General features: G+C 43.7%; 91 protein-coding genes, 2 tRNA genes, 6 pseudogenes and 1 riboswitch (1 of these 100 running past the window's edge). Of the genes and pseudogenes, 68 read left to right on the top strand and 31 right to left on the bottom strand.

Annotated features, from left to right (window positions below):
* Window positions 1-19: 19 nt before the first annotated feature.
* Window positions 20-101: transfer RNA gene (locus tag M1D94_RS16525), tRNA-Leu, on the top strand.
* A 78-nt stretch (window positions 102-179) separates the two neighbouring features.
* Here M1D94_RS16525 and spo0M read toward each other — a convergent pair.
* A complete protein-coding gene (gene spo0M / locus M1D94_RS16520; RefSeq protein ID WP_172849884.1) occupies window positions 180-956 on the bottom strand; it encodes a sporulation control protein Spo0M in 777 nt (258 codons plus the stop codon).
* A 141-nt stretch (window positions 957-1,097) separates the two neighbouring features.
* On the opposite strand from spo0M, the gene M1D94_RS16515 reads away from it, so the two are divergent.
* The gene (locus tag M1D94_RS16515; protein WP_014479229.1) at window positions 1,098-1,301 is read left to right on the top strand and encodes a hypothetical protein; all 204 of its coding nucleotides are present in this window, start codon (window positions 1,098-1,100) and stop codon (window positions 1,299-1,301) included.
* Window positions 1,302-1,385: 84 nt separating this feature from the next.
* Here the strand turns inward: M1D94_RS16515 and M1D94_RS16510 are convergent, their stop codons facing one another.
* A complete protein-coding gene (locus M1D94_RS16510; protein ID WP_134991641.1) occupies window positions 1,386-1,658 on the bottom strand; it encodes a spore coat protein in 273 nt (90 codons plus the stop codon).
* A gap of 41 nt (window positions 1,659-1,699) precedes the next feature.
* Here M1D94_RS16510 and M1D94_RS16505 point away from each other — a divergent pair.
* Together M1D94_RS16505 and thiC are read left to right on the top strand one after the other, a co-directional pair.
* Window positions 1,700-2,388: pseudogene (locus tag M1D94_RS16505) on the top strand (Type 1 glutamine amidotransferase-like domain-containing protein).
* A gap of 69 nt (window positions 2,389-2,457) precedes the next feature.
* Window positions 2,458-2,565, top strand: a riboswitch (TPP riboswitch).
* A 132-nt stretch (window positions 2,566-2,697) separates the two neighbouring features.
* Window positions 2,698-4,470 carry a phosphomethylpyrimidine synthase ThiC gene (gene thiC, locus M1D94_RS16500; RefSeq protein ID WP_017697515.1) on the top strand — a complete coding sequence of 591 codons (1,773 nt, stop codon included), beginning with the start codon at window positions 2,698-2,700 and terminating at the stop codon, window positions 4,468-4,470.
* Window positions 4,471-4,506: 36 nt separating this feature from the next.
* On the opposite strand, the pseudogene M1D94_RS16495 reads toward thiC, so the two are convergent.
* Window positions 4,507-4,677: pseudogene (locus M1D94_RS16495) on the bottom strand (BBE domain-containing protein); the annotation flags it as partial.
* Window positions 4,678-4,989: 312 nt separating this feature from the next.
* On the opposite strand from M1D94_RS16495, the gene senS reads away from it, so the two are divergent.
* Complete coding sequence (senS, locus tag M1D94_RS16490; protein WP_003245192.1) at window positions 4,990-5,187, top strand: transcriptional regulator SenS; 198 nt, start codon at window positions 4,990-4,992, stop codon at window positions 5,185-5,187.
* 26 nt (window positions 5,188-5,213) lie between these two features.
* Here senS and katA read toward each other — a convergent pair whose 3' ends face one another.
* Window positions 5,214-6,665: a catalase KatA gene (gene katA, locus M1D94_RS16485; protein ID WP_014476225.1), complete on the bottom strand. Its 1,452-nt coding sequence runs from the start codon at window positions 6,663-6,665 to the stop codon at window positions 5,214-5,216.
* Window positions 6,666-7,071: 406 nt separating this feature from the next.
* On the opposite strand from katA, the gene M1D94_RS16480 reads away from it, so the two are divergent.
* The 6 genes and pseudogenes from M1D94_RS16480 to rpsN all read left to right on the top strand — a co-directional run bounded on the left by M1D94_RS16480 (window position 7,072) and on the right by rpsN (window position 11,854).
* A complete protein-coding gene (locus M1D94_RS16480; protein WP_021479704.1) occupies window positions 7,072-7,839 on the top strand; it encodes an ABC transporter ATP-binding protein in 768 nt (255 codons plus the stop codon).
* A gap of 17 nt (window positions 7,840-7,856) precedes the next feature.
* A complete protein-coding gene (locus M1D94_RS16475) occupies window positions 7,857-8,855 on the top strand; it encodes an aliphatic sulfonate ABC transporter substrate-binding protein (RefSeq protein WP_038828317.1) in 999 nt (332 codons plus the stop codon).
* Window positions 8,852-9,682: an ABC transporter permease gene (locus M1D94_RS16470; RefSeq protein ID WP_010886451.1), complete on the top strand. Its 831-nt coding sequence runs from the start codon at window positions 8,852-8,854 to the stop codon at window positions 9,680-9,682. Before M1D94_RS16475 ends, M1D94_RS16470 begins: the two co-directional genes overlap by 4 nt.
* Before the next feature lie 22 nt (window positions 9,683-9,704).
* On the top strand, window positions 9,705-10,835 hold the full coding sequence (gene ssuD, locus M1D94_RS16465) for an FMNH2-dependent alkanesulfonate monooxygenase (protein ID WP_003245787.1): 1,131 nt from the start codon (window positions 9,705-9,707) through the stop codon (window positions 10,833-10,835).
* 103 nt (window positions 10,836-10,938) lie between these two features.
* A pseudogene (locus M1D94_RS16460) lies at window positions 10,939-11,474 on the top strand (hypothetical protein).
* A 110-nt stretch (window positions 11,475-11,584) separates the two neighbouring features.
* Entirely contained in the window at window positions 11,585-11,854 is a 270-nt protein-coding gene (gene rpsN / locus M1D94_RS16455) for a 30S ribosomal protein S14 (protein WP_003233455.1), read from the top strand.
* Window positions 11,855-11,871: 17 nt separating this feature from the next.
* On the opposite strand, the gene M1D94_RS16450 is transcribed toward rpsN, so the two are convergent.
* Window positions 11,872-12,345: a hypothetical protein gene (locus M1D94_RS16450; RefSeq protein ID WP_003233453.1), complete on the bottom strand. Its 474-nt coding sequence runs from the start codon at window positions 12,343-12,345 to the stop codon at window positions 11,872-11,874.
* Between the two features lies 1 nt (window position 12,346).
* On the bottom strand, window positions 12,347-12,547 hold the full coding sequence (locus M1D94_RS16445; protein WP_009966860.1) for a helix-turn-helix transcriptional regulator: 201 nt from the start codon (window positions 12,545-12,547) through the stop codon (window positions 12,347-12,349).
* A 193-nt stretch (window positions 12,548-12,740) separates the two neighbouring features.
* On the opposite strand from M1D94_RS16445, the gene M1D94_RS16440 reads away from it, so the two are divergent.
* A tRNA-Gly gene (locus tag M1D94_RS16440) sits at window positions 12,741-12,814 on the top strand.
* A 90-nt stretch (window positions 12,815-12,904) separates the two neighbouring features.
* Here the strand turns inward: M1D94_RS16440 and M1D94_RS16435 are convergent.
* On the bottom strand, window positions 12,905-13,528 hold the full coding sequence (locus M1D94_RS16435; protein WP_212082849.1) for a B3/B4 domain-containing protein: 624 nt from the start codon (window positions 13,526-13,528) through the stop codon (window positions 12,905-12,907).
* Window positions 13,529-13,610: 82 nt separating this feature from the next.
* Here M1D94_RS16435 and queG point away from each other — a divergent pair, with 82 nt between their 5' ends.
* The 19 genes and pseudogenes from queG (at window position 13,611) to M1D94_RS16340 (ending at window position 29,836) form a co-directional block, all read left to right on the top strand.
* Window positions 13,611-14,771, top strand: coding sequence for a tRNA epoxyqueuosine(34) reductase QueG (queG, locus tag M1D94_RS16430; RefSeq protein ID WP_029317521.1), 1,161 nt, complete (start codon window positions 13,611-13,613; stop codon window positions 14,769-14,771).
* A gap of 66 nt (window positions 14,772-14,837) precedes the next feature.
* On the top strand, window positions 14,838-15,773 hold the full coding sequence (locus tag M1D94_RS16425; protein ID WP_015252502.1) for an amidase domain-containing protein: 936 nt from the start codon (window positions 14,838-14,840) through the stop codon (window positions 15,771-15,773).
* Between the two features lie 37 nt (window positions 15,774-15,810).
* Window positions 15,811-16,293 (top strand): tRNA (uridine(34)/cytosine(34)/5-carboxymethylaminomethyluridine(34)-2'-O)-methyltransferase TrmL, encoded by a 483-nt coding sequence (gene trmL, locus M1D94_RS16420; RefSeq protein WP_010886453.1) that lies wholly within the window; start codon window positions 15,811-15,813, stop codon window positions 16,291-16,293.
* 125 nt (window positions 16,294-16,418) lie between these two features.
* Window positions 16,419-17,060, top strand: a complete 642-nt coding sequence (locus tag M1D94_RS16415) for a YhbD family protein (RefSeq protein ID WP_003245603.1) — start codon at window positions 16,419-16,421, stop codon at window positions 17,058-17,060.
* Window positions 17,051-17,764 (top strand): bactofilin family protein, encoded by a 714-nt coding sequence (locus tag M1D94_RS16410; protein WP_021479697.1) that lies wholly within the window; start codon window positions 17,051-17,053, stop codon window positions 17,762-17,764. Before M1D94_RS16415 ends, M1D94_RS16410 begins: the two co-directional genes overlap by 10 nt.
* Window positions 17,765-17,775: 11 nt before the next feature.
* A pseudogene (locus M1D94_RS16405) lies at window positions 17,776-18,473 on the top strand (hypothetical protein).
* A gap of 348 nt (window positions 18,474-18,821) precedes the next feature.
* A complete protein-coding gene (prkA, locus tag M1D94_RS16400) occupies window positions 18,822-20,717 on the top strand; it encodes a serine/threonine protein kinase PrkA (RefSeq protein ID WP_003239626.1) in 1,896 nt (631 codons plus the stop codon).
* A gap of 179 nt (window positions 20,718-20,896) precedes the next feature.
* Entirely contained in the window at window positions 20,897-22,075 is a 1,179-nt protein-coding gene (yhbH, locus tag M1D94_RS16395) for a sporulation protein YhbH (protein WP_003233432.1), read from the top strand.
* A gap of 159 nt (window positions 22,076-22,234) precedes the next feature.
* Window positions 22,235-22,699 (top strand): MarR family transcriptional regulator, encoded by a 465-nt coding sequence (locus M1D94_RS16390; protein WP_003233431.1) that lies wholly within the window; start codon window positions 22,235-22,237, stop codon window positions 22,697-22,699.
* Between the two features lie 35 nt (window positions 22,700-22,734).
* The gene (locus tag M1D94_RS16385) at window positions 22,735-23,400 is read left to right on the top strand and encodes an HlyD family efflux transporter periplasmic adaptor subunit (protein WP_014476241.1); all 666 of its coding nucleotides are present in this window, start codon (window positions 22,735-22,737) and stop codon (window positions 23,398-23,400) included.
* A gap of 40 nt (window positions 23,401-23,440) precedes the next feature.
* Window positions 23,441-25,039: an MFS transporter gene (locus M1D94_RS16380; protein WP_032725263.1), complete on the top strand. Its 1,599-nt coding sequence runs from the start codon at window positions 23,441-23,443 to the stop codon at window positions 25,037-25,039.
* A gap of 22 nt (window positions 25,040-25,061) precedes the next feature.
* Window positions 25,062-25,592 carry an NAD(P)H-dependent oxidoreductase gene (locus tag M1D94_RS16375; RefSeq protein ID WP_003233428.1) on the top strand — a complete coding sequence of 177 codons (531 nt, stop codon included), beginning with the start codon at window positions 25,062-25,064 and terminating at the stop codon, window positions 25,590-25,592.
* A gap of 12 nt (window positions 25,593-25,604) precedes the next feature.
* Window positions 25,605-25,979: a hypothetical protein gene (locus M1D94_RS16370; RefSeq protein ID WP_003233427.1), complete on the top strand. Its 375-nt coding sequence runs from the start codon at window positions 25,605-25,607 to the stop codon at window positions 25,977-25,979.
* On the top strand, window positions 25,979-26,134 hold the full coding sequence (locus tag M1D94_RS16365) for a hypothetical protein (protein WP_003233426.1): 156 nt from the start codon (window positions 25,979-25,981) through the stop codon (window positions 26,132-26,134). The genes M1D94_RS16370 and M1D94_RS16365 overlap by 1 nt, the downstream gene beginning before the upstream one ends.
* 4 nt (window positions 26,135-26,138) lie before the next feature.
* Window positions 26,139-26,900, top strand: coding sequence for a hypothetical protein (locus M1D94_RS16360; protein WP_038829220.1), 762 nt, complete (start codon window positions 26,139-26,141; stop codon window positions 26,898-26,900).
* A 2-nt stretch (window positions 26,901-26,902) separates the two neighbouring features.
* Window positions 26,903-27,268, top strand: coding sequence for a GntR family transcriptional regulator (locus M1D94_RS16355; protein ID WP_015252495.1), 366 nt, complete (start codon window positions 26,903-26,905; stop codon window positions 27,266-27,268).
* Between the two features lies 1 nt (window position 27,269).
* A complete protein-coding gene (locus M1D94_RS16350) occupies window positions 27,270-27,968 on the top strand; it encodes an ABC transporter ATP-binding protein (RefSeq protein WP_101501929.1) in 699 nt (232 codons plus the stop codon).
* Window positions 27,969-27,984: 16 nt separating this feature from the next.
* Window positions 27,985-28,902, top strand: a complete 918-nt coding sequence (locus tag M1D94_RS16345; RefSeq protein WP_021479692.1) for an ABC transporter ATP-binding protein — start codon at window positions 27,985-27,987, stop codon at window positions 28,900-28,902.
* Window positions 28,895-29,836 carry an ABC transporter permease gene (locus tag M1D94_RS16340; protein ID WP_072173890.1) on the top strand — a complete coding sequence of 314 codons (942 nt, stop codon included), beginning with the start codon at window positions 28,895-28,897 and terminating at the stop codon, window positions 29,834-29,836. Before M1D94_RS16345 ends, M1D94_RS16340 begins: the two co-directional genes overlap by 8 nt.
* Before the next feature lie 91 nt (window positions 29,837-29,927).
* Here M1D94_RS16340 and cspB read toward each other — a convergent pair whose 3' ends face one another.
* The gene (gene cspB / locus M1D94_RS16335) at window positions 29,928-30,131 is read right to left on the bottom strand and encodes a cold shock-like protein CspB (protein WP_003224086.1); all 204 of its coding nucleotides are present in this window, start codon (window positions 30,129-30,131) and stop codon (window positions 29,928-29,930) included.
* Window positions 30,132-30,566: 435 nt separating this feature from the next.
* Here cspB and M1D94_RS16330 point away from each other — a divergent pair, with 435 nt between their 5' ends.
* Entirely contained in the window at window positions 30,567-31,397 is an 831-nt protein-coding gene (locus M1D94_RS16330) for a MetQ/NlpA family ABC transporter substrate-binding protein (protein WP_032725267.1), read from the top strand.
* A gap of 2 nt (window positions 31,398-31,399) precedes the next feature.
* Here the strand turns inward: M1D94_RS16330 and dgcK are convergent, their stop codons facing one another.
* A complete protein-coding gene (dgcK, locus tag M1D94_RS16325) occupies window positions 31,400-32,479 on the bottom strand; it encodes a diguanylate cyclase DgcK (protein ID WP_021479688.1) in 1,080 nt (359 codons plus the stop codon).
* A gap of 171 nt (window positions 32,480-32,650) precedes the next feature.
* On the opposite strand from dgcK, the gene tcyP reads away from it, so the two are divergent.
* Both tcyP and M1D94_RS16315 read left to right on the top strand, forming a co-directional pair.
* Entirely contained in the window at window positions 32,651-34,042 is a 1,392-nt protein-coding gene (gene tcyP, locus M1D94_RS16320; protein ID WP_003244685.1) for an L-cystine transporter TcyP, read from the top strand.
* A 91-nt stretch (window positions 34,043-34,133) separates the two neighbouring features.
* A pseudogene (locus tag M1D94_RS16315) lies at window positions 34,134-34,235 on the top strand (hypothetical protein); the annotation flags it as partial.
* 104 nt (window positions 34,236-34,339) lie between these two features.
* Here M1D94_RS16315 and M1D94_RS16310 read toward each other — a convergent pair.
* The 3 genes from M1D94_RS16310 to M1D94_RS16300 all read right to left on the bottom strand — a co-directional run bounded on the left by M1D94_RS16310 (window position 34,340) and on the right by M1D94_RS16300 (window position 36,041).
* Window positions 34,340-34,909, bottom strand: coding sequence for a DUF2812 domain-containing protein (locus M1D94_RS16310; RefSeq protein WP_041851042.1), 570 nt, complete (start codon window positions 34,907-34,909; stop codon window positions 34,340-34,342).
* Window positions 34,896-35,213 carry a PadR family transcriptional regulator gene (locus tag M1D94_RS16305; protein ID WP_021479686.1) on the bottom strand — a complete coding sequence of 106 codons (318 nt, stop codon included), beginning with the start codon at window positions 35,211-35,213 and terminating at the stop codon, window positions 34,896-34,898. The genes M1D94_RS16310 and M1D94_RS16305 overlap by 14 nt, the downstream gene beginning before the upstream one ends.
* A gap of 381 nt (window positions 35,214-35,594) precedes the next feature.
* Complete coding sequence (locus tag M1D94_RS16300; RefSeq protein ID WP_038829229.1) at window positions 35,595-36,041, bottom strand: hypothetical protein; 447 nt, start codon at window positions 36,039-36,041, stop codon at window positions 35,595-35,597.
* Between the two features lie 149 nt (window positions 36,042-36,190).
* Here M1D94_RS16300 and M1D94_RS16295 point away from each other — a divergent pair, with 149 nt between their 5' ends.
* A complete protein-coding gene (locus M1D94_RS16295; protein ID WP_038829230.1) occupies window positions 36,191-36,766 on the top strand; it encodes a YhcN/YlaJ family sporulation lipoprotein in 576 nt (191 codons plus the stop codon).
* Window positions 36,767-36,886: 120 nt separating this feature from the next.
* Entirely contained in the window at window positions 36,887-37,855 is a 969-nt protein-coding gene (locus M1D94_RS16290) for a hypothetical protein (RefSeq protein ID WP_041851041.1), read from the top strand.
* Here M1D94_RS16290 and M1D94_RS16285 read toward each other — a convergent pair.
* Window positions 37,787-38,440 (bottom strand): spore coat protein, encoded by a 654-nt coding sequence (locus M1D94_RS16285; RefSeq protein WP_009966881.1) that lies wholly within the window; start codon window positions 38,438-38,440, stop codon window positions 37,787-37,789. The two genes, M1D94_RS16290 and M1D94_RS16285, sit on opposite strands and share 69 nt — an antisense overlap.
* An 82-nt stretch (window positions 38,441-38,522) precedes the next feature.
* Between M1D94_RS16285 and yhcR the strand changes: the two genes are divergently transcribed.
* Window positions 38,523-42,164 (top strand): endonuclease YhcR, encoded by a 3,642-nt coding sequence (yhcR, locus tag M1D94_RS16280; RefSeq protein ID WP_103803792.1) that lies wholly within the window; start codon window positions 38,523-38,525, stop codon window positions 42,162-42,164.
* A complete protein-coding gene (gene srtA / locus M1D94_RS16275) occupies window positions 42,161-42,757 on the top strand; it encodes a sortase SrtA (protein ID WP_003233407.1) in 597 nt (198 codons plus the stop codon). Before yhcR ends, srtA begins: the two co-directional genes overlap by 4 nt.
* A 29-nt stretch (window positions 42,758-42,786) precedes the next feature.
* On the opposite strand, the gene M1D94_RS16270 is transcribed toward srtA, so the two are convergent.
* Window positions 42,787-43,695, bottom strand: a complete 909-nt coding sequence (locus tag M1D94_RS16270; RefSeq protein WP_003233404.1) for an RluA family pseudouridine synthase — start codon at window positions 43,693-43,695, stop codon at window positions 42,787-42,789.
* Window positions 43,696-43,805: 110 nt separating this feature from the next.
* On the opposite strand from M1D94_RS16270, the gene M1D94_RS16265 reads away from it, so the two are divergent.
* The 14 genes and pseudogenes from M1D94_RS16265 to yhdA all read left to right on the top strand — a co-directional run bounded on the left by M1D94_RS16265 (window position 43,806) and on the right by yhdA (window position 58,167).
* A complete protein-coding gene (locus M1D94_RS16265) occupies window positions 43,806-44,201 on the top strand; it encodes a YhcU family protein (RefSeq protein ID WP_003233401.1) in 396 nt (131 codons plus the stop codon).
* 136 nt (window positions 44,202-44,337) lie between these two features.
* The gene (locus M1D94_RS16260; RefSeq protein ID WP_003245462.1) at window positions 44,338-44,760 is read left to right on the top strand and encodes a CBS domain-containing protein; all 423 of its coding nucleotides are present in this window, start codon (window positions 44,338-44,340) and stop codon (window positions 44,758-44,760) included.
* Between the two features lie 127 nt (window positions 44,761-44,887).
* Window positions 44,888-45,550 carry an HAD family hydrolase gene (locus M1D94_RS16255; RefSeq protein WP_003233396.1) on the top strand — a complete coding sequence of 221 codons (663 nt, stop codon included), beginning with the start codon at window positions 44,888-44,890 and terminating at the stop codon, window positions 45,548-45,550.
* Between the two features lie 15 nt (window positions 45,551-45,565).
* Complete coding sequence (locus M1D94_RS16250) at window positions 45,566-47,107, top strand: bifunctional GNAT family N-acetyltransferase/carbon-nitrogen hydrolase family protein (RefSeq protein ID WP_032725279.1); 1,542 nt, start codon at window positions 45,566-45,568, stop codon at window positions 47,105-47,107.
* Window positions 47,108-47,275: 168 nt separating this feature from the next.
* Window positions 47,276-47,377 (top strand): annotated as a pseudogene (locus tag M1D94_RS16245) (AEC family transporter); the annotation flags it as partial.
* Window positions 47,378-47,522: 145 nt separating this feature from the next.
* On the top strand, window positions 47,523-48,875 hold the full coding sequence (locus tag M1D94_RS16240) for an aspartate aminotransferase family protein (RefSeq protein ID WP_003233390.1): 1,353 nt from the start codon (window positions 47,523-47,525) through the stop codon (window positions 48,873-48,875).
* A gap of 27 nt (window positions 48,876-48,902) precedes the next feature.
* Complete coding sequence (gene glpP / locus M1D94_RS16235; RefSeq protein ID WP_003233388.1) at window positions 48,903-49,481, top strand: glycerol uptake operon antiterminator GlpP; 579 nt, start codon at window positions 48,903-48,905, stop codon at window positions 49,479-49,481.
* 178 nt (window positions 49,482-49,659) lie between these two features.
* Window positions 49,660-50,484, top strand: a complete 825-nt coding sequence (gene glpF / locus M1D94_RS16230) for a glycerol uptake facilitator protein GlpF (protein WP_003233386.1) — start codon at window positions 49,660-49,662, stop codon at window positions 50,482-50,484.
* A gap of 18 nt (window positions 50,485-50,502) precedes the next feature.
* Window positions 50,503-51,993, top strand: a complete 1,491-nt coding sequence (glpK, locus tag M1D94_RS16225; protein WP_038829241.1) for a glycerol kinase GlpK — start codon at window positions 50,503-50,505, stop codon at window positions 51,991-51,993.
* A 140-nt stretch (window positions 51,994-52,133) separates the two neighbouring features.
* Window positions 52,134-53,801, top strand: coding sequence for a glycerol-3-phosphate dehydrogenase (glpD, locus tag M1D94_RS16220; protein ID WP_021479678.1), 1,668 nt, complete (start codon window positions 52,134-52,136; stop codon window positions 53,799-53,801).
* Between the two features lie 131 nt (window positions 53,802-53,932).
* Complete coding sequence (pgcA, locus tag M1D94_RS16215; protein WP_049140652.1) at window positions 53,933-55,678, top strand: phosphoglucomutase; 1,746 nt, start codon at window positions 53,933-53,935, stop codon at window positions 55,676-55,678.
* A 148-nt stretch (window positions 55,679-55,826) separates the two neighbouring features.
* Entirely contained in the window at window positions 55,827-56,966 is a 1,140-nt protein-coding gene (gene yhcY / locus M1D94_RS16210) for a two-component system sensor histidine kinase YhcY (RefSeq protein WP_446015135.1), read from the top strand.
* A complete protein-coding gene (gene yhcZ, locus M1D94_RS16205) occupies window positions 56,963-57,610 on the top strand; it encodes a two-component system response regulator YhcZ (protein ID WP_069837394.1) in 648 nt (215 codons plus the stop codon). Before yhcY ends, yhcZ begins: the two co-directional genes overlap by 4 nt.
* Entirely contained in the window at window positions 57,607-58,167 is a 561-nt protein-coding gene (gene yhdA, locus M1D94_RS16200; RefSeq protein WP_321541371.1) for an FMN-dependent NADPH-azoreductase, read from the top strand. Before yhcZ ends, yhdA begins: the two co-directional genes overlap by 4 nt.
* Here yhdA and M1D94_RS16195 read toward each other — a convergent pair.
* Window positions 58,146-58,388: a YhdB family protein gene (locus tag M1D94_RS16195; RefSeq protein ID WP_003233373.1), complete on the bottom strand. Its 243-nt coding sequence runs from the start codon at window positions 58,386-58,388 to the stop codon at window positions 58,146-58,148. The genes yhdA and M1D94_RS16195 overlap by 22 nt on opposite strands.
* A 200-nt stretch (window positions 58,389-58,588) precedes the next feature.
* On the opposite strand from M1D94_RS16195, the gene M1D94_RS16190 reads away from it, so the two are divergent.
* Window positions 58,589-58,912 carry a YqzG/YhdC family protein gene (locus M1D94_RS16190; RefSeq protein ID WP_014476269.1) on the top strand — a complete coding sequence of 108 codons (324 nt, stop codon included), beginning with the start codon at window positions 58,589-58,591 and terminating at the stop codon, window positions 58,910-58,912.
* Between the two features lie 41 nt (window positions 58,913-58,953).
* On the opposite strand, the gene lytF is transcribed toward M1D94_RS16190, so the two are convergent.
* From lytF to M1D94_RS16175, 3 genes are all read right to left on the bottom strand, one after another.
* The gene (gene lytF, locus M1D94_RS16185) at window positions 58,954-60,420 is read right to left on the bottom strand and encodes a peptidoglycan endopeptidase LytF (protein ID WP_032721232.1); all 1,467 of its coding nucleotides are present in this window, start codon (window positions 60,418-60,420) and stop codon (window positions 58,954-58,956) included.
* A gap of 152 nt (window positions 60,421-60,572) precedes the next feature.
* Window positions 60,573-61,013: a nitric oxide-sensing transcriptional repressor NsrR gene (gene nsrR, locus M1D94_RS16180; protein WP_014476271.1), complete on the bottom strand. Its 441-nt coding sequence runs from the start codon at window positions 61,011-61,013 to the stop codon at window positions 60,573-60,575.
* A 106-nt stretch (window positions 61,014-61,119) separates the two neighbouring features.
* Entirely contained in the window at window positions 61,120-62,646 is a 1,527-nt protein-coding gene (locus M1D94_RS16175; protein WP_432704790.1) for a mechanosensitive ion channel, read from the bottom strand.
* 162 nt (window positions 62,647-62,808) lie between these two features.
* Here M1D94_RS16175 and spoVR point away from each other — a divergent pair, with 162 nt between their 5' ends.
* Window positions 62,809-64,215 (top strand): stage V sporulation protein SpoVR, encoded by a 1,407-nt coding sequence (gene spoVR / locus M1D94_RS16170; protein WP_014479295.1) that lies wholly within the window; start codon window positions 62,809-62,811, stop codon window positions 64,213-64,215.
* Between the two features lie 29 nt (window positions 64,216-64,244).
* Here the strand turns inward: spoVR and phoA are convergent, their stop codons facing one another.
* Window positions 64,245-65,630 (bottom strand): alkaline phosphatase PhoA, encoded by a 1,386-nt coding sequence (gene phoA, locus M1D94_RS16165; RefSeq protein ID WP_326243370.1) that lies wholly within the window; start codon window positions 65,628-65,630, stop codon window positions 64,245-64,247.
* A 529-nt stretch (window positions 65,631-66,159) separates the two neighbouring features.
* Here phoA and lytE point away from each other — a divergent pair.
* On the top strand, window positions 66,160-67,164 hold the full coding sequence (gene lytE, locus M1D94_RS16160) for a peptidoglycan endopeptidase LytE (protein ID WP_021479670.1): 1,005 nt from the start codon (window positions 66,160-66,162) through the stop codon (window positions 67,162-67,164).
* 70 nt (window positions 67,165-67,234) lie between these two features.
* On the opposite strand, the gene citR is transcribed toward lytE, so the two are convergent.
* Window positions 67,235-68,110 (bottom strand): transcriptional regulator CitR, encoded by an 876-nt coding sequence (gene citR, locus M1D94_RS16155; protein WP_003233357.1) that lies wholly within the window; start codon window positions 68,108-68,110, stop codon window positions 67,235-67,237.
* Window positions 68,111-68,218: 108 nt separating this feature from the next.
* On the opposite strand from citR, the gene citA reads away from it, so the two are divergent.
* From citA to M1D94_RS16135, 4 genes are all read left to right on the top strand, one after another.
* Window positions 68,219-69,319, top strand: a complete 1,101-nt coding sequence (gene citA / locus M1D94_RS16150; protein WP_456270287.1) for a citrate synthase CitA — start codon at window positions 68,219-68,221, stop codon at window positions 69,317-69,319.
* 73 nt (window positions 69,320-69,392) lie between these two features.
* Window positions 69,393-70,262, top strand: coding sequence for an SDR family oxidoreductase (locus tag M1D94_RS16145; RefSeq protein WP_021479668.1), 870 nt, complete (start codon window positions 69,393-69,395; stop codon window positions 70,260-70,262).
* A gap of 249 nt (window positions 70,263-70,511) precedes the next feature.
* Window positions 70,512-71,909, top strand: a complete 1,398-nt coding sequence (bcaP, locus tag M1D94_RS16140) for a branched-chain amino acid transporter BcaP (protein ID WP_232566717.1) — start codon at window positions 70,512-70,514, stop codon at window positions 71,907-71,909.
* A 118-nt stretch (window positions 71,910-72,027) separates the two neighbouring features.
* Window positions 72,028-73,383 carry a sodium-dependent transporter gene (locus M1D94_RS16135; protein WP_088272261.1) on the top strand — a complete coding sequence of 452 codons (1,356 nt, stop codon included), beginning with the start codon at window positions 72,028-72,030 and terminating at the stop codon, window positions 73,381-73,383.
* Between the two features lie 35 nt (window positions 73,384-73,418).
* On the opposite strand, the gene pdxR is transcribed toward M1D94_RS16135, so the two are convergent.
* Window positions 73,419-74,828 carry a MocR-like pyridoxine biosynthesis transcription factor PdxR gene (gene pdxR, locus M1D94_RS16130; protein WP_232566716.1) on the bottom strand — a complete coding sequence of 470 codons (1,410 nt, stop codon included), beginning with the start codon at window positions 74,826-74,828 and terminating at the stop codon, window positions 73,419-73,421.
* Window positions 74,829-74,937: 109 nt separating this feature from the next.
* Between pdxR and M1D94_RS16125 the strand changes: the two genes are divergently transcribed.
* A complete protein-coding gene (locus tag M1D94_RS16125) occupies window positions 74,938-75,366 on the top strand; it encodes a GNAT family N-acetyltransferase (RefSeq protein ID WP_009966899.1) in 429 nt (142 codons plus the stop codon).
* A 30-nt stretch (window positions 75,367-75,396) separates the two neighbouring features.
* Here the strand turns inward: M1D94_RS16125 and M1D94_RS16120 are convergent, their stop codons facing one another.
* From M1D94_RS16120 to sigM, 3 genes are read right to left on the bottom strand one after another with little or no spacing between them, the layout of a single operon-like run.
* Window positions 75,397-75,687, bottom strand: a complete 291-nt coding sequence (locus tag M1D94_RS16120; RefSeq protein WP_003233341.1) for an anti-sigma-M factor — start codon at window positions 75,685-75,687, stop codon at window positions 75,397-75,399.
* Entirely contained in the window at window positions 75,675-76,751 is a 1,077-nt protein-coding gene (locus tag M1D94_RS16115; RefSeq protein ID WP_072175830.1) for an anti-sigma factor, read from the bottom strand. The genes M1D94_RS16120 and M1D94_RS16115 overlap by 13 nt, the downstream gene beginning before the upstream one ends.
* Window positions 76,741-77,232 carry an RNA polymerase sigma factor SigM gene (gene sigM, locus M1D94_RS16110; RefSeq protein ID WP_003224177.1) on the bottom strand — a complete coding sequence of 164 codons (492 nt, stop codon included), beginning with the start codon at window positions 77,230-77,232 and terminating at the stop codon, window positions 76,741-76,743. The genes M1D94_RS16115 and sigM overlap by 11 nt, the downstream gene beginning before the upstream one ends.
* A 196-nt stretch (window positions 77,233-77,428) precedes the next feature.
* On the opposite strand from sigM, the gene akrN reads away from it, so the two are divergent.
* The gene (gene akrN, locus M1D94_RS16105) at window positions 77,429-78,424 is read left to right on the top strand and encodes an aldo/keto reductase AkrN (protein ID WP_282627414.1); all 996 of its coding nucleotides are present in this window, start codon (window positions 77,429-77,431) and stop codon (window positions 78,422-78,424) included.
* Between the two features lie 134 nt (window positions 78,425-78,558).
* Window positions 78,559-79,158, top strand: a complete 600-nt coding sequence (locus tag M1D94_RS16100; RefSeq protein WP_003233335.1) for a 1-acylglycerol-3-phosphate O-acyltransferase — start codon at window positions 78,559-78,561, stop codon at window positions 79,156-79,158.
* A 67-nt stretch (window positions 79,159-79,225) separates the two neighbouring features.
* Here M1D94_RS16100 and M1D94_RS16095 read toward each other — a convergent pair whose 3' ends face one another.
* Window positions 79,226-80,560, bottom strand: coding sequence for a hemolysin family protein (locus M1D94_RS16095; protein WP_009966903.1), 1,335 nt, complete (start codon window positions 80,558-80,560; stop codon window positions 79,226-79,228).
* Window positions 80,561-80,620: 60 nt separating this feature from the next.
* Window positions 80,621-81,052 carry a Cu(I)-responsive transcriptional regulator gene (cueR, locus tag M1D94_RS16090; protein ID WP_010886460.1) on the bottom strand — a complete coding sequence of 144 codons (432 nt, stop codon included), beginning with the start codon at window positions 81,050-81,052 and terminating at the stop codon, window positions 80,621-80,623.
* A gap of 156 nt (window positions 81,053-81,208) precedes the next feature.
* Here cueR and M1D94_RS16085 point away from each other — a divergent pair, with 156 nt between their 5' ends.
* Together M1D94_RS16085 and M1D94_RS16080 are read left to right on the top strand one after the other, a co-directional pair.
* On the top strand, window positions 81,209-82,390 hold the full coding sequence (locus tag M1D94_RS16085; RefSeq protein WP_172849866.1) for a pyridoxal phosphate-dependent aminotransferase: 1,182 nt from the start codon (window positions 81,209-81,211) through the stop codon (window positions 82,388-82,390).
* Between the two features lie 326 nt (window positions 82,391-82,716).
* A complete protein-coding gene (locus M1D94_RS16080) occupies window positions 82,717-84,102 on the top strand; it encodes a hemolysin family protein (RefSeq protein WP_003233322.1) in 1,386 nt (461 codons plus the stop codon).
* 13 nt (window positions 84,103-84,115) lie between these two features.
* On the opposite strand, the gene crcB is transcribed toward M1D94_RS16080, so the two are convergent.
* Genes crcB through M1D94_RS16065 form a run of 3 tightly spaced genes read right to left on the bottom strand, consistent with a single transcriptional unit; the run spans window position 84,116 to window position 85,582 of the window.
* The gene (gene crcB / locus M1D94_RS16075; RefSeq protein WP_032725293.1) at window positions 84,116-84,472 is read right to left on the bottom strand and encodes a fluoride efflux transporter CrcB; all 357 of its coding nucleotides are present in this window, start codon (window positions 84,470-84,472) and stop codon (window positions 84,116-84,118) included.
* Complete coding sequence (locus M1D94_RS16070; protein WP_041851030.1) at window positions 84,469-84,864, bottom strand: fluoride efflux transporter FluC; 396 nt, start codon at window positions 84,862-84,864, stop codon at window positions 84,469-84,471. Before M1D94_RS16070 ends, crcB begins: the two co-directional genes overlap by 4 nt.
* Window positions 84,851-85,582: a glycerophosphodiester phosphodiesterase gene (locus M1D94_RS16065; RefSeq protein ID WP_041851029.1), complete on the bottom strand. Its 732-nt coding sequence runs from the start codon at window positions 85,580-85,582 to the stop codon at window positions 84,851-84,853. The genes M1D94_RS16070 and M1D94_RS16065 overlap by 14 nt, the downstream gene beginning before the upstream one ends.
* A gap of 233 nt (window positions 85,583-85,815) precedes the next feature.
* On the opposite strand from M1D94_RS16065, the gene M1D94_RS16060 reads away from it, so the two are divergent.
* The 3 genes from M1D94_RS16060 to srtN all read left to right on the top strand — a co-directional run bounded on the left by M1D94_RS16060 (window position 85,816) and on the right by srtN (window position 88,000).
* Window positions 85,816-85,923 (top strand): YhdX family protein, encoded by a 108-nt coding sequence (locus M1D94_RS16060; protein ID WP_009966908.1) that lies wholly within the window; start codon window positions 85,816-85,818, stop codon window positions 85,921-85,923.
* 148 nt (window positions 85,924-86,071) lie between these two features.
* Entirely contained in the window at window positions 86,072-87,187 is a 1,116-nt protein-coding gene (gene mscY / locus M1D94_RS16055) for a small-conductance mechanosensitive channel protein MscY (protein WP_015383218.1), read from the top strand.
* A gap of 69 nt (window positions 87,188-87,256) precedes the next feature.
* Window positions 87,257-88,000, top strand: a complete 744-nt coding sequence (gene srtN, locus M1D94_RS16050; RefSeq protein WP_014476294.1) for a sirtuin NAD-dependent deacetylase — start codon at window positions 87,257-87,259, stop codon at window positions 87,998-88,000.
* Window positions 88,001-88,023: 23 nt separating this feature from the next.
* Here the strand turns inward: srtN and M1D94_RS16045 are convergent, their stop codons facing one another.
* Complete coding sequence (locus M1D94_RS16045; RefSeq protein ID WP_032725295.1) at window positions 88,024-88,872, bottom strand: polysaccharide deacetylase family protein; 849 nt, start codon at window positions 88,870-88,872, stop codon at window positions 88,024-88,026.
* A 284-nt stretch (window positions 88,873-89,156) separates the two neighbouring features.
* On the opposite strand from M1D94_RS16045, the gene dat reads away from it, so the two are divergent.
* Window positions 89,157-90,005, top strand: a complete 849-nt coding sequence (dat, locus tag M1D94_RS16040; protein WP_161621452.1) for a D-amino-acid transaminase — start codon at window positions 89,157-89,159, stop codon at window positions 90,003-90,005.
* A gap of 42 nt (window positions 90,006-90,047) precedes the next feature.
* Here dat and nhaC read toward each other — a convergent pair whose 3' ends face one another.
* Window positions 90,048-90,333, bottom strand: partial view of a Na+/H+ antiporter NhaC gene (nhaC, locus tag M1D94_RS16035; protein WP_161621453.1) — the end only. The gene runs 1,076 nt beyond the window's last position; the window shows 286 of its 1,362 coding nt (coding positions 1,077-1,362); its start codon lies beyond the right edge, outside the window; it ends in the stop codon at window positions 90,048-90,050.

Here is a 90,333-nt window from a genome sequence, read left to right as displayed (position 1 = left end):
TAGATACGACGTAAAACTTGCCGGTGTGGCGGAATTGGCAGACGCGCACGACTCAAAATCGTGTTCCTTCTGGAGTGTCGGTTCGACCCCGACCACCGGTATACTGAAAAACCCGTTTCTTAACAGAAACGGGTTTTTATTTTTTATTAAAGAAAAGGAGCCGAGGCTCCTTTTTATACTTACTCAGCGTATTGGTCTAGGATCTCTTCTAGCACCTCTTCTAGCTCTTCTGTATCTTCAAGCTCTGATTGGCTGAAACGGACGCGTACAAGCTGTTCTCCGTCATTATACATCTCTTCCAGCCACCCTCGGAGTCCTCTTGCTCTGCGGTCGACTTCGAAAATGATTTCCAAACCGCCTTCGTCTAAAAGGAAAATGAGTTCTAATTCATCAAGCATCTGACGATAATACCCGGAAGTCGGAACGAATTCGAATTCTTGAACGAACGGAAGACGACGCTGGAAGTAGGGCGCTTGTTCGCAGTCTGCTTCGTTAAGATGGAAGCCCAGGTTTTCGATTGCTTCAAGCACATTTTCAATCCAAGGGTGCGCTTCAACGAAAATGCGGTCATGATCGGATTTATCGATACCGCCTTGAATGTCAAGGTCTGTCACCACGGCAACCTCTACTTTCCCTGCAGTGATCGGCGTATCTAGAGGCAGAGTGAATGTGAACGGAAATTGATGCTCTTCACCAGGCTGTATGGTAAATGAACCAGTGACCCGGAAAGAATGAATTGTAGCGTATTTCCGGTGCTCTTCATCGTCTTTTACAATGACATACCGTGTGCTAAGCTGTAAATCGATATAACGGATGTCCTGAGCGATTTTTCCACCTTTGACATGTACCGTTCCCTGTACTTCTTCTCCTGGAAAATATGCGTCTTTTTCTAAAATTGTATCTACTTTTGCAGCTCCAATTCCGGCACTTGCCGCAAGCTTCTTAAAAAATGACATGTTAGATCTTCCCCTTTTTCTTTTTTCTCAACAGATATACGTAAGAAGGAGGAAAAAAGATTCGTTTGATTCATACTTTTTTCCTATTATTCGTCTCGGCCTAGGGACAGACTAAGAATAATATTGAAAATAAAGGAGTGGATGGAAGTGAATAAAGAAAGTTTGGTTGCAGATGAATTACACAGAATGTTTTTGGCTGGTGAGCTGCAAATCACAGTAGAGGAGGATATAAACAATATTTCCGAAAGGCTGAGAAACGGCGATCTCAGTTTAGACCGATTAAGCGGTGAAGACGCGTTTATAAAAGAAACGGTAAACGAGGCTTTAAGAAGAGTGGAGCAATAAAAAAGAGACGGCATCTCATCTTTGAGATCCCGTCTCTTTTTGTGGTTTTTGCTACAAGATAAAAGTGAATCGATTTGAAATTGCTCACCCGAGCCACCCCTTTTCTAACAGAAAATCTGACAGTTCATCATGGAGATACACAGCTGTATCTAATTGATCATGCAATGCTCTTCTGATGTGGGGATTTTCGGCTTCTGTTATTGCGACAGTGTATTTGTTAATGCTGGTTTTTATTGTTGTTAACAAATCAAGAATATCTTTGGGACAAAGACTTTGTTCAATGGGAAACCACCTCCTTTGTTTTTTTAGCAGCTCCTGATAAGAAAGTATTTGGCTTTGTTTCTTGCTTCTATACAAAATGCTATAATAAGCAACAAATTTTGTTGGGGGATGTGATGATGAAGCAGATTATAGCGATGGGGGGCGGGGGTTTTTCGATTGAGCCGGATAATTTGTCCCTCGATCAATATATCCTCAATCAAAACGAGAGCAGCCTCGTATTTGTTTTTTGCCGACGGCGAGCGGAGATTCCCAAAACTATATTCAGCGGTTTTATCATGCATTTCAAACACTGGATTGTGTGCCGTCTCACTTATCTTTGTTTAAGCCGCCATCAACAGATGTAGCTTCTTTTGTTATGGAAATGGACGTGATTTATGTTGGCGGGGGAAATACGCGGAATTTACTTGTGTTATGGAAAGAGTGGGGGCTTGACCAGATTCTCAGGGAAGCATGGAAGAACGGTGTGGTTTTGGCTGGATTAAGTGCCGGTGCGATCTGCTGGTTTGAAGAAGGGGTGACGGATTCAGCCGGACCGCTGACAAGTTTGAAAAGTTTAGGTTTTTTGCAAGGGAGCTTTTGTCCCCATTATGACGGGGAAAAGGATCGGAGACCGGCATACCACCAGCTGATATCTAACAAGTTCTTATGCAGTGGCTATGCAGCGGATGATGGGGCTGCTCTCCATTTCATAAATGATCAGCTGTTTCAGACTGTGAGTTCAAGGTCGGAAGGAAAGGCATATCGGGTGATGATGGCTGAACATGAAATAGCTGAAATTCCGTTGCCGGTCAAATATTTAGGGTGAAATTGGCTGAATATTATCTATATTCCTCTTTTTTTCAGATTGATTTTATGATAAGATGAGTGCGAAATCAATAGTTACTGGGGGTGCCCGCTTTCGGGCTGAGAGAGAAGGTAAGCTTCTTAACCCTTTGGACCTGATCTGGTTCGTACCAGCGTGGGGAAGTAGAGGAATTGTTTTTGTTATTGTCTTGCTGGGCAATAATATGTTTCTTTCTGACTGTAACCGGGTTCATTTATATGAATCCGGTTTTTTGTGCTGGTTATGGGCTTGATTTTGTCCTTTCAAACGTAGAGAGGGGAAGGAAAAGTAATGCAAAACAATTCAGTGCAGCAAGCCAACATTTCCATTATGTCAAGTTTTTCAGGCAGCAAGAAGGTATACGTGGAGGGTTCTTCTTCGGACATCCAAGTGCCGATGAGGGAGATCCTATTGAGTCCGACGACGGGATCGTTCGGCGAAGAGGAAAACGCGCCTGTGCGTGTCTATGATACAAGCGGACCGTATACGGACCCTGAAGTAACCATTAATATTCAAGAAGGATTAAAGCCGCTCCGCCAAAAATGGATCACAGAGCGCGGTGACGTGGAAGAGTATGAAGGTCGGGCTATAAAACCAGAAGATAACGGTTATAAAAAAGCAAATCCAAACGTAAGCTACCCAGGATTAAAGCGGAAACCGCTGAGGGCGAAGGCAGGTCAAAATGTCACACAAATGCACTATGCAAAAAAGGGGATCATTACACCTGAGATGGAATTTATCGCCATTCGTGAGCATGTGTCTCCTGAATTCGTCAGAGACGAGGTAGCCAGCGGCCGGGCGATTATTCCTTCAAACATTAATCACCCTGAAAGTGAGCCAATGATTATCGGCCGGAATTTTCATGTGAAGATTAATGCGAATATCGGGAATTCAGCGGTTACGTCATCCATTGAAGAAGAAGTGGAAAAAATGACGTGGGCCATCCGCTGGGGAGCGGATACGATGATGGATCTCTCTACCGGAAAAGATATTCATACGACGCGTGAATGGATTATCCGCAATTGCCCCGTGCCTGTGGGAACTGTTCCGATTTATCAGGCGCTTGAAAAAGTAAACGGCGTAGCGGAGGATTTAACGTGGGAGATTTATCGTGATACGCTAATCGAGCAGGCAGAGCAGGGAGTGGATTATTTTACGATTCACGCGGGTGTTTTGCTTAGGTATGTACCGCTGACTGCCAAACGGACAACTGGTATTGTGTCACGCGGGGGAGCGATTATGGCGCAGTGGTGTCTGGCTCATCATCAAGAAAGCTTTTTATACACACATTTTGAAGAAATATGTGAGATTATGAAAATGTATGATATTGCTTTCTCACTTGGGGATGGTTTGCGTCCCGGATCAATTGCTGATGCCAATGACGAAGCGCAGTTTGCTGAATTAGAGACGCTTGGAGAGCTGACGCAAATTGCCTGGAAGCATGATGTTCAGGTGATGATTGAGGGTCCTGGACATGTTCCGATGCATAAAATCAAAGAGAACGTCGATAAACAAATGGACATTTGTAAAGAAGCGCCTTTTTACACATTGGGGCCGTTGACAACGGATATTGCGCCGGGATATGACCATATTACTTCAGCGATCGGAGCGGCGATGATCGGTTGGTATGGGACAGCAATGCTTTGTTATGTAACGCCGAAGGAGCATTTGGGGCTGCCAAACCGTGATGATGTTCGTGAAGGAGTCATTACATATAAGATCGCTGCGCACGCTGCGGACCTTGCAAAAGGGCATCCCGGAGCGCAAATCCGGGATGATGCGTTATCGAAAGCCCGTTTTGAATTCCGCTGGCGGGATCAGTTTAATTTATCTCTTGATCCGGAGAGAGCCCTTGAATACCATGATGAAACCCTGCCTGCTGAAGGAGCAAAAACCGCTCACTTTTGTTCCATGTGCGGTCCGAAATTTTGCAGCATGAGAATTTCACAGGATATTCGGGATTATGCGAAGAAAAACGATCTCAGTGAAGCAGAAGCCATAAATAAAGGATTAAAAGAAAAAGCAAAAGAGTTTGTCGATACGGGAAGCAATTTATATCAATAAATAAGATGAAGATGGAGAATGCTCCATCTTCATTTTTTAGAAAAACAGAGAGCGTCGAAGCGGAGGAATACTCTGTTCAAAGCGGAAAACATTTTCTGGATCATATTTCGTTTTGACACGGCGGAGTCGTTCAACGTTTTCGCCGTAATATGTTCTTGGCCAGTTTCTGATTTTGATATCTGGCCAATTTACGTAGTCTCCCATCGTTTAACTCGAAAGTCCGGATCATCCCGTGTCACGATACGTCCGGTCAATTTTGTCTTTTCCACACACCCACATCTCTTTCTCTCGTATTCTAGTTTCTCTAGCTTATGCGTCAGGGGATAAGAGTGTATAAGGAAAAAGCGGGGATGCAATCTGATATAGTATCAATACCCTCAAAAAATAGTTGACAGGTCGGTATTGTATGAATTAACATGGTCAGTACAAATTTTTCAAATTTATCGCGCTGATCGGGACACCGAAGGCTCTTATCTTTTAGATAAGGGCCTTTTTTGTATGAAAAAGGAGGGATTATTGATGGGAGTCAAAAAAGAAAAGGGGAGAAAACGATTCAGGAAGCGAAAAACCTACGGGAATCAGATTTTGCCGCTTGAGCTGCTGATTGAAAAAAACAAACGAGAGATTATAAACAGCGCGGAACTCATGGAAGAAATTTATATGAAGATTGATGAGAAGCATACGCAATGTGTAACTAAATATAAAAAAACCCGCTGACTACAGCGGGTTTTTGCATTTCTCCATTAAGCATCTTTTTTAATCGGCAATCCAAGGCCTTCTGCCACGCGTTTTCCGTATTCAGGATCCGCTTTGTAGAAGTGCTCGATTTGGCGCAGCTTGATTTCTTCTTTTTCTACCGGCTTCATAGCATTAACGATATTTTCAACAAGGCGGGTACGTTCATCTTCACTCATTAAACGATACAGATCACCGGCTTGAGTGTAGTGATCGTTGTGATCGTAGCTTACGCTGTCAGCGATACCTTGTACCGGATATGCTGCTTGCTTATCTTCAGGTGACTCTTTCGGACCGCCGAAGCTGTTAGGCTCGTAATACACAGATCCGCCGCCGTTATCATCAAAACGCATTTGCCCATCACGCTGATAATTGTTTACTTTGTTGCGTGCGCGGTTGATTGGCAGCGCTTGATGGTTTGCACCGACACGGTAGCGGTGTGCATCATGATAAGCAAAAAGTCGGCCTTGAAGCATTTTATCCGGTGAAACATCAATACCAGGCACGAGGGTTCCAGGTGAAAATGTCGCTTGTTCTACCTCTGCAAAGTAGTTTTCCGGATTTCTGTCTAGAACCATGCGTCCGACCTCGATTAACGGGTAGTCTTTTTGAGACCAAACTTTTGTGACATCAAACGGATCGAAACGGTACGTATTTGCATCTTCTAAAGGCATGATTTGCACATATAGTTTCCATGCAGGATAATCACCGTTTTCGATTGCGTTGAAAAGGTCTTCTGTATGGTAATCAGGGTTTTCACCGGCAATTTTTGCTGCCGTATTGACATCAAGGTTTTTCACGCCTTGTTCTGTTTTAAAGTGATATTTAATCCATACGCCTTCGCCTTCGGCATTTGTCCATTTGAATGTATGGCTTCCGAAGCCGTGCATGTGGCGAAGTGTCGCAGGAATTCCGCGGTCAGACATCAGGATTGTCACTTGGTGCAGTGACTCTGGTGAAAGTGACCAGAAATCCCATACAGCCGTAGGGTTTTTCAGGTGTGTTTTTGGATCTCTTTTTTGTGTATGGATGAAATCAGGGAACTTAATCGCATCGCGGATAAAGAATACAGGCGTATTGTTGCCGACGATGTCGTAGTTTCCTTCTTCAGTATAAAATTTAACAGCAAATCCGCGCGGGTCGCGAACTGTGTCAGCAGAGCCAAGTTCACCGGCAACTGTTGAGAAACGGATGAACAACGGTGTGCGTTTGCCGACTTCAGAAAGGAAAGCGGCTTTCGTGTATTTTGTTACGTCGTTTGTCACTTCAAAATATCCGTGTGCGCCTGCTCCTTTGGCGTGAACAACACGTTCAGGAACACGTTCTCGGTTGAAATGGGCCAATTTTTCGAGTAAATGTACATCTTGAATTAAAGTTGGTCCGCGAGAACCGGCAGTCATTGAGTTTTGATTATCTCCAACCGGAGCGCCCCAGCTAGTTGTCAGTTTATTTGAACTCATGTTATCACCTCTTGGAATTTATAAGAACATAATATCATCTCTAAGTAAAAAGTCAATATTATTTTATAATTATTATAAAATAGTTATCTCTATTAATCGATATCTAGTATCGAAAGTGTTGAAAAACCTTGTTGTAACAGCTTTTTATGACACTTAATAATTTTTGGAGAAATAATTTTTCCTTCTCTATTTGCGAAACAAGTAGAGTAAGTGATAAACAAGGATATCAAAAATCGTATTTAAAAAAGAGTTGACATATCGGAATAATTTGAATTAACATGTTATTCAAACAAAAAAACAATTGGGCAGCTGATCGGACCGCCGAAGGCTCTCATCTCTACAAGAACAGAGATGGGGGCCTTTTTGTTTTTTTGAAGGCGGGGTTGGCAGAAAGAGAGGGATAAAAGTGGCTGTGACCATCAGCATCAAAGAAAAGGCATTTGTTCAAGAGGGCCGCAAAAACACGGTCTTAGAGAACATAGAATTATCAATCGCACCAGGCGAATTTCTAACGCTTATCGGACCGAGCGGGTGTGGAAAAAGCACCCTGTTAAAGATTATTGCAGGGCTTGATTCTGAATATGACGGGAGTGTGGAAATTAACGGCCGCAGCGTAACAGCTCCGGGTATTCAGCAAGGATTTATTTTTCAGGAACACCGCCTCTTTCCTTGGCTGACTGTTGAGCAGAATATTGCAGCCGACTTGAATTTGAAGGACCCAAAAGTCAAACAAAAGGTGGATGAACTGATCGAGATTGTCAGATTGAAAGGATCGGAAAAAGCATATCCGCGCGAGCTGTCAGGCGGCATGTCACAAAGAGTAGCCATCGCCCGGGCCCTTCTGCGGGAGCCTGAGGTGCTGCTTTTAGATGAACCGTTTGGTGCACTCGACGCTTTTACAAGAAAACACCTGCAGGACGTGCTGCTGGATATATGGAGGAGGAAAAAAACAACGATGATTCTCGTGACTCATGATATAGATGAATCTGTTTATTTAGGAAATGAGCTTGCGATCCTTAAGGCCAAACCGGGGAAAATCCATAAGCTGATGCCCATTCACCTGGCGTATCCGCGGAACCGGACGACTCCGGATTTCCAAGCGATCAGACAGAGAGTGCTGTCGGAATTCGAGAAAACAGAAGATTTGGAGTACGCAGAAGGATCAGGGATATAGAAAGGGCGGAAGCGGAAATGAAAAAAGGACTCATTGTATTGGTTGCCGTTATTTTTCTGCTCGCAGGCTGTGGAGCAAATGGAGCCAGCGGTGACCACAAACAATTGAAGGAAATTCGTATTGGTATTCAGCAAAGCTTAAGCCCGCTTTTGATCGCAAAAGAAAAAGGCTGGTTCGAAGATGCATTTGAAAAAGAAGGCATCAAAGTGAAATGGGTGGAGTTTCAAAGCGGTCCGCCCCAATTTGAAGGCCTTGCGGCAGACAAACTTGATTTTTCTCAAGTCGGTAATTCGCCTGTGATCGCTGGACAGGCGGCAGGCATTGACTTTAAAGAAATCGGTTTGTCTCAGGACGGTTTGAAAGCAAACGGCATCCTTGTCAATCAAAACAGCGGCATTCAAGACGTTAAGGACTTAAAGGGAAAGAAAATTGCAGTCGCCAAAGGCAGCAGCGGGTTTGATTTTTTGTATAAAGCGCTTGATCAAGTGGGGTTGTTAGCTAACGATGTGACAATTATTCAGCTTCAGCCTGATGAAGCAGCTTCCGCATTTGAAAATGGATCTGTTGATGCCTGGTCCATTTGGGAGCCGTACTTGTCCTTAGAAACAATGAAACACGGAGCAAAAATCCTTGTGAACGGAGAAAGCACAGATTTATATTCACCGGGTTTTACTTTAGTAAGAACAAAGTTTTCAGAAGAGCATCCAGACGAAGTGGTCCGTTTTCTGAAGGTGTTTAATAAAGCCGTTGTATGGCAAAAGGAACATCTGGATGAAGCAGCGGACTTGTATTCTGACATTAAAGATCTCGATAAAAAGGTCGTCGAAAATGTGCTGAAAAATACTGAACCTCTGAATGAGGTCATCAGTGACGACATTGTGAAAGCGCAGCAGGAAACAGCAGATTTTCAATTTCGAACAAAGGCGATAGATAAGAAGATTGATGTGAAGGATGTTGTCGATAACACTTTTATCAAAAAAGCATTAAAGGAACATTCCTCAGGAGGTGATCAATGATGAAAGCAGAGGCTGCGGGCTCGCTGCCCAAAACGAATGCGGAAGCGGTGCGAAAAAAGCCCGGAAGGAAGAGATACGGCTGGATGAAGGGGCTTTTACTGCCCGCTGTCATCATTGCCATCTGGCAGGTCATCGGCGGGCTGGGGGTTGTGTCCGCTACAGTGCTGCCTACACCTGTTACGATTGTTCTGACCTTTAAGGAGCTTATTTTGTCCGGCGAACTGTTCGGCCATCTGCAAATCAGCATTTATCGGGCGGCGCTTGGTTTTTTGCTTGGCGCGGGGCTTGGATTGATGATCGGGATTTTGGCCGGATTCTCCAAACGGACGGAGCTGTATCTTGATCCGTCGTTGCAAATGCTTAGAACCGTACCTCATCTGGCCGTCACGCCGCTGTTTATTTTATGGTTCGGATTTGACGAAGTATCTAAAATTTTGCTGATTGCGCTCGGTGCCTTCTTTCCTGTCTATATCAATACGTTTAACGGCATCCGCGGGGTTGACGCGAAGCTGTTTGAAGTCGCCCGGGTGCTTGAATTTAAATGGCATCAGCAGATATCCAAAGTGATATTGCCGGCAGCCCTGCCCAATATATTGCTAGGCATTCGCTTATCGCTCGGCATTGCATGGCTCGGGCTCGTTGTGGCAGAGCTGATGGGCTCAAGCTCGGGAGTCGGCTATATGATCATGGATGCGAGACAGTTTTCACAAACGAATAAAGTCTTTGCAGGGATTATCATTTTTGCAGTGGTTGGAAAGCTGACGGATTCCTTCGTCAGGCTGCTGGAACGAAAGCTGTTAAAGTGGAGAAACAGCTACGAAGGATAAAAGATATAAAGGGGAGATGAATATGGAAATTCTTTGGTTTATACCGACTCATGGAGACGCGAGATATTTAGGATCTGAAAGTGATGGACGGACTGCGGATCATCTTTACTTTAAACAAGTCGCGCAGGCGGCAGACAGGCTGGGATATACAGGAGTTCTTCTGCCGACGGGAAGATCGTGCGAGGACCCGTGGCTTACAGCGTCGGCGCTGGCAGGAGAAACAAAGGACTTAAAGTTTTTAGTTGCGGTAAGACCTGGTTTAATGCAGCCTTCTCTGGCAGCCAGAATGACATCCACCCTAGACCGCATTTCAGACGGCCGGCTGCTGATCAACGTTGTGGCAGGGGGCGATCCGTATGAGCTGGCAGGCGATGGCCTGTTTATCAGCCATGATGAGCGCTACGAGGCAACAGACGAATTTTTAACCGTTTGGCGGAGACTTTTGCAGGGAGAAACGGTTTCCTATGAAGGAAAGCATATAAAAGTGGAAAACAGCAATCTGCTTTTCCCGCCGCAGCAAGAGCCGCATCCGCCCATCTATTTCGGTGGTTCGTCACAGGCTGGGATTGAAGCTGCCGCAAAGCATACAGACGTGTACTTGACATGGGGTGAGCCGCCTGAACAAGTAAAAGAAAAAATAGAAAGAGTCAAAAAGCAAGCGGCAAAAGAAGGGAGATCCGTTCGATTTGGAATTAGGCTGCATGTCATTGCCCGTGAAACTGAACAAGAGGCATGGGAAGCGGCAGAGCGCTTGATCAGCCACTTGGATGATGACACCATTGCCAAAGCGCAGGCAGCTTTGAGCCGTTACGACTCTTCAGGCCAGCAGCGGATGGCCGTCCTTCATCAAGGCGATCGGACGAAGCTTGAAATCAGCCCGAATCTGTGGGCGGGGATCGGCCTGGTCAGAGGAGGGGCAGGAACAGCTCTTGTCGGTGATCCGCAGACGATTGCCGACCGGATAGCGGAGTACCAGGCACTCGGCATAGAATCGTTTATATTCTCCGGCTATCCGCATTTAGAAGAAGCGTATTATTTTGCAGAGCTTGTATTTCCGCTTTTGCCGTTTGAAAATGATCGGACGAGAAAGCTTCAGAACAAAAGGGGAGAAGCGGTAGGAAACACTTATTTTGTCAAAGAGAAAAATGCATGAGTTTAACTAAAATACAGCCCCCCGAACATGGTATGATATTCAAAAAAAGGGGGCTTTTTTTCTGAAAACATTGAGAAGCGCGGCAGTCATTTGCCTCATAGCTATGCTGTCAGCATGCGGACATTCAAAACAGATGGAAATCAAAGCGGCGGACATATCAGATCTTGAAAAAAACAGAATGGATGTCGCAGCTTCACAGGCATTCACTGCTGAAGCCGTCAATATCGGTGAAGGTATTTCTTCAGCTGACATGTACATCGAACATTATCAAAAGGGAAAGCTTGTTGAGAGGTTTGGACCGGTTCGTGCAGATTATTCAGAGGAAAAACCCGATACCATACAATTTGTTTATTTTGAGAATGAAGAGGGGGAAGGAAAGAATAAACATACCACCATTCATTTTGGCATTGTGGATAAACAGGGAAATATAGCGGCTGATTCATCGGTGAAACGCGACGATAGCACAACACAGGAAATGACTCAGAATATTTCATCGCCGGAACCGATTACTTTCGAGAAGCCTGCTTTGATCGGCAGCAGTATTAGAGGGACTGACGAGACAATCACACCTCTGAACATAAAAAAGAGCTCATTAAGCATCAAGATGCGTTACTGTATTATGTGGAATTGCATCATTAGAGTGGCGGCTTCAAGCCGTCTGTTTTACAAAGCGGTATGCTTGCTTTTTTGAATGGTGCATGATACATTTTAAATCGTAACAATTTCGATTTAAAGGGAGGCTATGTGACTTGGCTAAAAAATCAAAAGTGGCAAAAGAGTTAAAACGCCAACAGCTTGTTGAGCAATACGCTGGTATTAGACGCGAGTTGAAGGAAAAAGGAGATTACGAGGCACTCAGCAAGCTGCCAAGAGATTCAGCACCGGGAAGGCTTCACAACCGCTGCATGGTAACGGGGCGCCCGAGAGCATATATGAGGAAGTTTAAAATGTCCAGAATCGCTTTCAGGGAGCTGGCCCATAAAGGCCAGATTCCCGGTGTGAAAAAAGCAAGCTGGTAAGAAAAAACTCCGGCCGATTACAGCGCGCCGGAGTTTTTTTCGTTTTTCTTGAAAGAGATGACGTAGGAAAGGTGCTGGATGATCATGATGATAAACACGATAATAATAGGGAAAAACGGAATGCGCGATTGAAATAGCGGATAAAAAATGAGAAGAACCGCTGCGGCAGGCAGCGAGAAGTAGACAGCGATATATGACGCGCGGCATGCTTTTGCCGTCATCATCTGCTCTCTTTCATCCTGCTCTTCAAACTCATCAGGCAGAAGAAGCTGCTTTCTGGCAGGGCAGCTTTTTTTCTGTAAGTACAAATAAACCGCAGACGCCGCAACAAACAGAATAAAGGGGGTGAGGTTTAATTCAAACACCATCCCGCCGCTCTTTGTGCCGAAAAAAGATGCAATTCCTTCTGAGGCTTCAAAGTATGCAATCAGAGTCCAGCATGCAAGGCCAAATAACACAAGGTGAAAAGCTGCTTTTGTTTTCATGCTCATCTTAGTTTTCCTCCTCTAACCAAAAGACATCCTCCATTTTCATGGAGAAGGCTTTGCAGATTTTCAGTGCTAACAGCAGTGAGGGAACATAATCGCCTTTTTCGATAGCAGCCACAGTCTGTCTTGTGACGCCGACTGTTTCTCCTAGTTTTTCCTGAGAATAGCCGAAGCGTGCCCTCAGCTCTTTTACTTTATTTTTCATCATGACGTCTGTCCCCTTCACAATCTCGATTGATTATATTGTATATTATACTTAACATTATGTAAATGGAACTTAACAACTTTACAAAAAGATAACTTTTTTTCGACAAAATTTTTATATTCCCTTGACGAAAAATAAATAAACATGTAATATAAAAAAAGTCAGAGCGGTACTGTTGCTGACAATCACAAATGCGGGTGTAGTTTAGTGGTAAAACCTCAGCCTTCCAAGCTGATGTCGTGAGTTCGATTCTCATCACCCGCTCCATACATACGTTATTAACGCAGTGTTTCGTTTCTCAGATAAACGAAGTATTGCGTTTTTTTATGTAAAAAAGAACACGACATTCGTGTTCTTTTACGTAAGCCAATGTACTGTATGGGTGCCGCCGTGAATTTGTTCAAACATTTTCGTTAATGATGATAAGAGGTTAACAGCGCTGCTATTCTCAATCGATGGCGGGAAAAAAATGATTTGCAGCATATTCTTAGTCTCGTTTGAAACGGGATAGTGGTTGACGTTGTTTTTGAAATCGCCAAAAATGCCGTTTTCATCAGAGAAAAGCAGTATGTTTTCTTTTTCTCCCAATGAGATCCGGACCGGCTCATGAAGCTTTCCGGCATCATAAATCATAATAGGCAGAGAATATTTTAATGCGAAAAAATCGATTGTGTCATGGGCCGAGTCTTTACTTTCCATGAATTGTTCCTTGGATATCGGGACCAGCATGTCCTCCATTGGGGTTGTTTCTCCCTCAAATGAAGGGTTAAGCTGTTTAAAGAGTTCCTGCCATTCCTTGACGAAGGATTCATCGGATATACCGCCGTCCGCATAGTCGAAAAACAAGGATTCTTGAAACAGGCGGAGTCTGCCTTTCAGCATTTGCGGTGAGGAGCCGACTTCGATATTCTCATAAATGACAGCAGCTGCATGTAAGCCGGCCGCACGTTCAGTAATAACAGAATCAAGTTTGATATTCACTAGCATTCACTCCAGTTACGTGATATCAACCTATTATAAACGCTGTATCGTTTTATCACAAAGAAAGGAGGCTGTGCAAAACATGAACGTTTATCAGCTCAAAGAAGAATTAATTGAATACGCGAAAAGCATTGGCGTGGACAAGATTGGTTTTACGACCGCTGATACTTTTGACAGTTTAAAAGACCGTTTGATTCTTCAAGAATCGCTCGGCTATCTCTCCGGCTTTGAAGAGCCAGATATCGAAAAAAGGGTGACGCCGAAGCTTCTTTTGCCGAAAGCGAAATCTATAGTTGCAATTGCTCTCGCATATCCTTCCAGAATGAAGGATGCGCCGAGAAGCACGAGAACTGAGCGCAGGGGCATTTTTTGCAGAGCTTCCTGGGGAAAAGACTATCATGATGTGTTGAGGGAAAAGCTTGATCTGCTGGAGGATTTTCTAAAAAGCAAGCATGAGGATATCAGAACGAAGTCAATGGTTGATACAGGTGAATTGTCTGATCGCGCCGTTGCGGAACGTGCCGGAATTGGATTCAGTGCGAAAAACTGTATGATCACAACACCCGAGTATGGCTCTTATGTGTATTTGGCGGAAATGATCACAAATATCCCTTTTGAGCCTGATGTGCCGATTGAAGATATGTGCGGGTCCTGCACGAAATGCTTGGATGCCTGTCCGACGGGAGCCCTGGTTAATCCCGGGCAGCTTAATGCGCAGCGCTGCATCTCTTTTCTAACCCAGACAAAAGGATTTTTACCTGATGAATTCCGGACAAAAATCGGAAACCGCCTGTACGGGTGCGATACGTGCCAAACGGTATGCCCTCTCAATAAAGGGAAGGATTTTCATCTTCATCCGGAAATGGAGCCTGATCCTGAGATTGCCAAACCGTTATTGAAGCCGCTTTTGACCATCAGCAATCGGGAATTTAAGGAGAAATTCGGGCATGTCTCAGGTTCTTGGCGCGGGAAAAAACCGATTCAGCGAAACGCCATTCTCGCGCTAGCGCATTTTAAGGATGCTTCCGCACTGCCTGAATTGGCGGAACTGATGCATAAGGATCCGCGTCCTGTCATCAGGGGGACAGCCGCATGGGCAATCGGAAAAATCGGAGACCCCGCATACGCGGAAGAGCTTGAAAAAGCGCTGGAAAAAGAGAAGGATGAAGAGGCAAAGCTGGAAATTGAAAAAGGAATTGAGTTGCTAAAAGCTTCAGGCATGACTAAACAAGGCTTGTCCTGACATACGTATAGAGCAGAAGGAAAAAACACTTGAGATCATCCAAGTGTTTTTTCTCTATAAAAAAGTATGGCGGGTGGGGTGAGCTTGAAGCACATTTTAGAACAATTAGCGGAGGAGCGGCTGGGCTTTCTGGTTAACGGGCATGCTATGAGACAGGAGTCTCAAGTCGGAGACCTTAAAGTCATGGAGCGTAAGAAAAAGCTTCTGGAAAAACGTAAAGTTGACATCATAAAAGCGAAAGCAAAGGCCGTGATTAATCATGTGCGGGTTGAGGATGACGGAACGACCTGCCTTTCGTATACCATCCATTACGAATACGTGTGTAAGGAACAAGATGACAGCTTGTATATAGAAGAGCACATAGAGGAGCGAATGGCTTTCCTGTATGATCACATTTTGATTAGTGATCAGGAAATTGCGAAAAAGCCGGCTGGATTTCATGAAGGGACCAGTATTATTGACTATTCTGAAGCTGAAGAGGAAAGAGAAGCGTTTGGCAGGGCTTTTCAATACGATCGTCTCGGCGCTGTCCAATATGCCGAGAAATTTTGGAACAAGCGCAATCCTGCTTATAAAAATTTCAGCGATAACTGTACAAATTTTATTTCTCAGTGTCTTCATGCAGGAGGCGCGCCGATGCGCGGTCATCCGAACAGGGGATCAGGCTGGTGGATGAAACAAAGCTCATGGAGCTACAGCTGGACGGTGGCTCACTCTATGAAAATGTATTTGTCGAATTCAAAGGCCGGACTGCGTGCGGTGCGGGTGAAATCAGCGGAAGAACTGATGCCGGGCGATGTGATTTGCTATGACTTCGAAGGAGACGGCCGGTTTAATCATACAACGATTGTCGTGGCAAAGGACAAAGGCAATATGCCGCTTGTCAACGCCCAGACCTATGACAGCCGGATGAGGTATTGGTCATATGAGGATTCTACGGCATACACGCCGTCAATACGATATGCCTTTTTTCATATCGTTGATGATACGACAAAAGAGTAATTAATGTTATAATGATGGGCGGATAAGAAAAACAGAGGTGAACATTGTGGCATTACATGTCGTTTTATATCAACCAGAAATTCCCGCTAACACAGGGAATATTGCACGTACTTGTGCAGCAACCAATACAACGCTACACCTGATTCGTCCGCTCGGCTTTTCAACGGATGATAAAATGCTGAAGCGTGCCGGACTCGATTATTGGGAGTTTGTTAACGTTGTGTATCATGATTCGTTAGAAGAATTGTTTGAGGCATATAAAAAAGGCAAGTTTTTCTTTATTACAAAATTTGGCCAGCAGCCTCATACATCATTTGATTACACTGATCTTGACGAGGATTATTTCTTCGTGTTCGGAAGAGAAACAAGCGGTTTGCCAAAGGATTTAATTCAAAATAATATGGACCGCTGCCTGCGTCTTCCGATGACAGAGCACGTCAGATCGTTAAATCTGTCCAATACTGCCGCGATTCTTGTTTATGAAGCGCTGCGCCAGCAAAATTACCGTGATTTAAAATAGTGAAAAAACCCGCTCATCGATGATGGGCGGGTTTTTTTGCGGATGTTGAAATGCTTTGTTTCGTTTTTGGGCTTAACAACGTAACAGTGTTATGTTACAATGTACCCATCAAAGGAGCTGGACTTATGGAAGAACAATTAATCTCTAAAAAAGAATTACTTGAAAGAACATCGATTTCATACGGTCAGCTGTATCGATGGAAGCGGAAAAACTTAATACCTGAGGAATGGTTTATTCGTAAATCCACATTTACAGGGCAAGAGACGTTTTTTCCGAGAGAGGAGATTTTAAAACGTATATCAATGATTCAAAAGATGAAAGAAAATTTGTCTTTGGATGAAATGAGGGAAATGCTGTCGCCGAAAATGAAGGATGTCAGCATGACCGCTGATGAATTGCTTCATAAAGGTTTGGTTTCAAGGCCTGCTCTTGAAGCCTATTCAGAAGACGGAGGAAGTCCGGTTTTTTCATCCAGCGATTTGCTTTCGCTGTTTGTGCTTGAGGGCCTGCTGCAGTCTGGAAATGTCAGCCTTGCAGAAGCAAAAATGGCTGCAGAGGTATTAAAGAAGCATGATACTGAAGAGATTGAAAAACAGACGGAGCTGATTGTGCTCCGCAAGCTCGGTGTCACAACTTGTTTTATAGCGGCTGCGGCGGACAGCATTTTGTTTGAATCATCCGTAAAGGTTGTGGAACGGGTAGATTTATTAAAAGCTTCAGAGGAATTAAAAACAACATTTATGCAGGAGGGCCATCAATGGATGTAGTGGAAAAGCTGGTGATAAACGGATCAGGAAGTTCAAAGGGAGGAACATTTCAATCTGTTGAGATTAATGGCAGCGGGACAGTGGCCGGGGACGTGGAGTGTGACACTTTTTCTTTTAATGGAAACGGAAAAGCCGACGGCAGCGTCAAAGCGAAAGCGGTAACCATCAGCGGTTCAGGAAAGATACATGGAGACGTTGAAGCAGAATCTATCCGGATGAATGGCACTGGTTTTATTCAAGGAGAGGTATCTGCAAAACAATTGAAAATCGCTGGATCATCAACATTTGGCGGCACTGTCAAGGCTGATGGCATTGACATTAGCGGAAAAGCTGTCATGGAAGCAGATTGTGAAACAGAAACCTTTCAATCAGAAGGGAAATGCAAAATCAGCGGGCTTTTAAATGCAGACCAGGTGATCATTAAGCTTTCTGCAGGGGAAAGCTATGTGCGGGAGATCGGCTGCCGCCATCTTCAAGTGACCTGCAGAAAAGGAATGCTGACATTGCTCAGATTAATGCCGCAGCCTGTTCTAACAGCAGAGCTGATCGAAGGTGACGTGATTGAATTGACAAATACAAAGGCGAAAACCGTGCGCGGAAATAAAGTGGTCATCGGCCCGGATTGCCAGATTGAAACCGTCGAATACAGCGGGGACTATACCTGTGATCCAAGCGCGTCGGTTGAAACATCCACAAAGTTGTAAGGAGGATCGTAATGGAGACAACAAAACTGGGAAATTTAAAATTATATGGCGCTGGGCATGCCGCAGGAGGCGCGTATCACAATGTCAGCATCAAAGGAGAGGAGAAGGGCTGTCTGCTGTAGGCTGCCGCATATACGGAACGGGCCTTTTTCTCGGAAAAGCAGAGACTGAGCGGCTGCGTGTGCTCGGAGAAAGTGAATGTAAAGGCGATCTGACAGCCGGCAAAATCAATATATATGGGACAATGAAAGTCAGCGGCTCACTTCAATTTGATCGATTCAATCTGAAAGGCCAGACTGAAATTGGCGGGAATATGACTGGAGAATCCTGCGATGTGAAAGGGAAGCTTAGCGTAATAGGTGATTGTGAAACAGAAATGTTCCATGTCACAGGCTGTGTTGATGTATCGGGGTTATTAAATTCGGGTGAGATCAAGCTGAGATTGAGCCATGATATAAGCCATGTGCAGGAAATCGGCGGAACAACAATTACAGTGAAAAGACGCGCGAGTTTTTTTAGCCGGAAGAAAGGGAAGCTGATCGCCGATGTCATAGAAGGAGATCGGGTTTATTTGGAGAATACCGAAGCGGCAGTTGTCAGGGGAAAAGAAGTGATCATCGGGCCGGGATGCAGCATCGGAACGATTGAGTACGAAAACAAATGTGAATGCGATCCGCATTCACAGATTAAAGAAAAAACAAAACTGTAAAACATTGTTCTGTTATACAAAAAGGTGCTCTTTCAGGAGCACCCTTTTTTATTCTTTTCCAGGCTTGCTATCGTATCCTGCGGTAAAAATTGATACTAAAAAAGTGACAATGACACCCATCATGATGATTGTTTTCACCGTCTCTCCCCCTCTTCAATTTTTCCGTGCTGTCCGAGTCTGGATGATTCTGTATTTTTCTTTATTATGAACGGTCGCTGTCTGCCTTGTCAACGATGTATAAGTATCTTTATTTTTAAGAAACCAAAGCATGTATCACGAGATGGCGGCATAGATTGTATCAAAGTACCTTATTTGCATAGTGTATCAAACATGATAGAGGAGGTCCTTATGGATATATTAAAGAAAATTGAACAGTACAGAGAGGAAGAGCAGCGGCTGAAATGGGAAGGAACTTTCGCCGATTATTTGGAGATTATTAAAGAAAATCCGATGGTCGCGCAATCTGCTCATTCTCGAGTTTTTAATATGATAAAAGACAGCGGGATAGAGGAGATTGACGGACGCAAGAAGTACAGTTTTTTTGACCGCGAGCTGTTCGGGCTTGAAGAATCTCTGGAGCGTCTTGTGGAAGAGTATTTTCATCCGGCTGCCAAACGTCTAGATGTCAGAAAGCGGATTTTATTGCTGATGGGGCCTGTGAGCGGCGGTAAATCCACGCTGGTCACAATGCTTAAAAAAGGTCTCGAAGCGTACACGCTGACAGATAATGGCGCTGTATATGCGATTAAAGGCTGCCCGATGCACGAGGACCCTCTACATTTAATCCCCCATCATTTACGCGATGACTTTTACAGGGAATACGGCATTAGAATAGAAGGAAGTCTTTCTCCTTTAAATGTCATGAGGCTGGAGGAAGAGTACGGAGGAAGAATTGAGGATGTGAAGGTGGAGCGCATCTTCTTTTCAGAAGATAAGCGTACGGGAATTGGAACATTCAGTCCCTCTGATCCGAAATCTCAGGATATTGCCGATTTGACGGGGAGTATTGATTTCTCAACAATCGCCGAGTACGGTTCAGAATCAGATCCGCGTGCTTACCGGTTTGACGGAGAGCTGAATAAAGCGAACCGCGGGATGATGGAGTTTCAGGAGATGCTGAAATGTGATGAGAAATTTCTCTGGCATTTGCTTTCCTTGACACAGGAAGGGAATTTTAAAGCTGGGCGGTTTGCGTTAATTTCTGCTGATGAGCTGATCGTGGCTCACACGAATGAAACGGAGTATCGCTCATTTATTTCTAATAAAAAGAATGAAGCCCTGCACTCAAGAATCATCGTGATGCCGGTTCCTTATAATTTAAAAGTGTCTGAGGAAGAGAGAATTTATGAAAAAATGATCGCAGAAAGCGATGTGGCGGATGTTCATATTGCCCCGCATACGTTGAAGGTCGCCGCGATGTTCTCAATCCTTACCCGGTTAAAAGAGCCGAAGCGGTCGGATATTGATCTGGTCAAGAAAATGAGACTGTATGATGGAGAAAGTGTGGAAGGATATAATTCTGTCGACGTTGAGGATATGAAAAAAGAATATAATGATGAAGGCATGAGCGGAATTGATCCGCGGTACGTGATCAACCGGATTTCTTCAACGATTATCAGAAAAAATATGGAATCGATTAATTCTCTCGATGTCCTTCGTTCCTTAAAAGAAGGTCTTGATCAGCACCCATCAATTTCAAGCGAGGACAGAGAGCGGTATTTGAATTTTATTTCTGCCGCTCGCAAGGAATATGACGACATTGCGAAAAAGGAAGTTCAAAAAGCGTTTGTGTATTCGTATGAAGAATCAGCAAAAACACTTATGGACAATTACCTCGATAACGTAGAGGCTTATTGCAATAAAAATAAGCTTCGTGATCCTTTGACAGGAGAGGAAATGAACCCTGACGAAAAGCTGATGAGATCCATCGAAGAGCAGATCGGCATTTCGGAAAACGCCAAAAAAGCGTTCCGCGAAGAAATTTTAATCCGCATCTCGGCCTATGCGAGAAAAGGCAAGCGGTTTGATTACAATTCCCATGAAAGACTGCGTGAAGCTATTCAGAAAAAGCTGTTTGCTGATCTGAAGGATGTCGTTAAAATTACGACCTCAACAAAAACGCCGGATGAGCAGCAGCTGAAAAAGGTAAATGAAGTCGTGGCCCGTTTAATTGATGAGCACGGCTACAACTCGACGAGCGCCAATGAGCTGCTGAAATATGTCGGCAGCCTGCTGAACCGATAAGCAACGTGACCCGTCCGAATAGGGCGGGTTATTTTGTCCCATTTTCTAAATAGTTTGTCAATTAAACGTGCATATGTGCATATGATGAATATAAATCTTTTCAAAAGACTTGTTTCATAATCTGGCACAAGCCGGAATACGTATGTATCACGACCACAAATGGTTAAGGAGGGGAATTCATGTCCCAAAATGACAGCGGCCATTTTTTGATTTCTGAGGAAAACTGGTCCCTCCATCGCAAAGGCTTCGATGACCAGCAGCGCCACCAGAAAAAAGTGCAGGAAGCGATCAAAAACAATCTTCCGGACCTCGTAACTGAGGAAAGCATTATTATGTCTAATGGAAAAGATGTAGTGAAGATCCCAATCCGTTCACTTGATGAGTATAAAATCCGTTATAACTATGATAAAAATAAACATGTAGGGCAAGGAGACGGCGAGAGCCAGGTTGGAGATGTTGTGGCCCGGGATGGATCAGACAAAAAACAAGGGCCTGGAAAAGGGCAGGGTGCCGGTGATCAGGCAGGCGAGGATTATTATGAAGCGGAAGTTTCATTAATGGATTTAGAAGAAGCGCTTTTTAAAGAATTAGAGCTTCCGAATCTCCAGCAAAAAGAGCGGGACAATATCATTCATACAGATATCGAGTTTAATGATATCCGTAAAACAGGGTTAACCGGTAATATTGATAAGAAAAGAACGATGATGTCAGCCTTTAAACGAAACGCAATGTCAGGAAAACCGTCGTTCTACCCAATTTATCCGGAGGACCTGAAATATAAGACGTGGAATGACATCACAAAGCCCGAATCAAAAGCCGTCGTTTTAGCCATGATGGATACAAGCGGCAGTATGGGGGTTTGGGAAAAATACATGGCCAGAAGCTTCTTTTTCTGGATGACCCGTTTTTTGCGGACAAAATACGAGACTGTGGAAATTGAATTTATTGCCCATCATACAGAAGCAAGAGTGGTCTCGGAGGAGGATTTTTTCTCAAAGGGAGAAAGCGGCGGAACCATTTGTTCTTCCGTATATCGGAAGTCGCTTGAGCTTATTGATGAAAAGTACAATCCCGCCCGCTATAACATTTATCCGTTTCATTTTTCTGACGGTGACAACCTGACATCTGATAACGCGCGCTGTGTGAAGCTGGTCAATGATATTATGAAGAAGGCCAATCTGTTTTGCTACGGCGAGGTCAATCAGTACAACAGGCATTCAACGTTAATGTCTGCATATAAAAATGTAAAAGATGAGAAATTTAAGTACTATATTTTAAAACAGAAATCTGATGTTTTTCAGGCTCTAAAGAACTTTTTCAGAAATGAAGAGTCTGGTGTAAGCCATCAATTTTCGTAATGAAAAGCCCATTTCAGGGCTTTTTTTTATTTAATAAAAGCAAGAAAACGCTTGCGAAAAAAATACGGGAGAAAAAGAAATTTTTCCTTTGACAAATCTTCTTTCATTTATTAATATTTTATCTTGTGAACTATTATTGAGGAATGAGGTGAAAAGGAGTTGACTGAATCAGAACGTGCTTTGCTCACTTTTGAACAGCTCTTCGATACGTCTCGGGCGATATATAAAAAACAGAAGAAGATATTGGAGATTGTGCTTGAGCCTTTTGATATTACAGTCCTTCAATATTTGCTGATGTTTAAAATTCATCAAAGCGGAAGCACCCCGCTAAGCAAGCTGGCAATGTCGCTTGATCTTAAGCCTGCTTCTGTGACGCGGATGACAGATATTCTGTATAAGCGCCAATTGATGAATCGATATGACAGTCCGGATGACCGCCGTATCGTCATGATTCAGTTAACCGAAGAGGGGGAAGAACTGATAGAAAAAGCCGCTGTGCAATATGCAAAAATGGGTGCCGGCTTGTACCAAAAGCTTGATACCTCCCAGCTGCAGTATTTGCGCAAACTAGCCGGAAGCTTAACGAAGCTTGCTGAAGGCTGTTCAGAAAAAAGCGGTAATTAAAAACTTCTCACATATTTTCACCAGCTTTCCGCAAAATGATAGAGGATGAAACGAAAGGAGAAAACAAAATGAACAGAGGACGTTTAATTCTGACCAACATTATCGGTTTGATTGTTGTTCTTGCAATTATAGCTGGAGGTGCTTACTACTATTATCAAAGCACAAACTACGTAAAAACAGATGAAGCAAAAGTAGCGGGCGATATGGCTGCTATTACTGCTCCAGCAGCAGGTAAAGTATCTGACTGGGATCTGGACGAAGGAAAAACAGTGAAAAAAGGCGACACAGTTGCAAAAATCAAAGGCGAACAAACTGTTGACGTAAAATCCATTATGGATGGAACAATTGTGAAAAACGAAGTGAAAAACGGACAAACCGTACAAGCTGGTACAACAATTGCACAAACGATTGACATGGACAACCTATACATCACAGCAAATATTAAAGAAACAGATATTGCGGATATTGAAGTAGGAAATAGTGTAGACGTAGTAGTTGACGGAGACCCTGATACTACATTTGACGGTACTGTAGAAGAAATTGGCTATGCGACTAACTCAACTTTTGATATGCTTCCTTCTACAAATTCAAGCGGAAACTACACAAAAGTAACACAAAAAATTCCTGTGAAAATTTCAATCAAAAACCCATCTGATAAGGTGCTTCCTGGAATGAATGCATCTGTTAAAATTTCTGAGTAAAACAGATCAGTCATCAAACCATGAAAGGAGGTTGTCTTAGATGGCTACAGGCAAAGAAAAAAATACAAAAAGCCCTATGACATTGCTGATTGTGCTAATGGCGGGTTTATTTTTGGCAATACTAAACCAAACACTGCTTAACGTCGCAATGCCGCACTTAATGACTGAATTTGGCGTAAGTGCAACCACGATTCAATGGCTGACAACAGGTTACATGCTTGTTAACGGTGTATTGATTCCGTTATCTGCTTTCCTGATTACTCGATTTGGCCAACGGAGTCTCTTTCTCGTCGCGATGTTTTGTTTTACGCTCGGTACGTTAGTCTGCGGTATCGCACCTAACTTCTCTACAATGCTGATCGGCCGTTTGATTCAGGCCGTGGGCGGAGGTATCTTGCAGCCGCTCGTTATGACAACCATTCTGTTAATTTTCCCACCTGAAAGCAGGGGGAAAGGAATGGGGATTTTCGGGCTAGCGATGATGTTTGCTCCAGCGGTCGGCCCGACTCTTTCCGGGTGGATTATTGAGCATTATACATGGCGCATTATGTTTTACGGACTTGTGCCGGTCGGCGCAATTGTTATCATCGTGGCTTTCTTCATTTTTAAGAATTTGGTAGAGCCGCAAAAAATCAAACTCGATACACTGGGAGCGATCCTCTCGATTGTCGGATTCGCCTCCTTATTATACGGAGTCAGTGAAGCCGGGTCTGACGGCTGGACCGACCCGATTGTATTGTCTACAGTTATTATCGGAGCCATTGCAATTGTTGCTTTTGTTGTTCAGCAATTGCGTCATGATGATCCGATGCTTGATTTCAGAGTGTTTAAATATGACATTTTCTCACTCTCGAGTGTCATTAATATCATTATAACAGTGGCACTTTACACTGGTATGTTCCTTTTACCGATCTATCTGCAAAACCTGGTCGGCTTTACGGCGCTTCAATCCGGTCTGCTTCTGCTTCCGGGTGCGATCGTTATGCTGATTATGTCACCGATCTCAGGTATTTTGTTCGATAAATTCGGACCGAGACCGCTTGCGATTATCGGGCTTCTCGTGACAGTGGTAACAACATATCAATACACGCAATTGACAATTGATACACCATATACACACATCATGCTGATCTATTCAATTCGTGCATTTGGTATGTCTCTCTTAATGATGCCAGTCATGACAGCCGGGATGAACCAGCTTCCTGCCCGTCTGAACAGCCACGGAACGGCGATGAGCAACACGCTTCGCCAAATCAGCGGATCAATCGGAACAAGTTTAATTACGACGATTTATACAAACCGGACGACATTCCATTATTCACAAATTGCAGATAAAACAAGCACGGCGGACCCGAACTTCCTCCATGCGTTCCAAAATGCAGTTTCGAATTTAATGGTGAATATGAATGTGTCTTATGATACGGCGAAAACATATGTGTACTCACATATTTATAAACACGCGTCACTCGATTCCAATGTCATGGGGATAAATGATGCCTTTATGTGGGCAACCTTATTCTGTGTAGCAGGTTTGATTTTAAGTATCTTCCTGCGTGACGTCAGAAAAGATAAATTGCGTAAGAAGAAAAAAGAGGAGCTTTCATTACTTCCTGCTCCAAAAGAAGCTAAGGAATCTTAATCTGTACAGGGAGGTTTCCTGAATGAAAATTTATGTAGTGTATGATAGTGAAGGCGAACATACTAAAGTGCTTGCAGAAGCAATTGCTGAAGGCGCGCGAGAAAACGACGCGGCTGAAGTGTTCATCGACCATGTAGATCAGGCTGATATCCGCAAGCTTAAAGATATGGATGCGATTATTTGGGGATGCCCAGGGCATTTCGGAACAATCAGCTCCGGTCTTAAAACTTGGATCGACAGACTTGGCTACTTGTGGGCTGAAGGCGAGCTGATCAACAAAGTCGGTGCTGTCTTCTGCACAACGGCAACAACACACGGCGGCTTGGAAATGACAATGCACAATTTAATCACGCCGATGTTCCACCAAGGCATGATTGTTGTCGGACTGCCTGGCAACGTGCCTGAAAACGCACTTTATGGCTCTTATTACGGAGCAGGTGTCACTTGTCCGGTAGACAGTGATGAGTTAATGTCTGAGGAAGGTATTCAGCTTGGACGCGCGTTGGGAAGACGTGTCAGCCAAGTCACAGGAAACCTAACAGCAGGACAGTAAGGAGAGGTTGAAATGGCCATTATTATAGCAATAATTGCTGCTGTCATTGTCATTGCGGCCCTTATTACATTTAACGTCCGCAACGCCTCACCTGGACCTGAGAAGCAAGAAGCAACCGATAGAATCGCACCTCCAGAAGAGGAAAAAAACGAAGCGCATTACCCTGCTGAAGCAAGGGCTGCCGAGCATACGCCATCCGTTGTCAAAAACGATTCTCCAAAAGAGAAGCGTGACACAATGGGTGATGATATTTACAGGCAGGCGCTGCAAAAGTTTAAGCATTCTGATGAAGTTCATGCAGAAGAAGAGGTCACTGAGGAAAGTGACAAAATGCAGGACCGCAGCTATCGTGATGCGCTGCTCTCTATGAAAAATAAGAAAAAGTAATGAAAAAGGCAAATCCGTTTACTCATGCGGGTTTGCCTTTTTTGCTGTTTCCATCAATTATGTTTTTATCAAATAAATCCATGGAATATGTTGTATTCCACCTTGATCTAGTGTACTATGTTACTCATACACCGAGGATTTTTTCCGGGAGGTAAAGACATGAATTCTTTTTTAGGTTTATTAAAGAAAGATATCAAGCTTTCAAGAATGTGGCTGCTAGTATGGATATGCGGAATCATTTTCTTATTGGGAACAGGCCATATTATAGCTTCTCGCACGAAAGAACCTCTAGTCATTTTTGGTTTTTTTGTTGCAGTTGCTTTTTTTCTGCTTTTCTTATCTCCTGTTTTTGTGTTTTATCACCTTCGCAAGGAAGGGAAATCACAGCTTTGGCTGTACAATCCAAATGGCGGCTTATGGCTGTTTTCTTCTAAATTGGCAGCATCTTTGCTCTATCAATTTGTGATTCAGTTGGCATTAACAGCCTATGGCATATGGATGTATCATATGCTCTCTGTAAAAAATCTGCTGGAGCATCAAGTTGATATAACGAGTACAGTGGCTTTGCTGAATATGTATGGGCTTATTTCTTCGTTAGATATGTCAGTAACAGTCATTGTATTTTGGACTGTTTTTCACTCTCTCAGAAATTGGCGCGGAATGCGGTGGGCTGCGATGGTTCTGTTGGTTGCAGTGTGGTTATTCTTCGATGAATACATCATAAGCCCTTTGGTTGAATCTCAAAAGCATTTCTGGCCTGTAACAGTCTATTGCAATTTTGATTTCCACTTCCACAATGTTTGGAGATTGGAACTAAAACCTATCCATCTGTCTGTGCTAGGGTTTCCTATTGCTATAGTCATCACGTTCTTGCTGCTCATCATGGCTTCAAAACTGCTTGATCGTAAAGTAGAGGTGTAAATATGGACAATCAATTCCAATCCTCGAAACCGATTTATCTGCAGATCGCTGATCAGATCTTTTATAGGCTGGTCAGGAAGGAGCTGCTCCCAGGAGACAAGCTTCCTTCAGTAAGAGAAATGGCGATTCAAACTAAGGTAAATCCCAATACAATTCAAAGAACTTACAGTGAGATGGAAAGGCTGGGTATTGTGGAGACAAGAAGAGGTCAAGGGACGTTTATTGCGGAAAAAGCAGAAATCGTAGACGAGCTGAAAGACAAGCTGACACGAGAGGTGCTGGAAGGCTTTGTCAAGCAAATGAAAGAGCTGGGGCTAACGAAAGAGGAAATGGTAGAAGGGATTAAAACATTCACAGAGGGAGGCTAAAATGGAAATCAAGCTAGAACATGTATCAAAAAAATACGGCCGCCATACGGCCGTCAATGATGTGTCAATCACCCTATCATCCGGACGGATTTATGGCCTGATCGGACCGAACGGCAGCGGCAAGTCAACGACCCTAAAAATGATGGCTGGCCTTCTGTTTCCGACTTCAGGATTTGTGAAAGTTGATGAAGAGCAGGTTACGAGAGAAATGGTGCGTCAAACGGCTTATCTTACTGAGCTTGATATGTTTTATCCGCATTTCACTGTTAAAGATATGGTGAATTTTTATCAGTCGCAGTTTCCTGATTTTCAAACAGAACAGGCTTATAAGCTATTGAATGAGATGCAGCTGAATCCGGAAAAAAAGATCAAAAAGCTATCAAAAGGAAATCGGGGCCGGCTGAAAATCGTTCTTGCTTTAGCGAGACGGGCAGACGTCATCTTGCTTGATGAACCTTTTTCCGGGCTTGATCCGATGGTCAGGGATTCCATCGTAAACAGCCTTGTGTCGTACATTGATTTTGAGCAGCAGATTGTCGTGATCGCGACACATGAAATTGATGAAATTGAGACTTTGTTAGACGAAGTAATCATCCTCGCCAATGGGGAAAAAGTTGCGCAGCGTGAAGTAGAAGATATTCGTGAACAGGAAGGCATGTCTGTTTTGCAATGGCTTAAATCAAAAATGGAAGTTTGCTAGAAAGAGGAGGAATATGATGAAAACAGTGTTGGAATTGAAAAACGTGACTAAAAACATCAGAGGCCGAACGATCATTGATGATCTCAGTTTTACGATTCGTGAAGGCGAGGTATTCGGTTTTTTGGGACCAAACGGAGCGGGGAAAACGACAACCATCCGGATGATGGTGGGGTTAATGAAGCTGTCGAAAGGTGATGTCCTCATTTGCGGCCAATCAATTACGAAAGAATATGCCAAGGCAATTAAGCATATTGGAGCGATCGTTGAGAATCCCGAACTGTATAAATTTTTGAGCGGATATAAAAATCTCCAGCAATACGCAAGGATGGTCAAGGGTGTCACGAAGGAAAAAATTGATGAAGTTGTTGAACTGGTCGGTTTAACAGACAGAATCCACGACAAGGTGAAAACATATTCTCTGGGGATGAGACAGCGTCTTGGCTTGGCACAATGCCTTCTGCACGATCCGAAAGTGCTGATTTTGGATGAACCGACAAACGGCCTTGATCCGGCGGGGATCAGAGAAATCAGAGATCATTTAAAGAAGCTGACCCGAGAAAGAGGAATGGCTGTCATCGTTTCAAGCCACCTGCTGTCAGAAATGGAACTGATGTGTGATCGAATTGCGATTCTGCAAAAAGGAAAGCTGATCGATATTCAAAATGTAAAAGATGAAAACATTGATGAGAACGATACATATTTCTTCCAGGTTGAGCAGCCGAATGAAGCCGCTGCTGTTTTAAATCAGTACGATTTGCTGAGTAAGACAAATGGTGTAGAAATCAAACTGGCTAAAGACGAAGTCCCTGCGGTTATTGAATTGCTGGTGATGCAGCAAATCCGTATTTATGAGGTCAAGGTCATAACAAAATCATTAGAGGACCGTTTCTTAGAAATGACAGGTGAAACAAAAGAGGAGGTTCAACATGCTTAATTTGATTTATAATGAGTGGCTCAAAATTTTCAGCCGTGCCGGAACATGGGTGATGATCGGAATTCTGGGGCTGACAATGGTTGGATTTGCATTTTTGGCGAATCATTTTTCTGCTGGTGAATCAAATTCCCATTGGAAACAAGAACTTCAAGCACAAAACGCCGAATTAAAGAAAGAAATCAAAGAAGATCCTTCACTGAAAGATGGGTATAAAGAAACAATCACACTCAACGACTATCGCATCGAGCATAATATCCCTAGTGACACGGGCTATACGGTATGGTCTTATGTAACGGATTCAGCAAACTTTACCATCCTTACCGGTCTGTTTACTATTATCATCGCGGCCGGAATTGTCGCGAACGAATTTAATTGGGGAACGATTAAGCTATTAATGATTCGGCCGCTCAGCCGTTTTCAAATTTTGATGTCCAAATATATTACAGTTCTCCTGTTTGGGCTCCTGTTGCTGTTGATTTTATTTATCGGTTCTACTTTATTAGGGTTGATCTTCTTCGGGACGGGTGGTGAAACCGCCGCGAATATTCATTTAATCTATAAGGATGGCCATGTCATTGAGCAAAACATGATAGGGCATTTGGCCACAACGTATCTTTCTGAATCCGTCTCGGCTTTAATGGTGGCGACGATGGCATTTATGCTGTCTGCGGTATTCAGAAACAGCTCTCTTGCGGTTGGTTTTTCCATCTTCTTGTTGGTTGCCGGTACGACTGCAACTGCATTTATTGCAGCGAAATTTGACTGGGCAAAGTATATATTGTTTGCTAATGTCGACTTGACTCAGTATGTGGATGGCACACCGTTAATAAAAGGGATGACTATGACGTTTTCTATCGTCATGCTGGCGATCTACTTTATCATCTTCTTGTTGCTTGCTTTCGGAATCTTCATGAAGCGGGATATTGCAAACTAATAAAGAAAGCTGTTTTGCATAAGCAAAACAGCTTTTTTGTCAAAATAAAAACTGCAGGTTTGCACCTGCAGTTTTTCATATCAATTTATGCTTACGCTTCTTTAGTAACGTTAGCAGCTTGTGGTCCGCGGTTTCCTTCAACGATTTCAAAAGAAACAGCTTGGCCTTCTTCTAAAGTTTTGAAGCCTTCGCCTTGAATAGCAGAGAAATGAACGAATACATCGTCTTGACCTTCTACTTCGATGAATCCGAAACCTTTTTCAGAGTTGAACCATTTTACTTTACCTTCTAACATGAAATTTCCTCCTAAAGCGATCATAACGCTTAAATTCACTATTCTTGCTCTTAACAAACTTTCAAGACGAAAACTCTTACAAAACTTTCTTCTTAAAGATAGTTCGAACAAAAATAATTACCTTTACTCTACCAGTAATCTTCAGAAAAAACAACTGCTTATTGAAACTTTTTTCGGAAAATACCATATTTATTTTTCAATTTGATATTTATTTGCGGTAATTCATCTGCTTTCTCGATATGTGATCATACGTTTGCCTTAGTATTCCTTCATTTTGGGAAGATAAGTAATAGGAATTGACAACCTTATTGGATATGAGTAAGGTAAAAGTTAATCAATATTACAAATGACAACGTTTATCAACTAAGAGAGCGTATGATTTTTATGTCTGATATTGCTTGCATGCTCTAATACATAGATAGGAGTATGGTCACAATGAAAAAGTGGCTTATATGCAGTTTCGTCCTTGTTCTTCTCGTTTCATTTACTGCATGTTCACCGTCTGCAGAACATGAATCGATAAAAATCGGGATTGCTGAGTCTGACGGGGCAATATGGAACTATATTGCTCAAAAGGCTGAAGAGGCAGGGCTGGATATTCAGCTGATCCCTTTTTCTGATTATGCGGAGTCTGATATCGCACTTGCTAACAAAGAAATTGATGCCAACGCCTTTCAAACCATTTCATATTTTCAGTCGTTCACCCAAAAATACAAACTTAATTTGACGCCGCTCGGGACGACATACATAACGCCTATGGGCATTTATTCAAAACGATATGACCGAATCCAAGATATACCGCGAGGAGCTGTCGTTTCTGTTCCGGATAGAGCGTTCGATTTTGGCAGGGCGCTTACGGTGCTCCAGGAAGCGGGTTTGCTAACGCTGAAAAACGGATTTAACGGAACAGGTTCAGTTGATATGATTAAAGATAATCCGAGACACCTGAAATTAAAAGCTGTCCGGCAACAGGATGCAGTGAGCGGTGCCGACGTGTTTGTCATGAAACCATCAGAAGCAAAAAAAGCGGGCCTGAACCCGAAAAAGCATACGCTAAAGAGCGGCGGACTCATGTCTGAGGAAGAGATGAATTTGATTGTTGTCAGAGCGGAGGATCAAGACCGGGAAGCGCTGCAAACCATTCTTGAGCTTTATCAAGCTGATGATACAGCGGCATTTATAGAAAAAGAATATCAGGGAGATCTTGTCCCGGCTTTTCTGCCTTTGAAACGTCTTTCAGATTGGAAGAATGAATTCGAACATTGAATTCATTCTTTTTTTTCTGAAAAACACACTCTGTTCCGTCCCGTTTCTTTCGCTTTGTAAAGCATTTGATCGGCAAGAATGGGCAAGGATCCTGGCTGTTCCGTATTATTGGGGTAATGAGCGGCTCCTAGTGATATCGTAACTGAAAGCTCTTCGCCGTTTGTTAATACAATCGGTGCATCGCTTACAGCGCTCCTGATCCGTTCAGCGATTCGGGCTGCTTTATCAAGAGAACAGTTCGGCAGGAGAACGGCAAATTCTTCACCGCCGATCCGAGCGGCAGGATCTGTATTTCGGATGCTCTGCTTCAGACGTAACCCCAGCTCTTTGAGCACCTGATCTCCTTCATGATGGCCATATTGGTCATTGATGGTCTTAAAATGATCGATATCCATATAAATCAGTGCAAATTGAAAATGCGGGGTATCGGCCGCCTGCTGATACAGAGCTTTTGTGGTTTCTTCAAACTTTCTTCGGTTATACACGCCTGTTAAAAAGTCAAAGTGCGCCTGAAACTTATATTGTTTAAAAAGAAGATGTGCATTTGTTTCATGATCAATAATATATAAACTGAGCATGCCGCCCGCTATTGATATGATCCAAAAATACAAATGAAGTTCGTATGAATGTAAATCTATAAGAAAATAAAAGGAAAAGGAGATCAAGCTATTTGTGATGATTAAAAGATAGAAAGCATGTTTTAGTTGAACTTTTTTTCTTCTAGAAACAATGAGTGACGGAATGGCAGCGATACAAATGATAATAACCGAGTATAGTGCAGATGTGTTCATCGTAATCAGCAAGCGGCCTGCAGTGATCATGGCCAGGGCCGTTGCCGTTGATACCCAGCCTCCATAAAGAGCGGCAATCATAATAGGGATATTTCGAAGATCAATAATTGAATGCTGATAGGTAAATCCAAAAACCATCAGAATAACCCCGAGCAAACCGCAGGCCAGTCCTTTAACAGCTTGAAAGGATATGCTGTCTTTTTTATGTACTAGCCTTTCTTTAAACAGGTGGGTGAAGAGATAATTAAATGTGATTAAAATGGTCAAATTTACAAACAGTTCTTTCAGCAAATATTATCACCCTTATATAAGGTACTAAAGATGGAAGGGAAAGAAAAGAACAAAAAAGGCATTATATAAGGTTTTTTTACTTGAATTGATAAGTTAAAATAATTCGCACTTGACCCATCGGAATTAGTGTAATATAGTAAATGAGAAAATTTGAAGGGAGAGTTACCTGCTTTGGAGACTTTACTGGTTGTATTACATGTATTTATTTTATTTTTACTTATCTTAGGGCTCTTTGTTATGCAGAAAAAACATGTTTCCTTCTCTAAACGTGTATTTACTGCGCTGGGGCTGGGGATTGTATTCGGATTTGCTCTTCAGCTGATTTACGGCCCGACTTCAAATATAGTCATTCAAACAGCCGACTGGTTTAATATTGCCGGGGGCGGATATGTCAAATTGCTTCAAATGGTTGTCATGCCGCTCGTCTTTATTTCGATTCTCGGCGCATTTACAAAGCTGAAGCTGACAAAAAATCTTGGGAAAATCAGCGGTTTGATTATCGGGATTTTAGTAGCAACAACAGCTGTTGCTGCAGCTGTCGGTATCGCGTCCGCACTTTCATTTGATCTGCAGGCGATTCAGGTTGACCAAGGAAGTACAGAGCTTTCACGGGGACAGGAGCTTCAGCAGAAATCAGAGGATATGACAGCGAAAACGCTGCCGCAGCAGATTGTTGAACTGCTGCCTGGAAACCCGTTTTTAGATTTCACGGGAGCTAGACCGACTTCAACGATCGCTGTCGTTATTTTTGCCGCTTTCCTTGGAGTGGCATTCCTCGGCGTAAAACACAAACAGCCGGAACAGGCAGAAACATTTAAAAAACTGGTTGATGCCGTTTATGCCATTGTTATGCGTGTTGTCACACTCATTTTGAGACTGACGCCTTATGGGGTGCTGGCCATCATGACAAAAACAATTGCAACGAGTGATCTTGACAGCATTCTAAAACTGGGCATGTTCGTGATTGCTTCATATGCCGCGTTAATCACTATGTTTATCATTCATTTGCTGCTGCTGACGTTCAGCGGCTTGAATCCGGTGATTTATTTGAAAAAAGCGGTGCCTGTACTTGTATTTGCATTTACGTCAAGGTCTAGCGCAGGTGCTTTACCGCTGAATATTAAAACACAGAGAAGCATGGGTGTACCGGAGGGAATCGCAAACTTTGCCGGTTCATTTGGTCTTTCGATCGGCCAAAATGGATGTGCCGGCATTTATCCTGCGATGCTGGCGATGATGATTGCTCCGACTGTCGGCCAAAATCCATTTGACCCGGTGTTTATTATCACTGTTATCGCAGTCGTTGCCATCAGCTCCTTCGGGGTTGCCGGAGTCGGCGGCGGAGCGACATTCGCGGCGCTTCTTGTTTTATCATCATTAAACATGCCTGTCGCGCTCGCCGGTTTGTTAATCTCAATTGAACCGTTAATCGACATGGGGCGTACTGCTTTGAATGTCAGCGGAAGCATGACATCCGGTCTTATTACAAGTAAGGTCACAAAAGAAATTGATCAAGGGGCATTTCATGATCAATCCAGAGTGATTGAAGCTGAAGAAGCGTAACATATGAAAACGTGTAATCCGACAGGGATTACACGTTAATAAGACCCATGAACCTTGTAATATAAAGGTTTCATGGGTTTCTTTTTCTCATTTTTGGGGAAGATCAGCCGGCATTGCTGATCAATGGATTGATTTAATTGAAATGAAAATTGCTTTTTTAACGAGTATTCATGGTATCTTGGAAGACGCCAACTAATCTGAGGCACACATAAAAGATTCCTGCTAGACGATGAGTATCCAAATCTAATTCAATCGTGCTTCATTGAATTAAAAAAGTTCATAATGAACCTCTTCGCATTATTTTTCTATTAACATTGAATACTTTCGATACACTTTATAGAAACTGGCCGCAAATAAAACAACCATAAGGGCGGGAAGCGACCTCAAAAGAGCAAATGGAGTTTCAAATAAAAATGCTTTCCAAAACCATTCACCTTTCATACTCCAAAGACCTTCAGTTAAATATAAACCTGAATCCTTATAGATCATATAAGAAAAAAACAAACACATGAAACCTAAACCAGAAGAATAATTCATCAATCTTTTATAATAATTACTCTTTGATTGGCGATCCGAGAAGATTTCATTTTGACCATCATCTTCTTTTTGCCAATATCGAATCCCACTAAGCCAAGGGCCATTTATATAATTCCAACCGAAGTCTTCATATATCGCTTTGTAATCTTTGAACTTTTTCTTTGGTAAAATATCTTGGTAATCCAGTCTGATCACATATCTCTTGTCGGTTTTTACGAAAGTGTATATTCCTAATCCACTAATATTTGTACAACGATAGCCTTTTTGTAATTGCTCGTTCAGCCATTGTTCCTCTTTTTCAATATCAAAAAACATCTTAAATTTCTTCATTCGATTCACTTCCTTCGTACAAGGATAAAATATGCAATAACCTATCTTGTTCCATTTTTAAAATGGCGCTTCCTTCTTCAGTTATCATGTAAACTTTTCTCCGGCCTGACTCTCCAACAGGTTCAATCCAACCATGCTTATTCAAGTTTTCAATTGCACCGTATAATGTACCCGCTGCTAAAATAACAGTACCGTTACTTATCTTTTCTATCTTCTGCATTACGGCATAGCCATGGAGCGGCTCACGCAGAGCTAATAAAATATAATGCATGGTTTCAGACAATGGTAATAATTTGTGTTTCATATCTGCACCCTCTATTCAGTTCGACTATATAGTTCAACTTAATAATAATGTAATACAGTTCAACTGAATAGTCAATAGCATTTTACAACGCTCGAGTAAATTCTTAATGTTGAGTGTTGAAGCAAGAAACAAAATGAAAAGTATTCTGCCTTTTTCAGCTTTAGATGAGTAATGAATCAATAAAGATTGCTTCGGATAGAGTGGCAGCACAAACAAAAAAATCCTTCAAACGTTCTCATTGAACGAAAGAAGGATTTTTTTAGCTCATCAATTGTACTCCAAATAGGCGGAAAAATATAGAAAACAAGAAGTTTAGAAAAAAACACCTTAAAGGCAATATCTATTTGAGCCCTTATGCAATCCGACAGGTTACACGTTTTTTTAACGGCCGGGTTCTAAGTCCTCCAGCATTTCCATCATCGTGTTGTCGTCCATGACATTCATTGCGCTTTGTTCAAAATGGATGGGTTCAGCATAATGCGGCTGTCTTTTTTTCGCGGCTGTCTCAGTTTGCCTAGTTTGAGACTGTGTATGCTGATGCTGTGGTTGCTGCTGTCCTGCGTGCTGGTGCTGACGGCCATTTTGCCGCTGGCTTTGATGCTGCGAACGGTCCTGGTTATCACCGCTGCCGCCGCCAAATGCTTGTTTGACTATGTTTCCTACATTAGAAGCATCAAACGTGTTATTTTCTGAATTTCGTCTGTTCATTTGTCCTGTGATAAACCCGCTGATTCTGTGGCGGATCTGAGGTGATAATGCAGCAATAAGCATAGTTGATCCTATGATCAATGCTGCGGGGCTGATTCCTCTTCGCTGGTTGAACAACATGATCCCTCCTTTGCAGTGTATTCATATTTTCCCCCTCATTAGACAAATTAACCGTTATATTTCCCGGGAAAGCATTTCCTCCAGATTTGCATGCATAATTAAAGCCAGTTAGAAAAACCTATACGTAAAGTGATAAAGGAGGAATTCACATGCTTGGAAAAAAACAAGTCCTTGCGTCTGTGCTTCTTATCCCTTTGCTTATGACTGGCTGCGGTGTGGCCGACCAAGGTGAGGGCAGACGTGATAATAATGATGTAAGAAATGTAAATTATCGAAATCCGGCCAATGACGATATGCGCAATGTAAACAACCGGGATAATGTTGACAACAATGTTACTGATAATGTCAATAACAATAACAATCGTGTAAATGACGATAATAACAACGACCGGAAACTCGAGGTTGCTGATGAAGCAGCTGATAAAGTAACAGACCTAAAAGAAGTAAAACATGCCGATGTCATTGTTGCTGGAAATCAAGCTTACGTTGCAGTCGTTTTAACTAATGGAAATAAAGGTGCAGTAGAAGACAATTTGAAGAAAAAAATAGCCAAAAAGGTAAGATCTACTGACAAAAACATTGATAATGTTTACGTTTCAGCTAACCCTGATTTTGTAGAGCGTATGCAAGGATATGGAAAGCGCATTCAAAATGGTGACCCAATCGCCGGATTATTTGATGAATTTACACAAACTGTACAGCGCGTATTCCCTAACGCTGAATAAATAAAAAAAGCCGCACAATTTGTGCGGCTTTTTCTTTGCGTTAATGACACACTGCGAACTCAGGCTGCATAGAGTAAAAATAAAAAGGTACAAGACGGACCGGCTCAGGGAGGGAGACGTTTGCGGGATGGCATAGGAAAGCGTGCGGCATCCGCTCTATTCCTGTGCGGAGTCCTTGTGATGCTGGCTGTAAGCTCAGCCATCGTATCAAGCGCGATGTATATCCTGTCTTTTCCAGGTCAGGCATCTGGAATAACAAAAGAACAAGTGACGAAGCACATGAAGAAAGAGTCATTCAAACAGGCCGATATTTATTACACTTCTAAGGAAAAGTCCTTACTGCCATTGACGAAAGAAACGCTTGAATATGCGGTCAGTATTAATCAGATTATGATTGGATATTCGAATCAAAAGCCTATTGACATTATTTTTTTTCCTAATGAAAAACAGATGGAGGCTTACTCCGGTTTATTGGATGTAGTCGGTTTTTATTCTGAGCGGGAGCAGTTGATTGGACTGTTGCCTGAAGAGAAAAAGAAACTGTTAGAAGGGGACGAGGTAGCGGTTTATTTGTACCAGAGATTGTTGATTCATGAATACTCGCACCATGCGTTTCATCAGAAATTGAAGGAGCTTGAGACGGATCCCGATGAGTTTCCGTTATGGTTTCATGAAGGGTTAAGCGAGTGGATTGCGAACTATGAATTGCTCATAGATCCGATCACGTTTTCTGTCGTGCCCTTTGACCGTTTGCAGACTGATCGAGACTGGCAGGAAGCCAGAGCCGAATATGACACTGATGTCTATTTGCAAAGCTTTTATATGATCGATGAGCTGACCGGCAAATATGGGAAAGACATTATTTCAGAAATGATTAAGGAAACAGCAAAAAAAGGGGACTTTGAAAAAGGGTTTAAATCAGCAACAAAGGAAAGTCTTGATCATTTTGAAAAGGATTTTAAGAAGAAATTTGAAAAAAACAGTGCGGCATTGGATAGTATCTATCCAATGCCTTTGTTATTAGTGAAGTCCTTGCTGACCCATTCCGCCTTGTGTCGGAGGCATTTGTCCTTGGGCAGGGGCGAATGAATTTCTCAGCTGTTCCATATCCTGCGCATCAAGCTGAGGAACCTGGTAATAGCCGTGTTTGTTTTGGTATAGGAAAATTTCAAATGCCATTTCAACATACTCCTGAATTTGCGCAGACAGTACGCGTCTTACGGCCGGATTTGTCATTTCCAGAGAAGCCATCGTCAGCATAGAAGCTTGTGCTTTAATCGCGCAAAGCATTTGTCGGCTGATGATGCTGTCATCAATATCATTCATGGATTGAACAGGTTTTTTAGGCTGTGACGGCTGCATGCCGTAAACAGTCTGGTTGTCTTCCTTCATCATATAAGTTGCTGTTTTTTGTGAAGGTTCGCTTCCTGTTTTGAAGCATTCTGCAGTTATATTGTATTGAGATGTGATGAATTGATGTTGACGATCAAGGATGTTTAATAATTCTTGATCCTTACAGAATTGTCTCAGCATCATAAACTGATCAAGCACAGTAAGTGTTCCGGAAAGCACCTCATGCATATCAAACATTTCATGTCCGCCATGGTTTTTATGCGGTTTGCCAGGAATACCTTTGTTCATTTGGGATTGCTGCTGCTGATTGAACTGATCCAAACCGAATTCCTCCTTTTTTTTCAGATCAGCTGTATTTTGTGTCAGTCTGCCGCTTATTATGCAGAAGCCTGAAAGGAATTATATGCTGTCTGTCGAAATGATAGACAGACAAAGTCATTGTCATTATGTGTATATTAAGGGAGGAAATATGATGAGGCGTATTCTGCATATTGTGTTGATCACAGCATTGATGTTCTTAAATGTAATGTACACGTGCGAAGCTGTAATAGCAGCTGAACCGCAGCAGCCTATATCAGTTGAGAAGGCAATACAGCAAAAAGAAGGACAGGCGCTTATCGAAGGATATGCAGTCGGCCAGGCTGTTTCCCCGCAGCATTATAAGCTGACAAGTCCTTTTTCAAATGATTATAATGTCGCGCTGGCAGACCGTAAAAACGAGACATCGCCTGATCACATCCTTCCTGTGCAAATCCCCTCCGCCTTCAGAAGCCAATTTGGGCTGCAAACCAATCCGCTTCTTCTTGGGAAAAAGATAACGGTTCAAGGAAAGCTTGAAAATTACTTTAACACGACAGGACTTAAAAACGTTCAGTCGATGAACGTAACCGATGACACGAAAACTCCGCCGGCTGAACAGCCAGTGACCATAAATGAAGCCCGGGGAAGGCTGAATGAAGAAGTAACGATAAAAGGGATCATTACAGCTGATCAAAACGCAATCGGAGGCGGGAAGCTGTCGACCTTTTTGCAAGATGAAACCGGAGGCATTAACATTTATTCGCCATCCCCTGAACAATTTCCCGAATTAAAAGAGGGTATGGATGTCACGGTGACAGGGAAAATCGCGTCTTACCAGGGGCTGAAAGAAATCGTTCCAAGCTCATCAGGCATCAAAATCAACCAGTCAAACCAATCCCTCCCCGCCCCCAAACACTTAACAATCAATGAACTTATTAACGGCAGCCTAGGTGATCAGTATGAAGGACGCCTTGTAAAACTAACCGCTTTTGTTTCCTCAATTCCAAGTTCTCCTGCCGGCGGCGGTTACAATGTAACAATGATTGATGACGACCATCATGCAATGACGCTCCGGGTTATGAATGAAACAGGGGTGATAAACGAGCTTGATGAGGGCAAATGGTATGACTTTACCGGTGTGTTAAGCAGATACCAAACCTTTCAGCTGCTTCCGCGAAAATCGGCTGACCTGAAGCTGCTTGAAGAGCAGCCTGCACCTCCGTCTGCGGAGGGAGAATATGAAGGGATTGTTGACCGGGTCGTTGACGGCGATACCATTCATCTCAAATCTCCGGTGCTTGGCACGACAAAAATCCGGTTTGTAAATGTAGATACACCCGAAACATATCACACACCAAAAAATGACGCAGATGAAAATCAATTAAGATTTGGCAAAAAAGCATCTGACTATCTAAAAACGGTTCTGTCCCCAGGTGATAAAATTACTGTCAAGGTCGGAAGTGAAGCCAAGGACAGCTATGGCAGACTTCTCGGACAAGTCATAACCGAATCAGGATCAAACGTGAACTTAGAGCTTGTGAAAAATGGATATGCTCCGACGTATTTTATTTGGCCGGTTGACAATGAAGAGGATTACCAGCAGTTTCAGGCCGCAGTAGCCACTGCAAAAAAAGACCAAAAAGGAATCTGGAATGAAAACGATCCGCTCATGGAAATGCCGTTTGAATTCAGAGCCAGAGAGCAAAGGAAAGGCTTGACAAGATATGTAGGGGATTCGTCGAATAAAACATATGTGCAGCCAGCTGACTGGAAGAAGGTAGCTGTGGAAAACAGAATTTTCTTCGCTTCAGCAAGTGAAGCGGAGAGCGCGGGATATAAAAAAAGGCAAACGGCACCTCAAGAACATGTGCCGCTTAGAATTCTCAGCATGAATGATTTGCATGGCAAAATTGATCAGCAATATGAGCTTGATCTTGATGGAAATGGAACTGTAGACGGCACGTTTGGACGCATGGATTATGCCGCCGCATATTTAAAAGAAAAAAAGGCTGAAAAGAAAAACTCGCTGATTGTGCACGCAGGAGATATGATCGGCGGAAGCTCTCCAGTTTCCTCTCTTCTTCAGGATGAACCGACTGTAGAACTGATGGAGGACATCGGATTTGATGTCGGAACCGTGGGAAACCACGAATTTGATGAAGGCACGGATGAACTGCTGAGGATCTTAAATGGCGGTGATCATCCGAAAGGCACAAGCGGTTATGATGGACAGAACTTTCCCCTTGTATGTGCCAATTGTAAAATGAAATCAACTGGAGAGCCCTTTTTGCCGGCTTATGACATCATAAATGTGGAGGGCGTACCCGTTGCTTTTATCGGAGTTGTCACACAGTCGGCAGCTGGCATGGTTATGCCTGAAGGAATAAAAAATATCAAGTTTACAGATGAAGCAACAGCGGTGAATAAGGCGGCCAAAGAGCTGAAGAAAAAAGGCGTGAAGGCCATCGCGGTTCTCGCACATATGTCAGCTGAACAAAACGGCAACGCCATTACCGGTGAGTCCGCTGATCTTGCAAACAAAACAGATTCTGAAATTGACGTGATTTTTGCCGCGCATAATCATCAGGTTGTTAACGGTGAAGTGAATGGAAAACTGATTGTTCAAGCGTTTGAATATGGAAAAGCGATAGGTGTCGTTGATGTAGAGATCGATAAAACGACAAAAGACATTGTCAAAAAGTCCGCGGAAATCGTATATGTTGATCAAAGTAAAATCGAACCGGATGTCAGCGCGTCAGACATTTTAAAGAAATACGAAACAATTGCGGAACCGATTATCAGCGAGGTAGTCGGCGAAGCCGCTGTTGATATGGAAGGGGGGTATTCAAATGACGGCGATACACCTCTTGGAAACCTGATTGCGGATGGTATGAGAACTGCCATGAAAACGGATTTTGCCCTTATGAATGGCGGCGGCATACGTGAAGCGCTGAAGAAGGGCCCAATTACGTGGGGAGATCTTTACAATATTCAGCCATTTGGAAATGTGTTAACGAAGCTTGAGATTAAAGGAAAAGATTTAAGAGAGATTATCAATGCTCAAATCTCGCCGGTTTTTGGGCCTGACTACAGCATCAGCGGGTTTACGTATACGTGGGATAAAGAAACCGGAAAAGCAGTTGATTTAAAAATGGCAGATGGCACCGAGATCCAGCCCGATGCCACATATACATTGACTGTCAACAACTTTATGGCGACGGCGACAGGGACCAAATATCAGCCAATCGGACTGCTGGGAAAAAATCCGGTGACAGGGCCTGAGGATTTGGAAGCGACAGTTGAGTACGTGAAAAGTTTTGATGAGCCAATTGCGTATACAAAAGAGGGAAGAATTAAGCTTGCTGAAGCCAGTGATATTGAAGACCCTGTAACAGAAGACCCTGGAGATGATCCGGTGACGGAGGATCCGATTAAAGAGGATCCAAGGCCAGGTGAAGATTTGCCTGATATAAAAGAAACTCCGGGAACAGCACCGGTTCATCAGCTGCCGCCTTCAGCCATTTCGAGATTCAATGAAATACCAATCAACAACACAAAAAACGCTGATACTGCTAATAGCATCAGCACATTGCCGTTACGAAACGAGGGCGGGGAAAGCGGGTCTGAGCATCCGCTTCCAGATACATCAGCAAACTACTATAACTTTATCGTAATCGGTGCGGCGGTGACATTGTCAGGAACTTATCTATATGTCAGAAGAAAAAGGAGCGCCTCCAGAACGTGAAAAAAGTTATTCCACTATTCATCATTGCTGCCGGCCTATTGATCGCAGGCTATGGAGGCTTTAAATTGATCGATACGAATATGAAAACAGAACAGACATTAAAAGAAGCAAAACTGGCGGCTGAAAAGCCGCAGGAACTTTTGGGGACGAAAAATAGCACAGATCAAGCAAAGAACAAAGCATCATTTAAGCCTGAGACCGGCCAAGCGAGCGGCATTTTGGAAATACCGAAAATCAATGCAGAGCTTCCGATCGTGGAGGGCACTGATGCTGATGATTTAGAAAAAGGTGTCGGGCATTACAAGGACAGCTATTATCCTGATGAAAACGGACAAATTGTGCTGTCGGGGCATCGGGATACCGTGTTTCGCCGGACGGGAGAGCTGGAAAAGGGGGATCGGCTCCGCATTCTCCTGTCATATGGAGAATTCACATATGAAATTGTAAAAACAAAAATTGTCGATAAGGATGACACATCTATTATCACGCTCCAGCATGAAAAGGAAGAGCTGATTCTGACGACCTGTTATCCGTTTTCATACGTCGGAAATGCCCCGAAGCGCTATATTATATATGGAAAACGAGTGACTTAAAAAGCCGAGGCAGTGCCTGCGGCTTTTCTTCATGAAAAATATGTGCGACAAAGGTTTTTCATATCAGCAGGGAAAGGGGCTTCAGCAACTATGAGCTCGTCTGTTATCGGGTGAACCGCTTGTACTTTATTGGCGTGCAGTGCCTGCCTGTTTAGCAGCTTGCTCCCGCCTCCGTAAAGCGAGTCTCCTGTCAACGGATGGCCGAGGCTCGCCAGATGAACACGGATTTGGTGTGTTCTGCCTGTTTCCAGCTCTAATTCAACGAGCGACAGCCGTTCTTTCGCATTGCTGGCCATTACCTTGAAATGAGTGACGGCTGTTTGCCCGCCTGGTGAAACCCGGCGTCTTGTCGGGTGTGATCGGTCTCTGCCGATTGGTGAATTAATTGTCCCTTTTTTCGTCCGTAGCTTACCTTCAGCGATGGCGGTATACGTACGCTTCAGCGTCTTTTTCTCTAACTGCTGGTCTAAGATGGCGTGTGCCAAACGATGCTTGGCAAAAACGATAGCGCCAGATGTATCCTGATCAAGACGATGGACGTGGCGCACCTTACATGTTTCGCCATTTATCTGATAATGATAAGCGATCAAATTAGCCAGTGTGCCGGTTTGCCCATCCTCATTCGGATGCGTCGCGATGCCAGCGGGTTTATTGACGATGAGCATATGATTGTCCTCATATAAAATATCAAGCTCGCCATACTCCGGAATGACCGAAGATGCTTCACTTTCCTGAAGATCAATGAACACACGGTCTCCCTTTTTTACAATCATATTGTTTAAGACGGATTCGTGATTGACCTTTATCTGTTGATGGGACATCCAGTCTTGTATCACTGGTTTAGAAGCTTTGAGCGCTGTTTTGAGTACGGAAAACAGCCATTGGCCGTCCTGTTTTTCATTGATGAGGATCTCAAGCCCTCTGCCTTTTTGGTTCATGTTAAATGGCTCCTTTTCGAAGCGGAAGGCTGCTGTTTCTCATAGGAAACACTTACCTTAGCTTTCGCGTTTTTTTCTGTGCTATTCTTGAGTAAGACTTAGGATATTCGATGGCAAGAAAGGTGATTGACGTGAGAATTGTGAACGCAGCAACTGCAGAACAGGAGAGCTTTATCAAGGAGCTGTCTATGGAGCTGATCCATGATGTATTTCCTCTTTATTTCTCCGAACTGGACATTCAGCGCTTTAAAAAGAAAGGCGTTCTGTCTTTAAATAACCATTATTACCAAGGAACATTAAAAGAAGCATTTCAAATTATGGCTTGTCTGCAAATGATACATATTATCCTGACCAAGCCTTCGCCGCACTCTGATTTGAGTGATCAGGCGATTTTTGAAAAAAACAGCAAGATGCTGAATGATTTTGGGATTTATTTTCCGTTTGCTTTTTCTGACTTTCAAAAGAAGACTAACAAAGCCTTTTTCGGTCAAAGAAGGCTGATATAATCATGTGGCAAGAGCTTTTCTATTTTTAGAAAAGCTCTTTTTGTATCAGAGAAATCATATCATAAAACCTTTCCTCTAACTCCCTTTTTAAACGGCTCGTGTCTGAACATACTAATGATTGAAAGGGGTGCTGACAATGAGTTCAGTTAAAGATACAATGACAACGCAGGTGGCAACCGTTTCTCCGAATCAAACGATTCAGGAAGCGGCTTCTCTAATGAAACAGCATAACGTCGGGGCGATCCCCGTTGTAGAGCAAGGTGTTTTAAAAGGAATGCTGACTGACCGTGACATTGCATTAAGAACTACAGCTCAGGGCCGTGATGGCCAGACACCCGTTTCAGAAGTGATGTCAACAGAACTCGTATCAGGAAACCCTAATATGAGTCTGGAAGACGCGTCGCAGCTGATGGCCCAGCACCAAATCCGCCGCCTTCCTATTGTAGATCAAAACAATCTAGTCGGGATCGTTGCGCTTGGAGACCTGGCAGTCAATCAGATGTCGAACGAGTCTGCGGGATCAGCGCTGACAAACATTTCTCACCAAAACATTCATTAATAAGAAAGAGCTTGCAGTGTGCAGGCTCTTTCTTCACATAAAACCTTACTTTTTGAAAGCAGACTTGTTTCGGGGTATAGTTGAGTGTATACATATGTCTCAATTCGGACTAAAGGAGTTGTACCCAGTGATTAAAGCGTTAATTTTTGATTTTGACGGGCTTATTCTAGATACAGAAACACACGAATATGAGGTTCTTCAGGAAATATTTGAAGAGCACGGCTCAGTGCTGCCGCTATCTGTCTGGGGGAAGGTCATCGGAACTGCTGCGGGTTTCCGGCCATTTGACTATTTAGAAGAGCAGATCGGGAAAAAGCTGAACCATGAAGAGCTCACACAATTGAGAAGAGAGCGGTTCGCCAAACGCATGGAAACAGAAAAAGCGAGACCTGGTGTCGAAGCGTATTTGAATGCGGCAAAGGATTTAGGCTTAAAAATAGGCCTTGCCTCCAGCTCTGATTATAAATGGGTTTCCGGCCATTTGAAGCAAATCGGCCTGTTTGATGATTTTGAAGTTATTCAAACGGCTGATGATGTGGAAGAGGTGAAGCCGAATCCTGAACTCTATTTATTGGCGGCAAAGAACCTCGGGGTATCGCCAGCGGAATGTCTCGCGTTTGAGGATTCTGTCAATGGTTCGATTGCTGCGAAACGTGCAGGCATGAAGTGTGTCATTGTCCCGAATAAAGTAACGGGTACCTTGATGTTTGAAGACTATGATCACAGGCTTGAATCAATGGCGGAGATGGAGCTCGCCCTATTGCTTGATCATCTGAACTCACAAAACTAGAAAGGAGCGAGTAGGTTGTCTGAGAAATTAGATTTGACCCGGTTTGAAAAGAAAATGGTGATCCGCAATATCGAAGAGAAAGACATCGACAAGATTATCGATCTTCAAAAGGACTGCTTTCCAGGAATGGAGCCTTGGAAGCGGGAGCATTTAATCAGCCATTTGGAGCATTTTCCAGAAGGGCAGTTTTGTGCAGAATTCGAAGGTGAAATTATCGGTTCGTGCTCAAGTCTCCTGATTAACTTTGATGAATATGATGACCGTCATACATGGCAGGACATTACAGATGACGGTTATATCACCAACCATAATCCTGACGGCTTGAATATGTATGGAATTGAAGTCATGGTGGACCCGAAGTACAGACGAATGAAGATTGGCCACCGTTTGTACGAGGCGAGAAAGGACTTAGCCAGACGCTTAAACCTGAAAAGCATCATCATAGGCGGACGGATTCCAAACTATCACAAATATGCAGAGGAAATGACAGCGAGAGAGTATGTTGAACAGGTGACACGCCACCAAATTTACGATCCGGTTCTTTCTTTTCAGCTGATGAACGGCTTTACCCTTATGCGAATTAACCCGAACTATCTCCCGGATGATACAGCTTCGATCAAGTATGCGACGCTGATGGAATGGAATAATGTGGATTATCTACCGCAGCAGACAAAACGCTATTATAAATCGGCGTTCCCTGTTAGAATTTGTGTGATCCAATACGAAATGAAGAAAATTTATTCCTTTGAGGAATTTGCGAATCAAGTAGAATACTATGTCGATGTTGCTTCCGATGCAAGATCTGATTTTGCGGTGTTCCCGGAAATTTTCACAACCCAGCTGATGTCCTTCCTTGAGGAACGGTCACCGAGCTTGGCGGTGCAGAGAATTACCGAGTATACAGAAGATTACATCAGCCTGTTTACTGACTTGGCTGTGAAGTATAACGTCAACATTATCGGCGGATCTCATTTCGTCGAAGAGGAAGGCAAGATCTATAATATCGCTTACCTGTTCAGACGGGACGGAACGATCGAGAAGCAATACAAACTCCATATTACGCCGAATGAACGCAAATGGTGGGGGATCAGCGCAGGAGACCAAGTTCGCGTGTTTGATACGGACTGCGGGAAAATCGCGATCCAGATCTGTTATGACATTGAATTTCCTGAGCTTGCCCGGATTGCGGCTGATAAAGGAGCCAAAATCATCTTTACGCCATTTTGTACAGAAGATCGTCAAGGCTATCTGCGTGTCAGATACTGTTCGCAGGCTAGAGCGGTTGAAAATCAAATTTATACGGTTATCTCTGGAACGGTCGGAAACCTTCCGCAAACGGAAAACATGGATATCCAATACGCCCAGTCAGGCATCTTTGCCCCGTCTGATTTTGAATTCGCTCGTGACGGCATTGTCGGCGAAACAAACCCGAATATTGAAATGGTCGTCATTGGCGATGTTGACCTGGAAATTCTCAGAAGACAGCGCCAAAACGGTACAGTGCGCCAGCTAAAAGACAGACGGCGTGATATTTATCATATTCAATATAAAAAATAATTCCCAAAAAACCCGCCTGAATTGGCGGGTTTTTTAAAACAAAAGCGTAATTGTTTAGGTGCTATCTTTAAAATAAAAGTAGGTAGTGGAGGTGCCTTATGGAGTTTCTGTATTTTCGCCATTTCCTATATCATACAGAAAACGGCTAGGCTTCACATTGCTATTGCAATGGCTGTCCAAGTTGTTTCGAGTGCGACCTTTATCAGTACGATGCTGAGCATTGCCACTTTGCCTGTTTTGCTTTGGAAGCTGCATCCTCTTTCTTCTTGAGAAAGGGGATGTTTTATTATTTACGCGGTTTATTGACTCTGACCCGGTCTGGCTTTATATTGAAGGCAGGGAAATCATCACCAAGACATCACATAAAGAGAAGGTCTGTTTCAATTGAATTGGCATTATAGGGAACGCTAATGAAATGGAGATGATGGGGATGGAAAACATTCAGCAAAATCAGGGATTAAAGCAAAAAGATGAGCAATTTGTGTGGCATGCCATGAAGGGAGCGCATCAAGCGGACAGCCTGATAGCCCAGAAGGCCGAGGGGGCCTGGGTAACCGACATAGACGGACGCCGCTATTTGGATGCGATGTCCGGTTTGTGGTGCGTCAACATTGGTTACGGCAGAAAGGAGCTTGCGGAGGCTGCCTATGAGCAACTAAAGGAGCTGCCTTACTACCCGTTAACGCAAAGTCACGCACCCGCAATTCAACTGGCGGAAAAGCTGAATGAATGGCTTGGCGGCGATTATGTTATCTTTTTTTCCAACAGCGGATCGGAAGCAAACGAAACTGCTTTTAAAATTGCCCGCCAGTACCATCTGCAAAACGGCGACCACAGCCGTTATAAATTCATCTCAAGATATCGGGCATACCACGGCAATACATTGGGAGCGCTCTCAGCTACCGGACAGGCGCAGCGGAAATATAAATACGAGCCTTTGAGCCAAGGGTTCCTGCATGCAGCTCCGCCAGATATATACCGGAATCCTGATGATGCAGACACGCTTGAAAGCGCAAATGAAATCGACCGCATCATGACATGGGAATTAAGCGAAACGATTGCCGGGGTCATTATGGAGCCCATCATTACAGGCGGAGGCATCCTAATGCCGCCGGACGGATATATGAAGAAGGTGGAGGACATTTGCCGGCGCCACGGAGCCCTTTTGATTTGCGATGAAGTGATCTGCGGGTTTGGACGGACAGGCGAGCCGTTCGGGTTTATGCACTACGGTGTGAAGCCTGATATCATTACGATGGCAAAGGGAATCACAAGCGCGTATCTGCCATTGTCAGCGACTGCTGTGAAACGGGACATTTTCGAAGCGTATCAGGGGGAAGCTCCTTATGACCGTTTCCGCCACGTAAACACGTTCGGCGGAAGCCCGGCTGCCTGTGCTTTGGCGTTGAAAAACCTGCAAATTATGGAGGACGAACAGTTGATTCAGCGATCCCGCGATCTTGGAGCAAAGCTTTTAGGTGAGCTTCAAGCTCTGAGAGAACACCCGGCAGTCGGGGATGTTAGAGGAAAAGGGCTGCTGATCGGAATCGAACTCGTCAAAGACAAATTGACTAAAGAGCCGGCTGATGCCGCCAAAGTAAACCAAGTGGTTGCGGCGTGCAAAGAAAAAGGGCTGATCATCGGCAAAAACGGCGATACAGTCGCCGGCTACAACAACGTCATCCAGCTTGCGCCGCCATTTTGCCTGACAGAAGAGGACCTTTCCTTTATCGTGAAAACGGTGAAAGAAAGCTTTCAAACGATATAATATAAAAGTGAATTATTAAAGGAGCACATGATGAGTTTTCACAACCAGCCGATCTTACCGGCTATTCGCAATATGAAGCAATTTGATGAGTTTTTGAACAGTTCGTTCTCTTACGGTGTTATTCTTGATATTCATCTCGGCCAGCTGAAGGGCGTGATCAAAGAAGCGCAAAAGCACGGAAAGAACATGATGGTGCACGTCGATCTCATTCAAGGGATTAAGCATGACGAATACGGTGCGGAATTTATATGCCAGGATATCAAGCCCGCTGGGATTATTTCCACAAGATCGAACGTGATTGCCAAAGCGAAGCAGAAGAAAATTTATGCCATTCAGCGCCTGTTTTTGCTTGATACAAGCGCGATGGAGAAAAGCATGGAGTTTATCGGCAAGCATAAGCCTGACTTCATCGAAGTGCTTCCCGGCATCGTTCCGTCACTCATTCAGGAAATAAAAGAGAAAACAGGGATTCCCATCTTTGCCGGGGGTTTCATCCGTACGGAAGAGGATGTAGAGCAGGCATTGAAAGCGGGGGCTGTAGCTGTCACAACGTCTAATACTAAATTGTGGAAAAAATATGAAAACTTTTTGACAGAAAGTGATTGACACCGCTTTCATGCACTGATACAATTGCACTAGGTTAATACATTGTGATGGAGAACTCGGAGACCACAGCAGCTCTTTACGGCAAATGTTTATGCACCCGTAAAGCGGTTTGTTGTGGTTTTTTTATTCTCTTTTTCTCTATCATGCTTTTTAATCGTGACTTTAGGAGGAATGTGCTATGACAGCATTTTGGGGAGAAGTCATCGGTACGATGCTGCTTATCATTTTTGGTGCAGGTGTTTGTGCAGGTGTCAATTTAAAGAAATCGCTTTCATTCCAGTCTGGCTGGATTGTTGTTGTATTTGGATGGGGATTGGGTGTTGCCATGGCGGCATACGCGGTTGGCGGCATCAGCGGTGCCCATTTGAATCCGGCGCTAACGATAGCGCTTGCATTTGTAGGAGATTTTCCTTGGAAAGAGGTTCCGGTTTATATTGCGGCGCAAATGATCGGAGCGATCATCGGTGCGGTGATTATTTACCTGCATTACCTCCCGCACTGGAAGTCAACGGATGATCCCGCTGCCAAGCTGGGTGTTTTCTCAACAGGGCCCAGCATTCCGCATACATTTGCAAACGTTTTAAGCGAAGTGATTGGGACATTTGTCCTTGTACTTGGAATCTTGGCCATTGGGGCAAATCAATTTACAGAAGGACTTAATCCTTTAATCGTCGGTTTCCTCATTGTAGCAATCGGTATTTCTCTGGGAGGCACCACCGGCTATGCTATCAATCCTGCACGTGACTTAGGTCCGCGGATAGCCCACGCTTTTCTTCCGATTCCGGGGAAGGGCTCATCAAACTGGAAATACGCATGGGTTCCGGTAGTCGGCCCGATTTTAGGCGGATCATTCGGCGGCGTATTTTACAACGCTGCATTTAAAGGGCACATCACAAGCAGCTTCTGGATTGTAAGCGTTATATTGGTTGTGGTATTGTTAGGACTCTATGTTTATACGAAATCACATTCTGCTAAAACATTATCAAATTCTAAATATATTTAATCAAAGGGGAGACATCTTATGGAAACGTACATTTTATCCTTAGATCAGGGGACGACAAGTTCAAGAGCGATTCTGTTTAATAAAGAAGGCAAAATTGTCCACTCTGCTCAAAAGGAATTTACACAATACTTCCCGAATCCTGGCTGGGTTGAGCATAATGCCAATGAAATTTGGGGCTCTGTCCTCGCGGTTATCGCCTCAGTCATCTCTGAATCAGGAATCAGCGCTTCTCAAATTGCCGGCATCGGCATCACGAACCAGCGCGAGACGACGGTTGTGTGGGATAAAGATACAGGAAGTCCTGTCTATAATGCAATCGTTTGGCAGTCCAGACAGACGTCCGGCATTTGTGAGGAACTTCGTGAAAAAGGATATAATGATAAATTCAGAGAAAAAACTGGGCTTTTAATCGATCCATACTTCTCCGGCACGAAGGTGAAGTGGATTTTAGACAATGTGGAAGGCGCAAGAGAAAAAGCGGAAAAAGGCGAGCTGCTGTTTGGAACGATTGATACGTGGCTCATTTGGAAAATGTCAGGCGGAAAAGCGCATGTGACCGATTACTCCAATGCCTCAAGAACACTGATGTTTAATATTTACGATTTAAAATGGGACGATGAACTGCTCGACATTCTAGGCGTACCGAAATCCATGCTCCCTGAAGTGAAGCCGTCCTCTCATGTGTATGCGGAGACTGTTGATTATCACTTCTTCGGAAAAAATATCCCGATTGCTGGAGCGGCAGGCGACCAGCAGTCCGCATTGTTCGGCCAGGCATGCTTTGAAGAAGGCATGGGGAAAAACACTTACGGCACAGGATGTTTCATGCTGATGAATACCGGGGAAAAAGCAATTAAGTCCGAACATGGGCTTTTGACAACAATCGCTTGGGGCATTGACGGAAAAGTGAACTATGCGTTAGAAGGAAGCATTTTTGTCGCAGGCTCTGCCATCCAGTGGCTTAGAGACGGTTTGAGAATGTTCCAGGATTCATCGCTAAGCGAATCTTATGCAGAAAAAGTGGATTCAACTGACGGCGTGTATGTTGTTCCAGCATTTGTCGGACTGGGTACGCCTTACTGGGACAGCGATGTGCGCGGTTCGGTTTTCGGCCTGACAAGAGGGACAACAAAAGAGCACTTTATCCGTGCGACACTGGAGTCATTGGCTTATCAGACAAAAGATGTGCTTGACGCAATGGAAGCAGATTCAAACATTTCATTAAAGACGCTTCGTGTAGACGGAGGAGCTGTAAAAAACAATTTCCTAATGCAGTTCCAAGGAGACCTGTTGAATGTTCCTGTGGAGCGCCCGGAAATTAATGAAACGACTGCACTTGGCGCGGCTTATTTGGCAGGTATCGCTGTGGGATTCTGGAAGGACCGTTCTGAAATCGCGAACCAGTGGAATCTGGATAAACGGTTTGAACCTGAATTAGAAGAAGAAAAACGAAATGAGCTGTATAAAGGCTGGCAAAAAGCCGTAAAAGCAGCTATGGCTTTTAAATAAAGTAATACTATGGTATAATGGTTACAAGTTAATAAGAACGGTCCTGAGATGAGGAGAGACCACAGCACCAAAGTGTAAGCATGCACTTTGGCTGTTGTGGTCTCTTTTTCTATTTACCGTGACAACAAGGAGGAAACGTAATGATGAAACATCAATTTTCAAGTCTTGAAAGAGATCGCATGCTGACAGACATGACGAAAAAAACATATGACCTATTTATTATCGGAGGAGGAATTACAGGAGCCGGAACAGCTCTTGACGCGGCATCAAGGGGAATGAAGGTCGCACTAAGCGAAATGCAGGACTTTGCGGCGGGAACATCAAGCCGATCAACGAAGCTGGTACATGGCGGCTTGCGCTATTTAAAACAATTTGAAGTCAAAATGGTCGCTGAGGTAGGAAAAGAGCGGGCGATTGTGTATGAAAACGGCCCGCATGTCACTACACCGGAATGGATGCTGCTTCCGTTTCATAAAGGCGGCACATTCGGTTCATTTACAACATCTATTGGGTTAAGGGTTTATGACTTCCTTGCAGGTGTGAAAAAGTCAGAACGAAGAAGCATGCTTTCAGCAAAAGAAACGCTGCAAAAAGAGCCTTTGGTGAAAAAAGACGGCTTAAAAGGCGGCGGGTACTATGTGGAATACCGCACTGACGATGCGAGACTGACCATTGAAGTCATGAAGGAAGCGGTGAAATTCGGGGCAGAGCCTGTGAATTACTCCAAAGTGAAGGAGCTTCTTTACGAAAAAGGCAAAGCCGTCGGCGTATTAATTGAAGATGTGCTGACAAAGAAAGAATATAAAGTGTATGCGAAAAAAATTGTCAATGCTACAGGCCCTTGGGTCGATCAGCTCAGAGAAAAAGACCATTCGAAAAACGGAAAGCATTTGCAGCATACAAAAGGCATTCACCTTGTATTTGACCAGTCTGTCTTTCCGCTGAAACAGGCTGTATATTTCGATACACCTGATGGCCGGATGGTATTTGCGATTCCTCGTGAAGGCAAAACATACGTGGGAACAACAGACACTGTTTACAAAGAGGCGCTGGAGCATCCGCGGATGACAACGGAGGATCGTGATTATGTCATCAAATCAATCAATTACATGTTCCCGGAACTGAATATTACTGCGAATGACATCGAATCCAGCTGGGCGGGGCTGCGTCCGCTGATTCATGAAGAAGGCAAAGATCCTTCTGAAATTTCACGGAAAGACGAGATTTGGACATCTGACTCAGGCCTGATCACCATTGCCGGCGGAAAACTGACTGGATACAGAAAAATGGCGGAGCACATCGTTGATCTTGTCCGTGATCGCTTAAAAGAAGAGGGCGAAAAGGATTTTGGACCATGTAAAACGAAAAACATGCCAATCTCTGGCGGGCACGTCGGCGGTTCGAAAAATCTTATGTCCTTCGTTACCGCGAAAACAAAAGAAGGAATTGCAGCCGGTTTATCAGAAAAAGACGCAAAACAGCTTGCGATCAGATACGGCTCTAACGTAGATCGCGTCTTTGACCGGGTAGAAGCGCTGAAAGATGAGGCCGCGAAACGCAACATTCCGGTTCATATTCTTGCTGAGGCAGAATACAGTATAGAAGAAGAGATGACTGCAACCCCTGCTGACTTCTTTGTCCGCAGAACGGGACGTTTATTTTTCGATATCAATTGGGTAAGAACATATAAAGATGCCGTTATTGATTTTATGAGCGAGCGATTCCAATGGGATGAGCAGGCGAAAAACAAACATACAGAAAACCTCAACAAGCTTTTACACGATGCGGTCGTACCGCTTGAGCAATAAATCATAACGGGCTGTCTGCAGCCCGTTATTTCTTTTTACGTGCCGAAAGGGCCAGATCTCAGGTTATCAAGTGACAGAGGCACCCGCTTCATATAAAATAATGGCATAAGCTGATACATAGGAGGACGAATATGACTTGGAGAAAGAGCTATGAACGCTGGAAACAGACAGAACATTTAGATCCGGAATTAAAAGAGCGCCTTATTGAATTAGAGGGGGATGAACAGGCCCTTGAGGACTGTTTCTATAAAGACCTTGAATTCGGTACCGGCGGAATGCGCGGGGAAATCGGCGCCGGGACAAATCGGATGAATATTTACACTGTGCGCAAAGCATCGGCCGGGTTTGCGGCATACATCTCGAAGCAAGGTGAGGAAGCGGAAAAACGGGGCGTTGTCATTGCTTATGATTCCCGCCATAAATCTCCGGAGTTCGCGATGGAAGCGGCAAAAACACTTGCGACACAAGGCATTCAAACATACGTGTTTGATGAGCTTCGCCCGACGCCAGAGCTGTCATTCGCTGTCAGACAGCTGAACGCTTATGGGGGAATTGTGGTAACGGCAAGCCATAACCCGCCTGAATATAACGGCTACAAAGTATACGGGGATGATGGCGGCCAGCTGCCTCCAAAGGAAGCGGACATCGTCATTGAGCAGGTAAACGCGATTGAAAATGAGCTGACGATCACAGTGGACGAAGAAAATAAGTTAAAAGAAAAAGGCTTAATCAAAATCATCGGTGAAGATATTGATAAAGTTTATACAGAAAAACTGACGTCGATTTCTGTACATCCTGAATTATCGGAAGAAGTAGATGTAAAGGTTGTTTTCACACCGCTGCATGGAACTGCAAATAAACCGGTCAGACGCGGACTTGAAGCACTCGGCTACAAAAATGTAACGGTTGTCAAAGAACAGGAACTGCCGGATTCAAACTTCTCCACTGTTACATCGCCAAACCCCGAAGAGCATGCGGCATTCGAATATGCCATTAAGCTTGGGGAGGAGCAGAATGCAGATATTCTCATCGCGACAGATCCTGATGCTGACCGCCTCGGCATCGCGGTGAAAAACGATCAAGGCAAATATACAGTGCTGACAGGAAACCAAACCGGAGCGCTGCTGCTTCATTACCTGCTTTCTGAAAAGAAAAAACAAGGCATCCTGCCTGATAACGGTGTTGTTCTCAAAACGATCGTCACAAGCGAAATCGGCCGTGCTGTAGCTTCTTCATTCGGCCTTGATACGATTGATACGCTGACAGGCTTTAAGTTTATCGGTGAAAAGATTAAGGAATACGAGGCATCAGGCCAGTATACCTTCCAATTCGGTTATGAAGAGAGCTACGGTTATTTAATCGGGGATTTTGCCCGCGATAAGGACGCCATTCAGGCTGCGCTTTTGGCAGTTGAAGTTTGCGCGTTCTATAAAAAACAGGGAATGTCATTGTATGAGGCGCTCATCAATCTCTTTAACGAATATGGTTTTTATCGTGAAGGGCTGAAATCCCTGACGCTGAAAGGCAAACAAGGAGCAGAGCAAATTGAAGCGATTCTTGCTTCCTTCAGACAAAATCCGCCGCAGAAAATGGCGGGCAAACAGGTTGTCACAGCAGAAGATTACGCTGTAAGCAAACGGACGCTTCTGACTGAAAACAAAGAAGAAGCTATCGACTTGCCAAAATCAAATGTACTGAAATACTTCCTGGAAGACGGGTCTTGGTTCTGTCTTCGTCCTTCTGGAACTGAGCCGAAGGTGAAATTTTATTTCGCCGTAAAAGGGTCATCTTTGGAAGACAGTGAAAAGCGACTTGCCGTCCTTTCTGAAGATGTAATGAAGACGGTTGATGAAATTGTTGAGTCGACGGCAAAATAATTCAAGTATGAGCTGGGTCATTGTAAATGATCCGGCTTTTTCTATTTCTCATCCAAAAGTCTGAAAGAAAATCATCCTATAAGTGAAGTAATGAAATACAAAAAACTGGTATAATCTTAAATACAAGATCAATGCCGGAGTGAGAAACGTGAGCAAAACGGGGATGGAAAAATTAAAAACGCTGAAAACGATTGCGGAAACCTTAAATCAAGGGCACGATATCAAAGCAACACTGGATGAGGTTTTAAAAGAGTTGCTGAGTCTGACAAACCTTCAATCCGGATGGATTTTTCTGATCGAAGAAGATGGGTCTTATACGTTAGCGGCCGACGCTTATCTGCCCCCGGCTTTAAGCCGCAAGGAAAAAGTGCTGATGTGCGAAGGGGAGTGTTACTGCCTGACGAAATTCAATAACGGAGGGCTTAGAAAGGCTGCAAATATCATGAACTGCAAACGCATCGAATCAGCAGAAAACCTGCATTGTTTTGACACAGAAGGGATTACGCATCATGCAACTGTGCCTTTAGAAGACGGGGACAGAAGATTCGGATTGTTAAATGTAGCGGCGGCCGGAAAAACCATGTTTGATGAGGAAGAGCTGCATTTACTCGAGTCTGTCGCCTTTCAGATCGGAACGGCAATCCAGCGTATGAGGCTTTCTGAATATCAACAAAAAAATGCTCTTTTAATGGAGCGTAACCGCCTCGCTCAGGAGCTTCACGATTCTGTCAATCAAATGCTGTTTTCCGTCAGTTTAACTGCCAAAGCTGCGAAGACACTAACAAAAGATGAGAATTTACAGCAGATGATTGATTTCATCCAAAACCTATCACAGGACGCGCTAGCAGAAATGAAAGCGTTAATTTGGCAGCTTCGCCCCGGAGGATTGGAAAAAGGGCTGGCTGAAGCCATTAAAAGCTATGGTGCGCTCATTGGATTGAAGATCATTTTTACACAAAAAGGCTGTCCTGTTCTGACTGATGAGCAGGAGCATATGCTATGGCGTGTCGTACAGGAAGCTTTAAATAACTGCAAAAAGCATGCCGGAACGGATACGGCTTATGTTAGTCTGACTGCTTCTTTGTGCCATGCGGAGCTGGATATCATCGATCATGGGGCAGGATTTCGCTATGAAGCGCATGCCGGTCTGCCTTCACTTGGCATCAAGGGTATGAAAGAACGGGCGGAAAAAGCCGGAGCTAAGTTTTGGATTGAGTCAGCGCTTGGAACTGGAACAAAGCTGTCCATCAGGCTTCCGCTAACAAGCCGAAAAGGAGGGGCGGTATGAAAATTGTCATTGCTGATGATCATCATGTTGTCAGAAAGGGTCTGCGTTTTTTCTTTGCCACCCAGGATGATATTGAAGTTGTCGGAGAAGCTGCAACCGGAATAGAAGCTCTCCGTGTCATCGAAGAGACAAAGCCGGATCTTGTGCTAATGGATCTGTCTATGCCCGAGATGGACGGCATTCAAGCCATTAAAAAAGCAATACAGCAATTTCCGCAGACGAATATCATTGTGCTGACGAGCTACTCTGATCAGGAGCACGTCATCCCCGCGCTTCAGGCAGGCGCGAAGGCGTATCAATTAAAGGATACGGAGCCCGAGGAATTGGTGAAAACACTAAGACAAGTGCATGGTGGCGAATACAAGCTTTCTACAGCTATTATGCCCCATGTGCTAACACATATGAAAAATCAGCACGACCCGGAAAAAGAAAAATACTATCAATTAACTAGAAGGGAAAAAGACGTTCTGACTGAAATAGCGAACGGGAAAAGCAATAAAGAAATCGCAGCAGCCTTGTTTATTTCAGAAAAAACAGTAAAAACCCATGTATCGAATCTTTTAGCAAAACTTGAAGTGGCCGATCGCACGCAAGCAGCGCTTTTCGCAGTGAAATATAACCTGAATGGGGAGATCTCAAAATGAACATGTTAGTCATAAATGGCACGCCAAGAAAACATGGCAGAACAAGAATTGCAGCATCCTATATTGCAGCTATGTATCACACGGATTTGATTGATCTAAGCGAGTTTGTATTGCCGGTTTTTAACGGTGAAGCGGATCAATCTGAACTGTTGAAGGTACAGGAGCTTAAGCAACGCGTTACGAAAGCGGATGCGATTGTATTATTATCGCCTGAATATCACAGCGGCATGAGCGGCGCTTTAAAAAATGCCTTGGATTTTCTAAGCAGCGAACAATTCAAATATAAGCCCGTTGCATTATTGGCAGTAGCGGGAGGCGGAAAAGGCGGCATCAATGCGCTGAACAATATGAGAACTGTGATGCGGGGTGTCTACGCCAATGTCATCCCGAAGCAGCTGGTGCTTGATCCGGTGCATATTGATGTTGAGAATGCTACAGTGGCTGAAAACATTAAGGAAAGCATAAAAGAGCTTGTCGAAGAACTCAGCATGTTCGCAAAAACAGGAAATCCCGGCGTCTTAACGCCGGGATTTGTTTATGTGAGAAGGGCTATTTGATCTTCATAAGTCAGCTCTGTGGCATGATCTATATAACGGAGAAGGGAATACAGCATCTTTTCTAAAACGGCGTAATCCTGTTCAAAATGATACGCATGCAGAAAGTGCTCAATTCGTTTTGATAACAAATCGTCCTCTGTACGCACCATTAAAATTAATAAATTATCCCATTGAGAACGATGGGTGTAATAAAGCGCTTTATCGTAATCGGCATAATCCATGAATCGCTTCTCCTTTCTTGGGTGAGAAGTTCATGATTAGTTTATGCCGCATCCTCTGTTATTGACGGGGCAAAACTTGGCGTCTGCGGCAGTAAAGGGGTAGCAATATGAGGGAGACATAAAATCAAAATGCCTGAATGAAGATATCGCTTTTGGTAAACCTATGAGGGAATATATTCTGGGTACAGGAGACTGAAAAAATGAAATCCCTGCCGTATACCATCGCGCTTCTTTTTTGCGGATTGATTATCGTGTCAATGGCTGCAAAAGGTCATTCAACGGACACAAACGAGTCCGTTCAAAAGTGGGAACAGCTTGCCTGGAGCAAAATTCAGGATGAATATAAGGGTGCTTCATTTTCTGATTATGCTTATATGGGGCGTACAGAGGTGAATGATCAGCAGACGAAAGATGTCTTTCGGGTGACAGTCAGACAAAAAGATGACACTTTTTCTGTTCGGGCCGAAGTCTATTTTCATCCGGTGACAAATCATATGATCAGCATCAACGTCTTTAGGCTCTAATAAAAAACTGTACAGCCGTTAAGGCCGCACAGTTTCTGTTTTTAGAAATATCGTTTTGCACCGAGATAGCGCTGTTTCCAGTAAGAGTTATTCATATTGGAAATGACAACTCCGGAATCGTTGGCATTTATGAATTCCCCGTTGCCTAGGTAAATTCCGACGTGGGAAGGGCCGGCTTTATATGTTGTAAAGAAAACGAAATCTCCGACAGCAGGCTGGCTAACTGATTTCATTGTGTTCCAATATCCCGCTGCCGTTAATCTAGATACGGATGTGACTTTGTTCAGTACATAATAAATGAATCCGCTGCAGTCAAACCCGGACGGTGTCGTGCCTCCCCAGCGATACGGAACCCCAAGCTGCGCTTTAGCGGCCGAAATCATTGTGTTAATCTTCGCACTCGTTGAGCTAGTGGTGTTTGAAGAACCGGATGAAGACGATGATGAAGCTTTTCCGGAAATGACCAGCTTTTGGCCAACCTGCAAGACATCCGTTTTTAAATTGTTTTTCTCACGAATCTGCTGAGCTGTTACATTAAATTTTTGTGCAATCACCCATAAGGAATCACCGCTTTTCACCGTGTATGTAGTCGTCGTGCCGGAGCTTGCATTTGACGAAGAAGACGACGATGATGAAGAGCCTGAAGATGCTTTACCTGTCAGCTTCAATACTTGTCCAACGTACAGCACATCTGATTTCAGATTGTTGATATTTCGGATTTGCTGTACAGTCAGGTTATAGTTGTTTGCGATTTTCCAAAGTGAATCACCGCTTTTAACGGTATATTTAGTTGTTGCTGAAGTTTGGTTCGATTTGGATGAATTGTCTTTAGAAGACGTATCAGAGCCGCTTGATTTTGTTTTCAACACCTGATTCACGTAAATGGTGTCTGATTTTAAGTTGTTCAAGACCTTCAATTCAGCGATGGACATATTGACTTTGTTTGCAATTTTCCAAAGTGAATCTCCAAGCTGCACCTTATATGTTCCCGTAGAAGATGAAGAACTTGAACTCTTATTAGAACTGCTTTTTGAACTGGAGCTTGAACTCTTATTAGAGTTGCTTTTTTTACTGGAACTAGAGCTTGAAGAAACAGTACCGGACACCTTTAATTTCTGCCCAGCACGAATTAAATCGCTGCTTAGTCCGTTTAATTTTTTCAGTTCCTGCACCGTCATTTTAAACTCATTTGCGATCAGCCAAAGTGAATCTCCGCTTTTCACTGTGTAAACAGAACTTCCGCTCTTCTTGGTTGTTGAGCTTGAAGTAGATGAAGAAGTGCTGGATTTGCTGCCTGGAATGGTAAGCGTCTGGCCGATCGACAGAACAGTAGTCGAAAGATGATTGGCGGATGTGAGGGCCGCCACACTTGTGTTATAGGTTTGGGCCAGTTTCCATAAAGAATCTCCGCTTTTGACCTTAATCGTTGCTGCTTCAGCTGGTGTCACTACTAAAGTTGTGCCGACAATCGCAGATGCTGTCAGCCCTGCTGCTAATTTCTTTTTCATCTTAGCTCTCCTTTTCCCCCAATGATTTTGCATTTGCTGTTTCTTTTTTATATCGGCACATTTGTCTCATCGTTTTGCCTTTTTATAAAATTAGCCATATTATCTTAACAATAAGGGGGAAAAAGGGCATAAAAAAAAGAAGGAATCTTGATTCATTCCTTCATTTTTAAAAGCTTCATGATATCTTCTTTGTTTTTGACGAGGTCGCGCAGTGTGTATCTGTCTAAAACTGCGAGGTAGGCCAAAAGCGCTTCATTCAGCACATGTTTTAAGCCGCACACCGGGGAAATAACGCAGAGATTCTTGTTCGCATCAAAACATTCAACAATATTAAAATCGTCCTCCGTTTTTCTGACAACCTCACCGATGTTGATGTCTTCAGGGTCCATGCCTAATCGTATGCCGCCGCCCCGTCCGCGTATCGTTTCTACGTAGCCGAGCTGGCCGAGCCTGTATATGACTTTCATGAGATGATTTTTTGAAATAGAATACGTTTCGGCAATCTGTTTTATATTTGAAAGTTCTCCGGGACGCTCTGCAGCCAGAAAAATCAACACTCTTAATGAATAATCTGTATAATTGGTTAACTTCATAATAAGACCTCAGAATAAGACATTTTCTATATCTTATCATAATCGATTGAAAAATGAAAAAAAAGGAATTAAAAAACATGCACCCAGCTGGGTGCATGTTTTTTGCTTACATGTCATTCGGCGGATTTTGGTTTTTACGGTTTTTTTCGATTTCTGTGTTTTGCATTTTGCGTTCAAATGTAGACAGATAACGTGATGCAAAATCCTTACCGCCAAGGCCGAAGGATAAACCGAAAGCAAGTGCGAAGCCGCTAAGTACGATGATGAACGCGGAATTGACGATTGTCGCAGCGACACTAAGCTGATCCAGGGCCATAAAGAAAGCAAGTGCGATAATCGTATATTTAGCAATAGGCGCTAAAGACTTGAATTCCTGGCCTTTTATCATGCTTGAGAGCACTTTTCTCACCAATTCTCCTGCGTAAAGGCCGAGTCCGAGAATGAATACTGCGACAAGGACATTCGGCAGATACGCGATGATGCCGGTGGCAATTTCTACGAGGAAGTGCAACCGAACAATTTGAAGCGCCTCAGCTGTAAAGAGCAGAATGACAATGATTTGCGCAATCATACCGACAACTTGAGACAAGGACAGCTTTGCAGGCGTTCCGGCTTCCATGCCCATTTTCCCTAAGACAGAATCAAAGCCTGCGCGATGGAGCAGTCCGGACACCATGGATTTCACCCATTTTCCTGCCCAGATACCCGCTAATACAAGCACGATGGCAATCATGATGTTCGGAAGCATGTTTAAAATCGTATTCAGCATAGAGACAGCTGGTTTTGAAATGCCGGCGACATCCAGCTGATCAAGCGCTGAAATGACCACCGGAATCATAATCAGCACATAAGCGATTGTTCCGATGACTGCTGAAAGGCTTGTGTCTTTTAAGTAAATTGATAAACCCATACGTGCCGCGAATCTTTCCGTGCCGATGCTTGCAAGGAAATTCGTAATGATATCACGGACAAGGCGGGCAACAAGCCAGCCGATTAATACGATAAGCGCCGCTGCAAATAATTTCGGCAGAAAAGCGAGCACGCTTTCCATCATATTTGTAAAAGGACCTGAAATGCCGCTGATTTTCAAAGAAGATAAGACCCCTGGCAGAAAAACAAGCAGCACGAGATAAAAGACAATTTGTGAAGCGGTATTGACAGCCTGGTGAATATCTTTTCCTTCAGACACCAAATTCCACTTGCGCAGTTTGTCACTCGTGTTCAGCTTCATCCCGATTTTTTTGACAAGGAAGCTCAAAACAGAGGCTGCAGCCCATCCTAACAGCAGAATGAGTCCGGCTTTCAGCACGCTTGGGATCGCAGCTGCAATCGCCGAAAGCATACTGACAAACGGCGATGCCACTGTTGTCAGGTGCAAAATGTTAAAGAATAAAATAAAGACGATGATCAGTGCGATAAAATAAACGACCTTGCTTATGACTTTTTCCGAGGAATAGCGTGAAGGCTTTTTCCCAGCAAAGAGCTTGTCGTCGATTTTTGTTTTGCTGAGTCCTTTGTATACCGCTTTTTCAATGATTTTAGCAATAGCCCAGCCGATTAATAAGACGAGTAAAGCAATGATTACGTTTGGCAGCTTACTGAGATAAGAAGAAAGCACGTCTGCTACATTCAATTGGTATCGCTCCTTTTTCGTAGTATGGTGTGTGTTTACCCACTGATCCAATAAGCAAACAGATGAATGTGCCGGGGGAATTTTTTCTTGCCCGAGTGAGACTATCATCTTTTGTATGGCGGGCTCATACATTATAGATAAGTCCAAGTAGGGGGGATTCGGTTGAACGCGGAGGAGAAGAAGGGATTACAGCGGGCAATTGAGGAAATTACCGAAATTGCAAAAGGATTCGGCCTTGATTTCTACCCGATGAGATATGAAATCTGCCCGGCTGAAATTATTTATACATTTGGCGCGTACGGGATGCCGACAAGATTCAGCCACTGGAGCTTCGGCAAGCAGTTTCATAAGATGAAGCTGCACTATGATCTAGGGTTAAGTAAGATCTATGAGCTGGTCATTAACTCAGATCCATGCTACGCTTTTTTGCTGGACAGCAACTCACTGATCCAAAATAAATTGATTGTCGCACACGTTCTTGCCCATTGCGATTTCTTCAAAAACAACTGCCGTTTCCAAAACACGAAGCGCGATATGGTGGAAAGCATGGCGGCAACAGCTGAACGGATAAAACACTATGAACAGGTTCACGGGATAAAAGAAGTGGAATCTTTTTTAGATGCGATCCTTTCGATTCAGGAGCATATCGATCCGTCGTTGGTCCGACCAAAGCTCCAATGGAGTGTGGATGATGAGGAAGAGGAGATTGAAGAGGCAGCCACGCCTTACGATGATCTATGGTCTTTGGATGAAAAGAAACCGAAAAAACAAGTGAAAAAATCGAAAAAACCGTTCCCGCCGCGGCCTGAAAAAGATATCCTGCTTTTTATCGAGGAGCATTCCCGGGAGCTGGAGCCATGGCAGCGTGATATATTAACGATGATGAGAGAGGAAATGCTTTATTTCTGGCCTCAGCTGGAAACCAAGATTATGAATGAGGGCTGGGCTTCCTATTGGCACCAGCGAATTATACGTGAGCTTGATTTAACCTCTGATGAAGCGATCGAGTTCGCCAAGCTGAATGCAGGTGTCGTTCAGCCGTCCAAAACAGGCATTAATCCTTATTATTTAGGGCTGAAAATATTTGAAGACATTGAGGAGAGGTACAACAACCCGACGGAGGAAATGAAGAAAATGGGCGTGCAGCCTGACTCCGGCCGGGAGAAAATGTTTGAGGTCAGGGAGATTGAATCCGATATCTCTTTCATCCGCAATTATTTAACCAAAGAATTAGTCATGCGCGAGGATCTTTATTTATTTCAAAAACAGGGCCGAGATTATAAAATCATCGATAAACAGTGGAAGTCGGTGCGCGACCAGCTCGTAAGCATGCGGGTAAATGGCGGTTTTCCATATTTGACAGTAAACGACGGCGATTATATGAAAAATAACGAGCTCTATATTAAGCATTGGTATGAAGGAATAGAGTTAGATTTGAAATATTTGGAGAAGGTGCTTCCTTATTTATTCCAGCTTTGGGGAAGAAGCGTGCACATTGAGTCTGTGCTTGAGGATAAGGAAGTCATGTTTTCGTACGACGGAAAAGGTGTTCACCGCAGATATTTATAAAAAAGAGGATGCAGCGTTCTGCATCCTTTTTATTTTCCAGTTTTTAAAATCTTAAATATGATGTTTGCCTGGTCCGTATTGTTAATCAATCCGCGGAATTTTTCTTTTCCGGGGCCGTACGCGTATATCGGTACTTCTTCGCCGGTATGATCGGTACTCGTCCATCCGCTGTTGGAGCGAGTATTAAAAATCTTGATGATGGCTTTGTAGGCCCCTTTGCTTTTGTCAGCCTGTGAAGCTGCTTCAACGCTTTTGATTTCTTCAGATGTGACTTTCAGATTGCCATAGCGGGCGAGCACATCTTTAACCGGCTTGCCTTCACTGATTTTTTTGGCCATGAATTCAGGTGTTTTCTTAGCGGAGAGAATCGGTTCTGCGTGCCAATTCTTTTCCCCGTTTGCGCCAATGGTAAAGCCGCCGGTTGTATGGTCAGCAGTTGCAATCACAAGTGTGTGTTTGTCTTTTTTCGCAAATTCAATCGCGGCTTTATAGGCCTGTTCAAAATCTTTAACCTCGCTCATAGCTCCTACTGTATCATTGTCATGGGCCGCCCAGTCAATCTGGCTCCCTTCGACCATCAAGAAAAATCCTTTTTTATTTTGGTTCAGGCGATCAATTGCTGAAACCGTCATGTCTTTGAGAGACGGTGTTTTACTGTCACGGTCGAGCGCTTTAGCAAGCCCTCTATCTGCGAAAAGCCCGAGCACCTGTTGATCTTTATTTTTCTTCAATGCTTGTTTAGTTGTCACATAGCTGTAGCCGGCTTGTTTGAATTCCTTTGTCAAGTTTCTGTCCTTGCGGTTAAAATAAGATTTTCCGCCGCCAAGCAAAACGTCTATTTTATGTTTGCCTTTTATTTTGTCATCCATATAGCTGTTGGCGATTTCGTCCATGTTTTTCCGTGATTCATTGTGGGCGCCATATGCGGCTGGAGTGGCGTGGTTAATTTCAGACGTGGCGACGAGCCCTGTTGACTTGCCTTGCTGTTTGGCCTCTTCAAGTACTGATTTCACATTTTTCCCGTTTTTATCGACGCCAATTGCATTGTTATATGTCTTAACGCCTGTCGCTAATGCTGTTCCGGCTGCTGCTGAATCTGTAATATTATAGTCAGGGTCATCCGGATGCGTCATCATCATGCCTGTCAGGTTCCGGTCAAATTCTGTTAACTTCGGGTTATTCGGTGTGTCACCGTTATTTTTCATGGAACGGTAGGCTCTTATGTAAGGCGTCCCCATGCCGTCGCCTATCATCACAATGACATTTCTGATCTCAGCTTTGTCTTGTTTTTTGGCGCTGGCCTTTTCTGTTTGCTGCAGCTCAGCTCCGGCAAAGATTCCAGCTGTAAGGACAGAAACAGCGGCGATTGGCAGAAGTTTTGATTTCATATTTTGAAACAAACTCATTTTTTTCATGCCTCCTTTAATGTATTCCGTTTATCATGTTAGGGAAATTTTGTTAAATGCGGCTGTTGATCATGTAAACAATAAGTAAAGCCTTGTAAGGAAATGAAAAAACGCTTTTCGTTATCTTGCCTTATTTGATGTAAAGCATTCATTTTTCAGAAAAATCTTTACCTCTCTGTCTTTGCATGATATGTTTGTTTAAATAAAAAAACTGCGGATAACCACAGCTCTCCTCGAATATTCTTTATCACTCATTTTTCCGATATGTGAGCCGACCCCGAAAGTTTTTCATTTATTTCCTTTATGTTGAAAAACATCCCATAAAACATGACAAAAGCACTCGTTTTTTGTCACCTTTGCAACGAAAATGAAATATTTAATACCCTTAAAAACTTTTTTTTAGAACGAATAATTAAGAAATTTGTCACATGAAGTCAAGACTATTTCTGATGGGAATCTATCCTTATAATAGAAATCAATAAGATTAATTAAAAAAAAGAGATACATATATAGAGAGTTAACATTTGGGGAGGAAAATATGAAAAAGCAAATCATTACAGCTACGACAGCAGTTGTTTTAGGATCGACGTTATTTGCAGGAGCGGCATCTGCACAAAGCATTAAGGTGAAAAAAGGCGACACGTTATGGGATCTTTCAAGAAAATACGACACAACGATCAGTAAAATTAAATCAGAGAACCACCTTCGTTCAGACATTATTTATGTGGGACAAACTTTATCGATTAACGGCAAATCTACAAGTTCAAAAAGCAGCAGTTCTTCTACCTCTTCTTCTACATACAAAGTAAAGAGCGGGGACAGCCTTTGGAAAATTTCAAAAAAATACGGCATGACAATCAATGAACTGAAGAAGCTGAATGGCTTAAAATCAGATTTGCTTCGTGTTGGACAAGTCCTGAAACTGAAAGGTTCAACTAGTTCAAGCAGCTCCAGCTCATCAAAAGTGTCATCGTCTTCAACTTCTACTTATAAAGTGAAGAGCGGAGACAGCCTTTCTAAAATTGCGAGCAAATACGGCACTACGGTTAGCAAATTAAAAAGCTTAAACGGCTTAAAATCAGATGTAATCTATGTCAACCAAGTATTGAAGGTGAAAGGAACAAGCACAAGCAGCTCAAAACCTGCTTCATCTTCATCATCTTCAAGCAGCAAAACGTCATCTACATCACTTAATGTGAGCAAGCTGGTTTCTGATGCAAAAGCGTTAGTCGGAACGCCATATAAATGGGGCGGAACGACAACTTCAGGCTTTGACTGCAGCGGATTCATTTGGTACGTACTGAATAAACAAACAAGTGTGGGCAGAACAAGCACTGCAGGATACTGGAGTTCTATGAAGAGCATTGCCAGCCCGTCTGTTGGTGATTTCGTCTTCTTCACAACATATAAATCCGGCCCTTCTCACATGGGGATTTACATTGGAAACAACAGTTTCATTCATGCAGGATCTGACGGCGTACAAATCAGCAGCCTGAACAACAGCTACTGGAAGCCTCGTTACCTCGGTGCGAAAAGATTCTAATTTTTAGAGAAAACCCGTTCATTGGAACGGGTTTTTTTCATTAGACGGAGCACAGGCGTTTTGGTTGCTCCTAAAAATGAAAATGTGATAAAAAATCCAAGAATTTTTTTTCTTTCTTATTTTCATAAAGGGCAATGGCGTAAGCGCCGGCATAGGGCAACTGTACAGACTGATAAGGAATTCTGATCATCTGTTTCTCTGCTAACTCACGCTTTACTGTAGATAAAGGCAGAAATGAAACTCCGAGTCCTTCCTTGATAAACCGTTTCGTTATATGTGTTTGAGTGACCTTCATTGTTCTCACAAATGGAAATGTCATTCTGACTTGACGGAGCAAGTCGTCCCAGTAATCAGGATGATTGTGGGTCAAAAGCAGGTATTGTTCGAGCACCTCTTTGGCATCAATTTCGTTGTCTTCTATGAAACGCTTATCGGGCGGGGCAACAAGGACGACAGGGTCTTTGTATAAGCAGTGGCAGCTTAAAGAAGAAGACTGTACCTTTAAACAGCTTAGTCCGATATCTGCTTCCCCGGCTTTAATCAGTGACGCGATTTCCGCTGATTCGAAAATCGTAACCGCCATTTCTGTTTCCGTATTCATTGCTGTGTACCGCTTCATGACAGAAGGAAGCACAGTATCTGCAATAAGCGGAGAAACCGCGAGCTGTAAGGTTTGAGAGTAGCCTTGTCTCACTCTGTGAAGCTCTGCCATGCTGTTTTCATAATCATCAAGAAGCCTGAGCGCATACGGCAAATACGCCCTGCCTTCATCAGTCAGCTGGATTTGCCTGCCTTTACGCTCGAACAGCTTGCAGCTGATTTCTTTTTCTAATTGCTTGATATGTACGGTCACAGTGGGCTGAGATAAGAAAAGCGTTTCCGCCGTTTTTCGGAAGTTTTCATATTTTGCAGCGGTCACAAAGGTGTGAAGCCATTTGAAATCCATTTCTATTCTCCCTCTGATTAATATTTTTAATTAATTCCCTTTAAAATATTCATTATTTTTTAAATATTATATTTACTATAATAACAGAAAAGGATAGGGGGAATACAAATGGTACATTACGGATTAAAGGGAATTACATGTGTGGAAACATCCATCAGCCATATTGATGGTGAAAAAGGGCGTCTGATTTACAGAGGACATCATGCAAAAGACATCGCACTGAATCACAGCTTTGAAGAAGCAGCTTATTTGATTTTATTTGGGAAACTGCCTTCAACTGAAGAATTGCAGGTATTTAAAGGTAAGCTGGCTGCGGAACGGAATCTTCCGGAACACATTGAGCGCTTGATTCAATCACTGCCAAACAACATGGACGATATGTCGGTGCTGAGAACGGTTGTTTCAGCATTGGGGGAAAATACGTACACATTCCATCCGAAAACAGAAGAAGCAATCCGGCTGATTGCAATCACGCCTTCCATCATTGCATACAGAAAAAGATGGACGCGCGGTGAACAAGCAATTGCACCTTCTTCCCAGTACGGACATGTCGATAACTACTATTATATGCTCACAGGTGAACAGCCTTCAGAGGCAAAAAAGAAAGCGCTTGAAACCTATATGATTCTGGCCATGGAGCACGGCATGAACGCATCCACTTTTTCGGCACGAGTCACGTTATCAACAGAGAGTGATTTAGTGTCAGCCGTCACGTCTGCTCTCGGCACGATGAAAGGTCCGCTGCACGGAGGCGCTCCTTCTGCGGTGACAAAAATGCTTGAAGACATTGGAGAAAAAGAACATGCTGAAGCATATCTGAAAGAAAAACTCGAAAAAGGAGAGCGCTTGATGGGATTCGGCCACAGGGTGTACAAAACAAAAGACCCGCGGGCAGAAGCTTTAAGACAGAAAGCAGAAGAGGTGGCCGGCAATGACCGTGATCTTGATCTTGCGCTGCATGTAGAAGCAGAAGCGATTCGTTTGCTTGAAATCTACAAACCGGGACGAAAGCTGTACACAAATGTTGAATTTTACGCAGCTGCAGTGATGAAGGCCATCGATTTTGACGATGAATTGTTTACTCCGACCTTTTCAGCAAGCCGAATGGTAGGGTGGTGCGCCCATGTGCTGGAACAGGCAGAAAACAACATGATTTTCCGCCCGTCAGCGAAATATACCGGTGCCATTCCCGAGGAAGTACTTTCATAACATATTTTGGCGTTTATTCATTTCTGTCGTGTGGTAACGTTCAGTATCAACCACATGTCTAGGAGTGATGAATGTGAACCCAATGGACAGACAAACAGAAGGACAAGAACCGCAGCATCAGGACAGACAGCCGGGCATTGAATCAAAAATGAACCCGCTGCCGCTGTCAGAGGACGAGGATTATCGAGGAAGCGGAAAACTGAAAGGAAAAGTCGCGATCATTACTGGAGGCGACAGCGGAATAGGGAGAGCAGCAGCTATTGCCTTTGCTAAAGAGGGGGCTGATATCTCCATTCTATACTTAGACGAGCATTCGGACGCAGAGGAAACACGTAAACGGATCGAAAAGGAGAATGTCCGCTGCCTGCTTATCCCGGGAGATGTCGGGGACGAGAACCATTGTGAACAAGCTGTGCAGCAAACAGTGGACCATTTTGGTAAACTCGATATCTTGGTGAACAACGCCGCTGAACAGCATCCCCAGGACAGCATTCTTAATATTTCAACAGAACAGCTGGAAAAAACCTTTCGCACAAATATTTTTTCCATGTTTCATATGACGAAGAAAGCTTTGCCTCACCTGGAAGAGGGGAGTGCCATTATTAATACGACATCGATTACCGCTTATGAAGGGGATACGGCGTTAATTGATTATTCCAGCACAAAGGGTGCGATTGTCTCCTTTACGCGTTCCATGGCGAAGTCGCTTGCAGATAAAGGCATCAGAGTGAATGCGGTGGCGCCCGGTCCGATTTGGACACCGCTTATTCCGGCGACATTCCCTGAGGAAAAAGTGAAACAGCACGGCTTGGATACCCCAATGGGAAGACCGGGACAGCCGGTTGAGCATGCAGGCGCATATGTTCTGCTGGCGTCTGACGAATCTTCCTATATGACAGGGCAGACCATTCATGTGAATGGCGGCCGTTTTATTTCAACGTAATCAACGAAAAACCAGCTCCAGAGCTGGTTTTTTTGTATGGTAAAAAATTTCAAAATAAAAAATTTGTCGATTTTTCTAACAATTTTGTTTTCATTTTTGCAATTTTATATATAATATTGAGTAGGAGAAAGGAATGATTCGCGACCAGTACAAATATAGTAGAAAAAAAGAAAAATGACCATTGTTGCTCATGAATTCAGAAAATTCAAATAAAATATATAAAAATAGATGATCGGGAGTTGAAGGGGAATGAAAGGGAGCGTTTTTAGGAAGAAGAGCATTCAGGATTTAATCGCTGCGACGAGCGGAGAAAAATCTTTAAAAAGAGAATTAGGGGCATTTGATTTAACATTGCTTGGAATCGGCGCCATTATTGGCACAGGGATTTTTGTTCTGACGGGAACAGGTGCAGTCACGGCCGGTCCCGGGCTGACGATTTCATTTGTTGTGGCGGCGCTGGCTTGTTTATTCGCCGCCCTGTCTTACGCGGAATTTGCGTCAAGTGTGCCTGTTTCAGGTTCGGTGTATACATTCACTTATGCGACATTGGGAGAGCTTATGGCCTTTATTATCGGGTGGGATTTAATTTTAGAATACATGCTGGCGGTAAGTGCAGTGTCGGTCGGCTGGTCTGGTTATTTCCAATCGTTTTTATCAGGGCTCGGCATTCATCTTCCGGTTGCTTTAACAGCGGCACCGGGCGCAGTGAAAGGCACCTTTACCCTGTTTAATCTTCCTGCATTCGTCATTGTAATGGCGATAACATATTTGCTTTATTTAGGCATCAAAGAATCAAAAAGAGTCAACAATATCATGGTTATCTTGAAGATACTGGTTGTTCTGCTGTTTATCGCGGTGGCAGCCGTTTACGTGAAGCCGCACAACTGGCAGCCGTTTATGCCAATGGGCTTTGGCGGCGTGTTCAGTGCAGCGGCGCTCGTATTCTTTGCTTTTATCGGATTTGACGCTGTATCCTCTGCTGCGGAAGAAACGAAAAATCCCGCGAAGGATCTGCCTAAAGGCATTATTTTCTCTTTATTGGTTTGCACGATTTTATATGTCACCGTATCAGCGATCATGACTGGGGTTATCCCGTTTGCTCAATTTGCGGGTGTAGATCATCCGGTTTCTCTAGTTCTTCAAAGCGCAGGGCAAAATTGGGTGGCAGGCATCATTGATATTGGCGCCGTGCTGGGAATGACAACAGTTATGCTCGTCATGCTTTACGGGCAGACACGCGTCATGTTTGCCATGTCGCGTGACGGGCTTGTGCCGGACTCACTTTCTAAAGTGCATCCAAAGCACAAAACACCTTATGTAGCCACTTGGTTTTTCGGAACGATGTCGGCGCTTCTCGGCTCACTTGTTCCGCTGGATGAACTTGCAAAGCTGGTGAACATCGGGACGCTGTCGGCATTTGTACTGATTTCTGTGGCAGTTATCGTTTTGAGAAAGAAGCAACCGGATCTTCCGAGAGCCTTTAAATGCCCGGGAGTTCCGTTTATCCCAGGCCTGGCGATTCTGTTCTGCCTGTTCTTGATTTTAAATCTGGGGTGGGTGACGATTGTTCGCTTCCTAGTGTGGCTGTTAATCGGCTTGGTAATCTATTTCCTGTATTCAAGAAAGCATTCAAAATTAAATCAATAACCTTTTGATAAAGAGAGCGGCCATACAGGCCGCTCTCTTTTCTGTTCTTGGCAAATGAATCTATAGAAATGAAGACAAAAATAAGAGATAATATAGGCTGGAAAGGAAGTGACGTTTATTGTCTGAGCAAAAACCAGTCCAATGGGCTTCGAAAATCGGTTTCGTCATGGCAGCGGCCGGCTCGGCTATCGGCTTGGGCGCGATTTGGAAGTTCCCTTACGTAGCGGGGACCAATGGGGGAGGAGCCTTTTTTCTTATCTTCGTGTTATTTACCATCCTCTTAGGCTATCCGCTTTTGGTGGGGGAATTTATTTTTGGAAGACGGAACCAGACGAATGCCATTGATGCATATAAAAAAGAAGCGCCGCGATCAGCTTGGTTTCTTACAGGGTGGATCGGCGTAGCCGCGTGTTTCTTAGTGCTGTCGTTTTACAGTGTAATTGGGGGATGGATTTTGCTGTATATCGTAAAAACGGCGTCAGGCTCACTGTCCGGGCTTTCTCAAGCACAGTATGGCTCTCTTTTTGCTTCTATTATCCAAAATCCGGTGCAGACGCTCGCGGCTCAGCTTGTCTTTATGGTACTTACTGTCATCGTTGTCGCAAGAGGGGTTCAAAAAGGGATTGAACGGGTAAGCGCGGTGATGATGCCGATTTTGTTTTTATTGTTTATTCTGCTCGTTCTTCGGTCTCTTACGCTTAATGGTGCAATGGAAGGCGTAAAGTTTCTGCTTGTGCCTCATTTCGGCGATCTGACTCCGGAATCCATATTATTCGCGCTGGGACAGGCCTTCTTTACGTTAACACTGGGGGTTTCGGTGATGGTGACCTACAGCTCCTATTTGCCGAAAACACAAAATATCCCTCGTTCGGCAGCCTCCATTGTCTTGATGAATATCATTGTGACACTCTTGGCAGGTTTGGCTATTTTTCCGGCGGTTTTCTCATTCGGTTTTCAGCCAAATGAAGGACCGACACTGCTGTTTACAGTGCTTCCGGCCGTTTTTGAACAGCTTCCGTTCGGCACGTTGTTTTTTATCGGTTTTCTCGTTGCATTTTTATTTGCAGCCTTAACCTCAGCATTTTCGATGGTTGAAATTATCGTTGCCACAATCGGAAAAGGGGACGAAAAGAAGAGAAAAAAACTGTCATGGACGAGCGGGCTTTTGATCTTTTTGGTCGGAATCCCATGCTGCTTGTCTTATGGCGTATTGAGTGATGTGCACCTATTTGGCAAAACATTTTTTGATATTGCCGATTTTACCGTCAGCAATGTTTTGATGCCTTCAGGCGCTCTGTTAATTTCTCTATTTATCCCGCTGAAAATTTCGAAAAGCGAACTCTTGGCTGAAATGCGAAATGGATCAAATGCAGGTAAAGCATTCTTTTACACGTGGTTTTATTTGCTTCGTTTTATCGTGCCGCTTGCCATTATTATCGTGTTCTTAAATTTAATCGGAATTTTATCATTTTAAAAAAACAGGCTCCGTTTCCGGGGCCTGTTTTTTATTTAATAAGATGATATCAACGGTGCCCATGCCGTTTTCAGTTTTTGGATGCCGAGCCTGATGTCCTCTTCTGACAAACCGCCATAACCGATTAAGACAGAAGCAAAAGGCGTCTGTTCTTTATATGAGGGAGACACGGGATAGATGGTTACACCGTGGTCTGCGGCTGCTTGTATTGCTTCTTCCTCACTTGCTGGAAACAAAAGGCGCAGCAGAATGTGAAGCCCCGAGTTCTTACCGAGAATCTTAACGGTGTTTCCCAGTTCAGAGCGAATGGCTTCTAACAGGATAGCGTGTTTTTTTCGGTATAAGCTTCTCATTCTATTTATGTGTTTTTGCCACTCTCCGGTTTCGATGAAGTTTGCCAGTGCCAATTGCGAGTGGGCAGAAACGGTCTGCTTCATTAACTGAGCATTGTTTTGGATCGGTTCCATGAGTTCAGGGGGCACAATCATGAAGCTGAGCCGCAAGGAAGGCAGAAGTGACTTTGAAAAAGTGCCCAGATATATGACTCTGCCATTCGGATCAAGACCCTGTAAAGACGGAATGGGATGGCCGCTGTAGCGAAATTCTCCATCGTAATCATCTTCTATAATGAATGAATTTGTTTCTGCCGCCCATGCCAGCAGCTCCTGTCTGCGGGTAATCGTCATAATGGTCCCAATCGGAAACTGATGCGAAGGAGTCGTATACATGAGATAAGGATTCTGACGGTAGAGCTCATCCGGCAGGACGCCTTCTGCATCAGAACAAATCGGAGTGACATCCATGTGATTTGCTTCAAACATCCTTCTTGAACGGTGAAAGCCTGGTTCTTCAAAACCGATTTTTGTACCTGGCTTTAGCGAAAGGCAAAGAATTTGCAGAAGCACGGTGGTTCCTGCGCCGATGATAATCTGGCCGGGCTCGCAATTTACTCCCCGAGACAGCCTGACGAATCGGGCAATCATGTGTCTGAGTTCGTATTCTCCTTGAGGGTCGCCAGAGGTGTGAAACAATCCGGAATAGCGCTCAAGACTTTTTACTATGCTTTTTCTCCATGCGTTAAAGGGAAAGAGGGTCGGATCAACGCTGCCCTGATGGAAGTCAATAGCAGGTGCGTTCTTTTCATGTAATCCCGGCTGTACAGACTGCTGAAAATGGTCAGGAGCTGTCGGGAATCCTGGTTCTACTTCCGCCGCGAACCAGCCGATTTTCGGCTTGCTTTTGACATAGCCCTCAGCAGTTAATTGCTCATAAGCTCGTTCTATAGTTGCCGTGCTGACATCGAGCAAGCTGGAGAGCCTGCGTTTTGACGGAAGTCTTGTTCCCTTTGTGATTCGCGCATGTGAAATTTCTTGTTTAAAAAAGGTATAAAGCTGTTCATACAGCGGTGTTTTGCTCTTTTTATCAAGAAACGGCGTAATATCCATCTCATGTCTCCTTTGTAGCTGGCATGGTCATTTTTTCTGATATTGGCTATTTGGCAAATGCCATTTATTAGCTATGATCATTGTAACGAAAGGAAAGGGGATTGAGAAGATGATCCATATGAAACAATTAACCTCGAAAGAAGAATGGGCTGAGTCGTATCCGATTATGAGTGAATTGAGAACAGAACTGGATATAGAGACGTATTTACAAAGGCTTGAAGCCTGTGTGCAGAAAGAATCGTATATGCTGTTTGCCTTATATGAAAATACAGCAATCAGAGCGCTGTGCGGGGCTCTGCCGAGAGTTTCCATTCATAAAGGAGAGCACTTGTGGATTGCGGATCTTGTTACAACGGCACCTTGCCGATCAAAGGGATACGGCAAAATGCTTTTGGATTATGCCTCAGACTGGGCGAGAAAAGCCGGACTCGGTTTTGTCAGTCTTTCATCTGGCCTGCAGCGTAAAGACGCACATCGATTTTATACAGATAAAATGGGTTTTACTATAGAAAGTTATTTGTTCCGAAAACCGGTATAACGAAAAAAGACGCCTGAAAAGGCGTCTTTTTTAAAAGCCAAACTGTAAATTCGTATCTACAGATACAATGGTATACACACAAATAATCACAAAGAGATTAAGGATGACGCCGAGCAGGCCTGGACCTGTGCGCCCTCTCTTGATGAAGAGTTCAACAACGCCGAACGGAACGGCAGCCATGGCGAACGGAAGCATTTGATAGGAATAAAACGTGACGTTGCTGATAATGGCCAAATTCAGCAACAGCAGGGACAGAACCGCTGTCCCGACAGAGATCCAGCCGAATACATTGTGTTCTTTAAAAATTCTTACCAGTTCCATAATTCCACCTCGCCGACATTCGCTGATTTTACAGATTTATTTTTCAGCATGCGCTGGATTTCCTTGGTTGGCCCTGTAACGACCGAACCGTATACATTGACACCGTTTTTCTCTACATAATCTAATCGTTTATCTACATTCAGGTCTTTCCGTTTTGAAATGACCTGAGCCCATTTTTCGTGTTTGGACATGAATTTTAGGGCGTTGATAAACTGATCGCCATTCGACTTGCCTTTTGTATTAAGGGCGGCCAAGAACTTTGAATCCTTTCCAGGATAGCCAAGAGGTTCTGTGGAAGCTGTCTTATTTGTGTTTTTCTCTGTTTCGATTGCGTTCCACAAAAAGCTCACATCATAGCCTTTGAATTTGTTATACACGTCTTTTGTCGGATATGCACGGTCATATGAAAGGTAGACCTCTGATACCGTTCCTTCAGGCAATGTGCTTAACGTTTTTTCTGCTTTTGCGGTCGTTTGTTCAGACTTGTTTGAAGGATGTGTAAAGTAATGGCCGGTTTTATTCACTTCTAAGTCATAGTAGTTTACTGCCGGCGCTTTTACTTTGTTATAAAACATTTCAACCCGTTCATTCCCTACGGCAGCCGTCTTCGTTCCAATCTGCTTTTGCAGCGGGAATTCCGTATTCATTCCAAATAGCTTCACTTGGCTTTTCAGTCCGGAAGTATCAACAAGAACATTCGGCATGGTCAGGGCTACAGTGACTGCGGCAGTTTCCATAAACTCATTGCCGGTGCTATGTTTTCCACCCATTCCGTAATAGAGGTAGCTTCCCAGCGTACAAAGCGGCAAAATCATCAATGTCGAAATGACGGCAAGCACAGAAATTCGCAAATAAGACTTGCGTTTGCCGTAGGCTAAAATCGCTTTTTGTTTTTCAGGACTGATGCTGAGATCCCAATCGTTATCGTCCTCTAGTTCGCTGTCAATCAGTTCCTGATATACTTCGAGCTTCTCAAGTTCTTCCTCAAATGCAGTCATTTCCTGGTCGCTCATTTCCCCATTTTTATATTGATCAAAACGCTTTTTAAATTCTTCATTCATCATTAACACCTCTATTATAAAGTGCTTTCAGCCGCTGTCTGGCACGAAATAAAACACTTTTAAAATTCGCCTCTGAAATATTCATAATATGGGATGCTTCTTTGTAGTTTAACTCTTTTAAATAATATAGCGTTAAGGCCTCCCGATAATTATCGGGGAGCTCGGACATATAACCAGTCAGCACTTCCTTTATCTCTACCTGATGGGCAGGACTTTGAACAGCATTTTGAAAGAGGCTTCCGATTAAGTCATCAGAAATGGTTACTTCTTTCTTATGCTTTCTGACGTAATCAATGAAGGCGTTTCGCGCCACTTGAAAAAGCCAGGGCTTTACTTTGCTGTGATCATAGGAGTGAATGTGTATGTATGCCCGCATAAAGGTTTCCTGCAGCAAGTCTTCAGCAAGATGCTTGTCTTTTGTCATGGAGAGCAGGAACCTGTAAACATCATTCATGTACATTTGGTAAATTTCATCGATCGTCACTGCCTTTTCTCCCCTCTATGTTATACACGCATAAGAAAGGTTTAAAGTTGCACATTACATGCAAACGGCTTTTTTATACCTAATCAAACACCATTACTATATAGTACCCAAAAATGGCCGCAAAAGATAGTGCGGAGAAATGTTTAACATTTTTTCCAGAGGGGAAAAGATAGTGAAAAAGTGAAGGAGTGGCACAATGGAATATACCAGTATAGCAGATACAGGAATAGAAGCCTCCAGAATCGGCCTCGGCACATGGGCCATTGGCGGAACGATGTGGGGAGGCACTGACGAAAAAACATCGATTGAAACAATCCGCGCCGCTCTTGATCAGGGGATTACACTGATTGACACCGCGCCGGCTTACGGCTTCGGGCAGTCCGAGGAAATCGTCGGAAAGGCAATCAAAGAGTACGGCAAAAGAGACCAGGTGATTCTCGCAACGAAAACGGCTCTGGACTGGAAGAACAACCAGCTGTTCCGCCATGCGAACAGAGCGAGAATTGTAGAGGAAGTTGAGAATTCTTTGAAACGGCTTCAAACAGACTCTATTGATCTTTATCAGGTGCATTGGCCCGATCCGCTTGTGCCAATTGAAGAAACGGCTGAAGTCATGAAGGAATTATATGATGCGGGAAAAATCCGGGCGATTGGCGTCAGCAATTTTTCAATTGAGCAAATGGATACATTTCGCGCCGTCGCACCTCTCCATACGATTCAGCCTCCATATAATCTGTTTGAAAGAGAGATGGAAGAGAGTGTTCTTCCTTATGCGAAAGATAACAAGATAACAACATTATTATACGGCAGTTTATGCAGAGGGCTGTTAACAGGCAAAATGACCGAAGAGTATACATTTGAGGGCGATGATCTGCGTAATCACGATCCAAAATTCCAGAAGCCCCGCTTTAAAGAGTATCTTTCTGCTGTCAATCAATTGGATAAGCTGGCGAAGACACGTTATGGAAAATCAGTGATTCACTTGGCTGTCAGATGGATCTTAGATCAGCCGGGAGCGGATATCGCTCTTTGGGGAGCAAGAAAGCCTGGGCAGCTTGAGGCCCTATCTGAGATTACAGGCTGGACGCTGAACAGTGAAGATCAGAAAGATATCAATACTATATTGGAAAATACGATATCAGACCCTGTCGGACCGGAGTTTATGGCCCCGCCGACCAGAGAGGAAATATAACAAAAGCTGAGGGCGAATCCTCAGCTTTTTGGCGTTTTAACGGGAGAAATCTTAAAAATTAGTACCAGGTAATAAAAAATGTTGTTATAATAGATGACAGAAAGAATCATTGATTACGACAAAGGAAGTGCGATATGTATAAGTTTTGTGCAAATGCTTTAAAAGTTATTCTTTCTCTTCGCGGAGGAGTGAAGGTGTATAACAAAGAAAACCTTCCGGCCGATTCAGGTTTTGTCATCGCGTGTACACATTCCGGCTGGGTTGATGTGATTACACTCGGAGTCGGGATTCTTCCTTATCAAATACACTACATGGCGAAAAAAGAGCTTTTTCAAAATAAATGGATCGGTTCGTTTCTGAAGAAAATTCATGCCTTTCCGGTAGATCGGGAAAATCCCGGGCCAAGCAGTATTAAAACGCCGATTAAGCTGCTGAAAGAAGGAGAGATCGTCGGTATCTTCCCAAGCGGAACAAGAACCTCTGAGGATGTGCCTTTGAAAAGAGGTGCGGTGACGATTGCGCAAATGGGGAAAGCGCCGCTTGTCCCCGCTGCATATCAGGGCCCTTCAAGCGGAAAAGAATTATTCAAAAAAGGAAAAATGAAGCTGATTATCGGTGAGCCTCTTCACCAGGCTGATTTTGCCCACCTGCCTTCAAAGGAAAGACTTGCAGCAATGACAGAGGCTTTGAATCAGCGGATTAAAGAACTAGAGAATAAACTTGATCAGCTATAAGGCGTTCTGAGAGATTGCCCTGAACTGTGAAAATAAGAAAAGCACCTTATACAAGGTGCTTTTCTTATTATGCTTCCTGCTGGTTAGCTGTCTCCAGAAGTTCTTCTTCTTGAAGCTTTTTCACTTCAATATATGCGACGTGGTGGCCGTCAATTTCATTAATGATGAATTCGCAGCCCTCTTCGATGATGGAATCATCTTTTTCAACATCGTATTTTTGAGTAAGGAACCAGCCGCCGATTGTATCGACTTCTTCGTTCTCTAAATGAATGCCTAGCAGGTCGTTTACTTGGTCAATTAACACTTTTCCGTCAAGAATATAATGGCCTTCGCCGATTTTGCGGATTTCGCTAATTTCATCAATATCAAATTCGTCGCGGATTTCACCGACAATTTCCTCAATGATGTCCTCAACCGTCACAAGCCCGGCAGTACCGCCGTATTCATCAGACAATATGGCCATGTGGACCCTCTCTTTTTGCATTTTGACAAGCAGGTCTTGGATTGGCGCAGATTCAATGACATGAATGATCGGGTTGACGAATTGAGAAATGGTGGAATCAACAGATACCTCACCGCTTATGCAGGCTGTCAGCACTTCTTTAATGTTAATAACCCCGATAATGTTATCTTTATCGCCCTCTTCCACAGGGTAGCGGGTATATTTTTCAATCTGAATGATGTCCATCATTTCAGAAATCTTGATATCATGCGGAAGGCTGACAATTTCGGTCCGCGGAATCATAATTTCTTTCGCGAGCCTGTCGTCAAATTCAAAGATTTTATTCACATATTTAAACTCTGATTGGTTGATTTCACCGCTTTTATAGCTTTCAGACAAAATGATTCGCAGCTCTTCTTCTGAGTGTGCCAGTTCGTTTTCTGAAACGGTCTCCAGGCCAAATGCTTTGGTCAATAACCGTGCGGAATTGTTCAAAAGCCAAATGAATGGGAACGCGATGCGGTAAAACCAAATCAGCGGTTTCGCAAACAGCATAGACACTGCTTCCGCCTTTTGGATAGCGACTGTTTTAGGTGCAAGTTCTCCGACAACAACGTGTAAGAACGTGATAATGGCATACGCAAAAATAAACGATATGACATGTGAAAGGGAACCTGGAACGTTCATTTGTACGAAAAGCGGGTGAAGCAGCCTTTCAATCGTTGATTCACCTAAAACCCCTAATCCGATGGAAGTCAATGTAATTCCGAGCTGACACGCAGATAAATATTCATCAAGATGCGTGGTCACTTTTTTTACGGCTATTGCTGCTTTATTTCCTTCCGCGATCAGCTGATCGATCCGTGAGCCTCTGATTCTGATAATGGCAAACTCAGATGCCACGAAAAATGCCGTCAGGGCGATTAAAACAGCAACTAAAATCAAATTCACTATGTCCAATTAGAACCTTCACTCTAGCAATGAGAATGAAGGTAACACCTCCTGTTAGATAAAATGGTTTTAACTTAACAGCAGCATAAATGATTGGAACACGGCGAGCTTTTCAGGCGGGAGTTTGCTTTTCAGCTTGTCACGATCCTCGGGCTTCAGCCGTTCAAACCGATGCAAGATTCCGGAGATGTTTTGATTCATATGATCAATTTCTAATGCCAGATTTCCAATTTCATCATCAAGTTTAGCTGAAGAGGGAAACTGGTTCTCCAGTCGATCTTTAATATCGGACAGGGCCAATCGCTGCTTCTTGCAATCTACAATAAATATAAGTCGTTTGAGTGCATTTTCGTCGTAGTAACGGTAATTTGAACAGGATCTGGCCGGCGTAAGCAGACCGAGATTCGTATAATAATCAACTGTCCGTTTCGTTACTCCGGCGAGTGCCGCTAGTTCACTGATGCGATAAGTCTCAGCCCCATCTATATCCCTCCCAACCATCACGTTATAGTTATGAGAATAGTTTAATATATGAACGGTGTCTTGCACAAGTTTATTGTTTTTTTCAGACCGGAATTGGAAGTTGTGGAATTCATCATCTGATTGAAGTAACATAGGTAGATAGAATTTTCAAATTTTTATATGCGGAAGGGACAGATGAAATTGGCTGGGTTATCCCGGGAAGTAGAAGAAAATTTAAATAAAGGATCATGGATTCGCAAGCTGTTTGATGAAGGTGCAAGGCTGAAGAAGGAGTTCGGGGAAGACCAGGTATTTGATTTTTCACTCGGCAACCCGATTGTTGAACCGCCTGAAGCTTTTAAGAGAGCGTTAATAGAGGAAGCTGAAAAAGGCAGCCACGGATACATACAAAATCAAGGACTTCCTGCAGCGAGAGAAAAAGTCGCGCAATTTCTGGGGTCGCGTTTTGAAGCTGATTTCTCAGCGGAGCGTATCGTCATGACGGTGGGTGCGGGAGGCGCTTTGAATGTTGCGTTAAAAAGCATCGTAAACCCTGGGGAAGAGGTCATTATTCTCGCACCTTATTTTGCCGAATATAAGTTGTATATTGAGAACTACGGGGGAAAGGCCGTCAGCTGCCCGTTGACAAGCCGGTTTGAGATCGACATTGAAGCGGTAAGGCAATCGATCACTCCACAGACGAAAGGGCTGATTCTCAATACACCGCATAACCCCACAGGCACTGTTCTCAGCCAGAAAAATATAGACGATTTAGGCGCTTTATTAAAAGAAATAGAAGAGAAGAGCGGCCAGACGATTTATGTGCTGTTTGATGAACCGTACAGTCAATTAATCTATGATGAAGAGCTGGCAAATCCGTTTCAATCGTACCATCGTGTGATATTGGCCAGCTCATTCAGTAAAGATCTCGGCATAGCCGGAGAGCGGCTCGGGTATATCGGATTGGACAGCCGAATGCCGGATGCGGACCTTTTGATCAACGCTTTTGTGTATTGTAATCGAACGCTTGGATTTGTGAATGCCCCTGTCATGATGCAGCGGGCTGTGGCACGAATGGATGATTTAAGAGTAGACGCGTGCGCTTATAAAGAGCGCCGGGATTTAATGGTAGACATTTTAAAAGAAGCCGGTTTTGAATTTGAAATGCCAAAGGGAGGTTTCTTTGTTTTTCCGAAATCGCCGATTGAAGATGAAGTTGCATTTTGCGTGCATGCCGCCCAAAAATACAAATTATTAATTGTGCCGAGCAGCGGTTTTGGAATGAGCGGGCATTTCCGATTATCCTTCAGTGTGCCGATCGAGCAGATTAAAAACTCACGGGACATTTTCATTTCTTTATATAAAGATTTTGCTTAAGAAGGCAAAGAAAAGAAAACAGTTTTCAAGGCTGTTTTCTTTTTATATCCGCAAAATCCTTCCTCTTCCAATCCAGACAGGCGCAGAATTGACAAGCAGGCATGCAGTTAAGGCTTTCTTCATGATAAAAGTCTAAAAATTAAAAATCATTTTTGGAATGAGTTGTGTTACAATAAAATATACAATTTATAATCAAACTTTGACTTTTGGAGGTGGTATGATGGGGCCCTCTGCTTAGGCAACAATACACCGCGTACCTCAATGTTAAGGAAAAATGATTATATCAGGAGGTGACTCCTTATCCTTTGTTGAGAGGATAGGGTTAAATGGACGATATTGACAGTCTGATTTTAATTGGCGTGCTCATTGCTTTAACCGCGTTTTTCGTTGCAAGCGAGTTTGCGATTGTTAGAGTAAGGAGATCCAGAATAGATCAGCTTATCACAGAAGGAAACAAACGGGCGATACTCGCAAGGCGTGTCATTACAGATTTGGATGAATATTTATCCGCATCCCAGCTGGGCATTACATTGACATCAATTGGACTTGGCGTACTGGGTGAACCGGCCTTTGAACGGCTGCTGCATCCACTGTTTGAACCGCTCGGCTTGCCAGACTCGGTTTCACATGCAGCCTCTTTTGCAGTCGCGTACGGCTTGATCACGTTCCTGCACGTTGTTGTAGGTGAACTGGCCCCGAAAACGGTCGCGATTCAAAAGGCAGAACAGCTGACTTTACTGATAGCGGGCCCTTTGCGTTTATTCTATTTGCTACTGTTTCCATTTATTTGGATCCTCAATGGATCGGCGCGGCTTTTATGCGGGATGTTCGGTTTGAAGCCTGCGTCAGAACATGATGGTTCCCATTCTGAGGAAGAACTCAGGATGCTGTTATCTGAGAGTTTAAAAAACGGAGAGATTAATCCGTCTGAATATAAATATGTGAATAAGATTTTTGAATTTGATAATCGGATCGCCAAAGAGATTATGATACCGCGGAAGGAAATGGCTGCTGTGTCAACTGAGATGACAATGGCCGAGATGCTCGAAGTCATGCTGAAGGAAAAATACACGCGCTGGCCAGTCACAGATGGAGACAAAGACAGTGTGATCGGTTTGGTCAATACGAAGCATTTGTTTTCTGATTTGCTGTTTATGACAGAAGAAGAACGAATGAAGATGACGATCCATCCGTATGTGAGGCCGGTCATCGAAGTGATTGAAACGATCCCGGTTCATGACTTGCTGATTAAAATGCAGCGCGAGCGCATTCATATGGCTATATTGTCGGATGAATACGGAGGAACCTCGGGACTTGTGACGACAGAGGATATTCTTGAGGAAATTGTCGGAGAGATCAGAGATGAATTTGATGAAGATGAACAGCCGCTGATCCAAAAGCTTGGCGACGGCCATTATGTGATGGATGGAAAGGTTCGGATCGATCAGGTGAACAGCCTTCTTGGCGCATCGATTCAAGAAGACGTCGATACGATCGGCGGGCTGATATTAAAAGAAAACATCGATATTGAGGCTGGTGAATCCATTCGCATCGGTTCATATACGATAAAGGTGCTGAAGATGGACGGCCGATTAATCAAGCAAATCGATATAAAAGAAGAAGCCGGCAACACAACCGGGATTACGGCGCACCACAAGCTGCCGCTGCCTGAGCCTGTGATGCTGAACAGTGCAACCTTGAGCGAGAAATAAGCTCAAGGTTTTTTTACATTGTGATTGTCCAGCCGCACCAAAATGTCAAAAGCGATCCGCAAAGTGTCAGGGCGATGTACAAGATGCTTTCTATTACACGTTTGGCCATAAGGAGTTGAATACTTTCAACGCTGAAGGTGGAAAAGGTCGTAAAGGCGCCAAAAAACCCCGTGCCGATGATAAGCGAGACCGAAGCATTTGCAACGTGAAGTCCTGTAAATATTCCGAGCCCGAGAGCTCCGAGAATATTGACTGTCAGTATGCCAATGGGCAGGCTCAGACCTTTGGTTTTGGCGGTTATGACATTGCCAAGCCAGAAGCGAAGCATTGCGCCAAGTCCGCCCCCTATGAAAATACCCGCTAGTGTCATCTTTCCTGCAGCCCCTTTCTTTGCTGAATGCCTGCTATGCGCCGTCCCGCAAAAACACCAATCAGTGCAAATATGATCCCTGATATCAATGAGGCTGCCATATATAAAAGAGCCAATGAGGGTTGTCCTTGCAAAAGCATCACTGTTTCCTTAGAAAACGTGGACATTGTTGTGAAGCCTCCGCAAAAGCCGGTGCCTAAAAAAGCCGACAGCAGAGGCCGTTTTGCCCCGATCATAAAAAATCCGGTCAAAATGCCTAATAGAAGGCTGCCTGCCGCATTTTCCAGCCAGGTTGCCGCCGGGAACTGACCGGTGTGTATCCATAAGTTTAATCCGTATCGGAGGCAGGCGCCAAGCGCGCCTCCGATAAAAACCGCGCTATATATTTTCATGTTTGCCATCCTTTATGATGAAATCCGGGTAATCTGTAACGATGCCGTCCACGCCCATGGCTTGTAATTTTGCCGCTGTCTTTTGATTGTTGACAGTCCATGCAAATATGTTTAAGCCATTTTTATGGACGGAGCCGATTATCAGACGGTTGAGCCGTGTGTATTTTATATTGACATAGTTTGCAAAAGAGCGGAAGGCCTTCATCTGATTTCTGGACAGCATGCCAAAGTTGGGCCTTGTAATGACCGCTGTCGGAATCGAAGGATAAAGCTCGCGGAACCTTTGGACGGAGCGGAACTGAAAGGATTGAACAATATTATTGATAGAAAAAGAAAATTGCCCTAATAGCTGTCCCACCTCTTCTTCAATTCCGACTTGAGACGGATGGCCTTTTAGTTCAATTAAAAGGCCGATTTTTTTGTGGTAGCGCTTGAGCACCGCTTCCAGGGTCGGAATACGCTCTCCTTGAAAAGCGGGACCGTACCAGCTTCCTGCATCGAGTTTTTGCAATTCCTCCAAGGTAAAATCCTTAACAAAGCCCGATCCGTTTGTTGTTCGGTCAACCCTGTCATCGTGTATCACAACAATCTGCCTGTCTTTTGTAAGCTGGACATCCAGTTCGATCATATCTGCATTCATTTTCACCGCAAGGTCAAATGCGGCAATCGTATTTTCCGGAGCGTAGCCGGATGCTCCGCGATGGGCAATGATGTACAAGCTAAGTCAGCTCCTCGTATGGGCATTTCTGTTATTGTATCAAATCCATATATGCACCGCGATACAAACTGGTGAATTTTTTCTGCCATATCGGAATGGTCCGGGCTGAGGAATGCGTATAACTAAAAAAAGACACTCAGCGTATCAGAACACATTTCGTCAGAAAATTAGGTCTTTCGACATGTTCACAACAAAATATGATCCTTTATAATAGCAAAAAAGGAGGCGAGATCATGGGAAAAGGGAGAATCAGAGTGGAGGAAAGAATTAAAGCCGAAACGGATGCTGAAATGCAAAAAGCAACTCTCCTTGATCAGACACAAACGAAAAAAGGTAAGTGACTGTCCCTATTGAATCTGGCTGATAGATGAATTGAGAAATGACCCCGGCGTTTCGCCGGGGTTTTGTGCTGCAAAAGACATTTAAATGAACATCCTTACGAATATTTTAGTATAATAAACAATTGATTGGGATAGAGGGGAGACAGTCATGCCGGATTATCTGCAGCAGTATTTTACGCTTGATATCATCATTCAAATCGGCATCAGCTTGGCGATTTTGCTGGTGTTTCTTATACTTAGAAAATTATTCACAAGATATTTCTTTAACCTGCTTTTTAATTTGACAAACCGGCCGAAAACAGAAATTTTTAAACAGGTGGTTCTGGCGTTTGATAAACCGGCCAGATGGTTTTTTGTTGCCCTTGGGCTGTTTTTAGCGATCCGGTATTCACCGTTTTTAGATGAGCAAATGCCGGTCATCAGCAAAATATACCGCTCACTGATTGTGGCGCTCTTGTGCTGGGGTCTTTGTAATTTGACCGCAACATCGTCGTTTATCTTCCATAAGGTGAATCAGCGCTTTGAGCTTGACATGGATGACATTCTGGCCCCGTTTTTATCCAAATTGCTCCGTTTTGTGATCATTGCGCTCAGTGTCAGTGTGATCGCTCAGGAATTCAATTATGATGTCAACGGATTTGTAGCGGGCCTAGGTCTTGGCGGGCTGGCTTTTGCGCTTGCCGCGAAGGATACCATCAGCAACTTCTTCGGCGGTATTATTATTATTACTGAAAAGCCGTTTACAATTGGTGACTGGGTGGAGACGTCGACAGTAACAGGATCAGTCGAGGATATTACCTTTAGGAGCACGAGATTCAGAACAGCACAGGGGGCGCTTGTAACGGTGCCGAACTCTACGCTGTCGATGGAAGCGATCACGAACTGGACAAGAATGACCAAACGCCAGATTACGTTTTCCATCCATGTGTCCTACGCTACGCCGATTGAGAACCTTGAACGCTCCATTCATTCTCTCAGAACAATGCTCTTAGAGCATGAGGGCGTTGATAATGAAACAATCATGGTCAACTTTGATACGTTTGCCGACAGCTACTACAATTTATTTTTTAACTTCTATACAAAAACGACGGTTTGGGCTGAAAACCTTAATATTAGAGAGGATATCAACTATAAAATTATTGAGATTTTAGGTGCAGAAGGTGTCCAGTTTGCATATCCCGGCCAAATGGTTGTTGTCAAGCAAAAGCACGAAAGCGACCCATTCCAGGTGAATCTAAATAAAGAGGAAAAGGAACGGGCTTAAAAGAGAGACTTCGTCTGACAGAGGCGGAGTCTTTTTCATGGTAAAATAAGAGAAAAAGGCGGTGTTGAGTTGGAAGCATTCAAAAGTATTCTACATGAAGCACAGCGAATTGTAGTGCTGACCGGAGCGGGAATGAGCACAGAATCAGGGATTCCCGACTTTCGTTCAGCAGGGGGCATTTGGACGGAAGATGCCTCAAGAATGGAAGCGATGAGCCTTGATTATTTTTTAAGTCATCCGCGTCTGTTTTGGCCCAAATTCAAAGAATTGTTCCAGATGAAAATGAGCGGCAGCTTTGAACCGAATGAAGGACACTTGCTTTTAGCTGAGCTGGAGAAGCAAGGGAAGCAGGTCGATATTTTCACGCAAAACATTGACGGTCTTCATAAAAAAGCGGGGAGCAGGCATGTATACGAACTGCATGGTTCTATCCAGACAGCAGCTTGTCCGGCATGCGGCGCCCGATATGATCTTCCCCATTTGCTGGAGCGGGAGGTGCCGGAGTGCACGGCGGCCGGAAACAATGGGGACATTTGCGGAACGGTATTAAAAACCGATGTTGTTCTCTTTGGCGACGCCGTCATGCACTTTGACACCCTTTATGAAAAGCTGGATCAAGCAGATCTTTTATTGGTTATCGGCACGTCTCTCGAAGTGGCTCCGGCTAGATTTGTGCCTGAGGATGCAAGTCTGATTCCCGGCATGAAGAAAGTCATCATAAACCTTGAACCAACGTATTGCGACAGCTTGTTTGACATGGTCATCCATCAAAAAATCGGTGAGTTTGCCCGAAGTTTGGGCATAAAAAAGTGAGCCGCCTTATGCGCCTCACTTTTTTATTCATGAACAGGAACCATTGTGTCCTCTAACACTCCGAAGGAATAGCCTTTTTCTTTTAATTTATTGATTAGTACCGGCAGCGCGTTTACGGTAGCGGGAAGATCATGCATGAGAATCACATTCGGGCGGCCTGAAGAGCTGTGTTCCATATTTTCAAGCTGCTCTAACACGGCCGTCACATACTTTGAATTTCGGTATTTCCAGTCCATGCTGTCAATCGTCCAATCCCAGTACACAAAACCGTCTTTCTCAAGATTGCGGATTTGTGAGGGGGTTAGTGACGGTTTGCTTCCGTAGGGCGTTCTGACAAGAGCGGTTTTATATCCTGTAATGTCCTGCAACGTGTCACGCGCCTCCTGCATTTCTTTTAGCGGAGATGTCGGTGTTTGATAGAACAATCTGTTATTGTGGGTAACGCCATGTAAACCGAGTGCGTGGCCTTCCTTTTCTGCTCTTTTCACAGCTTGTTTGAATTCGTTCATCCGCGGTGACAGCATAAAAAACGTCGCTTTTACATCAGCGCTTTTCAGTACATCGAGCAAGCGGTTTGTAAAGGCTGACGGGCCGTCATCGAAGGTTAAGTAAACCGTTTTATCTCCCATGTCCTGCTTTGTCTGCAGATGTTTTATCAGCAGATCGGGGGAGTCGTTTTTCAGCTTAAGGCTTTCCTTCTCATCTCGAAGCTGTCCGTTAGTTGTGACAGTGACTTCCTTTGCTTTCGTTGAACTGTTAGAATAACCCAAAATCACCATAAGCAAAAGCAGCACACATAAAACTGCTAAACTTGCAAATTTAAAAGCAAGCGAAACTGCAGAAGGAGAAGCCTCTCCTCTCGTTTGTCGCATAACAATCTCTCCATTGGCATAAAATCTCTACATAATGCTGTACAGCAGGCAGCTTATGAAGATGCCTTATGTTTACAACCTATGTATTACCAGTCAAGTATACAGGAATAAAACTGGAAAGCACATAGAAAATTTGTCGAAATGTCAGATTTTAAGGAAAAAATAAACTCCTTTCCGCTATAGATCTCTTGATCTTTCTGTTTTTCAGCTTGTCCAATATGGTAGAATTAGTGATAATGACAGCTTGAATGACATCAGGGACATCTCGAAAAGGGAGGGCTTTTATGAAGGTTTTAGTCAATGGCCGGCTGATTGGGCGCAGTGAAGCATCAATCGATTTGGAAGATCGCGGTTATCAGTTTGGTGACGGCATCTATGAAGTGATCAGGGTGTACAAAGGAGTATTGTTCGGCTTACGTGAGCATGCAGAGCGTTTTTTCAGAAGTGCTGCTGAAATCGGAATTTCACTGCCATTCAGTATAGAAGATCTCGAGTGGGACCTGCAAAAGCTTGTACAGGAAAATGCGGTCAGTGAGGGAGCGGTATACATTCAGACAACAAGAGGTGTGGCCCCGCGAAAACACCAGTATGAAGCCGGCCTCGAGCCGCAGACTACTGCTTATACGTTTACGGTGAAAAAACCGGAGCAAGAGCAGGCAAACGGAGTGGCGGCCATTACAGATGAGGATCTTCGCTGGTTAAGATGTGATATCAAAAGTCTGAATTTACTGTATAATGTCATGACGAAGCAAAGGGCCTATGAAGCGGGAGCATTTGAAGCCATTTTACTTAGGGACGGCGTTGTTACGGAGGGTACATCCTCTAACGTTTATGCCGTTATCAACGGCACGGTGCGAACACATCCGGCTAATCGGCTCATTCTCAATGGAATTACACGGATGAATATTTTAGGACTGATTGAGAAGAATGGGATCAAACTGGATGAGACTCCTGTCAGTGAAGAAGAGTTGAAACAGGCGGAAGAGATCTTTATTTCGTCAACGACGGCAGAAATTATTCCGGTCGTGACGCTCGATGGACAATCGGTCGGAAGCGGGAAACCCGGACCGGTGACCAAACAGCTTCAGGCTGCTTTTCAAGAAAGCATTCAACAGGCTGCTAGCATTTCATAAATGAACGAAGAAAAGAGCCCGCTTTTTACAGCGGGGCTCTTTTTATTTTTTAACAAATCCAATCAAAATGGAGATCATTGGCGATATATAGAGGAAGAACGTAAACGGGATGTAGTCTATGACTGGAACACCAAGTGCGCTCGCCATAAATGCGCCGCTGACGCCCCAAGGAATCAATGGGTTAATTAATGTTCCGCCGTCCTCTAATGATCTTGTCAGAAATTTTCGCTGGATGTTTCGTTTGTCATATAAAGATTTAAATGATTGTCCCGGTATTAATATCGATAAATACTGTTCGCCCGTTGCCAAGTTGACGCCGATGCTTGAG

Source organism: Bacillus sp. JZ109 (assembly GCF_053903135.1).
This window is presented reverse-complemented; position numbering and strand designations above follow the sequence as displayed.

Coding starts and splice junctions, on each gene's coding strand:
- M1D94_RS16340 (WP_072173890.1), top strand. CDS start 28,895: ATGCTTAATTTGATTTATAATGAGTGGCTCAAAATTTTCAGCCGTGCC.
- M1D94_RS16115 (WP_072175830.1), bottom strand. CDS start 76,751: ATGATGAATGAAGAATTTAAAAAGCGTTTTGATCAATATAAAAATGGG.
- M1D94_RS16410 (WP_021479697.1), top strand. CDS start 17,051: ATGGATGTAGTGGAAAAGCTGGTGATAAACGGATCAGGAAGTTCAAAG.
- phoA (WP_326243370.1), bottom strand. CDS start 65,630: ATGAAAAAAATGAGTTTGTTTCAAAATATGAAATCAAAACTTCTGCCA.
- glpF (WP_003233386.1), top strand. CDS start 49,660: ATGACAGCATTTTGGGGAGAAGTCATCGGTACGATGCTGCTTATCATT.
- mscY (WP_015383218.1), top strand. CDS start 86,072: ATGCCGGATTATCTGCAGCAGTATTTTACGCTTGATATCATCATTCAA.
- glpD (WP_021479678.1), top strand. CDS start 52,134: ATGATGAAACATCAATTTTCAAGTCTTGAAAGAGATCGCATGCTGACA.
- M1D94_RS16045 (WP_032725295.1), bottom strand. CDS start 88,872: ATGCGACAAACGAGAGGAGAGGCTTCTCCTTCTGCAGTTTCGCTTGCT.
- M1D94_RS16360 (WP_038829220.1), top strand. CDS start 26,139: ATGAATTCTTTTTTAGGTTTATTAAAGAAAGATATCAAGCTTTCAAGA.
- yhbH (WP_003233432.1), top strand. CDS start 20,897: ATGTCCCAAAATGACAGCGGCCATTTTTTGATTTCTGAGGAAAACTGG.
- M1D94_RS16355 (WP_015252495.1), top strand. CDS start 26,903: ATGGACAATCAATTCCAATCCTCGAAACCGATTTATCTGCAGATCGCT.
- M1D94_RS16295 (WP_038829230.1), top strand. CDS start 36,191: ATGCTTGGAAAAAAACAAGTCCTTGCGTCTGTGCTTCTTATCCCTTTG.
- citA (WP_456270287.1), top strand. CDS start 68,219: ATGGTACATTACGGATTAAAGGGAATTACATGTGTGGAAACATCCATC.
- yhcZ (WP_069837394.1), top strand. CDS start 56,963: ATGAAAATTGTCATTGCTGATGATCATCATGTTGTCAGAAAGGGTCTG.
- M1D94_RS16300 (WP_038829229.1), bottom strand. CDS start 36,041: ATGTTGTTCAACCAGCGAAGAGGAATCAGCCCCGCAGCATTGATCATA.
- ssuD (WP_003245787.1), top strand. CDS start 9,705: ATGGAAATTCTTTGGTTTATACCGACTCATGGAGACGCGAGATATTTA.
- akrN (WP_282627414.1), top strand. CDS start 77,429: ATGGAATATACCAGTATAGCAGATACAGGAATAGAAGCCTCCAGAATC.
- cueR (WP_010886460.1), bottom strand. CDS start 81,052: ATGGTTGGGAGGGATATAGATGGGGCTGAGACTTATCGCATCAGTGAA.
- M1D94_RS16080 (WP_003233322.1), top strand. CDS start 82,717: ATGGACGATATTGACAGTCTGATTTTAATTGGCGTGCTCATTGCTTTA.
- M1D94_RS16385 (WP_014476241.1), top strand. CDS start 22,735: ATGATAGAGGATGAAACGAAAGGAGAAAACAAAATGAACAGAGGACGT.
- M1D94_RS16345 (WP_021479692.1), top strand. CDS start 27,985: ATGAAAACAGTGTTGGAATTGAAAAACGTGACTAAAAACATCAGAGGC.
- queG (WP_029317521.1), top strand. CDS start 13,611: ATGAACGTTTATCAGCTCAAAGAAGAATTAATTGAATACGCGAAAAGC.
- M1D94_RS16515 (WP_014479229.1), top strand. CDS start 1,098: ATGGAAGTGAATAAAGAAAGTTTGGTTGCAGATGAATTACACAGAATG.
- thiC (WP_017697515.1), top strand. CDS start 2,698: ATGCAAAACAATTCAGTGCAGCAAGCCAACATTTCCATTATGTCAAGT.
- M1D94_RS16350 (WP_101501929.1), top strand. CDS start 27,270: ATGGAAATCAAGCTAGAACATGTATCAAAAAAATACGGCCGCCATACG.
- yhcR (WP_103803792.1), top strand. CDS start 38,523: ATGCTGTCTGTCGAAATGATAGACAGACAAAGTCATTGTCATTATGTG.
- katA (WP_014476225.1), bottom strand. CDS start 6,665: ATGAGTTCAAATAAACTGACAACTAGCTGGGGCGCTCCGGTTGGAGAT.
- M1D94_RS16425 (WP_015252502.1), top strand. CDS start 14,838: ATGGCGGGTGGGGTGAGCTTGAAGCACATTTTAGAACAATTAGCGGAG.
- M1D94_RS16450 (WP_003233453.1), bottom strand. CDS start 12,345: ATGAGCATGAAAACAAAAGCAGCTTTTCACCTTGTGTTATTTGGCCTT.
- glpK (WP_038829241.1), top strand. CDS start 50,503: ATGGAAACGTACATTTTATCCTTAGATCAGGGGACGACAAGTTCAAGA.
- M1D94_RS16370 (WP_003233427.1), top strand. CDS start 25,605: ATGGCCATTATTATAGCAATAATTGCTGCTGTCATTGTCATTGCGGCC.
- bcaP (WP_232566717.1), top strand. CDS start 70,512: ATGAAAGGGAGCGTTTTTAGGAAGAAGAGCATTCAGGATTTAATCGCT.
- M1D94_RS16365 (WP_003233426.1), top strand. CDS start 25,979: ATGAAAAAGGCAAATCCGTTTACTCATGCGGGTTTGCCTTTTTTGCTG.
- pdxR (WP_232566716.1), bottom strand. CDS start 74,828: ATGGATATTACGCCGTTTCTTGATAAAAAGAGCAAAACACCGCTGTAT.
- cspB (WP_003224086.1), bottom strand. CDS start 30,131: ATGTTAGAAGGTAAAGTAAAATGGTTCAACTCTGAAAAAGGTTTCGGA.
- senS (WP_003245192.1), top strand. CDS start 4,990: ATGGGAGTCAAAAAAGAAAAGGGGAGAAAACGATTCAGGAAGCGAAAA.
- M1D94_RS16310 (WP_041851042.1), bottom strand. CDS start 34,909: ATGAAGAAATTTAAGATGTTTTTTGATATTGAAAAAGAGGAACAATGG.
- M1D94_RS16195 (WP_003233373.1), bottom strand. CDS start 58,388: ATGGATTATGCCGATTACGATAAAGCGCTTTATTACACCCATCGTTCT.
- glpP (WP_003233388.1), top strand. CDS start 48,903: ATGATGAGTTTTCACAACCAGCCGATCTTACCGGCTATTCGCAATATG.
- M1D94_RS16380 (WP_032725263.1), top strand. CDS start 23,441: ATGGCTACAGGCAAAGAAAAAAATACAAAAAGCCCTATGACATTGCTG.
- yhdA (WP_321541371.1), top strand. CDS start 57,607: ATGAACATGTTAGTCATAAATGGCACGCCAAGAAAACATGGCAGAACA.
- M1D94_RS16100 (WP_003233335.1), top strand. CDS start 78,559: ATGTATAAGTTTTGTGCAAATGCTTTAAAAGTTATTCTTTCTCTTCGC.
- M1D94_RS16270 (WP_003233404.1), bottom strand. CDS start 43,695: ATGAACCAAAAAGGCAGAGGGCTTGAGATCCTCATCAATGAAAAACAG.
- M1D94_RS16305 (WP_021479686.1), bottom strand. CDS start 35,213: ATGAAACACAAATTATTACCATTGTCTGAAACCATGCATTATATTTTA.
- M1D94_RS16470 (WP_010886451.1), top strand. CDS start 8,852: ATGATGAAAGCAGAGGCTGCGGGCTCGCTGCCCAAAACGAATGCGGAA.
- M1D94_RS16085 (WP_172849866.1), top strand. CDS start 81,209: ATGAAATTGGCTGGGTTATCCCGGGAAGTAGAAGAAAATTTAAATAAA.
- M1D94_RS16190 (WP_014476269.1), top strand. CDS start 58,589: ATGAAATCCCTGCCGTATACCATCGCGCTTCTTTTTTGCGGATTGATT.
- M1D94_RS16240 (WP_003233390.1), top strand. CDS start 47,523: ATGGAGATGATGGGGATGGAAAACATTCAGCAAAATCAGGGATTAAAG.
- M1D94_RS16125 (WP_009966899.1), top strand. CDS start 74,938: ATGATCCATATGAAACAATTAACCTCGAAAGAAGAATGGGCTGAGTCG.
- M1D94_RS16265 (WP_003233401.1), top strand. CDS start 43,806: ATGGCAAGAAAGGTGATTGACGTGAGAATTGTGAACGCAGCAACTGCA.
- M1D94_RS16415 (WP_003245603.1), top strand. CDS start 16,419: ATGGAAGAACAATTAATCTCTAAAAAAGAATTACTTGAAAGAACATCG.
- prkA (WP_003239626.1), top strand. CDS start 18,822: ATGGATATATTAAAGAAAATTGAACAGTACAGAGAGGAAGAGCAGCGG.
- M1D94_RS16120 (WP_003233341.1), bottom strand. CDS start 75,687: ATGGAACTGGTAAGAATTTTTAAAGAACACAATGTATTCGGCTGGATC.
- M1D94_RS16445 (WP_009966860.1), bottom strand. CDS start 12,547: ATGAAAAATAAAGTAAAAGAGCTGAGGGCACGCTTCGGCTATTCTCAG.
- M1D94_RS16060 (WP_009966908.1), top strand. CDS start 85,816: ATGGGAAAAGGGAGAATCAGAGTGGAGGAAAGAATTAAAGCCGAAACG.
- nsrR (WP_014476271.1), bottom strand. CDS start 61,013: ATGAAGTTAACCAATTATACAGATTATTCATTAAGAGTGTTGATTTTT.
- M1D94_RS16330 (WP_032725267.1), top strand. CDS start 30,567: ATGAAAAAGTGGCTTATATGCAGTTTCGTCCTTGTTCTTCTCGTTTCA.
- dat (WP_161621452.1), top strand. CDS start 89,157: ATGAAGGTTTTAGTCAATGGCCGGCTGATTGGGCGCAGTGAAGCATCA.
- crcB (WP_032725293.1), bottom strand. CDS start 84,472: ATGACACTAGCGGGTATTTTCATAGGGGGCGGACTTGGCGCAATGCTT.
- M1D94_RS16475 (WP_038828317.1), top strand. CDS start 7,857: ATGAAAAAAGGACTCATTGTATTGGTTGCCGTTATTTTTCTGCTCGCA.
- citR (WP_003233357.1), bottom strand. CDS start 68,110: ATGGATTTCAAATGGCTTCACACCTTTGTGACCGCTGCAAAATATGAA.
- M1D94_RS16070 (WP_041851030.1), bottom strand. CDS start 84,864: ATGAAAATATATAGCGCGGTTTTTATCGGAGGCGCGCTTGGCGCCTGC.
- M1D94_RS16375 (WP_003233428.1), top strand. CDS start 25,062: ATGAAAATTTATGTAGTGTATGATAGTGAAGGCGAACATACTAAAGTG.
- M1D94_RS16260 (WP_003245462.1), top strand. CDS start 44,338: ATGAGTTCAGTTAAAGATACAATGACAACGCAGGTGGCAACCGTTTCT.
- lytE (WP_021479670.1), top strand. CDS start 66,160: ATGAAAAAGCAAATCATTACAGCTACGACAGCAGTTGTTTTAGGATCG.
- lytF (WP_032721232.1), bottom strand. CDS start 60,420: ATGAAAAAGAAATTAGCAGCAGGGCTGACAGCATCTGCGATTGTCGGC.
- spo0M (WP_172849884.1), bottom strand. CDS start 956: ATGTCATTTTTTAAGAAGCTTGCGGCAAGTGCCGGAATTGGAGCTGCA.
- pgcA (WP_049140652.1), top strand. CDS start 53,933: ATGACTTGGAGAAAGAGCTATGAACGCTGGAAACAGACAGAACATTTA.